A 95,980-nucleotide genomic window follows, 5' to 3' on the forward strand; every position below is an offset into this window, starting at 1 on the left:
CCAACACCCGCCCCATCGACCGACGGTCCGCACGAACCTCGAAAGTCACCGCATCCCTCATCAAGAAGGTGTTGCGACAACCACTAGAACCCAAGCGTTCCTCCGGGGGCCGCCCGACAGTCCTTGTCGTTCCGTGACGGTCGTCGGGGTCAAGGGTGGCCCGAAGGGCCATCGGCTTGCCGACGCGACCAAAGGGAGCGCCCTTGACGCCGGCGGCCGGCACGGAAGGACAGTGAGGACTGACGGGCAGCCCCCGGGCACCTCCCTGATTCCGTCCGGGCGAAGCCTCGGCACACTCAGACCCTGCCAAGCCCGATGGTCCGCCCCCGCCCCCGCCCCCGCCGCAGCCCGCAGCCCTCCCCGCATCCCGCAACATCTGTCAGGTCCGGGCGGACCGGCCGGTCAGGCGCAGGTGTCCGGGTTGTCGTCCGGGAGGACGGTGGTGCCGCCGGGGGCGCCGTCGAGGAGGGTCCGCAGGACCGCGCCCGGGACGCGGCCGTCCAGCACCCGGGCCGACCGTACGCCGGCCCGGACCGCCCGCAGGCAGCCCTCCATCTTCGGGAGCATGCCACTGGTCAGCTCGGGCATCAGCTTTTCCAGCTCGGCGGCGGTGAGGCGCTCGATCACCTCGGTGTCGTACGGCCAGTTCGCGTACAGCCCGGCCACGTCGGTGAGCACCACCAGCTGCTCCGCGCCCAGTGCCGCCGCCAGTGCGGAGGCGGCGAGGTCGGCGTTGATGTTGTAGACGTTCCCGTCGGCCCCCCGGGCGACGGGGGAGACCACCGGGATGCGGCCCTGCGCGAGCAGCTCCCGCAGGGTTTCCGCGTTGACCTCGGTGATGTCGCCGACCAGGCCGATGTCCACCGGCTCGCCGTCGACCCAGGCGGCCCGCCGGACGGCGGTCATGGTGTGCGCGTCCTCGCCGGTCAGGCCCACCGCGAACGGTCCGTGACGGTTGATCAGGCCGACCAGTTCCCGCTGGACCCCGCCCGCGAGGACCATCCGGACCACGTCCATGACCTCCGGGGTGGTCACCCGCAGGCCGGCCTCGAAGCGGACCTCCAGGTCCAGCCGGTCGAGCAGGGCGCTGATCTGGGGGCCGCCGCCGTGCACCACCACCGGGTGCAGCCCGGCGGCGCGGAGCGCCACCACGTCACGGGCGAAGGCGCGTTTCAGTCCCTCGTCCACCATGGCGTTCCCGCCGAACTTGATCACGACGGTCCGGCTGCTGCACCGCTGGTCGGCGGTCACGAGGTACTCCATTCCTGGGGCCGTTCCCGGGGCTCGGGTGACGGAACCTCAAACTCCGGTACGGCGCCGGTCGTTGGGGTCCGTGGTGTGCGCCCACCAGCATTTAGCTTAGGCTAACCTAAGTCAAGCTGGGTGGTGCTGCCCCGGCACGGCCTCAGGCCCAGTCGTCCGGTCCGGGATCGCCGCCCTCCGCCCAGGTCACCAGGCGCCGGACGTAGTGCGTCCAGACCTCGGCATGGGCCGAGCAGGCCTCGGGGGAGGGCAGGCCGTGATGGGCCAGGCGGAAGAGGGTCCCCTCGGCGGCCGGCTGGAGGGTGACCTCCACGGTGCTGGAACCCGGCGGCACGCCCGTCCCCGACCTCGTCCCCGATTCCGTCTCCGATCCCGACCCCGTATCCGATCCCGACCCCGCCTCCGTACCCGCCCAGCCCCAGGTGAAGACCAGCCGCCCGGGCGGGTCGATCTCGGTGAACCGCCCCTCGGCCACGTGCTCGCGGGTCACGGCGATCCGGTAGGAGCCTCCGGGCTCGAAGGCGAACTCGCCGTCCCGGCCCATCCAGGCCAGCCATTTGTCGTCCTCGGCGAAGAACGAGAACACCGTCCGGGGGCGGGCGGCGATGCGCCGCTCCAGGGTCACCGGCTCGACCGCTTCAGGGACCATCGCACCATCCTCACGACCGGGAGTGGCCTCTGCGGGGAGCCTGCCCCCGCACCCGGGGGGCAATGCCTGCCGGGCCCGGCCCCGGTGGCAGGCTGTCCGTATGAAGATCGCCGCAGCCCAGCTCGCCTGTGTGCCCGCAGACGTCCCCGCCAATGTGCGCATCCTTGCCGGACTCGCCGCGCGGGCCCGCGAAGAGGGCGCGGAACTGGTCGTCCTCCCCGAGTTCGCCCTCACCGGCTACGAGCTCGCGGCCCTGGCCTCCGACCCCGGCCTGTGGGTGCACGACCCCGAGGACGACCCGCGCCTGGACCCGCTGCGCGGAGCCGGCATCGCCACCGTGGTGAACTGCGCCGTGGCCGCCGACGGCGGGGAACGGCCCGCCATCGGAACCCTCGTGTTCGACGCCGACGGCCGACTGCTCACCACCTACCTCAAGCAACACCTGTACGGGCAGGAGCAGGACGTCTTCGCCGCGGGCGACCGGGACGGCCGGTTCGGGCTCGCCGGCCTGCGCTTCGCCCTGGCCACCTGCTTCGACAACCACTTCCCGGAGCTGACCTCCCGCGGGCCCGCCGACGGCTGCCACGTCCACCTCGCCTCCTCGCTGTACGGCACGGGCGACGGCATCCGGGAGCGCGCGACCCTCTATCCGCGCATCGCCGCCGACACCGGCCTGTACGTGGTGCTGGCCAACCACGTCGGCCCGGCCGGGCCCTGGACCGGCTGCGGCCGCGCCGCCGTCTGGGCCCCGGACGGCACCCTGCTCGCCGAGGCCGACGACCGTACGGCCACCGTGGTCACGGCCGAGGTCCCGGCGCCGGGGCGGCGCTGACAGGAAGCTGCCGGAGTGCCTGCAGCTTCCTGATCCCGGCTGCCCTGGTGACGGCATTCCGGCGGTGCGAGATTTTCCTCCGTCAGAGACGGGAACCTGCCGTCACGTCCGGTGCGGAGGAAGAGGGAAGCCGTGGTCGACGCCGAACAGGAGGCACCCCGAACCGGTGGGACGCCGAGGACCGCCGGCACCGGACTGCGGGTCCCGCTGCGCCGCCGCCGGTTCCGGCTGCTGTACGCCGGCCAGTGCCTCTCCCGCACCGGGGACTTCGTCTTCCAGGTCTCGCTGGCCGGGTACGCGGTCACCGCCGGCGACCCGGCCCTGCTCGCCTACACCCTGTTCGGGCAGGCCACCGGCACCGTGCTGATGCTCCTCGTGGGAGGCGCGCTGGCCGACCGCTTCGGCGCCCGCCGGGTGATGCTCTGGGCCGACGCCGCCCGGGTGCTGGCCACCGCCGGGGTCGCCGCCCAGGTGGCGGCGGGCGGGCGGCACGTCTGGGCGATCGCCGCCTGCGGGCTGCTGCTCGGACTCGGCGACGGCGCCTTCGAGCCGGCCTTCACCCTCGCCTTCACCGAACTGCTGCCCAAGACCGAGCTGCTGGCCGCGAACGCCCTCCAGTCGATCGCCCTGCGCACCGCGGGAATCGCGGGCGCGGCCCTCGGCGGGGTCCTGCTCGCGGCGGTCGGCGCCGGCGCCTCCCTGGCCCTGGGCACGGCCGGATTCGCCCTCGCCCTGGGCCTGGTGCTGGTGGCCGGCCGCTGGCCCACCGCGGACCGCCCGGCCTCGGGCGACGGGCTGCTCAAGGAGGCGACCGGCGGCCTCCGGTACGTGTTCGCACACCGCTGGCTGTGGGTGTCCATCGGCAGCTTCGGCGTCAGCGTGGCCCTGGTCGTCGCCCCCGCGAAGGCGCTGCTGCCGCCGGCCTCCGCCGACGTACTGGGCGGCGGCGCCGGTACGTACAGCCTGCTGGTCGGCAGCCAGGCGGCCGGGGCGCTGCTGGGCGGGCTGCTGGTGGGCCGGCTGCGGCGGATCCCGCCCGGTGTGCTCGTCTTCGGCGGGATGACGGTGGTCTGCGCCGGCTTCGCGGTGCTGGGCCTGTCGTCCTCGGTGGCCGCGTCGGTGGGTGTGGCCCTGCTGGTCGGGGCGGTGCTGTCCGCGGCGACCGTCGCCTGGGCCGCCACCCTGCAGAGCCGGGTGCCCGGCGAGCTGATCGGCAGGGTCTCCAGTGTCGACTGGCTGATCTCCCTCGGGGTCTCCCCGCTCGCCCTGGTGGCCGTACCGCACCTGCTGGGCTTCGGATCGCCCGCCGCCGTACTGGTCGTGGCCTCCGTGGTCGCCCTGGCCGTCAGTGCCGCCACCGTGCTCGTGCCGGACGTACGGCGGCTGGCCTGGCCGGCCGGCTCCGCGGCCTGACGGATACCCGTATTCCGAGATGCGGAAACACTTATCCAAAAACAGCCCCCTGCGGTAGCATCGCGCCGGACCGAGCGGAGTCGTGTCAGGGGGAGATCTACGCTGTGACCTTGACCAACCTGGGCCTGAGTCAGCACGAGGAACGCGTGTACCGGCACTCGCTGCGTACCGCGCGGGTGTCCCCCGAGTCGGTCGGCCGGAGCCTGGGCCTCAGCCACGACGAAGCGGACCACGCGATCCGCAGCCTGTGCGGGCGCAAGCTGCTCCGGGTCGCCCGGGAAGGGCACGCGGTCGCGATCGACCCGGTCCTCGGGGTCGAACGCCTCATCGAGCAGCGGCTGCAGGAGCTCAACGAGCAGCTCCGCCTGGTGGCCTCCGCCCGGTCGGTGATCCCCGAACTGGTCGAGGAGGCCCGGGCCGGCGAAGAGCCGGGGCAGGGCGCGGGGGAGGGCCACGCCAGCGGGATCGAACGCCTCGACGGACTGGACGAGATCCGTGCCCGTCTCGACGAACTGGCCTTCTTCGCCCGCACGGAGATGTTCGCCCTGCAGCCCGACGGGCCGCTCACGCCCGCCTTCATCGAGGCGGCCCGGCCCCTGGACCTCCGGTGCGTCAGGCGGGGGATCACCATGCGCACGGTGATCCTGCGCACCGCCCTGGACGACCCGATCACCAGCGGCTACCTGTACGAGATGGCCGACCTCGGAGCCGAGTTCAGGGTCGTCGACAAGGTCATGGACCGGATGGTCATCTACGACCGCGCCACGGCGGTCGTCCCGCTCGACCCGGCCGACAGCGCCCGCGGCGCGCTCATCGTCCGCCAGGGCGGACTCGTCTCCAACATGGTCGCCCTCTTCGAGAAGGTGTGGGCCTCGGCGGAGCCGCTGCCCGGCCGGGAGGCGGACCCGGAGCCCGAGGGCATCACCGACACCGACCGTGCGGTCCTCACCCTGCTGGCCCGGTTCGACAAGGACGAGATCGCCGCCCGCGAGATGGGCATCTCCATCCGCACCTTCCGCCGGCACGTCGCCGACCTGCTGCTCCGCCTCGGTGCCTCGAACCGCTTCCAGGCGGCCATGTTCGCCAAGGAACGCGGCTGGATGTAGCGCGGCGGCCCACGGGCCGTCCGGCGGCCGTTCCGTACCGGCAAGTCACTTCACCGCAGGGCCGGTTCGGTCCTTCCGGCGGTCTTGACGGACGTCCGGACCGACATGACACTTGGGCCGACTCGCCTGCTGCGAGCCGGGGGAACGGAACGGACGGGACGGTACCGGTGGAGATGGCGGGAGCGGTGGACCAGGGGGCGTCAGCCCCGCGTCGCCACCTGCTGACCCGCCGCCTCCACATCGACCTCCTGCGGGTGTGCAGCGCCGTCGGCGCACGGCGCTGACCTCACACACCCCGTCCGATCCCCCCGGCCCCAGGAGAGTCATGTCCACCTCGTCCGCGTCCACGTCCGCGTCCACGTCCGCGTGCACGATCCGCACGGCCCCGTCGGGCGTCTGTCGCACGCCCGTGGGCCTGATCCGCGGCCGCATCGGCAGCGGCTTCCACCCCGCCCCGCACCGCTACCGCCTGTACCTGTCCGCGGGCTGTCCCCGCTCCGAACAGGTCAGCCGCGCCCATGCGCTGCTCGGCCTCGCTGACCTCGTCGGGCTGATCGTGCTCGACCCGGCGGCTCCGGGCCCGACCGGGCCCGCCGGACCCCGGCCCACCGCGGCCGGACACGTCGCGGCCGGACACGCCGCGCTGAGCGCCGCGTACGAGGCGGCCGACCGTTCCTGGGACGGGACCGCGACCGTGCCCGCGCTGTGCGACACCTGGAGCGGGCGGGTCGTCAGCAACCACACCCCCGACATCCTGCACGACCTCGCGGTGCGCATCGCCGGACGGCCCGACCTGCTGGACCGGGTGCTCGGTCAGAGCCAGGGGATCTGCTCGGCCGCGTACCGGTAGGCGCGGAAGACGGCGTTCTGTGCGCCGGCCGAGGACTCCAGTCCCACGCCCTGCCCGAAGGACCCGAACTCGGGGACCACGAACTCCCACACCACGTCACCTGCGGGGGTCACCTCGAAGAGGCGTCCGAAGGAGCCCTCCGCGATGAAGGTGTTCCCGTTGGGCAGGCGCTGGGCGCTCGACATGTACGGGCTGTAGAAGTTCTGCGGCGGGTTGTCCTCGTACGACCACACCTCGCGGCCCGTGTGCGGCTCCACCTCCACGGCCCGGGAGTACGGCACGGAGGTGGTGTCGCGGTAGGTGCCGTTGTCGAAGACGAGGATGTTGCCGTTCTCCAGCTCGTGCGGGTAGTGGTGCTGGTTGTGCGTGTCGGGGCCCAGGCTCCAGCGGACCGATCCGTCGGCGCGGTCCACGGCCACCGTCGTGGACGCGCTGCGGAAGCCCACCACGATGCCGCCGTCGGCGAGTTCGTTGACCGTGTTCGCCATCGGCCAGTGGTTGCGGGCGAAGTGCTTGTTCAGCGGCACCTGTTCCGGGTCGAGGTGCTCGATGGCGGCCCAGCGCCACACCACCTCGCCCTCCCAGGTCAGCTCGTACACCACATCCCCGTAGATCACCCCGTCCGGGGCCTCGGAGCCGGGGATGCCGCCCTGGATCCGGGCGGCGTCGGCCGGGTCCAGGGGCTCGACGCCCAGCACGATCAGGTTCCCGTTGCGCAGCACGGACGCGTCGTGGTGGTGGAAGGGGTGCCGGGTCTCGCGCACCACCGTGGAGTCCGGGGCCAGTTCCTGGAAGACGCCGCCGTGGTAGACGTCCCAGATCGGGAACAGGGTGGGGCTGCTCAGGTCCTTGCCCTGGTTGAACAGGTTCCCGTTGGGCAGCAGCTGTGCGTGCCGGCCGGGCGGCTGCGGCGGGTTCCAGGTGTGCACGGTGTTGCCCTCGATGTCCACGAGGTGGATCTCACCGGAGCCGGCGATCGGGGTGTAGAGGGTGTACCCGCCGAAGCTGCGCTCCGGGTCGTGGGCGCGCAGGCCGACTCCGCGGCGGCGCAGGGTGTTCTGCTCGATGGTCATGGGGTTCTCCTGTCGGTGGAAGGGAGGGAGGTCGGGGGAGGGAGGAAGGGAGGGGGAGAGAAGGTGCAGGGGGTGGCCCGTCAGGGGGCCACGGTGACGGCGGTCGGGTCGGCGGCCTTCAGCGGCGCCGTGTCCAGGTACCGCAGCAGGGCTGCCCGGTCCGCGGAACCCGGCAGCTTCTGCGCGGACTTGGCCCAGGCGGCCTCCTCCGTCAGCTGGGTGAGGAGCTGAGTGGAGAGCGTCGCGCCGTACTCGTACCGGGGGTGGAAGGCGTCGACGTGGCCGGCCTCCAGGGCGCCCTTGGACTGGGCGACGAGGGCCTTCCGCGCACCCGCCGGGTCGGCGGCCGCCTCGCGCTGGGCCCGTACCAGGGTGCGGAGCACGGCCGCGGTGGTCTTCCCGTCCGTCTTGGCGCCCGCCACCAGCAGGGTCCGGGCGGTGTACCCGGTGAAGGGCAGCTCGGCGTACCGCTCGCCGAGGGCGGTACGGGTGGCCTCGTAGAAGCCGGGGAAGGTGACCCCGGCGTCGATGTCGCCGCGGGCCAGCGCCGGGCCGACCTGGTTCGGGGCGAGGTTGACCACGGTCACGTCGGCGGGCGTCAGCTGCGCCGAGCCCAGCATCCGGGACAGCGCGTACTCGACGTTCGTGCCCTGGGGGACGCCGACCTTCCGGCCCTTCAGCGCGGCGAAGGAGCCGATGCCCCGGTCGGTGCGGGTCAGCAGCCGCCAGTCGGAGAACCGCGAGAGGTCGGCCACCACCTTCACCTCGCGCCCGCCGAGCGCGGCCGTCACGGCCGGCAGGTCGCCCACCACCCCGAGCTGGGCCTGCCCGCCGAGCACGGCGTTGAGCGCCTCCCGCCCGGTGGGCAGGGTGGTCACCTTGGCGTCCAGGCCCTCGGCGGACCACAGGCCGCGTTCCTGGGCGACGTAAACGGGCGCCCCGCCGAGCCGGTCGCTGCCGGCGAGGGAGACGGCCTCGGAGCCGCCCTTGCCGGAACCGCGTCCCGAGCCGGAGTCCGACGAGGAGCAGCCGGTGACCAGGGTGGTGAGCAGGGCGGCCGCGAGGGCGACGGCGGAGGCCGCGCGGGGTCTGGAGGAGCGTGTCGACACGGTGATCAGGTCCTGTCGTGGAAGGTCGGGACGATGAGGGAGGTCAGGGGGTGGTGTCACAGGGGCAGGTGCCACGGGGGCAGGTGCCGGGGAGAACAGGTGTCACGGGGGCAGGGCGTCAGGAAGGGGTGCCGAGATGGCCGGCGATCAGCGCCCGCAGGGCGGGGTCGGGCGGGCCGGCCGGCACCGGGTGGTCGGCCAGCACCCGGCCGGGTCGGCCGCCGAGGACCACCACCCGCTCGGCGAGCGCGAGGGCCTCGTCGATGTCGTGGGTGACGAACAGGACGGTCAGACCGGTGCGTTGCCACAGCGCGCGCAGCAACTGCTGCATCCGGGATCGGGTGAGCGCGTCCAGGGCCCCGAACGGCTCGTCCATCAGCAGCACTTCGGGCTCCGCCGCCAGCGCCCGGGCCAGCGCGACCCGCTGCTGCATGCCGCCGGAGAGCTGGGCCGGGTACTTCTCCGCGCCGTCCGCCAGACCCACCTCGTCCAGTGCGGCCAGCGCCCGGCGGCGCCGTTCGGCACGCGGCAGCCCGAGCCGCTTGAGCGCGAACTCGACGTTCCCGCGGGCGGTGCGCCAGGGGAACAGCGCGTAGTGCTGGAACACCACGCCCCGGTCGGGCCCCGGCCCGGTCACCGGGGACCGGCCCGCCGTGACCAGCCCGGAGGACGGCCGGACGAAACCGGCCACGGTGTTCAGCACCGTGGACTTGCCGCAGCCACTCGGCCCGAGCAGCGCCGTGAACGACCCGGCCGCGAACTCCAGGTCGGTCGGCTCCAGGACCGGGGCGGCCCCCGCCCCGTACCCGACGGACAGGCCCTCCAGCCGCAGGTCCCGGCTCATGAGCTGCCCCAGTGCACGAACCGGCGGCCGATGCCGGCCAGCACGAGGTCCACGGCCACCCCGAGGAGCCCGAGCACGATCAGCCCGGCGAACATCCGGTCCACCCGCAGGAACTGGCCGTCCACCTGGAGCCGGTACGCCAGACCGCTGTCCGCACCGCCCAGTTCGGCGGCGACCAGGGCCAGCAGCGCCACCGAGGCGCCGTACCGCAGGGCGGCCAGCAGCGCCGGCGCGGCGGCCGGCAGCAGCACCTCGGTGAACCGCCGGTGCAGCGGCGCCCCCAGCGAGCGGGCCGCCCGCAGATGGCTCACCGGAACCCGTGACACCCCGTCATGCACGTACAGCCATACGGCGAGCAGTACGGCGTACGCGATCAGCAGCCGCTTCGCCGTCTCCCCGATGCCGAACCAGGCCGTGGCCAGCGGGACCAGGGCGATGGCCGGGATCGGCCGGAGGAAGGACACCACCGGGTTCACGGCGGCGGCCATCCGCGGCAGGTACCCGGTGGCGAAACCCAGCGCCGAGCCGATCACCGCGCCGAGCGCGAAACCCTGCCCGGCCCGGGCCAGGCTGGCACCGAGATCGGTGGCCAGGGTGCCGCTGCGCACGCTGTCCGCCAGCGCGGCGGCCGTTTCCTGCGGTGTCGGGAGCAGGCCCGGGGCCACCGCTCCCGACCGGGCGGCCAGCCACCAGAGCGCGAGCACGGCGGCGGCCGCGCCCAGGGGCGGGCCGAACCGGCCGAGGGCCCGGCCCGGAGGTGAAGGGGTGGCGTACACGGGAGGACTCCTCGCTCGTGGGCTGCATCAATAAGTGAGGTCAATAATTGACCACGCTTATGTACGGCGTGTTGCAGCAGTACGAAACGTTCCGGGCCCACCCGGCGGGTGATCGAACATGAGGTACGTTCACCTGCGTGTCACGCCCCGAACCCACCCCCGAATCGATCGCGGTCGGGCAAGTGATCCGCGCCTGCCGCAAGCAGCGCGGCGTCTCCATGGCCGCGCTCGCCACCCGATCGGGACTCTCCCAGCCCTTCCTCAGCCAGCTGGAACGCGGACTGGCCACCCCCAGCCTCAGTTCCATCTACCGGATCGCCGAGGCGCTCGACGTCACCCCCGGCACCTTCCTCCGCCCGCCGGACCGGCCCGGAGCCGTCAGCCACGAGAGCGACCCTCAGGTGATCCGCGTCGCCGAGACGGCCGGGCAGGTGGCCCGCGTCCTGATCCCCGGCGGCAGCAGCTCGCTGATGGAGGCGTACGAGCACCACTTCGAGCCCGGCCGGGGCGAGCGGGGCTGGTTCGAGCACCCCGGCGAGGACTTCCTCTACGTACTGGAGGGCGAGATCGTGCTGGAGGTCGAGGGCGAGGAACCGCTCACCCTGCGCGCCGGCCAGAGCGCCCACCACCGCGGCGAGGTCCCGCACCGCTGCCGCCTGGCGGGTCCGTCACCGGCCCGCACCCTCCTGGTCGTCGCGAACGGGTAGGGGCTCCGGAAGCCGGAAGCCCGGAAAATACGGAAGCCCGGAAAACACGGAAGCCCCGAACGGAAGTCCGGAAAACACGGACGTCCCCGGCCCTGGGATCGGGCCGGGGACGTCCGGTGTGGTGCCTACGTGCTTACGTGCGGCAGGGCGGCCGCGGACCCGCCTCCCTCCGACCGCCGCGGCGGGGCGCGGGGCGGACGGGCTCGGCAGGGGCCGTCAGGGCAGGTCAGGCATCCTTGGCGGCGTTCTTCTCCTTGATGCGGACCGCCTCCTTGCGGACCTCGGCCTGGGTGGCGCGCTCCTTCTGCAGCCACTCCGGCATGTCCTGCTTCAGCGCGTCGATCTGCTCGGTGGTGAGGGCCTCGGTGACCCCGCCGCGCGCGAGACCGGCGATGGACACGCCGAGCTTCGCCGCGACCACCGGACGGGGGTGCGGGCCGTTCTTGCGCAGCTCCACCAGCCACGCGGGCGGCTCGGACTGCAGCGAGTTCAGCTCGGCGCGCGAGACCACGCCCTCCTGGAACTCGGCGGGGGTGGCCGGAAGGTACACACCCAGCTTCTTGGCCGCGGTCGCGGGCTTCATCGTCTGGGTGTTCTGGTGCGACGTCATGCCGTCAAGGGTATCGAGCGCGTGCACGACCTCCGACCACGCCGGGTAACCTGGCCAGGTGACAGGCTCGGACACCTCCCCCTCTGCTCCCTCGGCCCCGGTCCCCCCGGCACCCCGGACTCCCGCCCCCGGCTTCCGGCTGGCGTACGTCCCGGGCGTCACCCCCGGGAAGTGGGTCCGGATCTGGAACGAGCGGCTCCAGGAGATCCCGCTCACCCTGGTCCAGGTGCCGGCCGGAGACGCCTGCGGCCTGATGGCCGGCGGGGACGCCGACGCCGGGATCGTCCGGCTGCCGGTGGACCGGGACGTCTTCAGCGCGATCCCCCTCTACACCGAGACCACCGTCGTCGTGATCCCCAAGGACCACCTGCTGGCCGCCGCCGACGAGGTGTCCACCGAGGACCTCGCCGACGAGATCGTGCTGCACCCGATGGACGACACCCTCGACTGGGAGTCCCTGCCGGGACGCCCCGCGATCGAACGTCCCGCCACCACGGCGGACGCCATCGAACTGGTCGCCGCCGGCATCGGCTGCCTCGTCGTCCCGCAGTCCCTGGCCCGACTGCACCACCGCAGGGACCTCACCTACCGGACGGTGACCGACGCGCCGGAGTCACGGGTCGCGCTGTCCTGGCCGGAGGACCGCACCACCGACCTGGTCGAGCACTTCATCGGCATCGTCCGCGGCCGCACCGTCAACAGCACCCGCGGACCGCAGACCCCCGGCGACGACCGGTCGAAGTCCCGCCCCGCGCCGGCGAAGAAGACCGGCGGGAACCAGGCGAAGGGGAAGACGAGCGGCAAGACGGCGGGGAAGGCGGCCGGGAAGGCGACGGGCAGGAACCCGCGCGCCGGCGGAGCCGCATCGGCCAAGCCGTCCAAGTCGGCCAAGGGCCGCAAGCCCGGCCGCCGCCCGTAACCACTCCCGCCCCGGCAGGCCACCGCCGCTTCGCCCGTTCCCGGCCGGACCGTCACCCGAGCCGCGTAGAGTCGTTCCCCCTGGGGGCGCTCCGTCAGCCGGTGCGCCGCCGGGCCGGGCAGCGCGCCGAGGGGCGGCGGGGGGACGCGTCCGGGGCAGCGAAGGGGAGAACCGGAGCGATGGACGACCGGGCGCGCCGCGCGGCGCGGCGGGTGGGGGTACTGGTCGGCGCGGTGGTGCTGTTCGCCGCCGGATGCAGCGGCGGCGGGGACGGCGGGAAGGGCGACGGCCCCCCGAACATCCCGCACACCCCGAACATCCCGCACACCCCGAGCACCACGAGCACCCAGAGAACCCCGAACCTGCCGGGCAAGCCGAGCACCCCGGGCAGCCCGGGTACGCCAAACACCCCGGGCAGCCCGAGCAGCCCGAGCGGCCCGGGCACCCCGGGCCGGGCCGGCCCCGGCGCCGTACGGCTCCCCGAGCCGCACATGGCCTTCGACTACCAGATCGGCGACCCCTACGGGCCGCCGAAGGGCGTACGGGCGGTCTCCCGCGACCGCAGCGCGAAGCCCGCGCCCGGGCTGTACAACATCTGCTACGTCAACGCCTTCCAGGCCCAGCCCGACGCCACCGCCTGGTGGCAGAAGAACCACCCCGACCTGCTGCTCCGCAAGAGCGGAGGCGCCCGCGCCCCGCTCGTCATCGACCAGGACTGGGACGAGGCCCTCCTCGACGTGTCCACCCCCGCCAAGCGGGACCGGCTCGCCCGCATCGTGGGGGAGTGGATCGACGGCTGCGCCGCCTCCGGCTTCCAGGCCGTCGAGGCCGACAACCTCGACTCCCACGAGCGGTCCGGCGGGCGCCTCACCCTCGAGCACGACCTGGCCTTCGCCCGCCTGCTCGTTGACCGGGCCCATGCCGCCGGCCTGGCCATCGGCCAGAAGAACGCCGCCGAACTCGCCGGACGGGGCCGGGGCGTCGGCTTCGACTTCGCCATCGCCGAGGAGTGCGGCCAGTACGAGGAATGCGACGTCTACGCCAAGGCGTTCGACAACCGCGTCTTCGACGTCGAGTACGAGCCGGCCGGGCTCGCCGCCGCGTGCCGGGCCTACGGCGGCACCCTCTCGATCGTGCTGCGGGACAAGGACGTCAGGCCGGCCGGGGAGGCCGCCCACCGCCGCCGCACCTGCTGACTCCCCGGTGCCCGGCCGGGCGGGACGGCACGAGCCCGTCCCGCCCGCCCGGCCGGACGTCCGGCCGGACCTCACACGGCCGCGGCCTCCTCCCGGACCGCCGGCCGCGCCGGGGCGAGCCGGCCCGCCCGGTGCAGCCCGTACACGGCCGCGGAACACACCAGGCCGAGCGCGGACAGCGCGAACCACGGCAGGGCGGGCAGCCCCGCGTCACGGGCCGCGTCGAGCGCCACCCCGGTCAGCAGGTTGCCGAGCGTGATCCCGATCCCGCAGACCGTGTTGTACAGCCCGTAGTGGGTGGCGACGAGCCGGTCCCCGGCGAGCCGCACGATGGTGTCCATCTCGAACGGATAGGCGATCATCGTGCCCACTGCCAGCAGCAGCGCGGACAGCGCCGGCGCACCCCCGGCCACCAGCCACCGCCCCGCCCCGCCGTCCGGCACCGGCAGCAGGGCCGGCACCAGCAGCGGCACGAAGCCCGACGCCATCACGAGCAGCCCCCGCACGAGTGCCCCGCCCGGCTCCAGGCGGGCCTTGCACCATGCGGTGATCCGCGTCTGGAAGAGGATCGTGCCCATCCCGGACACGGCGAACAGCACCGCCACCGCGACCGTCCCGAACCGTCCGTCGCCGCCCAGCCGCCGCACCTCCAGCGGCAGCGCCAGATAGACCTGGAACGACATCACGTACGAGCCGGTCATCGCCACCGAGAACAGCAGGAACGACCGGTTCGCCAGCATGCCCCGCCACTGCCGGAGCACGCCCTCCGCCGGACCGCCCGGGTCCGCCTTCGGGTCCGTGCCCCGCCGGGCCGGCAGGGCGCGGATCTGGAACGCGCTCAGCACGGCGAAGGTGCCGGCCGCCACCAGGCAGGTGACCCTGAAGTCCAGGCCCGTGAGCACCATGCCGACCAGCGGGCCGAGCAGGATGCCGGCCTGGTAGAAGACGTTGAACAGGGCGAACGCCTCCACCCGCCGCTCGCCCGCGTCCGTGGCCAGGTACGCGCGCGTGGCCGGGTTGAACAGGGCACCTGCCAGCCCGGTGGCCGCCGAGGCGGCCAGCAGCGCGGGCACCGAGTCGACCAGGCCGAGCGTGGCGAAGCCGATGACGCGCAGCACCAGACCCGCGATGATCATCGGCTTGTAGCCGAGGCGGTCGGCCAGGGTGCCGCCGATCAGGAACATGCCCTGCTGGCTGAAGTTGCGCACGCCGAGGATCAGCCCGACCAGCCAGCCCGCCAGCCCCAGCGGACCGGCCAGGTGCGCGGCCAGATAGGGCATCAGCATGTAGAAGCCCAGGTTGATGGTGAACTGGTTCAGCATCAGCAGCCGGACGCTGCGGTCGTAGGTGCGGACCTGCGCGAAGGTGCTCCTCACCGGTCTTCGCCGCCCGCCAGGGTCAGCGGGTCGACCACGGCGGTGCACCGGGTCCAGCGGCCGACCTCCTTCTCGTCCAGACTGCCGACCACCTCGGGCTCGGCCGCCGGCGGAGCGTCCAGCAGGCCGTGAGCCGCGCAGTAGTCGTCGTCGTAGACGGTGCCGAGGTAGCGCTGCGGCCCGTCCGGGAAGACCGCCGCGATCCGGGTGTCCGCGGGCAGTGTCCGCGCCAGCCAGCCCGCCACCAGGGCGACGGCGCCGACGCTCCAGCCGCCGGTGGCGTAGTGGGACGAGGCCAGTCGGCGGCAGGTCCACACCGCCTCCGCCGGGGACACCCAGTGCACCTCGGAGAACTGGTCGTACGCCACGTTGCGGGGGTAGATGCTCGACCCCAGCCCGCGCATCAGCCGGGGCCTGGCGGGCTGCCCGAAGATGGTCGAGCCGATCGTGTCGACACCCACCAGACGCAGCGACGGATAGAGCTGCCGGAGCACCCGGGACACCCCCGCGGAATGCCCGCCGGTGCCCACGCTGCACACCAGTACGTCGATGTGGCCGAGCTCGGCGGCCAGTTCGAGCGCCAGCGGGGTGTAGGCGGTGGTGTTGTCCGGGTTGTTGTACTGGTCCGGGCACCAGGACCCGGGGTGCTGCGCCGTCAGCTGCTGCACCCGGTCGCGGCGGGCCTGCTGCCAGCCGCCCGTCGGGTGGGGTTCCGACACCACGTTGACCTGGGCCCCGTAGGCGGTCAGCAGCCGGGTCATGGAGCTCTCCAGACCCGGGTCGGTGACCAGGGTGACCGGATGGCCGTGCACCATGCCGGCCAGGGCCAGCCCCAGCCCCAGGGTGCCGCTGGTGGACTCGATGATCCGGCCACCGGGCTTCAGGTCGCCCCGGGCGCGGGCCCGTTCGACCATGTGCAGTCCGGGACGGTCCTTGATGCCGCCGGGGTTGAACCCTTCGAGCTTCGCCCAGAACCCGCGTCCGGCCGGGGCCAGGGGTTCGGAGATCCGCAGCAGGGGGGTGTTGCCGACCAGCCCCGACAGGGCGGATCGCGCGGAAGGGGTCACGTCGGTGGTCGAGGAATGCATTGTTCCGCTCTCGTTCGGTGAAGCGCTTCGGGATTCACTCGGAACGCACGCCGTCCGGCGCGGGCCGGTCTCCCGGGGCGGTGGGACGAGCGTGCGGCGGCCCTTTCGAGGGTCGCTGGGAGAGCGGTCTAGATGCGCCACCGGCAGACGGCGGTGAGGGTGGACCGGCCGGTCGCGGACGTACGGGCTCTGGTCGCGCCGGGAGCGGTGGCCGCCGGCGGGAGGGCGGCGGGGCCGTCCGCCGCGTGGGCCGCCGGCACTCCCGGGGTGGCCGGGGCGGGCTGCGGCGCGGACTGCGCCTGCGGGGCCAGGCCGGGCATGGCGCAGGTGGAGGCGTGGCCGTGACCGTGGCCGTGCCCGCGTTCGTCCTGGTGCTCCTGGTGCTCCTGGTGCTGCGGGTGTTGACGGTGCTGGTGCGGGCGGTGCCGGTGGCCGTCGGGCGCGGGCGGCGCGGGGAGCCGTACGGGCATGGAGACGGCAGCCGGCACCGCCACCGCCACCGCGACGGGTGACGGCGGAGGCGACGGCGGGGCGGACCGGTCCGGAGCCGGGTCGAGGAGGGCGAGGCAGTGGAACGCCGCGAACAGCAGCGTGGCCAGCAGCCCGGCGAGCACCCCGCCGGACCGGCGGACACGGGCCGAGGGAGGGGACGGGGGACGGGGGGCCGTACGGGACGGGGAAGGGGATCGGCGCGGCACAGTTCCTCCGTGCAGCAGTGGGGAGAACGGTCTGCTGGGAACAGACCCGCCCCTACACCCTGAGGACGCCCGTGCCCCTCGCGCCCGGCGGTACCGCGCCGGAGCCGCCGGCGGCCGCACACGGCAGTGCACGCGGGCCGGCCTCGGGCGCCCCGTCCGACGCGGCCGCGCGCGGCAGGTGCGCCGGGTCCGGCGCCACCGTCTGCGTCGCGGTCGCCGCGGAGCACTCGTGGGCGGGATGGGCCGGCCCGTGCCCGTGCGGCGCGGCCACGGCGCTCGCCGCGGTGGCCCGTCCGGGGACGGAGGTGCCGCCCGACTCCGGCGCCTGGGCGCAGAGGAAGCCCACGACGATCAGACACAGCCCGAGCAGCCGCAGCAGGACCGCCCGGGAGCGGCCCGAAGCGGCGCGGGAACGAGACCGGGCTGTGATCACACCGTGATCGTAGCCGCCCTGTGCCTCCGTCAGGTGAACGGATCCGGTCAGTTTGTGCAGGATTCGCGCCGCTCCCGCCCGTACGGCCCTGCCCGGACAGCCCTGCGCGGACGGCCCTGCGCGGACGGCCCTCCCGAACAGCCCCCCACCCGGACGGCCCGCCCGGCCGGCCCCGCCCGGACGCCCCTCAGCAGTGATCCCCGGCGGGAGTTTCCTCCGGCCCGTCCGGGTGGAGGGCGAGGGTGCCGTCCGGTCGGGGGCGGAGCCGGGCGCCGAAGTGGCGGCTGACCCGGTCCAGGGTCCCGCCCAGCCACCGGGAGTCCGCCGCCGAGGCGCGCCGCAGCCGCATCCGGCGCGCCTGCAGCGGTACGACGCACAGCTCGCGCAGCCGGCCCGTGGCGGCTTCCAGGGACACCAGGTAGAGCGGCCGCAGGTCGTCGCGGTACGTCTCGTAGCCGGTGATGCCCTCGTAGTCGTTGATCAGGTCCCCGCAGCCGTACGCGATGAGCCGTCCCCGGTACACCTCGACCGGCCGGGGGTGGTGCGAGGAGTGCCCGTGCACCACGTCCGCACCGGCGTCGACGAGCGCGTGCGCGAACCGCACCTGGTCCCGGGGCACCCGGTAGCCCCAGTTGGAGCCCCAGTGCACCGAGACGACGCACACGTCGCCCGGCCGCTTCGCCTCCCGGATGCGGGCGGCCACTGCGGCCGCCGCGGAACCGGACGGCTCGGCGGCGAAGGAGACCCCGCTCCGGTCGGCCGTCGCCGCCCAGCCCGGCGGCACCCCGCTGGAGGCCATGCCCAGCGCCAGCACCAGCACCCGGCGGCCGCGGCCCACCCGCACGGCCGCGGGCCGTGCGGCCCGCTCGGCGTCCCGGCCGGCCCCGGCCGTCCGCAGCCCGGCCCCGGCCAGCACGTCCAGCGTCTCCTCCAGGCCGCGCCGGCCGTAGTCCAGCACGTGGTTGTTGGCGAGCACGCATACGTCGGGACGGGCCGCCGCCAGACAGGGCAGATTGGCGGGGTGCATGCGGTAGTGGATCCCCTTGCCCGGCACGGCGTCGTCACTGCGCGTGATACTCGTCTCCAGGTTCAGGACCAGGGCGTCGGGTGCGGTCCGGTCGAGCACCCGCAGGACCACGCCCCACGGCCAGGCGAAGTCGACCGGCCGCGGAATCGGTCCGTTCACCGCCTCGGCGAGCTCCACGTACGTCCGGGCGTCCCGCACGTACGCCTCCGCCAGCGCCGGATCGCCGGGGTGCGGAAGGATCTGGTCCACGCCGCGTCCGAGCATCACGTCACCGGTCAGGCACAGCGTGACGGCATCACCCTGCACTCTTCCCAGCCTAGGCGGTCCCCACCTTTCCCGGCCCGGGCCGTCCCCCCCCGCGGTCCACGCCGCTGCTTGCCCCTGACCCGCGGGTCAGGGCTTACGGTCCCGGCACCCGTCGCGCCCACCCCCAGGAGGCCCGCCCGTGCCGAACGCCGCCCTGCCCCGCACCGCCCGCGAGGTCCGCCTCGTCGCCCGCCCCCACGGCCTGCCGGAGCCACCCCACTTCACCGTCGCCCGGAACCCGCTGCCCGAGCCGGGACCCGGCCGGGTGCTCGTGCGGAACGAGCACTTCCTGGTCTTCCCGGGCCTGCGCACCCTGATCGGCGGCGAGACCGACGGCCTGCCCCTGCCCACCCTGCAGCCCGGGGACGCCCTCTTCGGCCCCGCCGTCGGCGAGGTGCTCGCCGCCCCCGGGGACGGGCCGCTGCGGCCCGGGGACCGGGTGGTCCACCTGGCCGGCTGGCGCGACCACGCCGTGCTGCCGGTCATCGAGGTGACCCCCCTCGACCCGGCCCTGCCGACACCGGTCGCACACCTGGCCCAGGGCTCCGTCCCGTACGGCGCCCTGACCCGGCTGGCCCCGGTCCGCAGCGGCGACGTCGTCCTGGTGACCGGGGCCGCCGGGGCGGTGGGCACCCTGGCCGGGCAGATCGCCCGGCTGCTGGGCGCGGCCCGTGTCCTGGGCACCACCGGTTCGCCCGGCAAGGCCGACCGGCTCGTCCGCGAACTCGGCTACGACGACGTCCTGTTGCGGGGTCCGGAACACCCGCCCTTCGCCGACCGGCTGCGGGCCGCCGCCCCGGACGGCATCGACGTGGTCCTCGACACCGTGGGCGGCGAGCAGCTCGCGGCCGCACTGGCGGCGGCCCGGCAGGGAGCGCGCGTGGCCGTCGTCGGCACGCTGGCCGGCCAGATGGCCGCGGAACGGGGCGGTGCCACCGCGCCCGTGGAGATCGACACCTTCCGGCTGGTGCTCCGGGGCGTCTCGCTGCGCGGATACAGCGGCTCCGACCACCCCGACGTGGAGGCCGAATGGCGCGAGCGGTTCGGCGGCTGGCTGCGCTCCGGTGAGATCCGTTTCCCCCACTCGACAGTCGAGGGAATGGACGGGGCCGTTCGGGCGTTGCCCGAACTGATCGCCGGACGCCATTTCGGCGCGGTGGTCGTGCAGTTGTAGCCGTACGCCACCCACACGGGGGCACGGCACACGGGCTCAGGGCAGCGGGCCCGGGACGGGGTGGGGCGGATGCGCATCGGCGACGCGGCGGCAGCGGCGGGGACCACGGCACGGGCCCTGCGCCTCTACGAACAGCGAGGACTGCTGCCCCCGCCCGCCCGCACCCCGTCCGGGCAACGGGAGTACGGCCCCGAGGACGTCGCCCTGGTCCGGGTGATCCGGGAACTGCTCGCGCTCGGCCTGACCATCGCGGACCTGCGCACCCGCGCGGACCGCCTACCGCTGCTCACCCGGGACCCGGCGCCGGTCTGCGGCACCGGGGCCGCGGTCGGCGGTCTCGCTCCCGTCGTCGACCGCCGCATCGCGGCCCTCGACGCCGAGATAGCCCGGCTCACCCGCCGCCGCGAGGAACTCGCCCGGCGGGCGTCCCCCGCGCCGGGCTGACCCGGGCCCGCCCGCTCAGCGGCGCCGCCACTCCTCGGCCAGCAGGCGGTAGGAGCGCACCCGGTCGGCGTGGTCGTGCGTGATCGTGGTGATCAGCAGCTCGTCCGCGTCGGTGGCCTCCCGCAGCCGCTCCAGATGGTCGGCCACCGTGCCGGGCGAGCCGACGAACTGCGTGTCCACCCGGTCCGCCACCAGCTCGGCGTCCGCCTCCGTCCACGGCAGGTCCCGCGCCTCCTCCGGCGTGGGGAAGGGGATGGCGCCCTCGGCGGTACGGATGCTGCGCACCCACGGGCCGTATCCGGTGGCCAGCTCGCGGGCCGTCGCATCGTCCTCGGCCACCACCACGTCCGCCGACACGCTCACGTACGGCCGGTCCAGCCCGTCGGACGGTTTGAACGCGGCCCGGTAGGCCTCGACGGCCTCCAGCACCGACGCCGGGCTGACGTGGTAATTCGCCGCGAAGCGGAGCCCGTTGCGGCCGGCCGTCTCCGCGCTCTGCCCCCCGCTGCTGCCCAGGATCCACACCTCCACCGCGGCTCCCTCGCCCGGCACGGCACGCGCCTCGACGCCCTCCGGCGACCGGTACTCACCGCGCAGCAGCGCAAGGACGTCGTCAACCTGCTCGCCGTAGTCCTGCGGGCCGGCACCGGGCAGGTTCAGCAGCTTCTGCTGGAGGGCGACCCGGGGATGGCCCAGCAGGCGGGCGAAGGAGAAGCGGGGCGGGATCAGCAGCCCGTTCGGGGTGTACCCGGTGAAGGGCTCGGAGGCCGCCTCCGCGCGCCCCGGCGGGCGGCCCGCCGAGCGGCCCAGCCCCAGGTCCAGCCGGCCCGGGTGGAGCGCGTCGATCAGGCCGAACTCCTCGACCGTGGACAGTGCCGTGCGGTGGCCGAGCTGTACGGCACCGGACCCGATCCGGATCGTCGACGTGGCGGAGGCGGTCAGCGCCAGCACCACCGCCGGGGAGGTCCCCGCCACACCGGGATTGAGGTGGTGCTCGGCGAACCAGTAGCGGGCGTAGCCGAACCGCTCCGTCTGCCGGGCAAGGTCGACGCTGCGGTGCAGGGCCTCGGCGGCGGTCGAGCCGGAACTGATCGGCACGAGATCGAGGACGCCGAGCGGGACGCCGGTCATGGACAACTCTCCTTCACAGGCCGGGGAACGGGGGATCGGGGATCTCGCGACGCAGCACCGGGGCGATCTCGGACTGGAACAGCTCCAGGGAGGCGCGGTGGGCGTCCGCCGGGAGACCGCCCGGCTCGGCCTGCAGGTGCAGCACGGTGTGGCCGAACTCCGCGTGGTACCGGTGCACCTTCTCCACGATCTGCTGCGGGCTGCCGATCAGCGCCGAGCTGCGCTCCACGAAGTCCTCCAGGTAGGGGAAGACCGGGTCCACCTCCGCCTGCTTGTGGAAGGCCAGGTACTGCTCGAACGCCGGACGGTACGCCGCCACCGCCGCCTGCGAGGTCCGGGCCGCGTGGAAGCCGGCGGTGCCGGCGCCCACCACCGCGAGCGCGGGGTCGTGCCCGTGGTGCGCCCAGCGCTCCCGGTAGTGGCGGATCAGCTCGGCGTACGGGCCCATCGGATGGGTCACGTTCGCGGAGAACAGCGGGTCGCCGTGCCGGGCCGCGAGGTCCACCGACTCCCGGCTGGTGGCGCTGCCGTGCCACACCCTGGGCGGTGGCCCGCCCGGCCGGGGCAGCACCTCGGCGTCCTCCAGCGCGGGCCGGAAGCGGGGCCGGGCCGTGACCCGGTCCTCCCGCCAGAGCCGCCGGAACAGCTCGTAGCCCTCGGTGTTGCGCTCCCACTGGTCCTCGGCCGTGACGTGGAACAGGTCGCGCTGCGCCGTGCCGTTCCCCTTGCCGATCATCAGCTCCAGCCGGCCGCCGGAGAGGTGGTCCAGCGTGGCGTAGTCCTCGTACGCGCGGACCGGGTCGAGCAGGCTCAGCGTGGTGACGGCGGTGAACAGCCGGATCCGCCGGGTCAGCGCGGCGATGTGGGAGAGCACCACGGGCGGGGAGGACGACAGGAAGGGACGCTCGTGCCGCTCGCCGACGCCGAAGCCGTCAAAGCCGAGCTCCTCCGCCGTCAGCGCGCTGTCGACGACCTCGCGGAACCGCTGCCGCGCGGGGGCCGGCACGCCCGTCACCGGGTCGGGGGCGTGCGTGATCAGGGTGATGGCCAGGAACTTCACGAGGCCGCGGCCCGCCGGTCGGTGAGCCCATCGGCCCGCCGCGCCGCCGGCACGGTGAGGCCCAGGTGGTCGCGGAGGGTGGTGCCGGTGTACTCGGTGCGGAACACCCCGCGCTCCTGCAGCAGCGGGACCACCGTGTCGGCGAACACATCCAGGCCGCCCGGGGTGAGGTGCGGGACCAGGATGAAGCCGTCGGCGGCGTCCTGCTGCACCAGCGTGTCGATGGAGTCGGCGACGGTGGCGGGGGAGCCTATGAAGGTCTGCCGGGCGGTGGTGGCGATGACCAGCTCGCGGATCGACAGGTTCTTGGCCTCGGCCAGCGCCCGCCATTCCCGGGCGGTGGCCAGCGGGTCCCGGAACTGCCGTACGCTCGCCCGGCCCAGGGCCACGGTGTTCTCGCCGGGCAACGGGTCGATCTCGGGCAGCGGGCCGTCCGGGTCGTGGTGGGACAGGTCCCGGTTCCAGACGTGCTCCAGGTACTTGATCGCGGTCTGCCCGCTGACCTGAGACCGCCTCACCTCGTGGGCGAGCTCCCGTGCCTCGGCATCGGTGTCGCCGAGGACGAAGGTGGCGGCCGGCAGGATCTTGAGCTCCTCGGGGCGCCGGCCGTGACGGGGCAGCCGGCCCTTGACGTCGGCGTAGAACGCCCGGCCCTCCTCCAGGGTGGCGTACCGGCCGAAGATGGCCTCGGCGCGGGCGGCGGCGAACTCCCGTCCCTCGTCGGAGTCGCCCGCCTGGAAGAACACCGGGCGGCCCTGCGGGCTGCGCGGCACGTTGAAGCGGCCCTCGATGTCGAAGTGCTGCCCGCGGTGTGCGAAGGCACCGGCGCGCGCGTCGCGCAGGAACACGCCGGCGACCGGGTCGGCGGCGATCTCGGTGCCGTCCCAGGAGTCGAACAGCTCGGTGGCGGTCTCCAGGAACTCACGGGCGCGGGTGTACCGGTCCTCCCGGGGCAGGAAGCCGCCGCGCCGGAAGTTCTCCCCGGTGAAGGCGTCCCAGGAGGTCACCACGTTCCACGCGGCCCGCCCGCCGGAGAGGTGGTCGAGGCTGGCGAACTGCCGGGCCACCTCGTAGGGCTCGTTGAAGGTGGAGCTGATGGTGCCGGTCAGCCCGAGGTGCTCGGTGACGGCGGCCAGCGCGGCCAGCACGGTGAAGGTGTCGGGCCGGCCGACCACGTCCAGGTCGTAGATCTTCCCGCCCTGTTCGCGCAGCCGGAGCCCCTCGGCGAGGAAGAGGAAGTCGAACTTGGCGCGTTCGGCGGTCCGCGCGAAGTGCACGAAGGAGTCGAAGTCGATGTGGGAGCCGGCTGCCGGGTCGCTCCACACCGTGGTGTTGTTGACTCCGGGGAAGTGGGCCGCGAGGTGGATCTGCTTGAGCGGCTTTCCGTCCGCCCGATGCGTGCTCATGGGTCCTGCCGTCCTTCCGGGAACGGGGGTTGGGGGCCTTCGGGGGCGGGGCCGGCCGGGTGCGCGGGTCAGGCCGCGGGGCCGACGGCGTACCGGTTCGCGGGGCGGTCCAGCCCGAGCAGCCCGCGCAGGGTGCCGGCCCCGTACGCCCGCCGGAACGCGCCGCGCCGCTGCAGCTCCGGGACCAGGCTCCGGGTGATGGCCGGCAGGTCGTGGGCGAGCACGCCCGGCAGCAGCCGGAAGCCGGTCAGGCCCGTCCCCTGCCATGCCTGGAGCAGGTCCGCGAGGTCCCCGGGCGTGCCGGTGAACACCGCGCTGTCCAGGTCGTACGCGCCCCCCTCCGGCCCGGCGAGCTCGTCGAGCCGGGCCCGGCGGGCGGCCGCGGCCGCGCCGTCCGTGTCCAGGAACACGGTGAGGTCGGCGAAGACGTGCCGCGGGCCGGGCGGCAGGGGAAGCACCGCCATCGCCGCCCGTGCCTCGTCCAGGTCGCGGGGGGTGACGTACACCAGGTCGACCAGGCCGGCCCGGGGCGCCACGGCCCCGACCGAGGCGGTGACCAGGGGCTGCCCCTGCGGGGGGCGCGGGGTGATCGACGGCCCGCGGACGCTGAAGTGCGGTCCCGCGAAGTCGATGTAGTGGAGCTTGTCGCGGTCGACGAACCGGCCGGTGGTGGTGTCCCGGATCTCGGCGTCGTCCTCCCAGCTGTCCCACAGCCGCCGGACCACCTCGGTGTGGTCGGCGGCCTCCCCGGCGAGCTCGCCCACCGGGACCGGGAACGCGCGGCGGCCGAAGTGCCGTGACTCGTGGGCGCGTCCGGAGGTCTGGACGCGCAGCCCCGCCCGGCCCCGGCTGACGTGGTCGAGGGTGGCGATGGCCTTGGAGATGTGGAACGGCTCGGTGTGGGTGGCCGTCACGCCGGGGACCAGCCCGATGTGCCGGGTCAGCGGTGCGACCCGGGCGGCGGTGAGCACCGCGTCCAGCCGGCCCCGCACCCGGTCGGTGCGGGCGTCGGGCTCCGCCGCCGTGGCGGACTGGAGGGCCAGGCCGTCCTCGAAGGTCACGAAGTCCAGCAGGCCGGCCTCGGCCTCGGCCACGGCATCGGCCCAGTAGCGGGCGGTGAAGAGCTCCGCGGGCCGGGCTCCTGGCTCGCGCCAGGCGGCCGGGTGTCGGCCGGCGCCGTCGAGCGAGACGGCGAGGTGCAGTTCGGACACGTCTCAGGCGCCTTCCTGTTCCGGGTCCCGGAGGGCTCCGGGTCCGCGGGAACGACGCTAGGCGGGAGGGCGATTGGCGACAATGCCCTTGGTATTAAGGCTTTTTGGCGGGATTGTTTCCGGCGTCCGGAGTGCGAGGAAGAGCGGCCGCCGGCGCAGGGCGAAGCCGATCGACTCGTAGAGCCGGATCGCCGCGGTGTTGTCCGCCGCGGTGTGCAGGAAGGGAACCTCCCCGCGCTCCCGGATCCCGGCGGCCACCGCCCGTACGAGCCGGGTCGCCAGGCCCCGGCCCCGGTGGAGGGGGTGCGTGCACACTGCGCTGATCTCCGTCCACCCGGGCGGACGCAGCCGTTCCCCGGCCATGGCGACCAGCCGCCCGTCGTGGCGGAACCCCAGGTACGTGCCCAGCTCTACGGTGCGCCGGAGGAAGGGCCCCGGCCGGGCGAGGTCGATCAGGTCGAGCATCTCCGGCACGTCGTCCGGGCCCAGGCGCACCGCCTCGGGCGCCGGTTCGGCCCGCAGCCCGGTGCCGACGAGCTGCACGCCCGGGACCGAACCGACCGTCTCCCAGCCCTCGGGCGGGGTCAGCAGGCCGGTGAGCCCGATCACCCGCCCCGGGCCGGCCAGGGTGTGCAGGTCCGCCCAGGAGCGCGGGTCGCCGGGGTCGGCGAGGGCCGCGAAGGGGGACACGTCGTCCGGGTAGCGGGCGGCACCGGCGGGGTCGGTGCCGTCGGCCGGCGGGCGCTCGGCGAAGCCGGCGTGCGGTCCGGACAGCGAGGCCCAAGCGGGGTTGTCGAGGATGTGGGGAGGCATCGGCGGCCCGGCTCAGGAGTTGGTCAGGGGCAGGCCGGGCGGGTTGACCTCGGAGGTCTTCACCGCCTCGCCGGACAGGTTCCACGCCGCCAGCACCTTCGCGTACTGGCCGTTCCCGATCAGGTGGTCGATGGTGGCCGCGACCGGCTCGGCCAGTCCGCTGTCCTTCTTCGCGGTCGCCGCGATCAGCCCCTGGAGGGTCTCGCCGGCGCCGGAGACCTGCCCCGCGTTGCGCGTGGGCGTGCCGCTCTTCGCGGTCTGGGTGATGTGGTACGCACTGGACGGGTTCGGCGCGAAGACGATGTCGATCTTCCGCCCGGCCAGGGCCAGATAGGTGCTGTTGACGTCCGGGAAGTACTTCACGTCGATGTCCTTCCCCTCGGACCGGAGCTTCGCCTGCCATTCCAGCAGGATCTTCTCCTGGTTGGTGCCCCGGCTCACCGCGACCGTCCGCCCCGCCAGGTTGCGGTGGTCGCCGCCGAAGTTCCAGGTGCTGTCCTTGAGGACCTCGAAGGCCAGGTTGTCCTGCCGGTAGGAGGCGAACTCGTACTTCTTCTTGCGCTCCTCGGTGACGGTGACGTTGGTGAACGCCACGTCGACCCTGCCGCTGTCGATGCCGACGAACAGGTTCTCCCAGGTGGAGTTCTTCACCACCGGCTTCAGGCCGAGAGTGGCGGCCACCAGCCGTCCGAGGTCGGGTTCCGCGCCGGTCAGGGTCTTCTGGTCGGTGCCCACGTACGCCAGCGGCGGGAAGCCGGCGGGCAGCGCGCCCACCCCGATGACCAGTTCCCCGCGCTCGCGGACCGCCGCCGGCAGCTTCGCGCGGAGCGACTCCACCACCGGGACGTTGAGTTCGGTCTGCTCGGCGGCCCCGTTGGACAGGGCGCCCACGGTGACCTCCGCGGGGCCGGCCGGGCCGCCGGACCCGCCGGTTCCGGCGGTGTCGTCCCCGCCGCAGGAGGTCAGTCCGGCGGTCAGGGCCGCGGCGGCGGCCGCCGCGACGAGTCCTCTGCGGAAGGGCTTCAGACGGTGGTGCATGGGATGGCGTTCCTTCGGGTCGGAGGGGACAGGGGAAAGCGGTGTGGCGGACGACCTCAGAGCACCTTGCTCAGGTAGTCCCGCGTGCGGGGGTGCGAGGGGGCGTCCAGGACCTCCTCGGGCGGGCCCTGTTCGACCACCCGGCCGTCGTCCAGGAAGACGATCTCGTCGGCGACCTCCCGCGCGAACGCCAGCTCGTGCGTCACGATGACCAGCGTGGTCCCACCCGCCGCCAGGTCCTTGATCACGGCCAGTACCTCGCCGACCAGCTCGGGATCGAGCGCCGAGGTCGGTTCGTCGAACAGGATCACCCCGGGCCGCAGTGCCAGCGCCCGCGCGATGGCCACCCGCTGCTGCTGACCGCCCGACAGCTGCCGGGGATAGGCCGCGGCCCGGTCGCCCAGCCCGACCCGCCCCAGCAGCTCCCGGGCCAGCGCCCGGGCCTCCGGCCGGCCCAGCCGCCCTGTCGCCACCGGCGCCGCGGCCACGTTGTCGAGCACGGTCAGGTGCGGGAACAGGTTGAAGTTCTGGAAGACGAAGCCGATCCGGCCGCGCTGGGCGAGGATCGCCCGCTCGCCCAGCTCCCTCAGCCGCTGCCCGTGCCGACGTACGCCGATCAGCTCGCCGCCCACCCGGACGTACCCGGCCTCGGGCTTCTCCAGGTGGTTGATGACCCGCAGCAGCGTGGACTTGCCGGAGCCGGAACGCCCCAGCACCGCGGTGACCGTACCCGGCCGCACGGTCAGGCTGACCCCGTCCAGGACATGGCGGTCCCCGTACCACTTGTGCACCCCGTGCACCTCGATGGCGGCGGGCGCTGCGGCTCCTCCGGGTGCGCCGGGTGAGTCATGCGCCTGGGGTCCGCCGGGCGCGGTGGGATCGGTTCGGTCGGTGGCCGTGGTCATGCCGCCGTCTCCTTCCGGAAGCGTGCGCGCAGCTCGCGCAGGCCCGTGCGGGTCTTCTGCAAGGGGGTGGGTGGCAGGGTCCGCAGCGCCCCCCGTGCGTAGTACCGCTCCACGTAGAACTGGACGACGGACACGACGCTGGTGAGGACCACGTACCAGGCGGTGGCGACGAGCAGCAGCGGCACCACGTCCCCCGGGTAGGTCGAGCCCAGGCTCTGCACCGATCCGAACAGGTCCAGCAGCGACACGTAGAACACCAGCGAAGTGGCCTTGACCAGCCCGATCAGCTGGTTCACGTACGAGGGCACGATGGCGCGCAGCGCCTGGGGGAAGACGATCCGGGCGAACTGGTACCGCCTGGGCAGCCCGAGTGCGGCGGCCGCCTCGTGCTGGCCCTGGTCCACCGAGAGCAGCCCGGCCCGGACCACCTCCGCTGCGTACGCCGCTTCGCACAGGCTCAGGCCGGCCACTGCCACCGCCATGTCGGTGGCGAGCCTGGACTCGTCGAAGGTGACGAACGCCGGCCCGAACGGCACCCCGAGGCTCAACGAGGGATACAGGGCACTGAAGTTGTACAGGAAGAGCAGGACGACGATCAGCGGCACCGAGCGGAACAGCCAGATGTACGCCCAGCTCACCGAGCGCAGCACCGGGCCGGCCGACTGCCTGCCCAGGGCCAGCAGGATGCCGCCCAGCAGCCCGAGCACCGCGCTGTACGCGGTCACCTGGAGCGTGATCAGCAGCCCGTCCAGGATTACCGGACGGGTGAACCAGTAGGCGAACCGGTCCCACTGGTAGAACGGGTTGGTCACCAGCCCGTGTGTGGCCTGTGAGACCAGCACCAGTACCAGGAGGGTGGCCACCCAGCGTCCGGGCCGCCGCACGGGCAGGACCCGCTCGGCCCCGGCGGGCGGGCCGGAGGTTTCCCGCGGGCCGCCGGACGGCTTGCCGCGCACGGGTGATTCGGTCAGAGAACCGGTCATGGACGTTCCCTCATTCGAACGCGGCGGCGGCCTCGCCCAGGGCGCGGGCCACCAGCTCGGGGGAATAGGGGGCGTGCGCGCCCGGTGCGTACGTCACCGAACGCAGGCCGCCGGTGTAGCGGAAGCTCCGGTGGCGCTCGTACAGCGGCCAGGAGACGGGCGACTTGCGGTCCACGCCCACGCTGATGCCCTGGAGCGGGGCCATGCCGATGAGCTGGTGCACACCGCGGTCCAGCCGGCCCGTCTCCGCGCCGTCCACCAGCACCCGGAACTCCCAGCGCAGGCCCTCCACCGCGGTCGCGGACAGCGTGACGGTGCGCCGGCCCGCCGGCAGCGGCCCCGCGTCGGCCTCGTGCAGCCGCCCGTACTCGTTGTAGGCGAACCGGAGCCGCCCGCCCTCCACGTAGAGGCTGTAGCCACCGCCCTGGTCGCCGTGCGACACCAGCACGCCCCGGTCGGCGGGACCGTGCTCGTCGAGCTCGACCGTGACGTCGAAGGAGCGGAAGGAGATCAGCAGGGAGGAGCGGTAGCGCTCCAGCTCCGGGGTGCCCGGCAGCAGGGTGAGCGGGCGGTGGAAGCGCTCCTCCGCGGGATGCCTCAGGGCCAGCGCGCCGCTGCCGTCGCCCAGCGGGAACACGCCGTTGCGCCAGGCCGCCGCCTCCCAGGCCGCGGCGAGCTCCTTGACCACCCCGGGATGGCCGGCGGCCACGTCCGTGGTCTCGGTCGGATCGGTCCGCAGGTCGTACAGGGCCCATTCGCCGTCGTCGTACGGGGTGCCCGGCCGGTGCAGGGTCACCAGCTTCCAGCCGTCGCGGTAGAAGCTGCGGTTGCCGGAGATCTCGCAGTACTGCTCCCGGTGGGCGCTCTCCGTCCGACCGTCGCGCAGCACGGGCACGAAGCTCACCCCGTCGGGTTCCTGCACCGGCCGCCCGAGCCGGTGCCCCGGGCGCGGTACGCCGGCCAGGTCCAGCAGGGTGGGGGCGATGTCGGTGACGTACTGGTACTGGTGGCGCACACCGGGGTCGTCCGCGGCCCGCGGCAGGCCCCCGGGCCAGGAGAGGACGAAGGGCACCCGCACCCCGCCCGCGTGGGTCTGGCCCTTGTAGAGCCGGAAGGGAGTGTTGGAGGCCATGCCCCAGCCGCGCGGGTAGTGCACCAGGCTCTGCGGGCCGCCGATGAGGCCGGTGTCCCGGTCCACGTCGGGTTCCCAGTCGTCCGGGACGGGCTGGTGGACGAACCGGCTGAAGTAGCTGCGGGTGCCCTCGGGCCCGCCCTCGCCAGTGCCGCCGTTGTCGGAGGTGAACACCACGATCGTGTCGTCGAGTTCGCCGAGCGCCCGCAGGGTGTCGGTGAGCCGGCCGAGGTTCCGGTCGATGTTCGCCACCATCGCCGCGTACACCTCCATGTAGCGGGCACAACGGCCTTGCTGAACATCCGTCAGCTCGCTCCACGGGCCCACCTCGAAGCCCGCCTCGGAGTTGCGTCCCGGCAGCGCGGTCCCCTCGGGGAACAGGCCGTCGGCGATCTGGCGGGCGAAGCGCGTGGCGCGCAGCGCGTCCCAGCCGCCTTCGTAGCGGCCGTGCTGCCGCTCGATGTCCTCGGGACGGGCCTGCAGCGGCCCGTGCACGGCGTTGTGCGCGACGTACAGGAAGAACGGCTTGTCGGGGTCGTGCGCCCGCAGCGACTTCACCATGGAGATCGCCTCGTCGGTGATGTCGTCGGTGTAGTAGTAGCCTTCGGGCAGTTCGTCGATGTCCAGCGGACTGTTGTCCCGGACCAGCTGGTGCGGGTGGAACAGGCTGGTCAGGCCCTCCAGGACGCCGTAGTACCGGTCGAAGCCCTTCTGCAGCGGCCAGTTGCGCCGGTCGTCCGCGGCGTTGGACGCCGAATCGCGGGTCAGGTGCCACTTGCCGACGGCGTACGTGGCGTATCCCGCGTCGTGCAGGACCTCGGCGAGGGTGGGGACGTCGTCGGCGATCTCCATGCCGTATCCGGGGAACCCCGGGTCGAAGTTGGCGACGGTCGAGTACCCGACGCGGTGCGGGTTCAGCCCGGTGAGCAGCGCCGCGCGGGCCGGTGAACACAGCGGCATGGTGTGGTAGTTGGCGAGCCGCAGGCCGCGCCCGGCCAGCTCGTCGAGGACGGGCGTGGGGATCTCCGAGCCGAACGGGCCGATGTCGCTGTAGCCCATGTCGTCGACGAGGACCACCACGATGTTCGGGGCGCGGCCCGGCCCGGCGGCGCCGGGCGCGCGCCGCGGCGGCCACGCCGGCTCGGACTCGGCGAAGGTACGGCCCACCCGGCCCTCGAAGCCGGCGTAGGGGTCGCGGCGGGACGGGCCGGCGGTCGGCCCCCCGGGTACGGCGCTCATGCCCGCACCTCCGCGCCACGGCGGTTGAACGGCAGCCGGCCGAGCAGCGCGGCCATGCCGCAGGTGTCGGTGAGGGCCGAGAACACCAGGCCGCCCCCGATCGCAGCGGACAGCAAGGGGAAGGCGGGGTGCACCAGCAGCCCCAGCAGCAGGCCGAGCAGTACGACGCCGCCCGCGGTGAACCGCACCTGCCGTTCCATCGCCCACACCGCCCGCACCCGGCCGGCGGGTCGCTCCAGCGCGTACCCGGCGGCCACCCACGCACGGGTCCCACCGGTCAGGCCGGCCGCGGTGACACCGTGCACCGCCAGCTCGGACACGGCGCTCTCCGAGCGCCCGCCGGAGGCGCACACCAGGAGCAGTGGCCTACCCCCCGCGGCCTCCCGCAGCTCCGGCACGCTCCCCGCGAGCCGGTCGAGGGGCACGTTGAGCGCACCCGGCAGATGGCCGGTCGCGAACTCCCCGGGGGTACGGACATCGACGACGGTCAGCGCACCGAGGCGCGGCTGCGCCTCGGAGACATCGACGGCACGGGAAACGGTCATGGCGGGACGCGTCCTTGGAAGAGAACGAACGGAGGGAGAGGAGGGGTGGAGCAGCGGGCCGGCCGGGCCCGGGGGCACGGCGAAGCAGCCGGGTCACGGCGCAACGCACGAGGTCAGAGGCGGAAGGGCGCAGGCCCTGCCGGGGATACTAGGCACACCGCGAATGCCCGTCCCCGACCTCGCGCGACTGCTCTCGCAACTGCCATGAACCGGCCATGTTGCGGCAACAACCGGAGCCCGACCCGGGTCGCACGACCGGCACGTACGACCCGGCACGTACGACTTGGGGTTGACCGGGGGACCGCCGCGCGGGGGAGGCGGTGGAGACTGTGGGTGGACGCAGGGCCGCTCGGGTGGTGGCTAGCGTCGGGGCATGGTCACTCACACGTCGCGCAGGGCGGCCACCGCCGCCGCGCTCGCTCTCGCCCTCGTGTTACCGGTCGTCGCGACGGCCGGGACCGCCTCCGCCGCGCAGGTTCCTCCCGGCCCGGCCGCCGCTCCGGCCGTGCCCGCCCCCGGCCTGTCCTCCGCCGTCGCCCGGCGGTCGGCGGTGGCGCCGGAACTTCCGCGTCCCACCGGCTCGTTGCCGGTCGGCAGTACCGTCCTGCATCTCGTCGATCGCTCCCGGCCGGATCCGTGGGTGCCCAGCGCCGCCGGGCGGGAGCTGATGGTCACCCTGCACTACCCGGCCGCCCGCTCCGGAGGAGACCGGCCGGCCCCGTACGCGACCACCGAGGAGGCCGCCCGGCTGGTCGAGGGCACCGGGCTGGGGAGCGCCGTCGACCCGGCGGAGCTCGCTGCCATGCGCACGTACAGCAGGAGCGACGTCAGGCCGGCCCCGGGGCGGCGCCCGCTCGTGGTGCTCTCGCCCGGTTTCGGCCTGTCCCGCTACACCCTCACCGCACTGGCCGAGGACCTCGCGAGCCGCGGCTACGTGGTGGCCTCGGTGGACCACGCCTACGAGTCCTACGGGATCGCCACGCCCGACGGCCGGGTGCTCGGCTGCGTGGCCTGCACGGAGGTGTTCGAGGGCCGGGCGGACGGTGGCAAGGTCACGGCAGCGCGGGCGGGGGACGTATCGTTCCTGCTGGACCGGCTGACCGGACGTCACCCGGTGTGGAAGCACGCGGGGATCATCGACCGGAAGCGGATCGGGATGGCCGGCCATTCCATCGGCGGTGCCGCGGCGGCCACGGCGATGCTCGGCGACGCGCGCGTCCGGGCGGGGGTGAACATGGACGGCGCCTTCCACGACAAGCTGCCGGCCGGAGGACTCGGCGGGCGGCCGTTTCTGATGCTCGGCGCCGACGACGGGCACCTGCCGGGAGGCGAGGACACCACCTGGGACCCCGCCTGGCGCACGCTCGGCAGCGGTGAGAAGCGGTGGCTCACGGTGGCCGGGGCGGACCACGGTTCCTTCTGCGACGCGCCCGTCATCTTCGGGCACTTCGGTCTGCCGGGGCAGCCGCCGATCCCGGTGGAGCGCGCGGTGCAGCTCACCCGTACGTACGTCGCCGCGTTCTTCGACCGGCACCTGCGCGGTACGGAACAGCCGCTGCTGGACGGGCCGTCCCCGGCGAACCCGGAGGTCACCTTCCACAACCCCTGACCGGGCCGGGACGCCGTCCGGCACCGCTCGGCGCGGTCCGGTCAGGTCCGGTCAGGGATGGTCCGGCCCGGGACGGGGGTCCGGGCCGGACCGGGGAAGGGCCCCGGTCCGGCCGCGGAGGGGTCGGGGTCGGGCCTACCAGATGGCCTCGACCCACTCCGGGTGGTCGATGAACGGGTTCCGGTTGTGCTGGTACGTGTCGTAGATGACCTGGTTGCGGCGCTGCTCGAACGCGTCCGGCGGGTCCATCTCGTTCCACTGCTTCAGCACGCTGATGCGCCCGTGCCACGGAACGGATCCGTTGTCGGAGGAGTCGTTGACCTCCAGGTCGGCGAATCCGTCGCCGCCGTCGTAGCGGACGGCCATGTAGAGGATCATGCGCGCCACGTCGCCCTTGACGGCGTTGCGCGGCTCGAAGGAGTTGGAGTCGGTGTAGCTGCCTGCGGCCTCGGAGACCGGGCTGCCGCCCAGGTCGAAGTCCTTGTTGCCGCGGGTGCTGTTGACCGTGACGTCCTCGGGGCGGATGTGGTGCAGGTCGGTGCCCGGGCCGGCGGACGTACCGAAGTTGCCGTGGCTCTGGGCCCACACGTGCTCGCGGTTCCAGTCGTTGACCCCGCCGCCGTTCGTCGACTTGGACTGCGAGCGGCCGGAGTAGAGCAGGATCACGTTCGCGGAGTTGCCCGGGTCCTGGTCGGTGACCTTCAGCGCCTCCCAGACGGCGCTGTAGGAGATCTTGGACTGGTTCTTGATGATGCCGTGGAGCGCGGACTTGAGCTCCGCGCCCGTCTTGCCCTGGGCCGCGGCGTAGTAGTCGGCCGCGTAGGCGTCGGCGGCGGCCGCCGGTGCGGCCGGGGACTGGAGCAGGAGGAGGGCGGCCGCGGCGGCGCCGAGGGCGGCCCATCTCGAACGTCGAGGGAAGATCTTCACGTGGGGGAAACCTTTCGGCACGCACAACCCCGCCGTCCGGTACGGCAGGTGTCGGTCACTGGGGAGGTTCACACCGCGGCATGCCATTCAGGTGACGGCCGGAAGGCATGCACATGACGAAGGTGCACGGTGAACGTACACGTGACCTGCCGCTCCCGGAACCCGGGGCGTCCCGGGCCGGTGGGGCGGGGCCGGGACGCTCGCGTCCCCGCCGCGTTGCCCGGCGGTCGCGGGAACGCCCGTGTGGCGGCGGCGACTTGGCTTCGCCCGGCGGTCGTACGAAGGGCCGTGCGGCGTTGGCGACTTCGCGTCGCCCGGCGGTCGCGCGAACGCGTCGCCCGGCGGTCGCGCGAACGCGTCGCCCGCCTCCGGGTCTGCTGCCCTTGCCCCCGCCGCCCTTGTCCCGCCCGGCCCGTCCGTCGCCGCCCGTCCGGACTGACCGGCAGCCTCGCCCGCCCGTTCGGATCGCCCGCCCGGACGGCCCGGTTCGTCCCGCCCGGCTAGAAGCCGTCGATGCCGAGTTCGGTGATGCCGGCGAAGACGTGTCCCCAGACCTCGCCGGACGGGTCGCCGTCGATGGCCTCCGGATCCAGTGCGCGCATGGAGCGGCGGAATCCGGAGATGCCGCCCTCGGCCTCGTGGCCGTCCCAGCAGGAGCCCATGTGGCGGCGTACGCCCTCCAGGAAGCGGACGAGGACCTCGGTGTCCCTGCACAGCGGGAACGGTTCCTCGCCGCCCGAGCCGAAGGTGGCGTCCGGCTGGCGCAGCAGGACCGCGCCGGTCGTACCGTCGACGAGGACGTCGCCCTCGTCGCAGTAGCCGAAGTCGAATCCGCCCAGGCGCAGCAGCCCGTCCGCGGAGTCCGGCCGCGGGCCGGCGGATTCCGCCCGGAAGGTGACCGTGCCCGCCCCCCACCACTCGGGCAGTCCGGGCCCGGACAGCAGGTCCCGGGTGGCCGGGTGCCGGAGGGTCTCCGGGAGTCCGGCGGCCGGTACGCGCACCATGGTGTCGGTGCCGAAGACCTCGTCCAGCCGTTCGGCCGTGAGTGCTCCGCCGCCGTCCCCGCCGTCGGCGAACCACGGCGCGGGGACGGGGCCATCGCCCGGTTCCTCGGCCGGTTCCGGCTCCGCCGGCCCGTCCTCGCCCCCGGCAGGGGCCGGGGCGGGGTGCCGGTCCCGGTTCTCCTCCAGGAGGAACAGGCCGCGGGCCACCACCAGCAGGTAGCGGCCGGGTGCCACCTCCAGCGGCGCCTCCCACTCCGCGGGGGCGTACGGTGCCGACCCGTCCTCGGGCTCGAACAGCCAGGGCCCGTCCGGCCAGAGGTCCTCGTCGACCTCGGTCACGTCCTCCGGGGCGGTCGTGGACCGTGCCCCGGTGCCGAGGTCGATCCAGGTCTCGGGGCACCACATCGCCTGGATGCGGACGAACCGGTTGCCGTCGGCGGTCCGTTCGAACACGGTGGCGTCCCCGCCCCCGCTCAGGTTCGGATTGGCCCGGTACGCGCCGACCGGCCGGCACCAGGCCCAGAGGGTCCGCCAGGGCAGGTGCGGCGCGGCGGCCGCGATCCCCTCCGCGTACGCGGTGTGGCCGAGGGTGGTCGCCGCGAAGTGCAGCCAGGACGCGTACGCGGAGCGCGGGACGGGTTCCGTGCCGAGCACGGCCTCGGTCTGGGACACGACCTCGCGGCCCGGGCCGCCCGTCCCGGGGCCGGGCGGGCAGGAGGCCAGCAGTTCGCGCAGCCGTGCCCGGCCCGTGCGCAGGACGGCGGCGGGGTCCTCGAAGACCGCCGCGGGGTCGGTGCCGGTCCCGGCGTCGACTCCGGTGTCGGACCCGGCGTCGGGCCCGGTGTGGGCATGATCATCGCTCATGGGGCGTCATGCTGCCAGGCGGGTCCGGGCCGCCGCCGACCGGCCCCGGCAGGCCCTGGCTGTCCCCTTTCCGTCAGCCCCGTCAGCCCCGTCAGCCCCGTCAGCCCTGGCGGGCCCTCACCGGCCCGCCCGCCCCCGCGCGGCTCAGGTTTCGCAGGATTCGTCGAGATAGGCGGCCGCCAGGGCGCCGGCCCGGGTGAACCAGTCGGAGAGGACTGCGACTTCCTCCGGTGTGTACTCGGCGAACAGCGCCGCCAGCTGCGCGTAGTACGGCTCGTAGATGGCCCGGACCCGCTCGGCGGCGGCCGGTTCCGCCACCACCCGCACCCGCCGCCGGTCGGCCGGGTCGGGCTGCCGGGTCACGAAGCCGCCGCGCTCCAGGCGGTTGAGGATCCCGGTGACCGCCCCGGTGGTGACGTGCGCGCGCCCGGCGAGGTCGCCGGCGGTGACCGGGGCGTCCCCGGCCTCCAGGACGTAGGCGAAGCAGATCAGGTCGGTGACGCTGAGCCCCAGGTTCCGGGCGAATTCCTGCTGGCCGACCATGCTCGTCGCGATCAGGTGGTCCATCGCGGAGATCGCCTGCGCGGGCGAGGCTGCGGGGCGGATCGTGCCCTCCATTGAAATTCCCTTAGTGGGTGAGATAAATTGCTTACTTGCTAAGACATCATAGGTCGGGGCAGTCGCGTACGGCGGGAGGCGCCACGCATGAGCGGGCATTACGACGAGGGACACACGGTCGCGGGATGGGCCGGTACGGCGGTCGGCAGCATCGGGGCGCTGGTCGCCGGCGTGGGCATATGCGTCTGGAGCCCGGGGATCTGGCTGGGGCTGGGCGTGATGGCGGCGGCCCTGCTGCTGACCTGGGGACTGCACCTCGCGGGCTGGGGGAAGCCGCCCGGCCCCCGGCCCGCCGCTCACTGGCACCTCCGGACCCGGGACCACACCGCGCGCTCCGGCCACGCCGGCTGCCTCGGCTGCCGCCTGGCCGGCCGGGGTCAGGCGGCCGGATAGGCGGGACGCCGGCCGGGGCGTATTGGCGGAGCCTTGGCCACCGCCTTACCCCGCCTTGTCCGGGGGCTTGACCGTCCGCCGGGACAGTGAACACGCGAACACATGAACACGCGAACGCACGCGGACGTGCGAATGCACGCGGACGTGCAAACGCACGTGGACGTGCGAACGCACGCGAACGCCCGTGTTCTCGACCGCAGTTCACTCGAATGGAGAGCCCCCGATGAAGCGTACGTTCCGAAACCGCGCCACGATCGCCGCCGTCGCGGTGGCCGCCGCCGGCGCCCTCACCGCCGGCGTCGGCGTGGCCCAGGCGGGCGACAGGGAAGCCGACCGCCACGGCCGCACGACGAAGCGGGAGATAGCCGCGCTGTTCGACCAGTGGAACGCGGCCCTGCAGACCGGGGACGCGCGGAAGGTGGCCGACCGGTACGCGCGCGACGCGGTGCTCCTGCCCACCGCCTCGCCGCAGATCCGCACCGACCGCGCCGGGATCACCGACTACTTCGAGCACTTCCTGCAGAAGAAGCCGAAGGGCGAGAAGATCCGCTCCGTGATCAACGTCCTGGACCGCGACTCGGCGCTCGACGCCGGGATCTACCGCTTCCACCTCACCGACCCCAAGACCGGTGTGACCAAGCCGCTCGACGCCCGCTACACCTTCGAGTACGAGAAGCGGAACGGCACGTGGCTGATCGTCAACCACCACTCCTCGGTGCTGCCGGCCGAGGGCTGATCCACCGGGACCCGTCCGCCGCCGCGCGCAGGGCGATCCGTACGCACAGTCCGCCGCCCGGCGCGTCCCGCAGGGTCACGCTGCCGCCGTCGTCCGTCAGCAGCTGCTTGACGATGGCCAGACCCAGGCCCGAGCCCGACCGGCCGGTCAGCCCCTGGCCGCGCCAGAACCGGTCGAAGGCACGGGACTGCTCGGCGGCGGACATGCCGGGCCCCTGGTCGAGCACTTCCAGCACGGCCTCCTCCGCACCGCCCGGCTCCAGGCGGACCGTGATGGTGCCGCCGTCCGGCGACACCTCCAGGGCGTTGGACAGCACGTTGTCCAGCACCTGGTCGAGGTGGCCGGGCCCGGCGAGCACCCGTATCCGGTCGTCCGCCTCGCCGACGAGCACGATGGTCACCCCGCGCTCGTCGGCGGCCGGCCGCCACACCGCGAGCCGCTGCTCCACCAGCTCACGCAGTGCCAGCGGTTCCGGTGCCGACACCTTCGCCTCGGCCCGCGCCAGCACCAGCAGACCGCTGACCAGCCGGCTCATCCGCACGACCTCGGCGGTGGCGTGCTCCACGTCCTCCCGCACGAACTCGTCGTCCACTCCGTCCGCGATGTTGTCCAGCGACAGCCGCAGCGCCGTCAGCGGCGTCCGCAACTGGTGCGAGGCGTCCGCGACGAAGATCCGCTGCGCGGCCACCAGGGTGTCCAGCCGCTCGGCGCCCTGATTGAGCGTCCGCGCCAGGGTCTGCGTCTCCTTGGGCCCGGTGACCGGCGACCGGGCGGTCAGGTCGCCGTCGCCGAACCGGCTGGCCATGGAGTTCAGTTCGCGCAGCGGCTTGGTCAGCAGCCGGGCGACCACGGCACCCAGCACGGCCGCCACCGCCAGCACCCCGACCGCCAGGACCGCCCGGAACCCCCAGATCCGCCACAGCCGGTCACTCAGCGCAGCCGTCTCGTAGCGGATCCGCACCGCGCCGACGGCCCGGTCCGCACGCACCGCCCGGTCCGGTCCGTACGCGGGCACGGTCACCGTCAACTCCGTCCCCCACACCCACCGCGAGCCCCAGTCGACGCTGGTACGGCCCTGCCGCAGCGCCGCGTCGAACGCCGGACCGTGCGGGTGCGCCGGCAGCGGCAGCGGCGGCAGCGCGCTCCCGTCGGCCGCCACCGCCTCCACCGTCCCCGGGGTCTCGTCCGCGTACGCCTGGGCCATCCGGGCCAGCGCCTGCCGGGCCGGCTCGTCCCCGTTCCCGAGCAGCAGGGCCATCGTCGTGGCCTCGCGCCGTACGGACTCCTCGGTGTCCCCGCGCAGCTGGGCGGTCAGGGTGAAGGCCACCGGCACCGTGAACGCGGCGAGCGCCACGCCCACCAGCAGCACGTAGCTGACGATCAGCCGTCTGATCACGCGGGACCCGCCGGCGCCGGATCGAGGACCAGCCGGAACCCGACCCCGCGCACCGTCTCGATGGCCACCGCCCCGGCGAACTTCCGCCGCAGCGCGGCCACGTGCACGTCCAGCGTCTTGGTCGGCCCGAACCAGTTGGCGTCCCAGACCGCCTCCATGATCTGCTCCCGGGACATGAGCGCGCCCGGCTCCTCGATGAGGAAGGACAGCAGGTCGTACTCCTTGGGCGTCAGCGCCACCTCCGCCCCGTCCAGCCGCACCCGCGCCGCCTTCCGGTCGACGGTCAGCCGGGCCCCGTACGCCTGCGGCCCCTGCGGTACGGCCGCCGGACGGGCCCGCCGCAGCACGGCGCGGATCCGGGCGATCACCTCGCGCACCCCGAACGGCTTGGAGACGTAGTCGTCCGCGCCGATCTCCAGCCCCACGACCCGGTCGGTCTCGTCGCTGCGCGCACTGATCACGATGATCGGCACGTCCCCGCGCCGCCGCAGCGCGCGGCAGACGTCCAGCCCGTCGGTATCGGGCAGGCCCAGGTCCAGCAGCACCAGGTCGTACGGGGTGCCGACGCCGAGCGCCGCCGCCCCCGTGGTGACCCACTCCACCTCGAACCCGTACCGCAGCAGGCCGCGCCGCAGCGACTCGGCGACCGGCTCGTCGTCTTCCACCAGCAATACACGCACGGCAAAACCCTAGTTGGAACCTCCAAAGCGGACTGCGGCGGGCGGTTGTTCCCCCGGATCGCACCGGTTGGTCAGACCAGGGACTCGTCGACGAAGCACCAGCGCCAGTCCTCGCCCGGCGCCAGCGAGCGGACGATGGGGTGGCCGCTGTCGGCCGCGTGGGCGCGGGCGTGGCGGTGCGGCGAGGAATCGCAGCAGCCCACCTGCCCACAGGTCAGGCAGACCCTCAGGTGCACCCACGCGGAGCCGAGGCGCACGCACTCCTCGCAGGCCCCGGGGGTGCGCGGAGTCACCGGACGCACCATGCCGAGATGCGGATCGGGCGGGTCGGGACGGTCGGCACCCCTCCTGCGAGACCTCATGGCGGCCCTCCTCTCGGGGGCCCCTCGCGGTGGCCCGGACGGCGCGTACCCCCATCCGGCCGCGACATTCACCGGCAACCGGGTGCGGAGCGGGACGCAGGCGGCGGCGGGGCGCGCCCGCCCGGGCGGTCCGCTACGCTCGCCGCATGCCGGACCTGGTGATCCTGCGGCACGCGAAGAGCGCCTGGCCGCCGGGCGTGCCCGACCGCGACCGCCCCCTCGGCCCGCGCGGCCTGCGGGACGCCCCCGCCGCCGGCCGGCTGCTCGCCCGGTCCGGGATCCTGCCGGACCTCGTGCTGTGCTCCCCGGCCCGGCGCACCCGCGAGACCTGGGAGCTCGCCTCGGCGGAATTCCCCGCCGCGCCCGCGGTCACCCCGGAACCGCGCCTCTACGGAGCCGCGACCGAGGAGATCCTCGACATCGTGCGGGAGACCCCGTCCGGGATCGGCACCCTCCTCCTCGTCGGGCACAACCCCGGCCTGCAGGACCTGGTGCTGACGCTCGCGGGCGGAGCCGGGGACGCGGACGCCCTGGACCGCATCGAGGAGAAGTTCCCGACGTCGGCGGTCGCCGTGCTCGCCTGCCCCGGGACCTGGGCCGGCCTCGCCCCCGGCGCCGCCCGGCTGACGGCCTTCGAGGTCCCGCGCGGCACCCGCTGACGCGGCCGGCCGCACCCGGGCGCTCCGGTCGCCGTGCGGCCGCCGCCCGGTCGGCGTACGCCCGACGTACGCCGACGTACGCCCGACGTACGGAAGCCGGTCAGACCTCCGGGAACTCCGGCGGGATCCCGAGCGCCGGGGCGATGGTCCCCCAGATCACCGACCGGGCCGTGGCCAGGTCGACCCGCGGGTCGTCCAGCATCACCCGGATCCCCAGCCCGTCGCAGAGCGCCAGCACCAGGGTGCCGAGCGCGGTGACGTCGCACGGCCGGAACTCCCCGGAGGCGATGCCCCGGTCCATCGCGCCGGTGACCCACGCGTGCAGCTGCTCGTACAGGTCCACGGCGAGGTGCCGGGCCGCGGGATCGCGCTGGGCCCGCACCCACAGCTCCTGCCAGAGCTTCCAGTCCTGCCGGAGCTCCTCGTCCGTCGGCAGCATGCTGCGCAGGATGCGGGCCAGGACCACGGCGGCCGGCACGGAGCCGGCCCCGTCCTCGGTGTCCAGGCCGGTCTGCGCGAAGGAATGCGTCATCGCCTCGGCGAAGAGCTTCTCCCGGGTGTCGAAGTGGTAGTGCAGCAGGGCCTTCGACACGCCTGCGTGCTCGGCGACCTTGCGCATGCTGATGTTCTCGAAGCCGATGTCGGCGATCACTTCGCACGCGGCCGTGAGGATTCGCTCACGCGTCTCCAGTGCGCGCTCGGCCTTGGTCACGTCGGCTGCTCCCCGTGTCGGTGCCCGTCGGCGGCCGGGCGGTCGGACGGCGGCGGCACGGCGGCCCGGCCCGCCGTCCCCGTGTCGCCACCGGTACCCCCATCCTCGCCCATCAGGTCCCCGCGCCCGCCGTAGCTGTGGAAACCGCGTCCCGTCTTGCGGCCGAGCAGGCCCGCCTCCACCATCCGGGACAGCAGGGGCGGCGGGGCGTACAGCGGCTCCCGGTACTCCTCGTACATCGACCGCGCGATGGACCGTACGGTGTCCAGGCCGATGAGGTCGGCCAGCGCGAGCGGCCCCAGCGGGTGCGCACACCCCAGGGTCATGCCCCGGTCGATGTCCTCCGCCGACGCCGTCCCCGACTCGGCCATCCGCACCGCGGCCAGCAGGTAGGGCACGAGCAGGGCGTTGACGACGAACCCCGCCCGGTCCCGGGCGCGCACCACCCGTTTGCCCAGGACCGTGGAGGCGAAGTCCTCCGCGCGGCGCACCGTCTCCCCGCCGGTGAGCAGCGACGGCACGAGCTCCACCAGCGGGAGCACCGGCACCGGGTTGAAGAAGTGCAGGCCGATCACCTGAGCCGGCCGCGAGGTGGCGGCCGCCAGCCGGATGACGGGGAGGGAGGAGGTGTTCGTCGCCAGCACGGCGTCGGGGCGTTCCACCGTCGCGTCGAGCCGGGCGAAGACGTCCAGCTTCGCCCGCTCGTCCTCGGCCACCGCCTCGATGACCAGGTCCCGGTCCGCCAGCCGCTTCAGGTCGGTGGTCACCGTGATCCGCGCGGTGGCCGCCTCCGCCGCGGCGGCGGTCACCTTGCCGGCCGCCGCGGCCCGGGCCAGCGAGCGGGTGATCCGCCGCAGGCCCGCGTCCGCGGCCGCCCGGCCGGTCTCCACCACCACGACGTCCCGGCCGGCGCGGGCGCAGACCTCGGCGATGCCCGATCCCATCAGCCCGCAGCCCACCACCCCGACCCGGTCCGCCGCGGACCCGTCGTCGGTCACCGGGGTCACCGGACCTCCGTGCCCTCGTCGGCCGGCATCTGCAGAACACCCGTGCCCCGCTTGACGAGTTCACCCGCGATGATCAGCCGCTGGATCTCGGAGGTGCCCTCCCAGATGCGGTCGACCCGCAGCTCGCGGTAGAGGCGTTCGACCGGGTAGGAGCGGTCGTAGCCGCGGCCGCCGAAGACCTGCAGGCAGCGGTCGACGACCCGGCCGGACGCCTCGCTCGCCGCCAGCTTGGCGATGGCCGCCTTCGCGTGCAGCGTCTTGCGGTCGACCCCGCCCTCGTCGACCTCCCAGGCCACCTGGTGGGTGTAGGCGCGGTTGACGGCGATGTCGACGGCGCAGTCGGCGAGCATGCCCTGCACCAGCTGGAAGTCGGCGATGCGGGACCCGAACTGGCGCCGCTCGACCGCCCAGTCCCGGGCCAGCTCCAGGGCGCGCTCGGCGGCGCCGATCGTCCGGGCGGCGATCATCAGCCGTTCCTCGGTGAACCAGGAGCGGGTGATGTCGTAGCCGTTGCCCACCTCCCCGAGCACGGCGTCCGCGGGGACGTGCACGTCGGTGAAGGTGAACTCGGGGTGCTCGTAGACGAAGGTGTGCATCCAGCGCGGCACCCGGGTCATCTCCACGCCCGGTGTGTCCTTGTCGACCAGGAACAGGGTGGGCGCGCGCTCCTCCCCGGCCGCCGCGAGCACGATCATGAAGTCGGCGTGGTCGCCGACGGTCACGAACCACTTCTCGCCGTTCAGTACCCAGCCGTCGCCGGTCCGGGTGGCCGTGGTCCGGATGCTCTGCGGGTCGGAACCCGCCTCGGGCTCGCTGACGGCGTAGCAGTCGCGGCGGCGGCCCCGGATCACCGGGACGAGATACCGCTCGCGCTGCTCGGGGGTGCAGTGGGACAGGGCGTTGGCCGGCCGCCACACCATGTCCCAGAGCGCGCCGGTGAGCCGGCCGAGCTCGGCCTGCACGACGACCTGCTCCAGGATGGTGAGGCCCGCGCCGCCCCACTCCACGGGCATGTTGACGGCCTGCAGGCCGCTGTCCAGGACGGCGTCGCGGATCTCGGCGTGGGCCCGCGGGGGCAGGCCGTTGTTCTCCTCGCAGTCGAGCTCGTACTTCATGACGAACTCGGTGAGTTCGCGGGCCCTGCCCTGGAGCTCCTGCTGGCGGGCGGTGAGACGGAAGTCCATGGGTGTGGCGGTCCTTTCGGGCACGGTGGCGGGTGGGGGTGGGGGGATGGTGCGGCGGTGCGGTGGTGCGGTCGGGATCAGTGGGGGAGGGCCAGCACCCGGGTGCCCCGCTTGACGAGCTCGTTGGCGATGATCAGGCGCTGGATCTCGGAGGTGCCCTCCCAGATGCGGTCGACGCGCAGCTCGCGGTACATCCGCTCGACCGGGTAGGAGCGGTCGTAGCCGCGGCCGCCGAAGACCTGCACGCACCGGTCGATCACCCGCCCGGCGGCCTCGCTCGCCGCGAGTTTCGCGGTCGACGCCTTGGCGTGCAGGGTCTTGGGGTCGGTGTCCGGTCGGCCGGCCTCCCAGGCCACCTGGTGGGTGTAGGCGCGGTTGACGGCGATGTCGGCGGCGCAGTCGGCGAGCATGCCCTGAACGAGCTGGAACTCGGCGATGGGGGCGCCGAACTGGCGCCTTTCCACGGCCCAGTCGCGGGCGAGCTCCAGGGCGCGTTCGGCCGCGCCCACGGTCCGGGCGGCGATCATCAGGCGTTCGTCGGTGAACCACTCCTTGGTCAGCTCGTAGCCGTTGCCGACCCCGCCGAGCACGTCCTCGTCGGCGACGAACACGTCGGTGAAGGTGAACTCGGGGTGCCCGTTCACCGCGGAGTGCATGAACCGCGGCACCCGGGTCATCTCGACGCCCGGCGCCCCCTTGTCCACGAAGAACAGGGTGGCCGCCCGCGCCGGCCCGGCATCGGCCTGCACCAGCAGGAAGTCGGCGATGTCACCGCAGGTCACGAACCACTTCTCGCCGTTGAGCAGCCAGCCGCCGTCGGTCCGGGTCGCGGTGCTGGTGCCCGACCCGGGGTCGGACCCGGCACCGGGCTCGGTCACCGCGAACGCGTCGAACCGCTCGCCCCGGATCACCGGCAGCAGGTACTTCTCCCGCTGCGCCTCCGTGCCGTACGCGAGGACGTTCGCGGGCCGCCAGGGGATGTCCCAGAGGCAGTTGGTGACCTTGCCGAACTCCTCCTCGACGATGACCTGGTCCAGCAGGGACAGGCCGGCCCCGCCCCACTCGGCGGGCATGTTGATGGCGTAGACGCCGGCGTCGATGGCGGCCCGGGTGAGCTCCCGGACCGTGTCGGCGGGCAGCGGGCCGCCGGCCTCCTCCGACTGGTCCTCGTACCGCATCAGCAGCCGGGTGTAGGCGGCGGCACGGGCCTTGAGTGCGGTCTGCTCGGGTGTGTAGCGGAAGTCCATGGCGCGGTCGGTCTCCTTGCGTACGGGACGGGACGGGACGGGGCAGGGGTGGGGGCTGGGGTTGGGGTTGGGGATGCGCCTGGCGGGTCTCGGGTCGCGGGTCTCAGCCCAGGACGGCCCGGGCGTCCAGGGCCAGTGCGCCGCCGGGGCGCACCAGCAGCGGGTTGACCTCGAGTTCGGCGATCTCCGGGTGGGCGGCGGCGACCTCGGTGATCCGCTCGATCACGGCGGCCGCGGCGGCCACGTCCACCGCCGGCCGGCCGCGTACGCCGTCCAGCAGCGCGCCGGCCCGCAGGCCCCGCAGCAGCTCCGCGGCGCGCCCGGCCGGTACGGGTGCCAGGGCGAACGCCACATCGCGCAGGGTCTCGGTGAGCACCCCGCCCAGCCCGACCATGGCCACCGGCCCGAACCGGGGGTCCCGGTTCACCCCGACGATCAGCTCGATCCCGTCGGAGAGGTCGGCCATCGCCTCGACCGAGTGGGCGGGCGCCCCGAGCCGGGCGCGCATCTCCCGGTACGCGGCGAGCAGCGCGGCCCGGTCGGGCAGCCGCAGGGCCACCCCGCCGGCGTCGGACTTGTGCAGCAGGTGCAGCGCCTTGAGCACGTACGGGCCCTCGAACTCCGCGGCCGCGGCCAGCAGTCCGGCCTCGTCGGTGACCTCGCGGGCCGCCGGGAACGGCACCCCGGCGGCGGCCAGCAGCGCCCGTACGCCGTGGTAGCCGGGGTCCCCGAGCTCCACGGCGGGGGCGGGCAGCGGGGCGATGCCGGGAGCGGGCGCGGTCGCCCGCCCGGTCATGGCGGCCAGTGCGCGGGCGGCGTCCTCGGTGGCGGCGAACACCGGGACGCCCGCCCCGGCGAGCACCCGGCAGCTCGGCGACAGCGGGTACATCGACTGGACCACCAGCGGCTTCGGCGCGGCGGCGAGGTGCGCGACGATCTCCTTGGCCGCCCGGGTCTCGCCCTCGGCGAGCACGGAACCGCCGGCCGGGCCGCCGCCGAGGCCGCCGTCGGAGGCGGCGTACCCGCCGAAGTAGCCGGTCATCAGGACGGCGTCGACGTCCTCGGCGGCGAGCAGTTCCGCGACCGTGGCGGCGTACGAGAGCGGGTTCTGCTCGCCCATCCCCGCCAGGTCGACCGGGTTGCCGACCGCGGACTGTTCCCACAGGACGGTCCGCAGCCGGTCCTGCGCCGCCCCGCCGAGCTCCGGCACGTCGAGTCCGGCGTCCTCGGCGGCGTCCGCTGCGACGGCGCCGTGGCCGCCGCCGTCGGTGAAGACCGCCGTCCGCCGGCCGCCCGCGGACCGGCCCCGGGCCGCCGGGGCGGACAGTCCGGCCAGGGCGACCGTCATCTCCCGCGGTGTGCGCACGAGTTCGACGCCGGCATCGCGGCAGGCCGCGGCCACCACGTCGGCCGAGGTGGTGAGTGCGCCGGTGTGCGACCGGGCGCTCCGGGCGGAGGCGGTGCCCCGGCCGGCGGTGAGCAGCACCACCGGCTTGCCCGCCGCGGCGGCGGCCGCCGCGAAGGCCCGGCCGTCGCCGAAGTCCTCCGCGTACACGGCGATCACCGAGGTGGCCTCGTGGCGGGCGCAGTCCTCGACGAGGTCGACGAGGGTGACGTCGGCCTGGTTGCCGAGCGAGACGAAACGGGAGAAGCCCAGGCCGTGCGGGGCTCCGCGGAGCTGGAGTTCGAGGGCGAGGTTGCCGCTCTGGCTGAGCAGGGCGATCCCGCCGGGGGCGAACCGGTCCGAGGCCAGGTACAGCTCGGTGGTGTTGTCGGCGATGCCCAGGCAGTTGGGCCCGACGAGGACGGCTCCGGCGGCCCGGACGCGCTCGGCGACCGCCCGCTGCCGGGCCAGTCCCGCCGGTCCCGCCTCGGCGAAGCCCGCGGTGATGCCGACGATGGCCTTCGCCCCGCAGGCCAGGGCGTCGTCGACGGCGGCCTCGAACCCGGAGCCGGGCACGGAGATCACCACGAGGTCGACCGGCTCGCCGATCGCGGCGAGCGAGGGGGCGGCGGTCCGGCCCAGTACGGTGCCGCCGCGCCGGTTCACCAGGTGGACCGGCCGCCGGTCGGGGGCGCGCAGCGCCTGGGAGGCCACCGCGTGGCCGTACTTGGCGGGGTCGTCGCTGGCCCCGACCACGGCGACGGAGGCGGGGTCGAACAGGGCGGTGAGGTCACGCCGCTCACGCCGGTCGCCTCGGTCGCCTCGGTCGGTTCGGCCCTGTCGGTCACGTCCGTTGTGCGTCATGTCAGCGCTCCACGCGGAGCGCGGAGTTGGGGCAGCTCTCGGCACAGGCACGCGCGGTGTCCTCGGCGCCGGCCGGGATGGCCACGGCGATGACCTTCGCGTAGCCCCATTCGTCGAGTTCGACGAGCTCGGGCGCGTGCTCCTGGCACAGCCCGTAGCCCTGGCAGCGGGTGGAGTCGAGCAGGAGTTTCACGGCGGCGTTCCTTTCGGCGGTGCGGTCCGCTCCCCACGGGGGAGGTCCCCACTGGTGCGGGTGCGGGTGCGGGTGCGGGTGGTGGGCGGTGGGCGGTCCCGGGCGGCAGGGGTGAAGGGGCCGGAGCAGCGCGGTGGCCTCGGGCAGGGTCAGCGGACGCCGGTCACCGCGCTGTCGGTCACCGGAGGGACGGGGACGGTGAGGCGGTGTGCCGGGTGTGCCGGGTGTGCTGGGTGTGCCGGGTGTGCCGGGTGCGTCGGCGTGGTGGCCGTGCACGTCGGGCACGGAGCGACCAGGTGGCGGCGGACCGTTTCGGGGAAGGCGCGCAGCAGGCTGCCGGCGATGCCGGCGGCGGCGTCGAGGAGGCCGCAGGCGCCGCGGCCCGGCAGGCCGTCCGCCCAGCGCCGCAGGCGCTCGGGGGTGTCCGGCGGGGCCGATCCCCTGACGAGCGCGGTCAGCGCGTCGCTGATCGCCCGCGTCCCCGAGACGCAGACCCCGCACTGGCGGGCGCTCTCCGCCACCAGATGGCCGGTGGCATCGGCGGCGGTGGCCACCGGGCAGCTGCCGGGCCCGAGGAACCGTACGGCCCCGCAGCCCAGGGCGGTACCGGCGGCGGCGAGTGCCTCCGGCTCCAGCGGAAGGCCGAAGCCGTCGGGGCCCACGAGCCCGCCGAACAGCCCGCCCATCAGTACCCCGGCCGCGTCCGCGCTGCCGTGGGCCGCCGCGAGCGTGCGCAGCGGGACTCCGTACGGGACCTCGGTGAGCACCGGGGCGGCCGGTCCGCCGGACAGGGTGACCAGGGTGGTGCGGGCCGTCCGGACCGCCCGGTCGGGCCGGGCGGCGGTGAGCGCGATCCGGGCGAGGGTCTCGACGTTGGCGACCAGGGTCGGCGCGCCGCCGACGCCGCGTTCGTGGGGGCGGGGCGGTTTGGCGGTGGGGAGGGCCGGTCCGCCGTCGATCCGGCGGACGACCGCGGTCTCCTCGCCGGCGACATAGGTGTGCGGGGTCTCGACGACCTCGACGGGCAGGGGCGGTGCGTGTTCGGCGAGCGCCCGGCGGATGCGGGCGGCGGCCACCGGGTCGGAGAGGTAGACGTAGCCGCGTACGGCGCCGGTGACCGCGGCGGCGCGGGCGAGGCCGTCGAGGACCAGGTGGGGTCGGGCCCGGAGCAGCCAGCGGTCCTTGACCGAGCCGGGCTCACCCTCCTCGCCGTTCGCCACGACGACCGGGCGGAGGGTCTGCCCACCCCGTCGGGCCTGCTCGCGTACGGACCGGAGCTTGACGGCGACCGGGAAGCCGGCCCCGCCGCGGCCGCGCAGGCCGGAGGAGGCGAGGTGGTGCAGCAGCTCGTCGGGGCCGGTGGTGTCGTCGTAGCCGCCGGCGGCGCGGTACGCCCCGGCGCCCTCCGTCACGTCCGGTGCCGCGCCGAGCACGGGGCCCGGCGGCAGGCCCGCCGGGTGGCGGATCACGGTCACGGTCGGTCTCCTGTCGGGAGGTGGGCGCGCAGGGTGCGTACCGCCTTTTCGAGCGCCGTACGGTCCCCGGCGGTGCGGTCGTAACCCGCTCCGGGGAGGCCGATGAGCATGCGGTGGTGGTCGAGGACGACCTCGCCGGCGAGCAGGGCCGCGGCGGGGTCGCCGGGCCGTGATCCGGTGGCGACGGCCGTCACCAGGTCGGTGACCTCGGCGAGGTAGCGGAGCCAGCCGTGCCGGCTGCCGCGCAGGACCAGGCGCTCCACGCGCTGCCGTTCGGCTTCCGCCGGAGCCGCACGCAGGGCGGCGACCGCCACGGGCAGTTCCCGCTCCGGCTCGGGGGTCAGCCCCAGCCAGTCGTGACGCCGACGACCGCTCATGCGTGCCTCCGGGAAAGGTGGGTGGCTCCGCCGACCGGACGGACCGGCGGGTGCGGCCCGGGTGCGGCCCGGGTGCGGGTGGGCGGATCAGGACGGTGCCGGGGGAATCCGGACAGTGCCGTGGGGATCGAGACGGTGCCGTGGGGGTCCGGACGGCACCGGATGCATCGAGGCGGTGCCGCGCCGTGCGGCGCGGATCGGGTGCGTACGGCCGACTGCGGGGCCGTACGCCGGCTGCTTCGGACCGGCGAGCAGGGAGAACAGCGAGGAAGGGCCAGGAACAGCGAGGAAAGGCCAGGAACAGCGAGGAAGGGCCAGGAACTGAAGGGACGCACGCCGGCGCAGCGACGGGGGAACTCGCTTGCTGACCGATCGGTCAGGCTGAAACCACGCTAGCTGACCGATCGGTCAGCGTACAAGTCTTGACCCGGCGGAATTCAGCCAGCAATCTGGCTGTCCAATCGGTCAGCGTGGGTCCGGTTGGCCGCCGGGCCCTGCCTGTCCGCCGCCCGGACGACTCGACATCGAACGCCGACACCGACCGCCGCAGCCGCGGCACGGAGGAGTCACCGATGCACCCCAGAGCACCTGCCGCAGCACCCGCCACACCCCTCGACCGGCCGGGCCGCGACGTCCCCCCGCCCGCGCTGTCGGCCCGCTACTACACCGATCCGGACACCGCCGCCGCCGAGACGGAAGCCGTCTTCGCCAAGTCCTGGCAGGTCGTCTGCCACGAGTCCGACCTGCCGAACCCCGGCGCCCGGCTCGCCGCCACGGTGGCCGGCCGCGAGGTCCTCGTCGTCCGCACCGAGGACGGCGGCCTGGCCGCCCACCTCAACGTCTGCCGCCACCGCGGAACCCGCCTGGTCACCGCCCCGGAACCGGCCGGCAAGGCGATCCGCTGCCCCTACCACGGCTGGACCTACCGCCTCGACGGAAGCCTCGTCGGCGCCCCCGAGGCACGCCAGATCCCCTGCCTGGACAAGCCCGGACTCGGACTGTTCCCGGTCCGCGTCGAGTCCTTCCTCGGCTTCGTCTTCGCCAACCTCGACCCCGACGCCGTCCCGCTGGCCAAGAGCTGCGCCGGGCTGGCCGAGGCGGTCGGCCGCTATGCCGGCGCCGACCTCGTACCGGTCGGCCGCGACCGGATCCACGACCTGTCCCGCGCCGAGGTCCAGGAAGCCAACTGGAAGGTGGCGGTGGACAATTACCTGGAGGGCTACCACGTCCCGGTGGCGCATCCCGGGTTGATGCGGCTGCTCGACTACCAGGGCTACACCTGCGAGATCGAGGAGTCCTACGTCCTCTTCGCCTCCCCGCTGCGCGACAAGCCGTCCGCGAACTGGGCCGAGCGCCTCTACCAGCGCATCGCCGCCCCCATGCCCGGTCTCGGCGAGGCCGACCGCCGCGTCTGGCGGTACGCGGTGATCTACCCCAACACCCTCATCGACTTCTACCCCGACCACGTGCTCGCCTGGACCGCCATCCCCGCGGCGGTGGACCGGGTGGCCGTGCCCGGAGCCTTCTACACCCGCCGCGGCACCGGGCTGCGCACCCGGCTCGCCCGCCGCCTGAACATGCACATCGGCTGGATCACCAACGACGAGGACGCCGAACTCGTCGCCCGCGTGCAGAAGGGGCTCTCCACCCCCGGGTTCGAACCCGGGCCCCTGTCCCGGCGCGAATCGGCGGTCGGCTGGTTCGCCGACCACATCCGGGCCGACCTCGGCGCCGCGGAGCACTGAGCCGCCCCAGGGCCGCCCCCCGCCCCCGGCGCCCCCCGGCCCCGCCGTCCCCCTGCCCGGCCCCTACGGAGAGGACCCCATGTCCCCCGAGGCACTTCCCCCGTCCCGCCGCTCCCTCCTCCGCGCCGGAACCGCCGCCGCCCTCGGCCTCGCCACGGCCGGCTGCGGATTCGCGTCCACCGGCGACCCGGCCGCAGCAGCGACCGCACAGGCCCCGATCGACGTCAAGGTCGACGGCGACCTCGTCTACTTCAACTGGGCCGACTTCGTCGACCCGGCCGTCTTCTCCGGCTTCGAGAAGGAGTACGGCGTCAAGGTCGTCCAGTCCAACTACGACTCCATGGAGGGCATGGCCGCCAAACTCAACGCCGGCAACCGCTACGACATCCTCTTCCCCACCGCCAAATGGGCACAGCGCCTCGCCGCCGGCGGCAGGCTGCGCCGCATCGACCACTCCCGGCTGCGCAACGCCGGGGCCGTCTTCGGCGGTTACCCGTACTTCGCCGACCCCTGGTACGACCCCGGCTCCGCCCACACCGTCCCGTTCACCATGTACAAGACCGGCATCGGCTGGCGCCGCGACCGGCTCGGCGACCTCACCGGATCCTGGGACGACCTGTGGAACGCGAAGGCCAGGGGCAAGGTCTTCGTCCTCGACGACCGCGACGAGGTGCTCGGCCTGGGCGCCCTCAAACTGGGCCTCGACCTCACCACCGGCGACCCCGACGGCCTCGCCCGCGTCACCGACACCCTGCGCACCCTCCGCCCCCACCTGCGCGGCTTCTCCAGCGACAGCTACAACAACCTGCTCAACGGCAACGCCGACATGACCCAGGCCTGGAGCGGCGACATGGCCGCCATGCTCGCCCAGGCGGAGGACCCCTCCGTCTTCGGCTTCGAAGTCGCCCGCGAGGGCGCCCCCGTCAACTCCGACTGCTACGCCATCCCCTCGAACGCACGGCACCCCGGCACCGCCATGCTCTTCATCGACTACATGCTCCGCCCGGAGAACGTGAAGAGGAACATCGAGTACATCGGCTACCCCATGCCGGTCCGCGGCACCGAGGACACCTACACCGCGCTCGTCGAGCCCTTCCCGCAGTGCCAGGTCACCGAGGCCGACCTCAAGGCCGACCTCTTCTTCCGCAACGGCACCGCCCGGGGCGAAAAGGCCCGCGACGCCGCCTGGACCGAAGTGAAGGCCGGCTGACATGCCCCGAACCGAGAGCCCCGCCCGGGCCGTGCCCCACCCCAGGCCCGGCCCCCCGCCCCGCCCCCGGCCCCGATCGCGGACCAGGCTGTGGACCTGGCTGCTGCTCCCCGGCACCCTCTGGATGACCGGCTTCCTCATCGCCTCCCTGGTCCTGGTCGCCACCCTCGCCTTCGGCACCACCGACCCCCTCGGCAACCCCCGCTTCGGCTTCAACCCCGACAACTTCGCCGCCCTCGCCGACCCGGCCTACCGCACCGTCCTGCTGCGCTCCCTCGGCTACGCGCTGATCACCTGCGTGATCTGCCTGGCCGTGGCCTACCCGGTGGCGTACACGATCGCGCTGCACGGCGGACGCTTCAAACACCTGCTGATCGCCGCCATCGTCGTGCCCTTCTTCGCCAACTATCTGGTGCGGATGTACGGCTGGTCCGTCGTCCTCTCCGACGACGGACCACTGCTCCGGGCCCTGCGCGCGATCGGCCTCGCCGACGACGGCACCAGGATCCTGCAGACCGGCCCGGGCGTCATCGCCGGCCTGGTGTACGGCTTCGTGGCCTTCATGATCATCCCGCTGTACGCCGCTCTGGAACGCATGGACACCTCGCTCATCGAGGCCGGACGCGACCTCTACGGCGGCCCCCTGAGCACCTTCCTCCACGTCACCGTCCCCGCCACCCGGCAGGGAGCCGCCGCCGGCTGCGTCCTGGTGTTCCTGCCCGCCATGGGCGACTTCGTCAGCGCCCAGCTCATGGGAGGACCCGACCAGATCATGATCGGCAACCTGATCCAGGACAAGTTCTTCCAGGGCCAGAACTGGCCCCTCGGCTCGGCCCTGACCATGCTGCTGATGGCCGTGCTGTTCCTCGGCATGCTGGGCTACCTGCGGCGCGCCCGCAAGGACGAGGCGGAGGCGGTCCGATGACGGTCACCCGGCCTTCCCGGCCCCACCGGCCCGGCCGCGGCGCGGACCGCCGCCCCCGCTTCGCCCTCACCGTCACCGCCGTCTTCTTCCTGCTGCTCTACCTCCCCGTCGGCGTCGTCGTCCTCTTCTCCTTCAACTCGCAGAAGTCCCTCACCGTCTTCGAGGACTTCAGCCTCCGCTGGTACACGGCCTTCCTCCACGACGACCTGCTCCTGGACTCGCTCGGCATGAGCCTGAAGGTCTCCCTGGCCGCCATGGCCGGCTCCCTCGTCCTCGGCGTCGCCCTCGCCCTCGGCCTGGTCCGCAGCCGGGGCCGCCTCGGATCCCTCGCCGGCCTGATCATGCTGGTCCCCCTGATCACCCCCGAGATCGTCACCGGCGTCGCGGCGATGCTCCTCTTCAAGGGCACCGGCATCACCCTGTCCACCACCACCGTGACGCTCGCCGAGATCACCTTCTCGATCTCCTACGTGACGGTGATCCTGCGCTCCCGCATCGCCGCGCTCAACCCGGAGATCGAGGAGGCCGCGATGGACCTCGGCGCCACCCGCGCACAGGCCCTCCGCCTGGTGACCCTGCCCGCACTGCTCCCCGGCATCCTCGCCTCCGCGGTCCTGATCTTCGCGCTGGTCTTCGACGACTTCGTCCTCGCCTACTTCACCACCGGCGTCGACCCCCAGCCGCTCTCCGTGCGCATCTACTCGGCGATCCGGTTCGGCGTACAGCCCACCATCAACGCCGTGGGCACCCTGATGCTCGCCGGATCCATCGCCCTGATCCTCCTCGCCCTCGCCATCCCGCGCCTCTTCGGCCGCCGAGGCGGCCTCGACCTCCTCTCCGGGAATTGACCCCTCCCCGTGTGGGACGGGGATTCCTGGCTCACTTCGCCTGACACCCAACAGGTGGCAGGTCTTACGAGATCGGCACCGGCCGGGTTGAGACCAGCCCGGACGAGCATGACGCGGGCGGAGTTCCTGTCCCTGGGGGACACCGCTCCGCATGCGGTACACGTATACGTCCTTTCGGAAAGGGGGAGTGCGTGCTTGGCTCTCGCTCCGCACCGAGCACAGTCCATGGTGGTGTGCCTGGGGTCGACAAGGTGCACGGTCCGGCCGTGCTTGCGCCCCATCTCGATCAGGGCCCGCTTCGTCGCGGTGATCGCCGCGTCGGCGGCCTTGCCGGCCATGGTGCTCTTCATGAGGAACTTCGGGCGGAAGTCCTCCACGGCGAGGGCGTCGTGGTCGCGGACCACACGCTTGGCCCGCTTACGGGCGGTGTCCTCCCGCTGTCCGGCAGCTTTCCGGGCCACCTTCGCGGCCTTCACGCGAGCGGCACGGTATCCACGTGTACCGGGTTGGTTCCGCGGCGTGGCGCGGCGAGCCGTCATCCCCCGGCAGCGGCCCAGTTCGGCAGCCGCCTTGCGGCCGTGGCCGGCATGGGGGAGGTCGTGTGTGTCGGACGTGGTCGTCGCCGTGGTCCCGACGCCCCAGTCGATGCCGATCACCCGCCCCGTCGGCGGGAGCGGTTCCCCGGAAACGGCCACGACGAACGAGGCGTACCAGTGGCCGAGGCTGTCGCGCTACACACGTACCGACGACGGCGGCGAAGGGAGGCTTCTCGACCACACCACCGTCAGCACGACCCCACCTGCCAGGTGCAGGCCCGTACCTTCGCACGTTGCACTGACAACCGGTTCTGCCATGCAGAACGGAGACGAAGGGAACGTCACCGCTGTTCCGCCCAGTCACCGGGACCAACCCCTCACCGATCGCAGCTCCGGAGCATTGCAGGAGAAGACCGTTGAACTCCACACAGCACCCCCAGTTCCGCCCCGCCGTTCGGCTCGACCGGGTCGGGAAGCGGTACGACCGCGGCGGCCCGTACGCCGTCCACGACCTCGAACTCGACATCGCACCGGGCGAGTTCTTCTCGCTGCTCGGTCCCTCCGGATGCGGCAAGACCACCCTGCTGCGGATGATCGGAGGCTTCACCGACCCCACCGAAGGACGCGTCCTGCTCGACGGCGAGGACGTCACCGGCCTCCCGCCGAACAAGCGCAACGTCAACACCGTCTTCCAGAGCTACGCCCTCTTCGACCACCTCTCCCTCGCCGACAACGTGGCCTTCGGACTCAAGCGCAAGGGCGTCCCCCGGCCCGAGATCCGCGAGCGGGTCGCCGGCATGCTGGACCTCGTCCAGCTCGGCCACCTCGCCGACCGCAGACCGCCCACCCTCTCCGGCGGCCAGCGGCAGCGCGTGGCCCTGGCCCGCGCCCTGGTCAACCGCCCCCAGGTGCTGCTGCTCGACGAACCGCTGGCCGCGCTCGACCTCACCCTGCGCCGCCGGATGCAGGTCGAACTCAAGCAGATCCAGCGGGAGATCGGCATCACCTTCGTCTTCGTCACCCACGACCAGGACGAGGCGCTGACCATGTCCGACCGCGTCGCCGTCATGAACCGGGGCCGGATCGAGCAGTGCGGCACGCCGGAGGACGTCTACGAGCGCCCCGCCACCACCTTCACGGCCTCCTTCATGGGCACCTCCAACCTCGTCCCCGGCACCTACCGCTCCGGCGAGGTCCACCTCGACCAGGGCCCCGCCCTGCCCGTGGGCCCCCGAGCCGGCGTCCCCGACGGCAGCCGGGTCAACCTCTCCATCCGCCCCGAGAAGATCTGGCTCTCCGACTTCGAACCGGGCATGGCCACCATCACCGGAACCGTCCGGGAGACCGTCTACTCCGGCCCCACCACCACCTACCACATCGAACTGGCCCCGGGCGTCACGGTGTCCGTCCTCGAACAGAACACCGTCCGCTCCCGCATGGAGGACCGGTGGAGCGGCGGCGAACGCGTCGAGATCGCCTGGAAACCCGAACACTGCCTGGTCCTCGACTGACACCCGCCCCCACCGGAGGAACACCCCCGTGAACCACGACGTCATCGTGCTCGGCGCCGGACTCGCCGGCCTCGCCGCCGCACGCGACCTGGCGGCGGGCGGCGCCGACGTGCTCGTCCTGGAGGCCCGCGACCGGGTCGGCGGACGCGTCGAGCAGACCGCCCTCCCCGACGGCCGGCTGGTCCAGCTCGGCGGAGAGGTCGTCGGCCGGGCCCACACCGCCTACACCGCCCTGGCCGCCGAACTCGGCCTCACCCTGCTCCCCAGCTATGTCGCCGAGCCCGGCGCCCTCACCCGCGCCACCCCCGAGGCCGTCTCCGACGGGGACCCGCCCCACTGGTTCGGCCCCGGAGACGACGCCCGCCACCGCAAGGCCACCGCCGCCTTCACCGCCCTCGCCCGCACCGTCGACCCCGACGACCCCTGGTCCCACCCCGACGCGGCCGCCCTCGACCGCCTCTCCGTCGCCGGCTGGCTGCGCGCCGAAGGCGCGACCCCGGCCGTCGTACGCCTGTGGGAGATCGGCCAACTCGCCCTCGCCGACGGATCGTACGAGCGGACCTCGCTGCTCGCGGCCCTCCGCAAGCACGCCGCCGTACCCGGCACGGACGACAGCCACTACGCCTACGAGGCGTGGGAGGGCCTGCGCGTGGCCGAGGGATCGGCCACCGTCGCCCTGCGCATGGCCGCCGGGCTCGCCGGGCGGATCCGCACCGGCGCCCCCGTCGAGGCCGTCACCGTGGGCGGCGGACGCCCCTGCACGGTACGCCTCGCCGGGGGCGAGACCCTGACCGCCGGAGCCCTCGTCAGCGCCCTGCCCGTCGGCCCGTTCCGCCGGATCGCCGTCACCGGGGTCTCCGGGGAGCGCCTCGCCTCGCTGCACCGCCAGCGCCAGGCCGTCGCCGCCAAGTTCACCGCCGCCTACGAGCAGCCGTTCTGGCGGGCCCGCGGCCGCAGCGGACTCTCCGAGAACGAAGGCGTCCTCGGCAGCACCTGGCCGCAGGGTGAGGGGATCCTCTCCGCACTCGTGCCCCCCGAGCGCTACGGCGTGCTGCTCGGCATCCCCGCCCCGCTGCGCGCCCCCGAACTGCTCTCCGAGATCGCCCGGCTGTACGGCGACGAGGCACACCGGCCGCTCGCCACCTTCACCCGCCTGTGGGGCACCGACCCGTGGACCCAGGGCTACGTCACCCAGTGGACGCCCGGCGACGTCACGGCGGTCGGCCCGCTCCACGGCACCCACGAACCGCCCTTCTACGTCTGCGGGTCCGACCAGTGGGTGGCCGGCTACATGGAAGGCGCCGTACGCACCGGACGCGCCGCCGCGAAGGAGGCGCTCCACCGTGGCTGACACCCCGAACGGTCACTCCGGCCGCACCGACCGGCCTGGCCCCACCGGCCCCACCGTGCTCCACAACCACATCGGCGGCGCGGACCGCCCCGCCGCCTCCGGCGCGACCATGGACCTGGTGGACCCCGCCACCGGCCGGGTCCACGGCCGGGCCCCCCGCTCCGGCCGCGCCGACACCGACGCCGCCTGCGCCGCGGCGGCAGCGGCGTACGGGCCCTGGTCACGGACCACCCCGGCCGTCCGGCAGCGCGCCCTGCTGGCCCTCGCCGACGCCATCGAGGAGCACGAGGACGCCCTGGTGGCCGCCGAGACCGCGGACACCGGCAAGCCGGCCGAGCGGTTCCGGAACGACGAACTGCCCGCGATCACCGACGCCGTCCGCTACTTCGCCGGATCCGCCCGCAACCTCCCCGGGGCCGCCGCGGCGGAGTACACGGAAGGCCGCACCTCCCTGCTGCGCCGCGAACCGGTCGGCGTCTGCGCCCAGATCACCCCCTGGAACTACCCGCTGATGATGGCGGCCTGGAAGATCGCCCCCGCGCTCGCCGCCGGCAACACCGCCGTGCTCAAGCCCGCCGACACCACGCCCTCCTCGGCCGTGCTGCTGGCCCGGCTGGCCGCCCGGCACCTGCCGCCGGGCGTGCTCAACGTGGTCTGCGGCGACCGCGACACCGGCCGGGCCCTCACCGCCCATCCGGCCGTCGCCCTGATCGCGGTCACCGGCAGCGTACGGGCGGGCCGGGAGATCGCGGCCGCCGCGGCGGCCGGCCTCAAACGGGTCCACCTGGAGCTCGGCGGCAACGCCCCGGTCATCGTCCACGAGGACGTGGACGTGGCGGCCGCCGCCGAGGCCCTCGCCGGGGTCGCCTACTACAACGCGGGCCAGGACTGCACCGCGCCCACCCGCCTCCTGGTCCACCACCGCGTGCACGACGCGTTCCTCACGGCCTTCGCCGCCGCGGCGCGGAAGCTGAGCCCGGAGAACGACCTCGGCCCGCTGAACAGCGCCGGGCAGCTCGCCTCCGTCCGCGCCCTGCTGGACCGGCTGCCCGCACACGCGGAAGTCGTCACCGGCGGCGCCCGCGTCCCGCGGCCCGGATGGTTCCACGAAGCCACCGTCGTGGCAGGCGTCCGCCAGGACGACGAGATCGTGCAGGAGGAGGTCTTCGGCCCGGTCGTCACCGTCCAGCCGTTCGCCGACGAGACGGAGGCCCTCCGCCTCGCCGACGACGTCCGCCACGGCCTGGCCGCGAGCGTGTGGACCGCCGACCACGACCGCGCGATGCGCGCCACCCGCGCCCTGCACACCGGCATCGTCTGGGTGAACACCCACGGCACCACCGTCTCCGAGATGCCCCACGGGGGCGTCAAGCACTCCGGCTACGGCAGTGACCTCTCCCTCTCCGGCCTGCTGGACTACACCCAGGTCAAGCACGTGATGCTGTGATCCGCGCGGGCGCTGGGACCCGCACGGGCGACGGTCAGCCTCCCGCGGGGCCGGTGGGGCCCGTGGGCCCGGTGGGGCCCGTCGCCCCGGTCACTCCCACGGGTCCGCTGGCCCCGGTCGGTCCCGTGACACCCGTGGGTCCCGTCGGGCCCGTGGTACCGGTCGGACCCGTGGGCCCGGTGGTGCCCGTCGGCCCGGTGGTGCCCGTCGTTCCCGTGGGCCCGGTGGCTCCGGTGGGCCCGGTGGGGCCCGTGGGTCCCGTCCGGTTCCAGGTGATGGTGTTCTCGGTGAGGCGGCAGGTCTGGCCGGCTCCGGCGTCGATCACCCGGAGCCCGCCGCCGATGCGCGCGTAGCAGCCGGTGAACACACCGTTCGCGTCCGGGATGTCGGCGGCCGCCAAGCCGCCGAGCACGGTGGCGCTGAGGCCCAGCGCCGCGGCGGCGACTGCGGCTGCCTTCCGGGAGGCCGGGGAGGGGGACATGGAAGCTCCTGGGGGATTCGGGAGGGGACTGCTCCCAAGGTGTCGGGGCCGGCCGCCGGCGCGGGGATTTCCGGCCGGTGCGCCGCCGGGTCCCCCCGTCTGCCCGGCCGAGTCCCCCCGGAGGCACCAAGCCGCGCCCGCCGATGCCGCTCGGGGCGCGCACGGACGCGGTATGGGCACACCATGGAAGTACGGCACGGACACCCGGGCCCCCGGACGGGACGGGCGTGGCCGCGCCACCGCGGCCGTGCCACCCCGGCCGTGCCACACGGCACCGAAAGATCTGGGGGACGTCATGGAACTCGGTTTTCTCAAGCCGCTCTTCAGCCGCCCGGGGCCCTGGGCCTCGGTCTACGTCGAGACCACCCGCGCCACCGAGGACGCGGCGAAGATCCAGGAACTGCGCCATCGCGCCATCGCGGGACAGCTGGTCGACGAGGGAGCCGACGCCTACACCATCCGGGCCGTGATGGAGCACCTGGCGGCCGAGCCCGTCTCGGGGACACCGCCCGGCCGGGCCCTGTTCGCGGCGGGTGCCGAGGTCGTCCTCGACGTCCCGCTGGTCGTCCCGCCGACCGCGGGCGAGGCCACCTGGTCCCTGCTGCCGCACGTGGCGCCGCTGGCCCGGCTGCGGGGAGACGACCCGGTGTGCCTGGTGGCGTACGTCGACGGCACGGGGGCCGACCTGGAGCTCCGCGACGGGTACCGGCGCGAGGCGGTGGGCCGGGTGAACGGCCGGGAATGGCAGGACCGCGGCCACCGCGGCGTCCCCGACGACCGCAACGAATGGCACTACCGCAACAAGGTCGAGAACGGCCGGAACGAGACCGCCGACGCGATCGTCGCGGAGCTGCTCCGGCAGTGGCCGCAGAGCGGCGCGGGGCTGCTGGTCCTCACCGGCGACGCCCGTGAGCGACGGGCCGTGTACAACCGGCTGCCGGACGGCGTGCGGGCCGTGACCCTGGAGGCGGAGGGCGGCAGCCGCTCCCCGGGCGCCCCGGCCGCCGGGCTGGACCGGGAGATCACCCGGGCGTGCGACCGCTTCACGCAGGAACGGCTCCGCCGCACGCTCGAACGGTTCCGGGTCGGCCGGGGCAAGCCGGGGGAGCACCGCGAGTCCTCCGTCGACACCGGGCCGGGGGACGCGGCGGAAGGGGTCCCGGCCGTCGTGGACGCCGCGCGCAAGCACCAGATGGCCACCCTGCTGTTCACCCCGGAGGCCTCCGACGGAGGCCGCCAGGTCTGGATCGGCCCGGGTGCCGACGACATCGCGGTGCAGCGCGGCGAGGCGCGCGCGATGGGCGTGCCCAGGCCCGAGCAGGCACGGGCGGACGACGCGGTGCTGCGGGCCGCCGCCGCGGCCGACTGCGAGCTGCTCCTGGTCCCCGCCGGGATGGGCGGTCCGGCGGGCGGCCTGGGCGCGGTGCTGCGCTGGAGCGGCTGACCGGGGCCGGGTGCGGGCCGGGCCGGCCGGCGGTTCCGGTCGTCCACAGGTTGTGGTCGCCGGGCCCGGCGTGTCGGCGACTGCCGTTAGGCTTCTGGAATGGCCTTTCCGGACGCTTCCCCCGAGATCACCGCAGCGAACACCGCAGAGATCACTGCGGAGATCAGCGCGGAGATCACCGACGCGAACTCCGACGCGAACGCCGACGCGACCTCCGGTGGGATCTCCGACGCCCTGCGGGTGCTGCACCGTGTCTTCGGGTACGGCTCCTTCCGCGGGGAACAGCAGGAGATCATCGAGCAGGTCATCGGCGGCGGCGACGCCCTGGTGCTGATGCCGACCGGCGGCGGCAAGTCGCTGTGCTACCAGATCCCGGCGCTCGTCAGGGAGGGCACCGGAGTCGTGGTGTCGCCGCTGATCGCGCTCATGCAGGACCAGGTGGACGCGCTCAACGCGCTCGGGGTGCGGGCCGGATTCCTCAATTCCACCCAGGACCACTACGAGCGTCAGGCCGTCGAGCAGGCGTTCCTCGCGGGCGCGCTGGACCTGCTCTACCTGGCCCCGGAGCGGCTGCGCACCGAGGGCACCCAGCGGCTGCTCGACCGGGGCAAGGTGTCGCTCTTCGCGATCGACGAGGCGCACTGTGTCGCCCAGTGGGGCCACGACTTCCGGCCCGACTACCTCGCCCTGTCGATGCTGCACGAGCGCTGGCCGGACGTGCCGCGGATCGCCCTGACCGCGACGGCCACCGAGGCCACGCACGCCGAGATCGCCAAGCGGCTGGGGCTGGAGGGCGCCCGGCACTTCGTGGCCAGCTTCGACCGGCCGAACATCCAGTACCGCATCGCCCCCAAGAACAACCCGCTCAAGCAGCTGCTGGAGCTGATCCGCACCGAGCACGAGGGGGACGCCGGCGTCGTCTACTGCCTCTCCCGCGCCTCGGTGGAGAAGACCGCCGCCTCCCTGGTGGAGAACGGCATCGACGCCGTGCCCTACCACGCCGGCATGGACGCCCGCACCCGCGCCGCGAACCAGTCCCGCTTCCTGCGCGAGGACGGGGTCGTGGTCGTGGCCACGATCGCCTTCGGCATGGGCATCGACAAGCCGGACGTCCGCTTCGTGGCCCACCTGGACCTGCCGAAGTCGGTCGAGGGCTATTACCAGGAGACCGGCCGCGCCGGCCGTGACGGCGAGCCGGCCACCGCCTGGCTGGCGTACGGCCTGCAGGACGTGGTCCAGCAGCGCAAGCTGATCGAGGGCTCCGAGGGCGACGAGGCGCACCGCCGGGGCCTGGCCCTGCACCTGGACGCCATGCTCGCGCTGTGCGAGACGGTCGAGTGCCGCCGGGTGCGGCTGCTGGCGTACTTCGGCCAGTCGGGCGAGCCCTGCGGCAACTGCGACACCTGCCTGACCCCGGGGGAGTCCTGGGACGGGACGGTCGCGGCCCAGAAGCTGCTGTCCACGGTGTGGCGGCTGGCCCGGGAGCGGCGGCAGAAGTTCGGCGCCGGCCAGATCATCGACATCCTCCAGGGCAAGAAGACGGCCAAGGTCATCCAGTTCGACCACGACGGCCTCTCGGTGTTCGGCATCGGCGCGGACCTGAGCACCGCGGAATGGCGCGGGGTCGTCCGCCAGCTGCTGGCGCTGCGGCTGCTGGCCGTGGAGGGCGACTACGGCACGCTGGTGCTGACCGACGACAGCGGCGAGGTGCTGGGCGGCCGCCGCACCGTCCAGATGCGCAAGGAGAAGGCCGCCCCGGCCCCGTCCCGCAAGGACTCCGGGTCCCGCTCCGGCAAGGGCGCCCGCGTCCCGGTCGACCTGCCCGCCGCTGCGGTGCCGGTCTTCGAGGCCCTCCGGGCCTGGCGGGCCGCGACGGCCAAGGAGCAGGGCGTGCCGGCGTACGTCGTCTTCCACGACGCCACGCTGCGGGAGATCGCCACGCGTCTTCCCGCCACCGCCGCCGAGCTGGGCACCATCGGCGGCATCGGCGAGGCCAAGCTCACCAAGTACGCCGAGGGCGTCCTGGAGACCCTGGCGGAATCCGGAGCCGCCGACACCGCCGGCGCTCCCGGGGCCACCGGCACCCCCGACGCCACTGCGTCGCCTGCCGCGGCTCCGACCGCTCCGTCAGCGCCCTCCCCCGAGGCCGCTCCCGCCCCCGCGCCCGTTCCGGCACGGACCGCCGCCCCCGCCTCCGCTCCCGTGCCGGCCCCCCGGCAGGCGGCGCCGGTGGACGACGGGCTGCCGCCCCTCGACTTCGACGACACGGAGCCGCCGTGGGACGACTGGGAATAGCCTCCGCGTGAGCCATGATGGGGCCCGGCAAAGGGTCCCGGCCCCGTCATGACCTCGCAGGAGCGACCCGTATGGCTGTTGCACCACCCCAGAAGATCACCACCTTCCTGATGTTCGAGGGCAGGGCGGAAGAGGCCATGGGCTTCTACACCTCCCTCTTCGACGACGGCCGGATCATCGACATCACCCGCTACGGCGCCGGTGAGCCGGGCCCCGAAGGCACCGTGCAGGTCGCCGTCTTCCAGCTCGCCGGCCAGCGGTTCATGTGCATCGACAGCCCGGCCAAGCACCAGTTCGGCTTCACCCCGGCCGTCTCGCTCTACGTCGACTGCGCGGACGGGGCCGAACTCGAACGCCTCTACGCCGCCCTCTCCGAAGGCGGCGCGGCACTGATGCCACTGGGCGACTACGGCTTCAGCACCAGGTTCGGCTGGGTCAACGACCGCTTCGGCGTCTCCTGGCAGCTCAACCTGCCCTGAAGCGGTGAGTGACTCCGCGCCGGCCCCGTCAAGCCACGGGTTCCCGTCGCTGACCCCGCGGTTGCACGGCGTGCACTCTGGACGGCACAACGCCGGGCGCCCGAACCACTCGACCCGCGAGAGGCCAGGAGACCGCTCGGCCCTTCCTGAGGAGGCCGTCATGGCAACCAGCCGTAAGCATCTTTCGGGCATCGTCGGAGTGTCCTTCGCCGCCACCGCATTCCTGGGCGTGATGGGAGTGGGGAGTGCCGAGGCGGTACCACGGGACGTGTGCTCGGTGCAGGCGGCCGAGCCCGGCTCGCCGCCCGTCATCACGTGCAGTGAGACCCGCCTGCCCCAGTTCCCGCCGGGCACCGAATCGAAGCCGCCGCCCCCGCGGGAGTGTCCGGCGTCCGACGGATGGACGCCGAACGACCCGGCCTGCTCCGGGCGACCGACCGGCTCACCCGCGGACCCGCCGCTGAACACGCCGAACCCGCCCGGCTCCGAGCTGCCCGGCGGACCGCCCATTCCCAAGACCCCGAGCCAGTCGGTTCCGCCGAACACGCCGAACGGGTCCGACACCGGTCTCCCACAGACGCCGAACCAGAAGCCGATCAAGAGCATGAGGCACGCCGACAAGAGGATGAGGCACTAGGCAGGGGTGACCGGATGCGTCCGAGCCCCCGTGCGACCGGCCCGAGAAGGGCGAGTCGCACGGGGCGGATCGCGCGGGTCCGTCCCCTTCCGCTTGTGGCCGGGACTGGTCCGAACCAAAGCGGAGGCTCGCGCTAGTGTGCGTACGTGAACCTTCATGTCGTCATAGGCCATGGACCTGCCGGGGCCGCGACCGCCCGGCTGCTCGCCCAACAGGGCCATTCCGTAAAGGTCATCACCACGTCGGGCCGCGACCCCGAACCCGGGATCGAGCACCTCGCGCTGGACGCGACGGACAGTGCGCGGCTGATCGAAGCCGCACGGGGCGCCACCGCCATCCACGGCTGCGCCGCACCGCCCTACCACCGCTGGACGACGGGATGGCCCCCGCTGGCCGCGTCCCTCTGTGCCGCGGCCGAGGCCACCGGGGCCGTCCTGGTGATGCTGGGCAACCTCTATGGCTACGGGCCGGTGGACGGACCGCTGACCGAGGACCTTCCGCTCGCCGCGACCGGCCCCAAGGGCCGGGTGCGCGCCGCGGCCTGGGAGCAGGCGGCGGCCCTGCACGCGCAGGGCCGGATCAGGGCGGTCGAGGTGCGGGCCTCGGACTTCTTCGGGCCCGGCGTGACCGACGGCGGCCACCTCGCCGCACGCGTCGTACCACCGCTGCTCCGCGGCAAGGCGGTCTCCACGCTCGGCGACCCGGACGCCCCGCACAGCTGGACGTACCTCCCCGACGTGGCCCGGGCCATGGCCGAGGTCGCGGGCGAGGAACGGGCCTGGGGCCGCGCCTGGCACGTCCCGACACAACCCGCCCTGTCCGTCCGGGACATGACCGTCCGGCTCGCCGAACAGGCGGGCACGGCACCGGTCCCGGTCCGCCGGATCCCTCCGGCCGTCCTGTCCGTGACCTCGCTGTTCTCCCCGCTGATCCGTGAACTGAAGGAGATCCGCCACCAGTTCGACCGCCCGTTCACGGTCGACAGCAGCGCCTACGAAGCCGCGTTCACCGTACGGGCCACGCCCCTGGAGGAGCAGCTGAAGGCGACGCTGGAATGGTGGCGCGAACGCCTGGCGGCCACGGCGTGACACCGGTGACTCCGACCCACCCCGACTCCGCGGAGGACCCACGGGGAACGCGGCACGACGCCGTCGCCGTCGTGGGGATGGCGTGCCGGTTCCCCGGTGCCCGGAACGTCAACGAGTACTGGCGGCTCCTGACGGCCCCCCAGGCGCAGTTCGCCACCGTTCCGGATTCGCGCTGGCACAGCGCCGGCTTCCTGAGCGACGACTTCCGCGACACGGCGGCGGCGTACACGGACACCATGGCGCTGCTCCCCGACGTCGGCCACTTCGACGCGGCGCACTACGGCATCCCGCCGCGCCGGGCCCGGGCGATGGACCCGCAGCACCGGCTGCTGATCGACCTGGCCCGGGAGGCCCTCCAGGACGCGGGATGGGAAGCCGACGGCTTCGACCGCGAGGAGACCTCGGTGATCACGGCCCTCACCGAAAGCGGCTACCGCGAGCTCAGCACCCTGCAGATCCGCATGCGCCAGCTCGCCGGCGGAGAGTTCGGCGCCCCGGCGACCGGCCTGCCCTGGCGGGACACGGTCCGCGCGGTCGACGGACTGCACGGCACCTCCGTGGCCGGCCTCCTGCTCAACATGGGCCCCAACACCGTCAGTTCGGTCTTCGACCTGCACGGGGAGAGCTACGCGCTGGACTCGGCCTGCTCCGGCGGGCTGATGGCCGTGGCCAACGCCGTGTACGCCCTGCGCGCGGGACGCACCCGCATCGCCCTCGCCGGCGGCGCCCAGCTGATCCTCACCCCCGACCTGCTGGTGGGACTGTCCCGGATCGGCGCGCTCTCGCGCAGCGGCCGGTGCCTGCCCTTCGGCGCGGAAGCCGACGGCTTCGTGCTGGGGGAGGGCGCCGGGGTGCTCGTCCTGCGCCCGCTGGCCGACGCACTGGAGGCCGGCGACCGGGTCTACGCGGTCATCAGGGGCGTGGGCACCGCCAACGACGGGACCGTACAGGGCGGTCTGCACCCCCAGGCGGCCGGTCAGCTGCGGGCCCTGCGCCGGGCCTACCGCGATGCGGGCCTGCCCCCGGACGCGGTCGGCTATCTGGAGGCCCACGGCACCGGCACCACCGTCGGCGACCCCGTCGAGCTCGGCGTGCTGCGCGAGCTGCGCGGCGAGGGCGCCGCACCCGCCTTCATCGGCGCGGTGAAGGCGGTGGTCGGACACTCGCTCAACTCCGCGGGCATCGCCGGACTCGTCAAGTCGGTCCTGGCCGTGCAGCGCGGGGTGATCCCGCCCCAGCCGGAGTTCGCCGTGGCCGACCGTGCCGCGCTGGACGCCGCGGGCCTGACGGTCCCGGTCGAACCGACCCCCTGGCCGGACCGCGGCCTGCCGCGCAGGGCCGGGGTGAGCGCCTTCGGCTTCGGCGGCACCGGGGTCCACCTGGTGCTGGAAGAGCCCCCCGCACCCCCCGTACTCCCTTCCCCGGCGCCCGGCCGCGCGGATACGACCGGAGGTCCGTGCCTGCTCGTACTGAGCGCCCGCGACCGCACCGGGCTGGCCCGGTACGCCGCCGATCTCGCGCGCACCCTCACCGACGACCGGCCGCCGCTGGCGGCCGTGGCCGACACCCTGGCCCGCCGGACCCCCTTGGGCGAAGGGCTCGCCGTGGTGGCACAGGACACCGCGGACGCCGCCGCCAGACTGGCCGCGGCGGCGCAGGCCGTGGCGGCCGGGGACCTGCCCGCGGCAGCGGACGGCGGGCCGGAGCACGGGCCGGACCACGGACCGGTCGCCGTACCCGCGGCGGAGCGCGTACCCCCGTGCACCCTGCCGCCGAGCCCGCTCGCCCCGCGCCGGCACTGGGTCGTGGACGAATCGGCCCGCGACCTCGCCGGACCCGCCCCGGCGGGACGGGCCGACGTACGGGCCGACGTACGGGCCGACGCACCGGCCGATGCACCGCCTGAGACGCCGGCCGAACGGGTCGACGTACCGGCCGGCGTCCCGGACGCGGCCACCGGCACCGGCACCGGGACCGCCCCCTCCGTCGCCTCCGCCGTACTCGAGGAGGTGGCGCGGACCGGCGTCTTCCCGCTGTCCGACCTGGACGAGCGGATGCGCCTGGTGGCCGACCTCGGGTTCGACTCCCTGATGCTGCACGAACTGGACGTCAGACTCGGCGAGCGGATACCGGGCTTCCGCACCGGGGGAGTCTTCTCGGCGGAGCTGACGATCGGTCGACTGATCGAAAGCGCCGGCGGTCCGCACGGAGCGGGGCGCGTCCCGCTCCAGAGGACCGCGCCCGACCGGGCCCGCCCGCAAGAGCACCGCCCGCAGTGGGACCACGGGACGGCGAGCATCGACGACTTCCCGGAGGTCGCCGGCTTCGAGGAGCGGCTGGCGGCGGTCACCGGCAGCGGCGCGGACTATCCGTACTTCCGGCTCCACGAGGGCACCATCCGCGACACGACCGTCATCGGCGGCCGTCCGTACCTCTCCTTCGGCAGCTACAACTACCTGGGGATATCGGGCCATCCGGTGGTCAACGAGGCCGTGAAGGAGGCGGTGGAACGGTACGGGAGCTCCGTCTCCGCCAGCCGGGTGCTCTCCGGCGAACGGGAGCTGACCGTACGGCTGGAGCGGGCGCTGGCCGGGTTCCTCGGCGTCGCGGACTGCCTGGCCCTGGTGAGCGGACACGCCACCAACGTCACCGCGATCGGGCACCTCGTCGGGGCCGGCGACCTCGTGCTCCACGATGCGCTCGCCCACGACAGCATCCTCCAGGGCTGCGCCCTGTCGGGGGCCGCGCGGCGCCCGTTCGCCCACAACGACACCGGGCAGCTGGAACACCTGCTGCGGATCAACCGCTCCCGCTTCCGCCGGGTCCTGATCGCCGTCGAAGGCGCGTACAGCATGGACGGCGACCTCGTCGACCTGCCGCCCGTGATCGAGCTGAAGAAGCGTTACGGTGCCCTGCTGATGGTCGACGAGGCGCACAGCATCGGCACCGTGGGCGAACACGGCCGGGGTGTGGGCGAGTTCTTCGGCGTCGACCGGTCCGGAGTGGACCTGTGGATGGGGACGCTCTCCAAGGCGTTCGCCAGCTGCGGCGGTTACCTCGGCGGCTCGGAGCGGATGGTGCGCTGGCTCCGCCACACGCTCCCCGGCTTCGTCTACAGCGTGGGTCTGACCCCGCCCAACGCGGCCGCGGCCCTGGCCGCGACCGGGCTGATCACCGCGGAACCCCAGCGGGTCCGCGCCCTGCACCGGAACGCCGATCTCTTCCGCGGACTGGCCGCCTCGGCCGGTCTGGTGACCGGTTCGAGCGCCCACACCCCGATCGTGCCGTGCCTCCTGGGCGACTCGACGCGGACCCTGCACGTCGCGGACCGGCTGTTCCACCGGGGGGTGATCGCCGATCCGATCTTCCACCCGGCCGTCGAGGAGGGTCTCGCCAGGCTGAGGTTCTTCGTGACGGCCGAGCACCGCGAGGAGGACATCCGGCGCGCGGTGGCGATCCTCGCCGAGGAGGTGGCGGCGACGGGGGTGCACCGGGTGTGAGTGTCAGATCAGGGTGCGTCAGATCAGGGTGCGTTCGATGCGGTGGAGCAGTGCGCTCTTCCCGGGATCGCCGCGCCGCTCCCCCTCCCCGGCCGGGGCCGGACCGGGCGGCGGCCCGTCGTTCCCCAGGCGCTGGGAGAGCAGGTAGGCGATGATCTCCGCCTCCTGCTCCTGGACGTCGTCGTACGTCGCGCGCAGGAGCATGTCGCGTACGAGTTCGGGGTCGAGGTCGGGGAACAGCAGGCGGGCGGCGGCCTCGTCCAGTCCTCCGGCCCCGCGATGGCAGCAGATGATGTGGCCCAGCTCGTGCAAGATGATGTGCTCCTGATGCGCGCTGGTGGTGTTGGCGTCGTAGAAGATGAGGTCCTCCTCGCGCGCGGCGACCCACATGCCGCACGGGTGGGAGGCGGGCATCTGCATCGGGACCAGGATGATGGGGCGGCCGCGCACCTCGCCGAGGTGGCGGCACAGTTCGGCCACATCGGCCACCTCGGGCAGGGCGAGTTCGGCGAGGCGCTGGGCCCCGGCCTTCCGCAGCTTCTTGAGCCGGCTGCGCCGGTCCTGGTCGCCCGACCGCTCCTTCCGGGAGCCCCAGAGCCCGGTCATTCGGGGCCGGTGGAGCCGCTGCCGCTGTTGCCGCTTCCGGATCCGCTGCCGGGGTCGGTGCCGGATCCGTTGCCGGGATCGGTGGGGTCGGCATCGGTGACCGGCGGGAGGCCCTGCATCTGCCGGTACTGGTCCATGATGGCCGTGATGGCCTGGAGGTTCTCCTTCTTCATGCCGGCCGCGCGCATCGCCACCGCGCGGACGCCGGACTGCCGCAGCGCCTCGATGGCGGCGAGCTGGCCGGCCACCGACTCGGCGACCTTGTCGTCGAAGAAGTAGGCGACCGAGACCCCGAAGAAACGGGCCAGGGCGGCCAGGAGGTCCGGTGAGGGATTGCAGCGCTTGCCCGTCCGCAACTGCGACAGGTACACGCCTCCGACCTTGAGTTCGGGGTTGGCCCGCTTCAGTTCCTCCGCCACTTCGGCGTTGGTCCAGTGCCTGCCCTTGGGGCGGACCGTCCTGAACAGGTCGTCCAGACGTACGGCGAGCAGGGGTCGGCCCTCGGTCTCGGTCATGGTGAAGCTCCCTCCCGTCACCTCCTAGGAATAGCCCTTGGCTATACGCCAGTTTCACAGATTAGCTGTCAGTTGACAATTGGCCTGAACTCCGCCACCGTTGGAGTCCGCCGATAGCCGGCAGCTAACTTGGCTCACGGGGGTCGCCAAGTTGGCTGTCTGATCTGGAAGTCGGGAAGTGCCGGACCGGCCCGGTCCTCGGGGGGGTGGGCCGGCCGGTCCGGACGGGAGCCGCCCGTCCGCCCGACGGAAGCGGGGGACGGGGGATACCCGCCCGGTTTGACGGGGGATGCAAACCGGGCGGGAGCTCTCAACTCGCGTTGCCGAGCTTACTGTAGGCGGAAGCGACTTTGGTGAGCCAGGCCACCTCCGCCGTGAAGTTGTCGCTATCGCGGTCCTCGAAGTCGCCCGCGTCCTTGTTGTCGTGCGGGATCGTTCCGGTGCGCTTGGCCTGCAGCGCCTGCTTGAGCTGCGCCGCTTCGGTGAACGCCTGCCGCGACTCCTCGCTCGCCCCGCTCTCCGGGCCGCCGGAACCGGGCGTGGCGCGGTCGATGTAGGGGCGCAGATCCCGCCATCCGTCACGGATTTCCACCACCCGGCGGTGCAGCCGGTAGTCGAGGTCCGAGACCGAGGCCCCCGGCGGCTCCAGGGCGATGTCCGGGGACGCCTCGTACAGGTCCCGCCAGAGGGGGTAGAGGGCCCGGTATGACCGGTACGTACGGCTCCACTCCAGCAGCCGGGCGGCCGAGGGGCCCCAGGAGGAGTTCGTCAGGCTCAGCGACAGGATGACGATGCCGGTCACGCTGAAGAGGTTGGAGGCGAGCTTCCAGGCGCCGATGTCGAACCCGGCCGCCGCGGTCAGGATGTTCACCGTCCTGGCCGTGCAGTAGAGGAAGAGGACGACGGCGGCGACCGACAGCATCCGCAGGGCCTGCCGCAGCGAGGCGTTGTCCGTCATCTCGGCGTAGGGACCGCACTGCCGGAAGATGGTCACGCACGGCACCGCCTGGGAGACGATGAACGCCAGGAGGTAGACGAGGACCAGCGGTCGGCCGCTGCCGGTGTCGAAGTCGGAGGCCGGCCGGCCGGGACCGTCGGCGAGGAGGAAGAGCGCGGTCAGCGCCACGTCGAGGACGATGCCGGTGGTCAGCCAGTGGCGCGTCCTGCGGACCGCCTCCTCGTCGGAGGCCGCCCACCGCAGCAGGATGATCTGCGCGCTGACGCAGAAGGCCACCGCCGACAGGTGCATCAGCAGGATGGCGAGGTTGCCGACGCCCAGGAAGCTCCCGCTCCCCATTGCGACGGCGCCCATCGTGAAGGTCAGGCACTGGAGCAGCAGCGTGACGATCAGCGCCCGGTAGGCGCCGTCCTTCCAGCTGCGCCGCGCCTGGGACAGCCGGTACGCGAGCGCGGCGTACGACGACAGCGCGGCGATGCCGAAACAGAGGGTTCTGATGGTGTTCAAGTCCTGGATTTCCTACGGATCCTGCCCGAGCGGGGTGGGGAGGCAGGGATGGGAGGTGTGGGAGGGAGAGAGGGGTGAGGGGGACGCCGGAGGGGAGGGAACGCCGCCAGAAGGAGGGGAGGGGAGGGGAGAGGAAGGGAGAACGGGAAGGGGGCGGACGAGGGTCAGCCGGCCTTCTCGTCCAGGGGGACCTCGAGTCCGATGCTCTCCGCAGCCACGGCGATCGCGTAGTCGAAGAACGCGGCCTCGTCCCGGACGCTGTCGTGCGTGCGGCTGAACACCTGGAACACCAGGAGCCCGATGAGATTGCTCCACAGGACGATGCCGCGCTCCACGATGTCCGAGAACGGGGCCCCGGGCACACCGCCGAACGCCTCCACGGCAGCCGGCAGGAGCAGCGGCGGACCGGGCACCGCCCGCCGCGGCGGGGTCAGTTCACCGCCTTCGAGGGCCGCCCGTACGATGCCGGCGAGCACCGCGGGGGTTCGCGCGGCCGACGGCACCGTGTCCTGGGGGGCGTGGTAACCCGGCACCGGCGAGCCGTAGATCAGGGTGAACTCGGCGGAGTGGGCGAAGGACCACTCACGCAGCGCCCGCGTCACCGCGAGCAGCCGCGCCCCCGCCGATCCGCGGCCCTCGCGCGCGGCTTCGTCGGCCCGCTCCATGGCGGCTCCCGACGCGTCGTAGGCATCGATGATCAGCGCGGTCAGCAGGGAGTCCCGGTCCGGGAAGACGGCCTCCACCGCGGCGGGGCCGAGCCCGCCCTCGCGCGCCACGCCGTCGAGCGACAGCCCGGCGGCCCCCGTCTTCACCAGCAGCTGCCGCGCGGCGTCCTTGATCACGGCCGCAGGCGTCGCGTCGTCCTGATTCGAACTGATTGCGGAAACGTTCATGCCGGAACCGTACCCGCCGCACTCCGCACCCGTGAGCGCACCGTCACGAACTCCCCACCGGTCCAACGCGATCCGGCCACACCGGCCGCGCGTGGGCCGGTGGTGGTGTGTGTGGTGAGGGACTACCAGCCGAAGCGCCGGTCGACCACGGCGGCGAACTCCTCGAAGGTCAGCACACGGTCGCCGTTCTGGTCGGCGGCGTCGAAGAGGGCGGAGGAGTCCTCGGCGCAGCCGACGCCCCAGACGGGGATCACGCCCTGTGCGGCGAGGGTCGGGCCCTTGGCCAGGAGGGCGCCGATGACCTCGGCGCGGGTCAGGGTGCCGTCCCGGTCGAGGTCGAGCGCGTCGAAGAGTATCCGTGCCTTGTCGCTCATCACGTGTCCCGTTCCCTGGAGCCGTACGCGCCGGATCGGCCGGGCGCGTCCTGCCGAGAGGGACGCCCGCGGGGCCGGACCGGTTGCCTCTCCCGGAGGGCGGCGGAGGGAAGGGGCGTCGAGGGGAGAGGAGGGGAGGGGGCCGCAGGAGAAAACGGGGGAGGCAACGCCGACGGGGGCGTACCGGCCGGGGGAACCGGTACGCCCCCGTCAGGGAGTGCACGACGTGCTGCGGGGCGGGGCCCCGTGCGGGTCGGTCAGGACCGGCCCGCGGGCTCCGGCTCGCGGCCGGCGTCCGCCGTGCGCGCCGCGATCTGCGGGTTGCGGGACTTCAGGACCATCCAGCCGATCGAGAGGCAGACCGCCCAGCCGGCACCCACGTAGAGGGAGACGCGGCTGTCCGGGTCGATCGCGATCATCACGGTGACCAGCAGCAGGAAGGCCACGGCGATCCAGCTGCACACCGTGCCGCCGGGGGCCGGGAAGGAGGAGGCAGGCAGCTTGCCGGCGACCACCGCGCGGCGGTAGCGGATGTGGCTGACCAGGATCATCATCCAGGTCCAGATGCCCGCCGCGGTCGCCACCGACATGACGTACCCGAACGCCTTCTCCGGGACGACGTAGTTGAGGACCACGCCGATGCCCATCAGGGCGACGGAGAGGGTGATGGCCACGGCCGGGGTCTTGGTGGAGCTCAGCCTGCCCAGGATCTTGGGGGCCTCGGAGTTGGCCGCCAGGTCGCGCAGCATGCGGCCGGTGGAGTACATGCCCGAGTTGCAGGAGGACAGGGCCGCGGTGAGGACCACGAAGTTGACGATGGCGGCGCCCGCCGGGATGCCGATCTTGGCGAAGGCCGCCACGAAGGGGCTGACGCCGGGCTGGAACTCGGTCCACTTGACGACCATCAGGATCACGCTGAGGGCGCCGACGTAGAAGACGATGATGCGCCACGGCAGGGTGTTGATCGCCTTGGGGAGCGTCTTCTCCGGGTTCTCCGACTCGCCCGCGGTGACGCCGACGAGCTCGACGGCCAGGTAGGCGAACATGACGCCCTGCAGGGTCATCAGGCTGGAGCCGACGCCCTTGGGGAAGATGCCGTCGAAGGCCCAGAGGTTGGAGACGGCGGCGGTGTCGCCGGCCTGGCTGAAGCCGAAGGTGACCACGCCGATGCCGATCACGATCATGCCGATCAGGGCGGTGACCTTGACCATCGAGAACCAGAACTCGATCTCGCCGAAGATCTTCACCGAGATGAGGTTGGCGACGTACAGCACCACCAGGAAGACCAGGGCGGTCGTCCACTGGGGCACGCTGGGGAACCAGAAGTTCATGTAGATCGCCGCGGCGGTCAGCTCGGCCATGCCGGTGACGACCCACATGAGCCAGTACGTCCAGCCGGTGACGAACCCGAAGAACGGGCTGAGGAACTCGCGGGCGTACTCCGCGAACGAGCCCGAGACGGGCCGGTAGAGGAGCAGCTCGCCCAGCGCCCGCATGATGAAGAAGACGATCACGCCGGCGAGGGCGTACATGAGGATGAGGCTGGGTCCGGCCTTCGCGATGTTCGCGCCGGCGCCCAGGAAGAGGCCGACGCCGATGGCGCCGCCGATGGCGATCATCTGGACCTGGCGGCTGCCGAGCCCGCGCTCGTAGCCCTCCTCGGGCGTTCCGCCCGTGGCCGCGCTGTCGTCGCCCTTGTTCATGTCGACCTGCGTAGAGGTCATGTGTGGTGCGCCTTTCCGCTCCATGCCGACCCGCGCCGTTTTCTCGGCTGCGGGCCGGATTCCGATCCCCCGGATGGTGATGGAGTTGCTGCCGGCGATCGGCCGGCCCCAGCGCCCCTGCTCGGACATGGGTGGTCCGGCAGGCGGTCGTGAAGATGTACCACGGTGTCCCGCGGCTGACTGTGGGGCACATCACCGGCAAATCGGCCATTCGGCGGTGACCAGGCCGAAAGACCCTTGTGCGGTGACTCGATCGTTATCCGGATCTGAGCCTCCGCTGAGCGAACACGAGATGACATCCAGGCAACACGTGCCGCCGCGGGTACGACCCCGCTCGCTACCGCCGCGTAGCGTGATCGTCCGCAAGCGCTGCCGGTCAGGCGTTCCGCCTCCTCGTGCCCCCTCACGCGCCCTTGTGCCTCCGGCGGGAGGTGGACGAAGGTACGACTTCCGAGAACGCCACGTCCCGACGTACAGGGGAGAACGCACGGTGACCGAACCGCCCCGGAGTGAATCCGACCGTCAGGAGCCGTCGGACGGGCTCCGGGAGTTACGCGAGCAGCTGGAGCGCCGTGGCACGGAGCTGCGGGAGCTCCGCGGACAGTTCGGCGCGCTCTCCGGCGACCTGGGGGACCTGCGCGGGAAGTCCGACGAGCTCACCGCCAAGGTGCGGAGGATAGGCACCGCGACGGAGCAGCTCCAGACGGGCCTGACGGCGGCCCAGACCGAGATCGGCCGGGTTCAGGACGACTTCAAGGAGTTCCGGGCGCAGTACGAGCGCGACCAGGCCGCCCTGGCCGCCCACTTCGAGCTGGACCGGCTGACGGGGCAGTGGCAGGCCAGGTTCGGGAACCGGGACCGGGTGAGGTCCCTGGCCCATGGGCTGGTCCGGAAGCTCACCCCGAAGCTGGTGGCCAGGGGAGTGCTCGGTACCGGCACCGTCCGGACCGCCCTGGAGGAGCACCTCGCTCACGACCCCGACTTCTGGCTCGTCCACGCGGCCCTCGCGGTCGTGGCCCGGCTCGACGGGGACGACCTGCTCTTCGATCACGAAGCCCAGGCCAAACTGCTGGACCTCGGCAAGGCGCACCTCTTCTTCTCGCTCGCCGCGGCCCGGACGGGCGACCACGAGCGGGCCGGGACGTCGATGGACGGCTACCTGCAGAGCGCCGTGGACCCCGGGCGTCTCGGCCGGGACTTCCTCGTCGTCCTGGACGCCGTGGCGAGCCGGGAACTCGGTGACCAGGCCCTCGGCTACGCCCGTCAGGTGATGGTCCACTGGGCCGCCGAGGCGAGGATCGGCGGAACGGTCTCCCGGGCGAGCACCCGGCGATGGGGCGCCCAGCTGCACACACTGCTGTTCCCGCCGGACGACCGGTTCGCGGCACTGGGGGCGGCGTACGACGGGGACTGGGGGGAGCTCCGGGAGGGGCTGCGGCTCGCCACCGTGACCACCGCCACCCTGGACCACCTCGGCAGGGAGTTCCCGCCCGCCGGTCCCGCTGCCCCCGCCCGCTACGCGGAGGCGGCGATCGACCGCCTCATCCGCCACATGGAGCCCGACGAGGCCGTCCTGCACACCCGGATGGAAGGGTTGCGGCGGCTCATCGAGCACCGGGGCGACGAGCGGGCCGCCCAGCGCGACCACGCCCTGCGGCAGGAGGTGGATGCCGAGGTCACGGACTTCGCGACCCTGCTCGACAACGCGGTGTTCAAGCCGAGTCAGATCGCGCTGGGTGACGACGCCCGCCGCTTCGCGCTCCTCCAGGTGCTGCCCAACCTCGGCGCCGCGGCGGAGGAGATCGTCACGGATTCCCTGCGCCGTCGGCCGCGCGAGTTCCCCGTCGTCATCGAAGGATGGCGGACGGTGCTTCCGGTGGACCCCCTGGCCGCGGTGGACGGGACGGCGCTCTCCGCGGCACTCGACGCCGACCTCGCGGCCCGGACCGAGGTGGAGGCGGGCGCGGTGGACCGCAACCTCCCCCGCCGGGTCGGCGGCACGGCAGGCGGGCTCGCCGCGGCCGCCCTCGCGCCCGTCCTCGTCGACGGCCCGTTCGTGTGGCTCCTCGTGGTGCTCGGTGTCGTCGCCGGTGCGTGGGGTCTGCTGGACGTGATCCGCGTGCCTGCCGAACGCACCCGCATCCGGACGGCGGGCGAGGCGCGGCGGGAACACGCCCGGCGCCGTCTCGACGACGTGCTGGTCCGGCGCGTCCTGTTCTTCGAGGAGTGGAAATCCCACGCCGACCGGCTGGCCGCGCTGCGGACCTGGAAACCGGTGGGCCGCTGACGTGACGGTCCACCCCGGCCGGGTGCTGAACGGGCGGTACCGGCTCGACGCGCATCTGGGCCACGGCGCGCAGGGCGCCGTGTGGCTCGGGCACGACCTGGCACTCGACTGCCGGGTCGCGGTCAAGGTGGCCCTGCTCGCCCGGGGCCACGGCGGGCGCTCCGAGGAGCTGGAACGTGCCGTGGAACGCTTCGGCAAGGAAGCCCGGGCCATGGCGCGGGTCCGCAAGCGCCCGCACGTGGCGGTCATCCATGACTACGGCGAGGACGGCGACACGCTCTACCACGTCATGGACCACATCGAGGGCACGCCCCTGTCGGCCCACACGGGGCGGGGACGGCAGCTCACGCTGGAACAGACCGTGCGCTGGACCCGGCACATCTGTGCCGGACTCGCCGAGGTGCACGCCGTCGGCGTGGTCCACCGCGACATCAAGCCCGGCAACGTCGTGATCGACACCGCCGGTTCCGCGCACGTCGTCGACTTCGGCCTGGCCCTCCTGCCCGGCGCCTCGCTCTCCCAGGGGCCGCCCATGGGCACTCCGCACTACACCGCCCCCGAACGCTTCGACGGCCGGCAGGCGGACGAGCGCAGCGACCTGTACTCCCTGGGCTGTGTCGTCTACGAGATGCTGACCGGCTGGTCCCCCTTCGGTCACATCAGAGACCTCCTCCCCTTGATGACCCACCACGCGAGCGTGCTGCCCGAGCCCCCGCGCACGGTCCGTCCGGGCATCCCCGCGGCCCTGGACCGCCTGGTGATGAACCTGCTGGCGAAGGTCCCGGCCGAACGCCCGCCCGACGCGACGGCCGTGGCGCGGGCGATCCGGGAGATCGCGCACGCGCCGGACCGGCCGGCCGACCCGCACGTGGACGCGCGGCACGTCGACGAGATCCGTGACCTGGAGCGGTTCATCCAGCACCACGTCCACGGCCCGCGGGCGGCGGACCCCGAGGTGCTCGACGCCCGCGCCCGGCACGCGCGGCTGACCGGCGAATCCGGCGACCCGCGTGGCGCGGCCTCGCTCTACCAGCGGCTGGGCCAGGACTGCGTGCGCCTGCTCGGTCCGGAGGAGGACCGGGCCTTTGACGCGTACCGGGAGGCGTCCCGCTGGCAGGCCCGCGTCGGGTGAGCGGGTCCGCGCGGGTGAGCCGTGTCTCACCCGGGTGGACCCGCTTGTTTATGCAACGAGTTGCATAGAGGATCGGGGGCATGGCGCTCGACCACGCGATCCTCGTCTCCCTGCTGGAACAGCCGGGCTCCGGCTATGAACTGGCCCGGCGGTTCGAGCGGTCCATCGGATACTTCTGGACCGCCACCCACCAGCAGATCTACCGCGTGCTCAAGCGCATGGAGGGCGAGGGCCTGCTCGCCGTCCGCGAGGTCCCGCAGCAGGGCCGGCCGGACAAGAAGGAGTACTCCGTCGCCGGCCCCGGCCGGGAGGCGCTCTCCGCGTGGCTGCACGAGCCGATCGAGCCCGAGAGCCTGCGCCACGACCTCGCGGTCAAGATCCGCGGGGCCGCCTTCGACGACCCGGCCGCGCTCATCGGCGAGGTGGAGCGGCACCGCCGGGTGCACGGCGACCGGCTCACCCACTACCTCGCCGGGGAGCTGCGCGACTTCACCGGCCCGCAGGCCCCCGCCCCGCTGGACCCCGGCCGGGAGCTCCAGCACGCCGTGCTGCGCGGCGGCATCGCCTACGAGCGCATGTCCGTCGCCTGGCTCGACGACGTCCTCGCCACCCTCCGCCGGCTCGCCGCGGCCCGCTGACCGCGACCACGGCCCCGGCCGGCGCCCGTACTCCCGGCGTCGCCACTCCCCGGCGCCCGCATTTCCCGGCGTCGGTGGTGCTCGTCGCCCGTACCCCCCGTCACCCCTCATCCACCGGACCCCGGAAAGGCGGACCTCCATGACCGACGCCCTCCTGTTCAACCCGCGCACCTACGACCCGGCGCACTTCGACCCGGAGACCCGCAGGCTGCTCCGCGCCACCGTCGACTGGTTCGAGGAGCGCGGCAAGCGCCGGCTGATCGAGGACTACCGGGACCGCGCCTGGCTGGGCGACTTCCTCGCCTTCGCCGCCAAGGAGGACCTCTTCTCCACCTTCCTCACCCCCGCCTCCTCCGCCACCCGCGAGGACCAGCGCTGGGACACCGCCCGGATCGCCGCCCTCAACGAGATCTTCGGCTTCTACGGGCTCGACTACTGGTACGCCTGGCAGGTGACCATCCTGGGCCTCGGCCCGGTCTGGCAGAGCGGCAACGCCGCCGCGCGCGCCCGCGCCGCCGAACTCCTCGCACAGGGCGAGGTGTTCGCCTTCGGCCTGTCCGAGAAGACCCACGGCGCCGACATCTACTCCACCGACATGCTGCTGGAGCCCGACGGCGCCGGCGGTTTCCGGGCCACCGGCTCCAAGTACTACATCGGCAACGGCAACAAGGCGGGGCTCGTGTCCGTCTTCGGCCGCCGTACCGACCTGGAGGGCCCGGACGCGTACGTCTTCTTCGCCGCCGACAGCCGCCATGGGGACTACCACCTCGTCAAGAACGTCGTGGACTCCTCCAAGTACGTCAGCGAGTTCCGCCTGGAGGGTTACCCGGTCTCCGCCGAGGACGTCCTGCACACCGGCAGCGCCGCCTTCGACGCCGCCCTCAACACCGTCAACGTCGGCAAGTTCAACCTGTGCACCGCCTCGATCGGCATCTGCGAGCACGCGATGTACGAGGCCGTCACCCACGCCCACAACCGCGTCCTCTACGGCCGCCCCGTGACCGCCTTCCCGCACGTGCGCCGCGAGCTGGCCGACGCCTACGTCCGCCTGGTCGGCATGAAGCTCTTCAGCGACCGCGCCGTGGACTACTTCCGCACGGCCGGCCCCGAGGACCGCCGCTACCTCCTCTTCAACCCGATGACGAAGATGAAGGTGACCACGGAGGGCGAGAAGGTCATCGACCTGATGTGGGACGTCATCGCGGCCAAGGGCTTCGAGAAGGACAACTACTTCGCCCAGGCGGCCGTGGAGATCCGCGGCCTGCCCAAGCTGGAGGGCACGGTCCACGTCAACCTCGCGCTGATCCTCAAGTTCATGCGCAACCACCTGCTGGAGCCGGTCGAGTACCCGGCCGTGCCGACCCGCCTGGACGCGGCCGACGACGACTTCCTGTTCCGCCAGGGCCCCGCCCGCGGCCTGGGCTCCGTACGCTTCCACGACTGGCGGCCGGCCTTTGACGCGTACGCCGACCTCCCGAACGTCGCCCGGTTCCGCGAGCAGGCCGACGCGCTGTGCACGTTCGTCGCCACCATGGCCCCCGACCAGGCGCAGAGCCGTGACCTGGACTTCCTGCTCTCCGTCGGCCAGCTCTTCGCGCTGGTCGTGCACGGCCAGCTGATCCTGGAGCAGTCCCGTCTGACGGACCTGGACCGGGACGTCCTCGACGAGCTGTTCTCCGTGCTGGTCCGCGACTTCTCCGGCCACGCCGTCGAACTGCACGGCAAGGACTCCGCCACGGAGGACCAGCAGCGCTGGGCCCTGGCCGCCGTCCGCCGCCCGGTGGTGGACGAGGCCCGGGCGGCCCGGGTCTGGGCCCGGGTGGAGGCCCTGTCCGGCGCTTACGAGATGGCGCCGTAGCGGAACGCCCGCGGTCCCGGCTGTGGATCCGGCCGGGGCCGCGACTCATGCCCGAAATGCGCAGGAAGTTCCGCTTTTCTCCGTAGGGTGGGGCGGCAACGGCCGGGCACGGAGGTGGCGCAGTGCGGCGATGGCGGGCTCTCGCGGTCCTCGGCACCGCCCAGTTCCTGATGGTGCTGGACACCTCGGTGATGAACGTGTCCATCAGCGCCCTGGTGGAGGACTTCGACACCGAGGTCACCGCCATCCAGGGCGTGATCACGCTCTACACCCTGGTCATGGCGGCGTTCATGATCACCGGTGGGAAGATCGGCGACATCATCGGGCGCCGCAGGGCCTTCACCGTGGGCCTCTGCGTCTACGCCGTGGGCTCCGCCCTCACCGCCGTGTCGCCCGAACTCTGGGTCCTCGTGCTCGGCTGGTCGGTCATCGAGGGACTGGGCGGGGCCATGGTCCTGCCCGCCCTCGCGGCGCTCGTCGCCGGGGCCTACCAGGGCCGGGACCGGGCGGTGGCCTACGGCGTGATCGGCGGGCTGGCGGGCGCCGGCATCGCGATCGGCCCGCTGCTGGGCGGCTGGGTGACCACCTATCTGACCTGGCGCGTCGTCTTCGCCGGCGAGGTCGTGATCGTGCTCGCCATGCTCTGCGTGGTCCGCTGGATCACCGAGCCGCCGCCCCCGGACCGGCGGCCCCGCCTCGACGGCGTCGGCGTGGCCCTGTCCGCCCTCGGCCTGGGCTGCGTGGTGCTCGGCATCCTGCAGAGTGCGACCTGGGGATGGCTGGAGCCGCGCGACACGCCCTTCACCGTGCTCGGCTTCTCCCCGACGTGCTTCGTCATCGCCGCGGGCTGCGTGCTGCTGTGGCTGTTCCGCGGCTGGGAACGGCGCCGCGAATCCCGGGGCGAGGACCCGCTCGTCAGCTTCTCCGTACTCGGCATCCCGCCCCTGCGCGCCGGGCTCGCCATGCTGCTCGGTCAGAACCTCATCCTGCTGGGCCTGTTCTTCGTGATCCCCCTCTACCTCCAGATCGTGCAGGGCCTCAACGCCTTCGAGACGGGCCTGCGGCTGCTGCCGGTCTCGGTCACGATGTTCGTCTCCTCGCTCAGCGGGCCCTTCCTCGGCCGGGTGGCCGGACCGCGCAGGACGGTCAGGGCGGGCCTGCTCGTCCTCCTCATCGCCATCGTCTGGCTGCTGGCGGCGATCAAACCAGACCTGGACGACGCCCAGTTCGCCGCGGCGATGGCCGTGCTCGGCCTCGGCATGGGCCTGCTGGCCTCCCAGCTGGGCAACGTGGTGCAGTCCAGCGTCGAGGAGGGACGGCGCAGCGAGGCCGGCGGACTCCAGTACACCGCCCAGAACCTGGGCTCCTCCCTGGGCACCGCACTCATCGGATCCGTGCTCATCGGAGCGCTGGCCTTCGTCTTCGTCCGGCAGATCGAGGACAACCCGGCCATCTCCGACGCCGCGCGCACACAGACCGGGGTCGCCATCGAGGGAGGGATCAGTTTCCTCTCCACCGACCAGGTACGGGCCGCGGCGGAACAGGCCGGGGTTCCCCCGGCGGAGGCCGACGCCTACGTGGACGCGTACGCACAGGCACAGCTGGGCGGCCTGAAGGTGGCGATCCTGGTGGTCGGGGGCATCACCCTGGCCAGTTTCCCCTTCACCCGCCGGCTGCCCGCCGAGACGCTCGGCAAACCGGCCGCCGCCCCGGCGGGCTCCTGACCCCACTGCCCCGCAGCGCCCGCGGCCTCAGTGCGACAGGGCCGTCTTGAGCCCCACGATCACCGCACCGAGCAGCAGGTTCACCACCGCCGCCAGGACGACCAGACGCCGCGGCGCGCCCGCCCTGACCGCCCCGGTGACCGCCCAGCCGATCTGTCCGGCGAGGGCCACGGCGAGCGCGAACCACGCCGTCCCCTGGGGGCCCAGGCCGAGCGGCTGGCTCAGGGCGACCGCGGCGGCCGGCGGCACGGCCGCCTTGATCAGGGGGTCCTCGTCCGCGCACACCTTGCGGAACTCGCGCCAGGTCAGGGGTTCGTTGGCCAAAGAGGCGCCGAACAGGTGGGCGAAGACGTGTGCGGCCCAGAACACCACACCGGTGGCCAGCAGCAGCACCATCAGCTGCACCTTCGGGAACCTGCCGAGCTCGCCCGCGCCCACGACCACGGATGCGGCGAGCATCGACCCGTACACCGCGCCGGAGTAGTCGAACCGCCGGTCGGGGTGCCGCCGCCGCCAGTGCCTGCGCGTTCCCGGGTGGTCCCGGGTCCCGCCCTGCACGGGCTGCCCACCGACGGCCGCCCGCCCCATCGTCAGGGCGAGCCGGCGGACCGAGGGCCAGTCCAACGGCACCCCCGCCCGGACGCCGGGCCGGTGGCGGGGGAGCAGCACCCGCAGGGCCCGGGGCTCCACCCGGCAGTGCACCGGGGCGGGCATGGTCAGCGACTCGCCGTCGACGCCGACCCGGACGAACGGCTCGTCCGAGTCCACCTCGACCTCACGGGCGGTCAGCGCGGTCAGGCCGCCGGCCTGTCCGCCCCGCAGGATGCCCGCCGCCTGCGCGGCGTTGTTCACCTTCACCCCGAGCACGCCCAGGGTTCCGGTGTCCATCCGGGTGCGCCGCCCCAGCCCCGCCGGATCGCCGCGGCCGTAGGGGTTGTTGCTCACCAGCACCGCCTGCGGGGCCTCGACGGTCGTGCCGTCGGCGCGCAGGGTCAGCCGGGGGCCGCTGTGCTGCGCGAGGAGGTCCGGCAGCAGAGCCAGGGTCGTACGGAGCTTGTCGTCGCGGTAGGCCGGGCTCTGGACCACCTCCGCGTAGGTGCCGAAGGAGGCGTTGTTGACGAAGGCGCGGCCCTCGATCCGGCCGAGGTCCACCCGGATCTCCACCCCGTCGGTCAGCGCGTCCAGGCAGGTCGACGGGTCGTCGCGGTCCAGCCCGAGGTCCATCGCGAAGTGGTTGCGGGTGCCGGCGCTGACCACCAGGAACGGGACGCCGCGCTCCGCGGCCACCCCGGCGACCAGGGCCTGGGTGCCGTCGCCGCCGGCGACCCCCACCAGGTCGGCACCGCGGTCCACCGCCCGGCGGGCGAGTTCGGCGACGTCCTGGGGGTGGGCGGGGTCGAGCAGCACCACCTCGGCGCCCAGCGCCTCGGCCTTCTCCCGCAGGTGGAAGGCGCCCACCTTCCCGCCCCCGGAGCGCGGATTCATGATGATGAACGGCCGTTTCGGCGGCACCGCACGGTGCTCGGGCATGCGGAACCGGCCCTCGTCGGCGAGGGCCGCCCGCCCGGCGGCCACGGCCAGTCCCCACAGCGCCACCGCGCAGAGCACCACCCAGAGCAGTCCGGAGCGCGCGTACCAGATGATCACGGCGGCGGGTGCGGCCACGAAGAACAGCAGCGCCAGCCACCGGACCGGGCCGCGGTGGGCCAGCACCAGCCAGGCGGCGGCAGCCGTGGCGGCCACCCCGGCCAGCCCCACCACCAGCAGCAGGATGCTGCGGAAGCCGGCGAACACCAGCATGACGACCAGAGCCGCCGCGCCGGACAGCAGCGCCAGCCGTGCCTTGGCGTGCATGCTCACGTGGTGGACCTCCGATCGGCCGGACGTACCCGTACGTGACTCCATTGAGCGCCGGACCGGGGCGGCCCGCATCGCCCGCCCCGGGCGACCCGCCCCGGGCCGGATCGCCGCGGCCCGGTGCCCCCGCCCGCCCGCACCGGACGGGGCCGGGCCGCGCGGGGCGCCGTACCGCTCCGGCGTGGCGATCACCGGCGGGGGCCGTGACCATGGAACGAGCCGTGATCCCGACCAGGCCGGCTCCGCCTCCCACGGGGGATACCTCCATGACCCTGCCCCTCACCCGCCGCCGTAGGACGCCCCGCACGGACACCCCGGACGTCCGCGGAGGGACGCCCGCCCCGGCTTCCGGCGCGCAGGCGCCCGCTTCCGGCGTACAGGCACCGGCTCCGGCTCCGGCTCCGGCTGCGGGGGCGCGGGCACCGGCTCCCGAGCCGGTGGCCACCGGGACGCCGAGGCCCGCACCGGAGCCCCCCGAGCCGCCCGAGCCCCCGGGGGCGGCCGGGCAGCCGCGGCCCGGCCCGGAGCCTCCGAACCCGGGCCCGGGCCCGGTGGCGGACACCTCCCCCGACCCGCTCCTCGCCACCAAGCTCGCGGTGCCCTTCCCCGACCCCGGCCTGGTGCGCCGCCGCCGGCTGCTGGACCGGCTCACCGAGGGGACCCGGGGCCCGCTGACGGTCGTCACGGGCGGGGCCGGCACCGGCAAGACCGCCCTCGTGGCCTCCTGGGTCCGTTCCGGGGCCCCACAGGGTCCGGTGGTCTGGCTGACCCTCGACGAGGACGACGCCCCCGGAGCGTTCTGGGCGTACGTCCTCGAAGGACTGCGGCGCCAGGGACTCCTCACCGACGACGCCGTCGGCACCCCCGCCTGCCCCGAAGGCGTCGACCGCGCCCTGCTGGTCAGGCTGGCCGCCGCCCTCGAACGCCTGACCACCCCCCTGGTGCTGGTCCTCGACGACCTCGACAAGCTGCCCGGCAGGGACGTCTACACCGGCCTGCGGTTCGTCGCCGAACACGCCGGCCCGGCCCTCCGGCTCGTCCTCGTCGGCCGCGAGGACCCGCCGCTCGCGCTCCACCGCCACCGCACCGAGGGCAGCATCCACGAGATCCGCGAGCGCGAGCTGGCGTTCACCCGGCGCGAGGCGGCCTCACTGCTCCGGGCGGCGGGTCCCGTGCCGGACGAGGCGGTCGTGGAGCCGCTGCTCGCCCGCACCGAGGGCTGGGCCGCCGGACTGCGCCTGTGCGCCCTGGCCATGGCCCGGTCCGAGGACCCGGCCGGCTTCGCCCGCTCCTTCACCGCCACCGAACAGGCCGTCTCCGACTACCTGCTCAGCGAAGTGCTCGCCGCACAGCCCGTGCCCTCCCGGCGGCTGCTGCTGCGGACCGGCATCCTGCCCAGGGTCCACCCCGACCTCGCCGCGTTCCTGACCGGGCAGGCCGACGCCGAACGGATCCTGCGCGACCTGGCCCGCGCCCACGCCTTCGTCGAACCGGTCAACGGCACCCGGTGGTACCGCTTCCACCCGCTGTTCGCGGAGGTCCTGCGGGCCCACCTGCGCGGCGAGCAGCCCGAACTGGAGCCCCTGCTGCACCGCCGCGCCGCCCGCTGGTTCGCCGACCGCGGCCGGACCGCCGAGGCGGTGGACGAGGCCGCCGCCGGCGGCGACTGGCGCTACGCCTCCGCCCAGGCCGTGCAACATCTGATGGTCGGCCCGCTGCTCGCCGGGCCCGGCGCCTCCCCGTCCGCCGAGACCTTCTCGCACATGCCCGACGACACCCCCGGCACCGCGGCCGCCCTGGTCGCCGCCGCCTGCCGGCTGGCCCGCGAGGACACGGCCGGCTGCCGCACCCGCCTCGCCCGCGCCGAACGCCGCATGATCCGCGAGGCACCCCGGACCGGCCCGGCGGAACTGCTCACCGCGGCCCTGCTCAGGCTCCAGTGCGCCCCCGACCACCGCGCAGCCGAGGAAGCGGCCCACCGCGTCGCCGGACTGATGGCGCACGTGCCGCCCGAGGACCGCGTCCGGCACCCCGAGATCGAACCGCTGCGCCTCTACGGCCTGGCCGGTGCCCTGCTGCGGGCCGGACGCGTACGCCGGGCCCGGGCCGTGCTGGAGGAGACCGTACGGTCCTGCACCGACGACACCACGGCCCTGCTGCGCCACCGCTCCCTGGGCCGGCTCGCACTGGCCGAGGCCCTCCAGGGAGCCCTGACGGACGCCACCGAGCACGCCACGGCCTCGACGGAGGTCGCCGACCGGCACGGCATCCTCCTGGAGCACCGCTCCGCGGCGGCCGACCTGGCCCTCGCCGCGGTGGCCGTGGACCGGGGCGAGGCCCACGCGGCGACCGTACGGCTCGACGCGGCGGAACTGCTGCCGGACGGCTCCTCCGACCCCGTCCTGCGGGCGGAACGCGCCGCGCTCCGGGCGGAGGCCGACCTGGCCCTGGGCCGCGTGCAGGCCGCACAGGCCGCCCTCGGCGAGCCGGCTCCGGCCGGTGCGCCCGGCCCCGAGGTGCGCCTCGCGGTCGCCCGGGCCTCCGCCGCCCTCGCCCACGGGGACCCGGACACGGCCGTGGCCGCCCTGGAACGCGTACCGGACGGCCCGCCGTCGCACACGGTGGCCCTGGCGCGGGCCCACCTCGCCGCCGGCCGTCCCGGCCGAGCCCTGCCGCTGGTCCGCCGGGCCGAGGAGGACCCGGAGGCGACCACGCCGGACCGGGTGCGCCTGGCCCTGCTGCGCGCGCACCACGCACTGCTGGAGGGCGACGAGGGCACCGCGCGCGACCGGCTGGTGGAGGCCCTGGACGCCGCGCGCCCCGAGCGCCTGATCCGCCCGTTCACCGAGGCCGGCCCCTGGGTACGGCACCTCGCGGGCGGGCTCGACGGCCGCCGCGAAGCCTGCAACTGGCTCGACGCGGCCCCGCCGGACCGGGCCGGAGCGCCCGTGGTGGAGGCACTGAGCCCGCGGGAGCGGGAGGTGCTCGCCAAGGTGGCGCGGATGATGTCGACCGAGGAGATCGCCGCCGAGCTGCAGCTGTCCGTCAACACGGTCAAGACCCACCTGCGGGGCATCTACCGCAAGCTGTGCGTCTCCCGGCGGCGCGATGCCGTCGAACGCGCCCGCGAGCTGCACATCCTCTGACCCCACGGGCCCTCTCACCTCCCACGGGTGAGGCGCGCGGTCCGGCCGCGCGGCCAGCATGGTGGAGGCCCCGGCCCGGGGCACCGGCAGGTTCCGTGAGGTTCCGGCAGGGACGGAAGGACAGCTGCCCATGCGCTACGAATTCCGGATCACCGGTCTCGTGTCCGAGCCGCTGTCCCACGCCTTCCCGGAGCTCGACACGGCACCGGTGTACCGGCAGACCCTCTTCTTCGGCACCGTCACGGACGAGGCCCACCTGTACGGCCTGCTCACCCGGTTCCGGGACCTGGGCCTGCGCGTCGAGGAGATGCGCCGCCTCCCGGACTGACCCCTTCCGAGATCCGAGCGGCGGCCGATGCCGCCGCAGCGGCAAGGAGGAAGCATGGACCCCAACGCCCCGGCCCCGGACCACCGAGGGGGCCGTGCCGAGGACCGCCCGCTGACCGCGCAGGAGCGCGCGGAGTACGAACGGCTGCACAGGCACGCCTCCGTACGCCACCGGCGACTGCGCTACACCGGAGCATCGATCCTGCTCCTGCTGGCCCTCCTGCTGTCCCCGGTCGCCGTCGTCTCCGCCTGGCTGCACAACACGATCTCCGACCAGGACCGCTACGTGCAGACGGTCGCCCCGCTCGCCGACAACCCCGCGGTGCAGAACACGGTCACCGACAAGCTCACCAACCGGGTGGTCTCCAACGTCGACGTCAAGGCCATCACCGAGGCCCTCCAGCGCGCCCTCCAGCAGGCCGACGCCCCACCGCTGATCGTGGAGAAGTCGGAAGCCCTGGAAGGCCCCTTGAAGGGCGCCCTCACCTCGGCCGTGCACGCCGTGGTCAGCAAGCTGGTCACCAGCGACCAGTTCGAGACCGTGTGGACCGACGCCAACCGGCGCGTCCAGGCCGCCGTGGTGAAGGTGCTGACCGGTGAGGGCTCCAGTGCCGTCCAGACCAGCGGCGACACCATCGTGCTGAACATCGGCGCCCTGACCGACCAGCTCAAGACGCGGCTCGTCGACGCCGGCTTCGAGAAGGCCGCGAGCATCCCCGAGGTCGACAAGGAGATCCCGCTGCTCCAGGTCGACAAGCTCAACAAGGCCCAGGACGCGATGCGGCTGCTGAACGTCGTCGGCGTGTGGCTGCCGATCCTGGTGCTCGTCCTGGCGGCCCTGGCCATCTGGACCGCCCCGGCCCACCGGGTGTGGCTGATCGCCACCGCCATCGGTCTGTTCGTGATGATGCTGGTGCTGCTCGTCGCCCTGGCCGTGGCCCGGCGCATCTACCTGGACTCGGTCCCGCCCTCCACCCTGCCCCCGGACGCGGCCGCCGCCGTCTACGACACCCTGGTGCGCTTCCTGCGGCAGAGCACCCGTACGCTCCTGGTCCTCTCCGTGGTCACCGGCCTGGCGGCGTACCTCTACGGTCCCGGACGGGGTGCCCGCTTCATCCGCAACGCCGCCACCCGGTCCACCGGCGCCGCCGGGCGCTCCCTCGAACGCATCGGCCTGCGCACCGGATCCACCGGCCACTGGCTGGACGAGCACCGGAAGTGGACGACCGGCATCGTGATCGCGGCGGGAGCCGTCGCCCTGCTGCTCTGGAACTACCCGACCCCGGCCGTCGTGGCCCTCGTCTTCGGGATCGTCATCGTGGTCCTGATCATCCTCGGCATCCTCGCGGCGGCCCCCGGTGACGGCCGGCGCCGCGGCGCCGGCGAGCCGAAGCACGGGCCCGGCGTCAGCACCGGATGAACCTTCGAGGAGTGCGGGACCGGCTGGAGCGCTTCGCGGCGCCCCTGGAGCACCTCACGGTCCGCCTCCTCGAAGTGAACCTCTGGGAGAGCGCGATCAGGCTGGCCGCACAGACCTTCCTGGCCGCGCTCCCCCTGCTCATCGTGGTGGCCGCGTTCGCCCCGCCGTCCCTGCAGGACCTGATGGCCGACTCGCTGAGCACGGTCCTCGGCATCAAGGGCGACACCCTGCAGGAAGTGCGCACCGCGTACAACGCGAGCGGATCGGTCAGGGACGCCTCGGGCGCCGTCGGCATCGTCGTGGCACTGTTCTCGGCCACCGCGCTGAGCCGGGCCCTCCAGCGGGTGTGCGAGCGCTGCTGGAAACTCCCCAAGGCCGCTCTCCGCGACGCCGCCTGGCGCTGGCTGGCCTGGCTCGTGGTGTGGCTGCTGGTGCTCTTCTGCCAGGCGCCGCTCCGTGCCGGCTTCGGCGCGGGCCCCGTGCTGGGGGTCCCGCTCTCGGTGGTGGTGGCCGTACTGCTGTGGTGGTGGACGCAGCACCTGATGCTGTGCGGGCGGATCGCCTGGACCCCGTTGCTGCCCGGAGCCCTGATCACCGGCCTGGCGATGGCCGTGGCCGGGTACGCGTCCGAGCTCTTCATGCCGGGCGCCATGCAGCGCGGGTACGAGGAATTCGGCCCGCTCGGCCCCGTCTTCACCTTCCTCAGCTGGCTGATCACGGTGTTCGTGGTGGCCGTGGTGGGGCTGACCCTGGGGGAGTGGGCGGGCACGTCCGCCTGGTACGGGCGGCTCGCCGAGCGGCTTCCGGGGCGCTCCCCGGGGCGGTCTTCCGGGGGCTCGTCCGGTGGTTCCTCCGGTGGTTCCTCCGGGCGGTTCACCCGCCGGGGGTGATCCCGGACGGTCCGCTCCCGCGGCACAGTCGGAACCAGGCACCCGTGTGCGGTGCCGAGCCCTCAAGGAGGACGAAATGAACGGTCTCGTGCCGCTGGCGTACGACTACCCGCTGCTCGGGGTGTTCTGGACCACCCTCGTGATCTTTCTCTGGGTCCTGTGGTTCTTCCTGCTGTTCAAGATCATCATGGACATCTTCCGTGACCACGAGATGAGCGGCTGGGGCAAGGCCGGCTGGCTGATCTTCGTGATCATCCTGCCCTTCCTGGGCGTGTTCGTGTACCTGCTGGCCCGGGGCAAGGGCATGGCGCAGCGCGACATGAAGGACATGACCGAGCAGCGCAAGATGATGGACTCCTACATCCGGGAGACCGCCGGAACGCCCGGCCAGAGCCAGGTCGACCAGCTCGCGAAGCTGTCCGAGATCCGCGCCCGGGGCGACATCACCGACGAGGAGTTCCAGGCGGCGAAGCAGCGCATCCTGCAGCAGTGAGGCGGCACCGCCGGCGGGGACGGCGCGCCCCCGCTCCGTGAACCGGCGCGCCACCGAACCCGAAAGCCGAAAACCATGACCTCGACCTCAACGCACAGCCGTGCCGGAGAACACCCCTTCGCCAGTGGCCTGGTCGTGTTCGCTTCCGTGATGCTGATCGTCGTCGGTGCCCTCGACTTCTGCCGCGGCATCATGGGGATCGCACGGGACGAAGTCTTCGTCACCACGCCGAACTACGTGTTCCGGTTCGACCTGACCGCCTGGGGCTGGCTCCACCTGATCTTCGGGGCCTTCGCCGTCGTCGTGGGCATCGGGCTGATGACCCCGTCGACGTGGGCCCGGGTCGGCGGGATCGGCCTCTCGGCGCTCCTGATCATCATCAACTTCCTCTCCCTCCCGTACTTCCCGCTGTGGTCCCTGATCGCCATCGCCATCTACGGCGCCGTCATCTGGGCCCTGTGCGTGGTGAAGAGCGCCGAGGACTGAGGCGGCCCGGAAGCCCGGGCGGCCCGGCAGGCCGCGAGACCCCGCCGCGGAGGCAGCGATGGACGACTACCCCGTGTTCGACGCCTTCCTGACCATGCTGTGGTTCTTCCTCTGGATCCTGTGGCTCTTCCTGCTGTTCCGGATCCTCGGGGACGTCTTCCGGGACGACACCATGAGCGGCGGGGCGAAGGCGGGCTGGCTGCTCTTCGTGATCGTGCTGCCCTTCCTGGGCTGCTTCGTCTACCTGATCGCCCGCGGCCGGAGCATGGCCCAGCGCGAGATCCGACGGGCGCGGGACCGGGAGGTCGCCTTCCACGCCTACGCCGGCCAGACCGCCGATCCGGCGGTAGGCGCGACGGAGAAGGCGGACCGGCTGGCCACCCTCGCAGGTCTGCACAACAGCGGCCAGCTCACCGACGCCGAGTACGAACGCGTCAAGGAGGGCCTCCTGGCCGACCGCTGAACCGGGTGGAGGGCCGTACCACGACGCCGCCGGCGGAGCCGGCGGCGTACGGCTGCCCGGGACCCGGCGCGCGGCCGGCCTTCCCCGCCCGTCGACACCTCGGCAACACCCCGGCGGGGAAGGCCGGTTGTACGCCGGGGCGGGCGGATGGGCGTTACGGCGGACGGGCGTCCTGGCTGCGGGTCGTGCGCGCCGGGTCCGGACGGGGGCGCACGTGTGCGGGCCCCGGCGCCCGGTGGGGCTGACCGGGTGAAACGCGCGCCGGGCGCACCCCGTCGCCCCGCCCGCCGGGCGGAGGGGAAAGCACGAGCTGGGAGGGGGCGCGGGCACCCCGGCCGCGGCCTCCCGCGACCGGCCGGACCCGCCGGGCCGCCCCGTGCGGGGCACTAGCCTCCCGGACAGTCCGGCGCCCCGTCGCCGACGGCGCGTCCCGTCCCACCGACCGGGCGCGCGCCCGCGGGACCGACCGGGCGTGACCCGTCCCACCGACCAGGAGCACTCACCGTGACGACACCCACGGCACCCACGGCCTCCACGGCACCTGCGCCCTCCACGGCACCCGCGACATCCGTACTGACCCGCAAGCTCCGGCACCTGTTCGTCCTCCTGGACGCCGACGGGGACGGCTTCCTCACGGCAGGGGACCTGCCCGCCGTGGCGAACCGGCTCGCGGGGGCCTTCCCCGCGGATCCGGAGAAGGCCCGGCGGCTGCGACTGGCGCTGGAGCGGATCTGGGAAGGGCACCTGCGCCACATGGACGGGGGCGGAGCCGGCCGCCTGGACCCGGCGGCGTACGAGCGCGGGGTGCGCGCGGCCACCGCCGCCACCCCGGAGGCGTTCCTCTCGGCCCTGCACGAGGCCGCGGCCGCCTGGCTGTCCCTCTGTGACGCGGACGGGAACGGCGCCGTCGACTTCGACGAGTACACCCGCATGGGACGGGTCCTCGGTATCGCCCCCGAGGAGATGGAGGTGGCCTTCGCCCGGCTCGACCGGAACGGCGACGGCTACCTGGAACCCGAGGGGGTCCACGCCGCCGTGATCGAGTTCTTCACCAGCGATGACCCCGAGGCCGCCGGCAACTGGCTCTACGGCCCCCTCTAGCGGCCAGGGCCGCGCACCGCGGCTCCCGCTTCCCGGCTCCCGCTTCCCGCTTCCCGGCTCCCGCTTCCGCCTCCCGGCGTACGGCCGCCTCCCCCACCACGGTTCCGCCCGCGGCTGGGGAGGCGGCCTTCGGCGTTCCGGGCCCCCTCCCGACGTCTCCGGCGGCGGCGCCGGCCACTTTTACCGGGTGCTTACGGGCCCGTCAAGTCCCGAGTTCCCGGCACATGACCCGGGTGTGCCGCCCGGGGCTTACTTGTGGTGCGGGCCTCACCGGACAGCAAATCCGGAAAGCGAAACGAAGCCCTCGAAATCCCGGAAAGCCGGGGCACGTCAATACATCACTCAGCACAGGTAGGAGAAAGTCATGAACCGCAAGATTCACACCACCGAGGCCGTTCGTCCCAAGCGCCGGGGCTTCCGCCTGGCGACGCTCATCGCTTCGGCGGCCGTGATCTCCGGAGGCGTGCTCCTCCCGGCTTCCATGGCCACGGCGGCTCCCGTTCCGGCCCATGTGGTCACGGCGCTCCCGCAGGCCGGCGGTGCCGGTGGCGACGGCGGGGAAGGCGGCGGCGGCCTGGTCGGCGGTGGTGGCGGCTCCGGCGGCTCCGGTGGGGGCAGCGTCCTGGGCATCGGCGGCAACGGCGGCAACGGCGGCAAGGGCGGCGACGGCCTGCTCGCCGGTGGTGGCGGCGGCGGTGGCGGCGGTGGCGGCGAAGGCGTGATCGGCGGCAACGGCGGCAACGGCGGCAAGGGCGGCACCGGCCTCTTCGGCGGCAGCGGTGGCGGCGGCGGCGCCGGCGGCGACGGCATCATCGGCGGCAAGGGCGGCAAGGGCGGGGACGGCGGCTTCGGCGTCCTCCAGGGCGGCAACGGCGGCAAGGGCGGCAAGGGCGGCTTCGGCTCCCTCTTCGGCGGCCTCGGCGGAGCCGGTGGTGCCGGTGGCGCCAGCATCTTCTGATCCGCGCCACGCCTGACGGGGGAGGCCCTCGGGGCCTCCCCCCCCCACCCCCCAGCCCCTTCCCCTCCCCCCTTCTCACTCTCCCTCCCGCACAACGGCTTCATCGCTCACGACAACGGAGAACTCCCATGTTCACGATTTCCTGGCAGCGTCCGATCGTTCTGGCGGCGGCCTCCCTGGCCCTCGTGGCCGGTACGGCCTGCGCCGCGAACGCTTCGGAGTCCCACGCACCGACGGGGATCAGCTCCTCGGCCTTCACCGGCCAGCCCGCTTCCTGCGGGCAGGGCGGCGAAGGCGGCCAGGGCGGAGAGGGCGGCAAGGGCGGTCAGCCCGGCCAGCCGGGTGAGCCCGGCAAGCCCGGTCAGCCCGGTCAGCTCGGGTGCTTCCGCTTCGAGGACCTGCCGAACAAGCCCAAGGAGAAGCTCACCGTGGTGGACAAGGTGCGGATGGTGATGATCCTGATGGCCGACGACTCGGACGCGATGAAGGAACGGATCGCCGACAAGTACAAGATCTCCACCGACCAGCTCGACACCTGGAAGCAGCAGTACCTCGACGGCAACTGGTACGCGCTGATGGGCAGCGACAACCCGTTCTGCCCCTGAGGCGGGAAACGGAAAGCCAAAGCGGAAAACGAAAGCGGAAATCGGAAAAACGAAGTCCGCGAAATACAGAGACCACCAAGCTCGGGGAGGGGGCCCGGCCGGTCGGTGACCGGCGGGGCCCCCGTTTTTTCACCACTCGGAAAGGCAATCCCATGCGTGCGCGCTCCTGGAAGTTCCGTCTCGGCCTCGCCGTCTCCTCGGCCCTGATCGGTGCCGGTGCCATGGCACCCGCCGCCATCGCGGCCCCCGCGGCGCCGGCGTCCACGGCCAAGGTGGCCCAGGCGGCCGACAGCCTGCACCTCGGCTCCGGTGACGGAAGGACCGGCAACCGGCTCGGCGGCAAGATCGGCAGCGCGGTCAGCGGCCTCAAGTCGGGCAAGGGCGCCGTCAAGGTGGGCGACGGCAGCGTCCGGGTCGGCGAACGGGTCTGCGCGGGCAACTGCTCCGGTTCCGTCAACGGCACCAACGGCAGCAGTGGCGGCGTCTGCGTCGGACGCTGCGAGGGCAGCGCCAACGGCGGCAACGGCGTGAACGGCGGCCCCGGGGGCAACGGCACCAACGGCGGCAACGGCGGGGTCTGCGTCGGACGGTGCGAGGGCAGCGCCAACGGCGGCAACGGCGGCAACGGCGGCAACGCCCTCCCCGGCGGCGACGGCGGCGACGGCGGCAAGGGCGGCAACGGCGGCATCTGCGTCGGCAGCGGCTGCCAGACCGCCGGCCGCGGCGGCAACGGCGGCGCCGGCGGCAGCGACGACGACTGACCGACGACGACCGACCGACGACGACGACCGACGACGACCGATCGACAGCGACCGACAGCGACCGACCTCGGCACCACTTGTTCCACGGCCTGCGGGCCCCTCACCCGGCCGGCGCCCTCCACGGGCGCCGGCCCGCGTGGTCCGGGGCGTGCGGCGGTGCACGCCCATAGACTTCAGGCAGGGAAGGGGGCGGCTGATGGCCACGGCATCGAACCCGAGCCGGCACGCCGGCCGGCCCTCCGACCTGATCGGGAAACAGATCGCGGGCTACCGGATCGAGCGCATGATCGGCCGTGGCGGGATGGCCGTCGTCTACCGCGCCAGGGACCTGCGCCTGGACCGCACGGTGGCACTCAAACTGATCGCCCCGGAGCGGGCCCGCGACGACACCTTCCGGCAGCGCTTCACCCACGAGTCCAGGGTGGCCGCGAAGATCGACCACCCGCACATCGTGCCCATCTTCGAAGCCGGCGAGACCGACGGCGTCCTGTACATCGCCATGCGCTACGTCTCCGGCCTGGACCTGCGGGCCCTCCTGGACCGGGAGGGCCCGCTGCCCGTGGCCACCGCCCTCCGCATCGCCGGCCAGGTGGCCTCCGCGCTCGACGCGGCCCACGGCCACGACCTGGTGCACAGGGACGTCAAGCCGGGCAACATCCTGGTCGCCGCCGGCACCGACAGCGACCACCCCGAGCACGTCTACCTCACGGACTTCGGGCTGACGAAGAAGGCGCTGTCGCTCACCGGCTTCACGACCGTGGGCGAGTTCGTCGGCACGCTCGACTACATGGCCCCCGAGCAGATCTCCGGCCGACCGGTCGACGGCAGGTGTGACCTCTACAGCCTCGCCTGCGTGGTCTACGAGACCCTGGCCGGCGGACCGCCCTTCGAACGGGACGAGGACGTGGCGCTGCTGTGGGCGCACCAGTACGACCAGCCCCCGCCGCTGACCGGGCGCCGGCCGGACATCGCGCAGGCCGCCGACGGAGTGCTGGCGAAGGCCCTCTCGAAGGCCGCCGAGGACCGTTACGGGTCCTGCCTGGAGTTCGTCTCGGCCCTGCGCGCCGCCGCCGGAGCCGGCCCGCGCACCGGACGCGGCGATCAGGCGCCGCCGGCCCCGCCGCCGGAGCCTCCGTCCTGGGCCGGGCCGGTCTTCCGCGGCCCGGCGGGCGCGCCGTAGCGGACCACGCCCCGGCACCTCGGGCCGACACCGGCCCTGTGACGCGCCTGTGACAGTCGACGGACACCGCCATGACGTCGCGCGGTCAGTCTTTTGAGCAAGGACATAAACGGACATTCCGGCACATGTCCCTCTGCTTCCGAAGACGCGAGCAGTGAAGGCCCGATCGAATCCGAACTGTTCGGAGGAATCCCATGAGCCTCACCCTCGCCGCTCCGCAGACCGAAGCCCCCGCCACCGCCCTGGCTCCCCGTGAGCAGGAGGCACTGCGACACATCGCCGCCGGGTGCACCTACCTCCAGACCGCCCGCAACATGGGCCTCTCGAAGCACACCGTCGACGCCTACCTCCGCCGCATCCGGACCAAGCTGGGCATCAACACCACCGCCGAAATGGTCCGCACGGCCATCGCCCTGGGCCTCTGACCGCACAGGCCGCGTCAAGCTCACCGAGCACACCGAGCGCACGACACGGGCCGGCGCCTGCTTGTTGAAGGCGAGGTACTGCTCGAACGCCGGACGGTTCGCCGACAC

Annotated in this window: 86 protein-coding genes and 2 pseudogenes; 43 read left to right on the forward strand and 45 right to left on the reverse strand. The window is 73.6% G+C overall.

Features of this window, described 5'->3' with window-relative positions; all coding sequences use genetic code 11:
* Window positions 1-402 precede the first annotated feature (402 nt).
* Together argB and AB0O36_RS27145 are read right to left on the reverse strand one after the other, a co-directional pair.
* Window positions 403-1,251, reverse strand: coding sequence for an acetylglutamate kinase (gene argB, locus AB0O36_RS27140; RefSeq protein WP_365114823.1), 849 nt, complete (start codon window positions 1,249-1,251; stop codon window positions 403-405).
* 154 nt (window positions 1,252-1,405) lie between these two features.
* Window positions 1,406-1,912: an SRPBCC domain-containing protein gene (locus tag AB0O36_RS27145; protein ID WP_365114824.1), complete on the reverse strand. Its 507-nt coding sequence runs from the start codon at window positions 1,910-1,912 to the stop codon at window positions 1,406-1,408.
* A 100-nt stretch (window positions 1,913-2,012) separates the two neighbouring features.
* Between AB0O36_RS27145 and AB0O36_RS27150 the strand changes: the two genes are divergently transcribed.
* The 4 genes from AB0O36_RS27150 (at window position 2,013) to AB0O36_RS27165 (ending at window position 6,113) form a co-directional block, all read left to right on the forward strand.
* Window positions 2,013-2,744, forward strand: a complete 732-nt coding sequence (locus tag AB0O36_RS27150; RefSeq protein WP_365114825.1) for a carbon-nitrogen hydrolase family protein — start codon at window positions 2,013-2,015, stop codon at window positions 2,742-2,744.
* A gap of 132 nt (window positions 2,745-2,876) precedes the next feature.
* Entirely contained in the window at window positions 2,877-4,157 is a 1,281-nt protein-coding gene (locus AB0O36_RS27155; RefSeq protein WP_365114826.1) for an MFS transporter, read from the forward strand.
* A 110-nt stretch (window positions 4,158-4,267) separates the two neighbouring features.
* Window positions 4,268-5,263 (forward strand): helix-turn-helix transcriptional regulator, encoded by a 996-nt coding sequence (locus tag AB0O36_RS27160; protein WP_365114827.1) that lies wholly within the window; start codon window positions 4,268-4,270, stop codon window positions 5,261-5,263.
* 325 nt (window positions 5,264-5,588) lie between these two features.
* Entirely contained in the window at window positions 5,589-6,113 is a 525-nt protein-coding gene (locus AB0O36_RS27165; protein ID WP_365114828.1) for a hypothetical protein, read from the forward strand.
* Here the strand turns inward: AB0O36_RS27165 and AB0O36_RS27170 are convergent.
* The 4 genes from AB0O36_RS27170 to AB0O36_RS27185 form a co-directional block, all read right to left on the reverse strand.
* Window positions 6,077-7,186 (reverse strand): aryl-sulfate sulfotransferase, encoded by a 1,110-nt coding sequence (locus tag AB0O36_RS27170; protein ID WP_365114829.1) that lies wholly within the window; start codon window positions 7,184-7,186, stop codon window positions 6,077-6,079. The genes AB0O36_RS27165 and AB0O36_RS27170 overlap by 37 nt on opposite strands.
* Before the next feature lie 80 nt (window positions 7,187-7,266).
* Complete coding sequence (locus AB0O36_RS27175; protein ID WP_365114830.1) at window positions 7,267-8,295, reverse strand: NrtA/SsuA/CpmA family ABC transporter substrate-binding protein; 1,029 nt, start codon at window positions 8,293-8,295, stop codon at window positions 7,267-7,269.
* A gap of 118 nt (window positions 8,296-8,413) precedes the next feature.
* Window positions 8,414-9,139 carry an ABC transporter ATP-binding protein gene (locus AB0O36_RS27180; RefSeq protein WP_365114831.1) on the reverse strand — a complete coding sequence of 242 codons (726 nt, stop codon included), beginning with the start codon at window positions 9,137-9,139 and terminating at the stop codon, window positions 8,414-8,416.
* A complete protein-coding gene (locus AB0O36_RS27185) occupies window positions 9,136-9,915 on the reverse strand; it encodes an ABC transporter permease (RefSeq protein WP_365114832.1) in 780 nt (259 codons plus the stop codon). Before AB0O36_RS27185 ends, AB0O36_RS27180 begins: the two co-directional genes overlap by 4 nt.
* A 137-nt stretch (window positions 9,916-10,052) precedes the next feature.
* Between AB0O36_RS27185 and AB0O36_RS27190 the strand changes: the two genes are divergently transcribed.
* Complete coding sequence (locus AB0O36_RS27190; protein ID WP_365114833.1) at window positions 10,053-10,622, forward strand: XRE family transcriptional regulator; 570 nt, start codon at window positions 10,053-10,055, stop codon at window positions 10,620-10,622.
* A 226-nt stretch (window positions 10,623-10,848) separates the two neighbouring features.
* Here AB0O36_RS27190 and AB0O36_RS27195 read toward each other — a convergent pair whose 3' ends face one another.
* Window positions 10,849-11,232 (reverse strand): DUF5997 family protein, encoded by a 384-nt coding sequence (locus tag AB0O36_RS27195; protein ID WP_365114834.1) that lies wholly within the window; start codon window positions 11,230-11,232, stop codon window positions 10,849-10,851.
* Between the two features lie 139 nt (window positions 11,233-11,371).
* Between AB0O36_RS27195 and AB0O36_RS27200 the strand changes: the two genes are divergently transcribed.
* Together AB0O36_RS27200 and AB0O36_RS27205 are read left to right on the forward strand one after the other, a co-directional pair.
* Window positions 11,372-12,151 carry a LysR family substrate-binding domain-containing protein gene (locus tag AB0O36_RS27200; protein ID WP_365114906.1) on the forward strand — a complete coding sequence of 260 codons (780 nt, stop codon included), beginning with the start codon at window positions 11,372-11,374 and terminating at the stop codon, window positions 12,149-12,151.
* A 179-nt stretch (window positions 12,152-12,330) separates the two neighbouring features.
* Window positions 12,331-13,347, forward strand: a complete 1,017-nt coding sequence (locus AB0O36_RS27205; RefSeq protein ID WP_365114835.1) for an endo alpha-1,4 polygalactosaminidase — start codon at window positions 12,331-12,333, stop codon at window positions 13,345-13,347.
* 71 nt (window positions 13,348-13,418) lie between these two features.
* On the opposite strand, the gene AB0O36_RS27210 is transcribed toward AB0O36_RS27205, so the two are convergent.
* The 5 genes from AB0O36_RS27210 to AB0O36_RS27230 all read right to left on the reverse strand — a co-directional run bounded on the left by AB0O36_RS27210 (window position 13,419) and on the right by AB0O36_RS27230 (window position 18,275).
* Window positions 13,419-14,723: an MFS transporter gene (locus tag AB0O36_RS27210; RefSeq protein WP_365114836.1), complete on the reverse strand. Its 1,305-nt coding sequence runs from the start codon at window positions 14,721-14,723 to the stop codon at window positions 13,419-13,421.
* On the reverse strand, window positions 14,720-15,811 hold the full coding sequence (locus AB0O36_RS27215) for a PLP-dependent cysteine synthase family protein (RefSeq protein WP_365114837.1): 1,092 nt from the start codon (window positions 15,809-15,811) through the stop codon (window positions 14,720-14,722). The genes AB0O36_RS27210 and AB0O36_RS27215 overlap by 4 nt, the downstream gene beginning before the upstream one ends.
* A 128-nt stretch (window positions 15,812-15,939) precedes the next feature.
* On the reverse strand, window positions 15,940-16,425 hold the full coding sequence (locus AB0O36_RS27220; RefSeq protein WP_365114838.1) for a hypothetical protein: 486 nt from the start codon (window positions 16,423-16,425) through the stop codon (window positions 15,940-15,942).
* 136 nt (window positions 16,426-16,561) lie between these two features.
* Window positions 16,562-16,942: a hypothetical protein gene (locus tag AB0O36_RS27225; protein WP_365114839.1), complete on the reverse strand. Its 381-nt coding sequence runs from the start codon at window positions 16,940-16,942 to the stop codon at window positions 16,562-16,564.
* A 187-nt stretch (window positions 16,943-17,129) separates the two neighbouring features.
* On the reverse strand, window positions 17,130-18,275 hold the full coding sequence (locus AB0O36_RS27230) for a CapA family protein (RefSeq protein WP_365114840.1): 1,146 nt from the start codon (window positions 18,273-18,275) through the stop codon (window positions 17,130-17,132).
* 139 nt (window positions 18,276-18,414) lie between these two features.
* Here AB0O36_RS27230 and AB0O36_RS27235 point away from each other — a divergent pair, with 139 nt between their 5' ends.
* Both AB0O36_RS27235 and AB0O36_RS27240 read left to right on the forward strand, forming a co-directional pair.
* Window positions 18,415-19,449: an NADP-dependent oxidoreductase gene (locus tag AB0O36_RS27235; RefSeq protein WP_365114841.1), complete on the forward strand. Its 1,035-nt coding sequence runs from the start codon at window positions 18,415-18,417 to the stop codon at window positions 19,447-19,449.
* Window positions 19,450-19,518: 69 nt separating this feature from the next.
* A complete protein-coding gene (locus AB0O36_RS27240; protein ID WP_365114842.1) occupies window positions 19,519-19,893 on the forward strand; it encodes a MerR family transcriptional regulator in 375 nt (124 codons plus the stop codon).
* 15 nt (window positions 19,894-19,908) lie between these two features.
* Here AB0O36_RS27240 and AB0O36_RS27245 read toward each other — a convergent pair whose 3' ends face one another.
* From AB0O36_RS27245 to AB0O36_RS27290, 10 genes are all read right to left on the reverse strand, one after another.
* Entirely contained in the window at window positions 19,909-21,024 is a 1,116-nt protein-coding gene (locus tag AB0O36_RS27245) for an LLM class flavin-dependent oxidoreductase (RefSeq protein ID WP_365114843.1), read from the reverse strand.
* Window positions 21,025-21,037: 13 nt separating this feature from the next.
* On the reverse strand, window positions 21,038-22,084 hold the full coding sequence (locus AB0O36_RS27250) for an LLM class flavin-dependent oxidoreductase (protein ID WP_365114844.1): 1,047 nt from the start codon (window positions 22,082-22,084) through the stop codon (window positions 21,038-21,040).
* Entirely contained in the window at window positions 22,081-23,490 is a 1,410-nt protein-coding gene (locus AB0O36_RS27255) for an NtaA/DmoA family FMN-dependent monooxygenase (RefSeq protein WP_365114845.1), read from the reverse strand. The genes AB0O36_RS27250 and AB0O36_RS27255 overlap by 4 nt, the downstream gene beginning before the upstream one ends.
* Before the next feature lie 68 nt (window positions 23,491-23,558).
* A complete protein-coding gene (locus AB0O36_RS27260; protein ID WP_365114846.1) occupies window positions 23,559-24,701 on the reverse strand; it encodes an LLM class flavin-dependent oxidoreductase in 1,143 nt (380 codons plus the stop codon).
* A gap of 57 nt (window positions 24,702-24,758) precedes the next feature.
* Window positions 24,759-25,514 carry a GNAT family N-acetyltransferase gene (locus tag AB0O36_RS27265; RefSeq protein ID WP_365114847.1) on the reverse strand — a complete coding sequence of 252 codons (756 nt, stop codon included), beginning with the start codon at window positions 25,512-25,514 and terminating at the stop codon, window positions 24,759-24,761.
* 12 nt (window positions 25,515-25,526) lie between these two features.
* Window positions 25,527-26,552 (reverse strand): ABC transporter substrate-binding protein, encoded by a 1,026-nt coding sequence (locus AB0O36_RS27270; protein WP_365114848.1) that lies wholly within the window; start codon window positions 26,550-26,552, stop codon window positions 25,527-25,529.
* Window positions 26,553-26,608: 56 nt separating this feature from the next.
* Window positions 26,609-27,457: an amino acid ABC transporter ATP-binding protein gene (locus AB0O36_RS27275; RefSeq protein ID WP_365114849.1), complete on the reverse strand. Its 849-nt coding sequence runs from the start codon at window positions 27,455-27,457 to the stop codon at window positions 26,609-26,611.
* A complete protein-coding gene (locus tag AB0O36_RS27280) occupies window positions 27,454-28,440 on the reverse strand; it encodes an amino acid ABC transporter permease (protein ID WP_365114850.1) in 987 nt (328 codons plus the stop codon). Before AB0O36_RS27280 ends, AB0O36_RS27275 begins: the two co-directional genes overlap by 4 nt.
* Before the next feature lie 10 nt (window positions 28,441-28,450).
* Window positions 28,451-30,811: an arylsulfatase gene (locus tag AB0O36_RS27285; RefSeq protein ID WP_365114851.1), complete on the reverse strand. Its 2,361-nt coding sequence runs from the start codon at window positions 30,809-30,811 to the stop codon at window positions 28,451-28,453.
* Complete coding sequence (locus AB0O36_RS27290; RefSeq protein ID WP_365114852.1) at window positions 30,808-31,356, reverse strand: rhodanese-like domain-containing protein; 549 nt, start codon at window positions 31,354-31,356, stop codon at window positions 30,808-30,810. Before AB0O36_RS27290 ends, AB0O36_RS27285 begins: the two co-directional genes overlap by 4 nt.
* Before the next feature lie 373 nt (window positions 31,357-31,729).
* Here AB0O36_RS27290 and AB0O36_RS27295 point away from each other — a divergent pair, with 373 nt between their 5' ends.
* Entirely contained in the window at window positions 31,730-32,965 is a 1,236-nt protein-coding gene (locus tag AB0O36_RS27295) for an alpha/beta hydrolase (RefSeq protein WP_365114853.1), read from the forward strand.
* 135 nt (window positions 32,966-33,100) lie between these two features.
* Here AB0O36_RS27295 and AB0O36_RS27300 read toward each other — a convergent pair whose 3' ends face one another.
* The 3 genes from AB0O36_RS27300 to AB0O36_RS27310 form a co-directional block, all read right to left on the reverse strand.
* Window positions 33,101-33,829 (reverse strand): endonuclease, encoded by a 729-nt coding sequence (locus tag AB0O36_RS27300; protein ID WP_365114907.1) that lies wholly within the window; start codon window positions 33,827-33,829, stop codon window positions 33,101-33,103.
* 563 nt (window positions 33,830-34,392) lie between these two features.
* Window positions 34,393-35,760, reverse strand: coding sequence for an SUKH-4 family immunity protein (locus AB0O36_RS27305; protein WP_365114854.1), 1,368 nt, complete (start codon window positions 35,758-35,760; stop codon window positions 34,393-34,395).
* Window positions 35,761-35,904: 144 nt separating this feature from the next.
* Window positions 35,905-36,378: a MarR family transcriptional regulator gene (locus tag AB0O36_RS27310; RefSeq protein ID WP_365114855.1), complete on the reverse strand. Its 474-nt coding sequence runs from the start codon at window positions 36,376-36,378 to the stop codon at window positions 35,905-35,907.
* 87 nt (window positions 36,379-36,465) lie between these two features.
* On the opposite strand from AB0O36_RS27310, the pseudogene AB0O36_RS27315 reads away from it, so the two are divergent.
* Both AB0O36_RS27315 and AB0O36_RS27320 read left to right on the forward strand, forming a co-directional pair.
* Window positions 36,466-36,765, forward strand: a pseudogene (locus tag AB0O36_RS27315) (HGxxPAAW family protein); the annotation flags it as partial.
* Between the two features lie 229 nt (window positions 36,766-36,994).
* Window positions 36,995-37,507, forward strand: a complete 513-nt coding sequence (locus tag AB0O36_RS27320) for an SgcJ/EcaC family oxidoreductase (protein ID WP_365114856.1) — start codon at window positions 36,995-36,997, stop codon at window positions 37,505-37,507.
* Here AB0O36_RS27320 and AB0O36_RS27325 read toward each other — a convergent pair.
* From AB0O36_RS27325 to AB0O36_RS27335, 3 genes are all read right to left on the reverse strand, one after another.
* Window positions 37,470-38,903: a HAMP domain-containing sensor histidine kinase gene (locus AB0O36_RS27325; RefSeq protein ID WP_365114857.1), complete on the reverse strand. Its 1,434-nt coding sequence runs from the start codon at window positions 38,901-38,903 to the stop codon at window positions 37,470-37,472. The genes AB0O36_RS27320 and AB0O36_RS27325 overlap by 38 nt on opposite strands.
* Window positions 38,900-39,583: a response regulator transcription factor gene (locus AB0O36_RS27330; RefSeq protein WP_365114858.1), complete on the reverse strand. Its 684-nt coding sequence runs from the start codon at window positions 39,581-39,583 to the stop codon at window positions 38,900-38,902. Before AB0O36_RS27330 ends, AB0O36_RS27325 begins: the two co-directional genes overlap by 4 nt.
* A 71-nt stretch (window positions 39,584-39,654) precedes the next feature.
* Window positions 39,655-39,945 carry a UBP-type zinc finger domain-containing protein gene (locus tag AB0O36_RS27335; RefSeq protein ID WP_365114859.1) on the reverse strand — a complete coding sequence of 97 codons (291 nt, stop codon included), beginning with the start codon at window positions 39,943-39,945 and terminating at the stop codon, window positions 39,655-39,657.
* 146 nt (window positions 39,946-40,091) lie between these two features.
* On the opposite strand from AB0O36_RS27335, the gene AB0O36_RS27340 reads away from it, so the two are divergent.
* Entirely contained in the window at window positions 40,092-40,604 is a 513-nt protein-coding gene (locus tag AB0O36_RS27340; protein WP_365114860.1) for a histidine phosphatase family protein, read from the forward strand.
* A gap of 100 nt (window positions 40,605-40,704) precedes the next feature.
* Here the strand turns inward: AB0O36_RS27340 and AB0O36_RS27345 are convergent, their stop codons facing one another.
* The 8 genes from AB0O36_RS27345 to AB0O36_RS27380 form a co-directional block, all read right to left on the reverse strand.
* Complete coding sequence (locus tag AB0O36_RS27345; RefSeq protein WP_365114861.1) at window positions 40,705-41,316, reverse strand: TetR/AcrR family transcriptional regulator; 612 nt, start codon at window positions 41,314-41,316, stop codon at window positions 40,705-40,707.
* Window positions 41,313-42,323: a 3-hydroxybutyryl-CoA dehydrogenase gene (locus AB0O36_RS27350; protein WP_365114862.1), complete on the reverse strand. Its 1,011-nt coding sequence runs from the start codon at window positions 42,321-42,323 to the stop codon at window positions 41,313-41,315. The genes AB0O36_RS27345 and AB0O36_RS27350 overlap by 4 nt, the downstream gene beginning before the upstream one ends.
* Window positions 42,320-43,507 (reverse strand): acyl-CoA dehydrogenase family protein, encoded by a 1,188-nt coding sequence (locus tag AB0O36_RS27355; RefSeq protein ID WP_365114863.1) that lies wholly within the window; start codon window positions 43,505-43,507, stop codon window positions 42,320-42,322. Before AB0O36_RS27355 ends, AB0O36_RS27350 begins: the two co-directional genes overlap by 4 nt.
* A 77-nt stretch (window positions 43,508-43,584) precedes the next feature.
* Window positions 43,585-44,754: an acyl-CoA dehydrogenase family protein gene (locus tag AB0O36_RS27360; RefSeq protein WP_365114864.1), complete on the reverse strand. Its 1,170-nt coding sequence runs from the start codon at window positions 44,752-44,754 to the stop codon at window positions 43,585-43,587.
* A 103-nt stretch (window positions 44,755-44,857) separates the two neighbouring features.
* Complete coding sequence (locus AB0O36_RS27365; protein ID WP_365114865.1) at window positions 44,858-47,002, reverse strand: acetate--CoA ligase family protein; 2,145 nt, start codon at window positions 47,000-47,002, stop codon at window positions 44,858-44,860.
* A 1-nt stretch (window position 47,003) separates the two neighbouring features.
* On the reverse strand, window positions 47,004-47,195 hold the full coding sequence (locus tag AB0O36_RS27370; protein WP_365114866.1) for a ferredoxin: 192 nt from the start codon (window positions 47,193-47,195) through the stop codon (window positions 47,004-47,006).
* A gap of 149 nt (window positions 47,196-47,344) precedes the next feature.
* Complete coding sequence (locus AB0O36_RS27375) at window positions 47,345-48,670, reverse strand: NADH-ubiquinone oxidoreductase-F iron-sulfur binding region domain-containing protein (RefSeq protein WP_365114867.1); 1,326 nt, start codon at window positions 48,668-48,670, stop codon at window positions 47,345-47,347.
* Window positions 48,667-49,047, reverse strand: coding sequence for a hypothetical protein (locus AB0O36_RS27380; RefSeq protein WP_365114868.1), 381 nt, complete (start codon window positions 49,045-49,047; stop codon window positions 48,667-48,669). Before AB0O36_RS27380 ends, AB0O36_RS27375 begins: the two co-directional genes overlap by 4 nt.
* 572 nt (window positions 49,048-49,619) lie before the next feature.
* Between AB0O36_RS27380 and AB0O36_RS27385 the strand changes: the two genes are divergently transcribed.
* The 4 genes from AB0O36_RS27385 to AB0O36_RS27400 all read left to right on the forward strand — a co-directional run bounded on the left by AB0O36_RS27385 (window position 49,620) and on the right by AB0O36_RS27400 (window position 53,775).
* On the forward strand, window positions 49,620-50,792 hold the full coding sequence (locus tag AB0O36_RS27385) for an aromatic ring-hydroxylating dioxygenase subunit alpha (protein WP_365114869.1): 1,173 nt from the start codon (window positions 49,620-49,622) through the stop codon (window positions 50,790-50,792).
* Between the two features lie 79 nt (window positions 50,793-50,871).
* The gene (locus tag AB0O36_RS27390) at window positions 50,872-52,002 is read left to right on the forward strand and encodes a spermidine/putrescine ABC transporter substrate-binding protein (RefSeq protein ID WP_365114870.1); all 1,131 of its coding nucleotides are present in this window, start codon (window positions 50,872-50,874) and stop codon (window positions 52,000-52,002) included.
* A gap of 1 nt (window position 52,003) precedes the next feature.
* The gene (locus AB0O36_RS27395) at window positions 52,004-52,927 is read left to right on the forward strand and encodes an ABC transporter permease (RefSeq protein ID WP_365114871.1); all 924 of its coding nucleotides are present in this window, start codon (window positions 52,004-52,006) and stop codon (window positions 52,925-52,927) included.
* Window positions 52,924-53,775 (forward strand): ABC transporter permease, encoded by an 852-nt coding sequence (locus AB0O36_RS27400; protein ID WP_365114872.1) that lies wholly within the window; start codon window positions 52,924-52,926, stop codon window positions 53,773-53,775. Before AB0O36_RS27395 ends, AB0O36_RS27400 begins: the two co-directional genes overlap by 4 nt.
* Before the next feature lie 62 nt (window positions 53,776-53,837).
* On the opposite strand, the pseudogene AB0O36_RS27405 reads toward AB0O36_RS27400, so the two are convergent.
* Window positions 53,838-54,587 (reverse strand): annotated as a pseudogene (locus tag AB0O36_RS27405) (transposase); the annotation flags it as partial.
* Window positions 54,588-54,727: 140 nt separating this feature from the next.
* Here AB0O36_RS27405 and AB0O36_RS27410 point away from each other — a divergent pair.
* The 3 genes from AB0O36_RS27410 (at window position 54,728) to AB0O36_RS27420 (ending at window position 58,620) form a co-directional block, all read left to right on the forward strand.
* Window positions 54,728-55,822 (forward strand): ABC transporter ATP-binding protein, encoded by a 1,095-nt coding sequence (locus tag AB0O36_RS27410; RefSeq protein ID WP_365114873.1) that lies wholly within the window; start codon window positions 54,728-54,730, stop codon window positions 55,820-55,822.
* Between the two features lie 28 nt (window positions 55,823-55,850).
* Window positions 55,851-57,173: an NAD(P)/FAD-dependent oxidoreductase gene (locus tag AB0O36_RS27415; RefSeq protein WP_365114874.1), complete on the forward strand. Its 1,323-nt coding sequence runs from the start codon at window positions 55,851-55,853 to the stop codon at window positions 57,171-57,173.
* Between the two features lie 109 nt (window positions 57,174-57,282).
* Window positions 57,283-58,620, forward strand: coding sequence for an aldehyde dehydrogenase family protein (locus tag AB0O36_RS27420; protein WP_365114908.1), 1,338 nt, complete (start codon window positions 57,283-57,285; stop codon window positions 58,618-58,620).
* Between the two features lie 34 nt (window positions 58,621-58,654).
* Here AB0O36_RS27420 and AB0O36_RS27425 read toward each other — a convergent pair whose 3' ends face one another.
* On the reverse strand, window positions 58,655-59,101 hold the full coding sequence (locus tag AB0O36_RS27425; RefSeq protein ID WP_365114875.1) for a hypothetical protein: 447 nt from the start codon (window positions 59,099-59,101) through the stop codon (window positions 58,655-58,657).
* 295 nt (window positions 59,102-59,396) lie between these two features.
* Here AB0O36_RS27425 and AB0O36_RS27430 point away from each other — a divergent pair, with 295 nt between their 5' ends.
* The 5 genes from AB0O36_RS27430 (at window position 59,397) to AB0O36_RS27450 (ending at window position 68,544) form a co-directional block, all read left to right on the forward strand.
* The gene (locus AB0O36_RS27430; protein ID WP_365114876.1) at window positions 59,397-60,545 is read left to right on the forward strand and encodes a hypothetical protein; all 1,149 of its coding nucleotides are present in this window, start codon (window positions 59,397-59,399) and stop codon (window positions 60,543-60,545) included.
* Between the two features lie 99 nt (window positions 60,546-60,644).
* A complete protein-coding gene (gene recQ / locus AB0O36_RS27435) occupies window positions 60,645-62,840 on the forward strand; it encodes a DNA helicase RecQ (protein WP_365114877.1) in 2,196 nt (731 codons plus the stop codon).
* Between the two features lie 71 nt (window positions 62,841-62,911).
* Complete coding sequence (locus tag AB0O36_RS27440; protein WP_365114878.1) at window positions 62,912-63,319, forward strand: VOC family protein; 408 nt, start codon at window positions 62,912-62,914, stop codon at window positions 63,317-63,319.
* Window positions 63,320-64,102: 783 nt separating this feature from the next.
* A complete protein-coding gene (locus AB0O36_RS27445; RefSeq protein WP_365114879.1) occupies window positions 64,103-65,044 on the forward strand; it encodes an NAD-dependent epimerase/dehydratase family protein in 942 nt (313 codons plus the stop codon).
* 5 nt (window positions 65,045-65,049) lie between these two features.
* Complete coding sequence (locus AB0O36_RS27450) at window positions 65,050-68,544, forward strand: aminotransferase class I/II-fold pyridoxal phosphate-dependent enzyme (RefSeq protein WP_365114880.1); 3,495 nt, start codon at window positions 65,050-65,052, stop codon at window positions 68,542-68,544.
* 18 nt (window positions 68,545-68,562) lie between these two features.
* Here AB0O36_RS27450 and AB0O36_RS27455 read toward each other — a convergent pair whose 3' ends face one another.
* The 6 genes from AB0O36_RS27455 to AB0O36_RS27480 all read right to left on the reverse strand — a co-directional run bounded on the left by AB0O36_RS27455 (window position 68,563) and on the right by AB0O36_RS27480 (window position 74,121).
* The gene (locus tag AB0O36_RS27455) at window positions 68,563-69,150 is read right to left on the reverse strand and encodes a toxin (RefSeq protein WP_365114881.1); all 588 of its coding nucleotides are present in this window, start codon (window positions 69,148-69,150) and stop codon (window positions 68,563-68,565) included.
* Window positions 69,147-69,665, reverse strand: coding sequence for a helix-turn-helix domain-containing protein (locus AB0O36_RS27460; RefSeq protein ID WP_365114882.1), 519 nt, complete (start codon window positions 69,663-69,665; stop codon window positions 69,147-69,149). Before AB0O36_RS27460 ends, AB0O36_RS27455 begins: the two co-directional genes overlap by 4 nt.
* A 310-nt stretch (window positions 69,666-69,975) precedes the next feature.
* Window positions 69,976-71,130 (reverse strand): MAB_1171c family putative transporter, encoded by a 1,155-nt coding sequence (locus tag AB0O36_RS27465; protein WP_365114883.1) that lies wholly within the window; start codon window positions 71,128-71,130, stop codon window positions 69,976-69,978.
* Window positions 71,131-71,294: 164 nt separating this feature from the next.
* A complete protein-coding gene (locus AB0O36_RS27470; RefSeq protein WP_365114884.1) occupies window positions 71,295-72,023 on the reverse strand; it encodes a TetR/AcrR family transcriptional regulator in 729 nt (242 codons plus the stop codon).
* A gap of 122 nt (window positions 72,024-72,145) precedes the next feature.
* On the reverse strand, window positions 72,146-72,397 hold the full coding sequence (locus AB0O36_RS27475) for an EF-hand domain-containing protein (RefSeq protein WP_365114885.1): 252 nt from the start codon (window positions 72,395-72,397) through the stop codon (window positions 72,146-72,148).
* 257 nt (window positions 72,398-72,654) lie between these two features.
* Entirely contained in the window at window positions 72,655-74,121 is a 1,467-nt protein-coding gene (locus AB0O36_RS27480) for an amino acid permease (RefSeq protein ID WP_365114886.1), read from the reverse strand.
* Between the two features lie 490 nt (window positions 74,122-74,611).
* Between AB0O36_RS27480 and AB0O36_RS27485 the strand changes: the two genes are divergently transcribed.
* The 5 genes from AB0O36_RS27485 (at window position 74,612) to AB0O36_RS27505 (ending at window position 81,760) form a co-directional block, all read left to right on the forward strand.
* Complete coding sequence (locus tag AB0O36_RS27485; protein ID WP_365114887.1) at window positions 74,612-76,408, forward strand: hypothetical protein; 1,797 nt, start codon at window positions 74,612-74,614, stop codon at window positions 76,406-76,408.
* A gap of 1 nt (window position 76,409) precedes the next feature.
* Complete coding sequence (locus AB0O36_RS27490; protein WP_365114888.1) at window positions 76,410-77,540, forward strand: protein kinase; 1,131 nt, start codon at window positions 76,410-76,412, stop codon at window positions 77,538-77,540.
* Window positions 77,541-77,620: 80 nt separating this feature from the next.
* On the forward strand, window positions 77,621-78,178 hold the full coding sequence (locus AB0O36_RS27495) for a PadR family transcriptional regulator (protein ID WP_365114889.1): 558 nt from the start codon (window positions 77,621-77,623) through the stop codon (window positions 78,176-78,178).
* 139 nt (window positions 78,179-78,317) lie between these two features.
* The gene (locus tag AB0O36_RS27500; protein ID WP_365114890.1) at window positions 78,318-80,036 is read left to right on the forward strand and encodes an acyl-CoA dehydrogenase family protein; all 1,719 of its coding nucleotides are present in this window, start codon (window positions 78,318-78,320) and stop codon (window positions 80,034-80,036) included.
* 122 nt (window positions 80,037-80,158) lie between these two features.
* A complete protein-coding gene (locus tag AB0O36_RS27505) occupies window positions 80,159-81,760 on the forward strand; it encodes an MFS transporter (RefSeq protein ID WP_365114891.1) in 1,602 nt (533 codons plus the stop codon).
* A gap of 27 nt (window positions 81,761-81,787) precedes the next feature.
* Here the strand turns inward: AB0O36_RS27505 and AB0O36_RS27510 are convergent, their stop codons facing one another.
* The gene (locus tag AB0O36_RS27510) at window positions 81,788-83,614 is read right to left on the reverse strand and encodes a diacylglycerol kinase family protein (RefSeq protein ID WP_365114892.1); all 1,827 of its coding nucleotides are present in this window, start codon (window positions 83,612-83,614) and stop codon (window positions 81,788-81,790) included.
* Between the two features lie 269 nt (window positions 83,615-83,883).
* On the opposite strand from AB0O36_RS27510, the gene AB0O36_RS27515 reads away from it, so the two are divergent.
* The 13 genes from AB0O36_RS27515 (at window position 83,884) to AB0O36_RS27575 (ending at window position 95,872) form a co-directional block, all read left to right on the forward strand.
* Window positions 83,884-86,763 carry a LuxR C-terminal-related transcriptional regulator gene (locus AB0O36_RS27515; protein ID WP_365114893.1) on the forward strand — a complete coding sequence of 960 codons (2,880 nt, stop codon included), beginning with the start codon at window positions 83,884-83,886 and terminating at the stop codon, window positions 86,761-86,763.
* 130 nt (window positions 86,764-86,893) lie between these two features.
* Window positions 86,894-87,091, forward strand: a complete 198-nt coding sequence (locus AB0O36_RS27520; protein ID WP_365114894.1) for a hypothetical protein — start codon at window positions 86,894-86,896, stop codon at window positions 87,089-87,091.
* 54 nt (window positions 87,092-87,145) lie between these two features.
* On the forward strand, window positions 87,146-88,510 hold the full coding sequence (locus AB0O36_RS27525; protein ID WP_365114895.1) for a hypothetical protein: 1,365 nt from the start codon (window positions 87,146-87,148) through the stop codon (window positions 88,508-88,510).
* A complete protein-coding gene (locus tag AB0O36_RS27530; protein ID WP_365114896.1) occupies window positions 88,507-89,400 on the forward strand; it encodes a YhjD/YihY/BrkB family envelope integrity protein in 894 nt (297 codons plus the stop codon). Before AB0O36_RS27525 ends, AB0O36_RS27530 begins: the two co-directional genes overlap by 4 nt.
* Window positions 89,401-89,476: 76 nt before the next feature.
* Window positions 89,477-89,893, forward strand: a complete 417-nt coding sequence (locus tag AB0O36_RS27535; RefSeq protein ID WP_365114897.1) for an SHOCT domain-containing protein — start codon at window positions 89,477-89,479, stop codon at window positions 89,891-89,893.
* A gap of 75 nt (window positions 89,894-89,968) precedes the next feature.
* Window positions 89,969-90,379 carry a hypothetical protein gene (locus AB0O36_RS27540; protein WP_365114898.1) on the forward strand — a complete coding sequence of 137 codons (411 nt, stop codon included), beginning with the start codon at window positions 89,969-89,971 and terminating at the stop codon, window positions 90,377-90,379.
* 58 nt (window positions 90,380-90,437) lie between these two features.
* Window positions 90,438-90,842, forward strand: coding sequence for a PLD nuclease N-terminal domain-containing protein (locus AB0O36_RS27545; RefSeq protein WP_365114899.1), 405 nt, complete (start codon window positions 90,438-90,440; stop codon window positions 90,840-90,842).
* 504 nt (window positions 90,843-91,346) lie between these two features.
* Window positions 91,347-91,943, forward strand: a complete 597-nt coding sequence (locus tag AB0O36_RS27550) for an EF-hand domain-containing protein (RefSeq protein ID WP_365114900.1) — start codon at window positions 91,347-91,349, stop codon at window positions 91,941-91,943.
* A 364-nt stretch (window positions 91,944-92,307) separates the two neighbouring features.
* Complete coding sequence (locus tag AB0O36_RS27555; RefSeq protein WP_365114901.1) at window positions 92,308-92,901, forward strand: hypothetical protein; 594 nt, start codon at window positions 92,308-92,310, stop codon at window positions 92,899-92,901.
* A 128-nt stretch (window positions 92,902-93,029) separates the two neighbouring features.
* Window positions 93,030-93,506: a hypothetical protein gene (locus AB0O36_RS27560; protein ID WP_365114902.1), complete on the forward strand. Its 477-nt coding sequence runs from the start codon at window positions 93,030-93,032 to the stop codon at window positions 93,504-93,506.
* Between the two features lie 152 nt (window positions 93,507-93,658).
* The gene (locus AB0O36_RS27565) at window positions 93,659-94,267 is read left to right on the forward strand and encodes a hypothetical protein (RefSeq protein WP_365114903.1); all 609 of its coding nucleotides are present in this window, start codon (window positions 93,659-93,661) and stop codon (window positions 94,265-94,267) included.
* Window positions 94,268-94,463: 196 nt separating this feature from the next.
* Window positions 94,464-95,447: a serine/threonine-protein kinase gene (locus AB0O36_RS27570; RefSeq protein ID WP_365114904.1), complete on the forward strand. Its 984-nt coding sequence runs from the start codon at window positions 94,464-94,466 to the stop codon at window positions 95,445-95,447.
* Window positions 95,448-95,641: 194 nt separating this feature from the next.
* Window positions 95,642-95,872, forward strand: coding sequence for a helix-turn-helix transcriptional regulator (locus AB0O36_RS27575; RefSeq protein ID WP_365114905.1), 231 nt, complete (start codon window positions 95,642-95,644; stop codon window positions 95,870-95,872).
* Window positions 95,873-95,980: the final 108 nt, after the last annotated feature.

The sequence above is a fragment of the Streptomyces sp. NPDC089799 genome (genome assembly GCF_040684755.1).
In the GTDB taxonomy this organism is placed as follows: domain Bacteria; phylum Actinomycetota; class Actinomycetes; order Streptomycetales; family Streptomycetaceae; genus Streptomyces.

Excerpts from the sequence above, each read along its gene's own strand:
- AB0O36_RS27145 (WP_365114824.1), bottom strand. The coding sequence starts at position 1,912 with ATGGTCCCTGAAGCGGTCGAGCCGGTGACCCTGGAGCGGCGCATCGCC.
- AB0O36_RS27150 (WP_365114825.1), top strand. The coding sequence starts at position 2,013 with ATGAAGATCGCCGCAGCCCAGCTCGCCTGTGTGCCCGCAGACGTCCCC.
- AB0O36_RS27165 (WP_365114828.1), top strand. The coding sequence starts at position 5,589 with ATGTCCACCTCGTCCGCGTCCACGTCCGCGTCCACGTCCGCGTGCACG.
- AB0O36_RS27170 (WP_365114829.1), bottom strand. The coding sequence starts at position 7,186 with ATGACCATCGAGCAGAACACCCTGCGCCGCCGCGGAGTCGGCCTGCGC.
- AB0O36_RS27180 (WP_365114831.1), bottom strand. The coding sequence starts at position 9,139 with ATGAGCCGGGACCTGCGGCTGGAGGGCCTGTCCGTCGGGTACGGGGCG.
- AB0O36_RS27195 (WP_365114834.1), bottom strand. The coding sequence starts at position 11,232 with ATGACGTCGCACCAGAACACCCAGACGATGAAGCCCGCGACCGCGGCC.
- AB0O36_RS27205 (WP_365114835.1), top strand. The coding sequence starts at position 12,331 with ATGGACGACCGGGCGCGCCGCGCGGCGCGGCGGGTGGGGGTACTGGTC.
- AB0O36_RS27215 (WP_365114837.1), bottom strand. The coding sequence starts at position 15,811 with ATGCATTCCTCGACCACCGACGTGACCCCTTCCGCGCGATCCGCCCTG.
- AB0O36_RS27240 (WP_365114842.1), top strand. The coding sequence starts at position 19,519 with ATGCGCATCGGCGACGCGGCGGCAGCGGCGGGGACCACGGCACGGGCC.
- AB0O36_RS27245 (WP_365114843.1), bottom strand. The coding sequence starts at position 21,024 with ATGACCGGCGTCCCGCTCGGCGTCCTCGATCTCGTGCCGATCAGTTCC.
- AB0O36_RS27255 (WP_365114845.1), bottom strand. The coding sequence starts at position 23,490 with ATGAGCACGCATCGGGCGGACGGAAAGCCGCTCAAGCAGATCCACCTC.
- AB0O36_RS27265 (WP_365114847.1), bottom strand. The coding sequence starts at position 25,514 with ATGCCTCCCCACATCCTCGACAACCCCGCTTGGGCCTCGCTGTCCGGA.
- AB0O36_RS27270 (WP_365114848.1), bottom strand. The coding sequence starts at position 26,552 with ATGCACCACCGTCTGAAGCCCTTCCGCAGAGGACTCGTCGCGGCGGCC.
- AB0O36_RS27275 (WP_365114849.1), bottom strand. The coding sequence starts at position 27,457 with ATGACCACGGCCACCGACCGAACCGATCCCACCGCGCCCGGCGGACCC.
- AB0O36_RS27280 (WP_365114850.1), bottom strand. The coding sequence starts at position 28,440 with ATGACCGGTTCTCTGACCGAATCACCCGTGCGCGGCAAGCCGTCCGGC.
- AB0O36_RS27285 (WP_365114851.1), bottom strand. The coding sequence starts at position 30,811 with ATGAGCGCCGTACCCGGGGGGCCGACCGCCGGCCCGTCCCGCCGCGAC.
- AB0O36_RS27290 (WP_365114852.1), bottom strand. The coding sequence starts at position 31,356 with ATGACCGTTTCCCGTGCCGTCGATGTCTCCGAGGCGCAGCCGCGCCTC.
- AB0O36_RS27295 (WP_365114853.1), top strand. The coding sequence starts at position 31,730 with ATGGTCACTCACACGTCGCGCAGGGCGGCCACCGCCGCCGCGCTCGCT.
- AB0O36_RS27305 (WP_365114854.1), bottom strand. The coding sequence starts at position 35,760 with ATGAGCGATGATCATGCCCACACCGGGCCCGACGCCGGGTCCGACACC.
- AB0O36_RS27310 (WP_365114855.1), bottom strand. The coding sequence starts at position 36,378 with ATGGAGGGCACGATCCGCCCCGCAGCCTCGCCCGCGCAGGCGATCTCC.
- AB0O36_RS27320 (WP_365114856.1), top strand. The coding sequence starts at position 36,995 with ATGAAGCGTACGTTCCGAAACCGCGCCACGATCGCCGCCGTCGCGGTG.
- AB0O36_RS27335 (WP_365114859.1), bottom strand. The coding sequence starts at position 39,945 with ATGAGGTCTCGCAGGAGGGGTGCCGACCGTCCCGACCCGCCCGATCCG.
- AB0O36_RS27340 (WP_365114860.1), top strand. The coding sequence starts at position 40,092 with ATGCCGGACCTGGTGATCCTGCGGCACGCGAAGAGCGCCTGGCCGCCG.
- AB0O36_RS27355 (WP_365114863.1), bottom strand. The coding sequence starts at position 43,507 with ATGGACTTCCGTCTCACCGCCCGCCAGCAGGAGCTCCAGGGCAGGGCC.
- AB0O36_RS27360 (WP_365114864.1), bottom strand. The coding sequence starts at position 44,754 with ATGGACTTCCGCTACACACCCGAGCAGACCGCACTCAAGGCCCGTGCC.
- AB0O36_RS27365 (WP_365114865.1), bottom strand. The coding sequence starts at position 47,002 with ATGACGCACAACGGACGTGACCGACAGGGCCGAACCGACCGAGGCGAC.
- AB0O36_RS27380 (WP_365114868.1), bottom strand. The coding sequence starts at position 49,047 with ATGAGCGGTCGTCGGCGTCACGACTGGCTGGGGCTGACCCCCGAGCCG.
- AB0O36_RS27385 (WP_365114869.1), top strand. The coding sequence starts at position 49,620 with ATGCACCCCAGAGCACCTGCCGCAGCACCCGCCACACCCCTCGACCGG.
- AB0O36_RS27390 (WP_365114870.1), top strand. The coding sequence starts at position 50,872 with ATGTCCCCCGAGGCACTTCCCCCGTCCCGCCGCTCCCTCCTCCGCGCC.
- AB0O36_RS27395 (WP_365114871.1), top strand. The coding sequence starts at position 52,004 with ATGCCCCGAACCGAGAGCCCCGCCCGGGCCGTGCCCCACCCCAGGCCC.
- AB0O36_RS27400 (WP_365114872.1), top strand. The coding sequence starts at position 52,924 with ATGACGGTCACCCGGCCTTCCCGGCCCCACCGGCCCGGCCGCGGCGCG.
- AB0O36_RS27420 (WP_365114908.1), top strand. The coding sequence starts at position 57,283 with ATGGACCTGGTGGACCCCGCCACCGGCCGGGTCCACGGCCGGGCCCCC.
- AB0O36_RS27425 (WP_365114875.1), bottom strand. The coding sequence starts at position 59,101 with ATGTCCCCCTCCCCGGCCTCCCGGAAGGCAGCCGCAGTCGCCGCCGCG.
- AB0O36_RS27430 (WP_365114876.1), top strand. The coding sequence starts at position 59,397 with ATGGAACTCGGTTTTCTCAAGCCGCTCTTCAGCCGCCCGGGGCCCTGG.
- recQ (WP_365114877.1), top strand. The coding sequence starts at position 60,645 with ATGGCCTTTCCGGACGCTTCCCCCGAGATCACCGCAGCGAACACCGCA.
- AB0O36_RS27440 (WP_365114878.1), top strand. The coding sequence starts at position 62,912 with ATGGCTGTTGCACCACCCCAGAAGATCACCACCTTCCTGATGTTCGAG.
- AB0O36_RS27455 (WP_365114881.1), bottom strand. The coding sequence starts at position 69,150 with ATGACCGGGCTCTGGGGCTCCCGGAAGGAGCGGTCGGGCGACCAGGAC.
- AB0O36_RS27460 (WP_365114882.1), bottom strand. The coding sequence starts at position 69,665 with ATGACCGAGACCGAGGGCCGACCCCTGCTCGCCGTACGTCTGGACGAC.
- AB0O36_RS27470 (WP_365114884.1), bottom strand. The coding sequence starts at position 72,023 with ATGAACGTTTCCGCAATCAGTTCGAATCAGGACGACGCGACGCCTGCG.
- AB0O36_RS27475 (WP_365114885.1), bottom strand. The coding sequence starts at position 72,397 with ATGAGCGACAAGGCACGGATACTCTTCGACGCGCTCGACCTCGACCGG.
- AB0O36_RS27480 (WP_365114886.1), bottom strand. The coding sequence starts at position 74,121 with ATGACCTCTACGCAGGTCGACATGAACAAGGGCGACGACAGCGCGGCC.
- AB0O36_RS27495 (WP_365114889.1), top strand. The coding sequence starts at position 77,621 with ATGGCGCTCGACCACGCGATCCTCGTCTCCCTGCTGGAACAGCCGGGC.
- AB0O36_RS27500 (WP_365114890.1), top strand. The coding sequence starts at position 78,318 with ATGACCGACGCCCTCCTGTTCAACCCGCGCACCTACGACCCGGCGCAC.
- AB0O36_RS27510 (WP_365114892.1), bottom strand. The coding sequence starts at position 83,614 with ATGCACGCCAAGGCACGGCTGGCGCTGCTGTCCGGCGCGGCGGCTCTG.
- AB0O36_RS27515 (WP_365114893.1), top strand. The coding sequence starts at position 83,884 with ATGACCCTGCCCCTCACCCGCCGCCGTAGGACGCCCCGCACGGACACC.
- AB0O36_RS27520 (WP_365114894.1), top strand. The coding sequence starts at position 86,894 with ATGCGCTACGAATTCCGGATCACCGGTCTCGTGTCCGAGCCGCTGTCC.
- AB0O36_RS27525 (WP_365114895.1), top strand. The coding sequence starts at position 87,146 with ATGGACCCCAACGCCCCGGCCCCGGACCACCGAGGGGGCCGTGCCGAG.
- AB0O36_RS27530 (WP_365114896.1), top strand. The coding sequence starts at position 88,507 with ATGAACCTTCGAGGAGTGCGGGACCGGCTGGAGCGCTTCGCGGCGCCC.
- AB0O36_RS27535 (WP_365114897.1), top strand. The coding sequence starts at position 89,477 with ATGAACGGTCTCGTGCCGCTGGCGTACGACTACCCGCTGCTCGGGGTG.
- AB0O36_RS27540 (WP_365114898.1), top strand. The coding sequence starts at position 89,969 with ATGACCTCGACCTCAACGCACAGCCGTGCCGGAGAACACCCCTTCGCC.
- AB0O36_RS27545 (WP_365114899.1), top strand. The coding sequence starts at position 90,438 with ATGGACGACTACCCCGTGTTCGACGCCTTCCTGACCATGCTGTGGTTC.
- AB0O36_RS27555 (WP_365114901.1), top strand. The coding sequence starts at position 92,308 with ATGAACCGCAAGATTCACACCACCGAGGCCGTTCGTCCCAAGCGCCGG.
- AB0O36_RS27560 (WP_365114902.1), top strand. The coding sequence starts at position 93,030 with ATGTTCACGATTTCCTGGCAGCGTCCGATCGTTCTGGCGGCGGCCTCC.
- AB0O36_RS27565 (WP_365114903.1), top strand. The coding sequence starts at position 93,659 with ATGCGTGCGCGCTCCTGGAAGTTCCGTCTCGGCCTCGCCGTCTCCTCG.
- AB0O36_RS27570 (WP_365114904.1), top strand. The coding sequence starts at position 94,464 with ATGGCCACGGCATCGAACCCGAGCCGGCACGCCGGCCGGCCCTCCGAC.
- AB0O36_RS27575 (WP_365114905.1), top strand. The coding sequence starts at position 95,642 with ATGAGCCTCACCCTCGCCGCTCCGCAGACCGAAGCCCCCGCCACCGCC.